We start from the raw sequence: 109,847 nt of genomic DNA, 5'->3' as shown, positions 1-109,847 counted from the left end.
CCGGCGTGGCCGGCGCGATCTCGCTGCTGATCGCGCTTTATGCCTTCCAGCTGTTGCCGGTGAATTGGGCCGGCGTGGCGCTGATCGCAGTGGGTGCCGGGCTGATGCTGGCCGAAGCCTTCCTGCCGAGCTTCGGCGCCTTCGGCATCGGCGGCGTGATCGCCTTCGTCGTCGGCGGCCTGTTCCTGATGGATGCCGAAGCGCCCGGCTTCGGCGTGCCGCTGCCGCTGCTCGTCGGCCTGGCGCTGGCCAGCGCGGCGATCCTGCTGGCGATCGGCAGTTTCGCCGCGCGCAGCTTCAAGCGGCCGGTGGTCAGCGGGCGCGAGGAAATGGCCGGTGCCGTCGGCATGGTGCTCGGTCCGGCCGGCGGCGGCGACTGGTGGGTGACGGTACATGGAGAGAGCTGGCGGGCGCGCAGCGAAGCGCCGCTGGCGGCCGGCGCCAGGGTGCATGTCGTCCGCCTCGACGGCCTGACCCTGGAAGTCGCCCCCGAACCTGTTTCCATCGATGCGAGGAGTAAAACGCCATGATCGACCTTCAGCTGGGGTTCGCTCCCCTCATCATCCTGCTGCTGTTCCTGCTCGCCACTTCGATCAAGATTCTGCGCGAGTACGAGCGTGGCGTGATCTTCCTGCTCGGCCGCTTCTGGAAAGTGAAGGGCCCCGGCCTGGTGATCGTGATCCCCGGGCTGCAGCAGATGGTCAAGGTGGACCTGCGCGTGGTGACCATGGACGTGCCGGCGCAGGACGTGATCTCGCGCGACAACGTCTCGGTCAAGGTCAATGCCATCGTGTTCTTCCGCGTGGTCGATCCGCAGAAGGCGATCATCCAGGTCGAGAACTACCTCGTCGCCACCAGCCAGCTCGCGCAGACGACGCTGCGCGCGGTGCTCGGCAAGCACGAGCTGGACGAGATGCTGGCCGAACGCGAGCGCCTGAATCTCGACGTACAGCAGATCCTCGACGCCCAGACCGATTCCTGGGGCATCAAGGTGACCAACGTCGAGATCAAGCACATCGACCTCAACGACAGCATGGTCCGCGCCATCGCCCGCCAGGCCGAGGCCGAGCGCGAGCGGCGGGCCAAGGTGATCCACGCCGAAGGCGAGAAGCAGGCGGCGCAGACGCTGAGGGAAGCGGCGGCGATGCTGTCGCACGAGCCGGCGGCGATGCAGTTGCGCTACCTGCAGACGTTGACGCAGGTGGCTGGCGAGCACAATTCGACGATCGTGTTCCCGGTGCCGGTGGAACTGCTCGGCAATCTGCTGGGGCAGGGCGGCAAGACGGTGCAGCAGCCCGACGACCGCGCCTGACAAGGCTCGCCCCTCCATGCACTGCCGTGGCGGAGAACCGCGCCTTGCCGGGGGAAGGCGCGATGGTGGACGGTGAAGTTCTCGTCCTGCCTCGGCCTTCCGCAGCGCTTGGCAAGCCCACCTGATCGCCTGCCAATCCATACGATCAGTCCTACCCGCACGCCCGGTACCCGTCGGAAGAATGCCCCGGGCCACCGGCCACCACCGCGGCATAACCGTAGTTGTTATGCGGCACATCGACGGCCAGGTGGTACTTTCTTCTACACGGACACGGGAGAACGCAGTCACTCCATGCCGTGCGCCGCCGTCCGTTCCCTCCCGGCCAGTGCCGTGGAACTGCGCTGCGCGATCGATCGACTCGCACCGTGTCGATGAGGAGGAAAAGAGATGGCCTGGCTCCTGGAGTTGAGGGATTGCACAACTGTCGATGAACACAATCGACACTATCGGGATGTTCCAAAAGAAGAATTCAGAGACATATACCTCGATGCCCACAGCAGATTGGGCGGAAAACACGACGGTTCTGAAAAATGGAATTCTTTCTACAAGAACTTCAGCGGGATGTTCCTGGTTGATGACAGATGCTCCAGTCAAGAGGATTGCTGCATCGTCATACAGTCAAGCATCAATGAAAACATCGCCAAGATAAGATTCTGCGATGCGGCGGCCGGGAGGCAGGTACGCGCTATCGTCATCGAATCGATCAATGAAGCCATAAACCACCAGACACTGGATAGCGAATGATTCGGCGCTCGATCAGGCGTTCTCGAGGTCACGCGGGCCGGCGGTTCGGCCACCAGCCTCTGCCTGCCCGGAAGTGAGACAGCCATGTCCATCGAACTCAGCAACCGCCGCCGCCTGGTCTGGGACTGGAGCAATCTCCTTCACAACGACCTCAGGCTGCGCATCGTCGACACGCTCACTGGCGCCGAGATCTGCGTGCTCGAAGGCCATACCGACATGGTGCGGCACGCGCTGGAGCTTCAGGGCGGCGGGCTGCTGACCTGGTCCAACGACCAGACGCTGCGCATCTGGCGGATGAGCGATGGCCACTGCGATACGGTATTCCGGGAGCACCGAGGCTGGATTTCCGATGCCATCGAGGCCTGGCCGGGCATCATTCTTTCCTGGGACGGCCATGGCTGGCTCCATTGCTGGAGCACGGCCACCGGCGCAAGCCTGAACCAGCTCGAACCGCTGGTGGGAACGTCGCCGCACGACTCCGACATCCACGCCGTCCTGCCGGCGGACGGCGATCGCGTGCTCGTGGTCACCGAGCGGCACGTGCGCCTGGTCCGCGCGAGCGTCGCTCCGGATCACTCCGAGGCCTGGCCGGTGCTCGCAACGCTTTCGATCGCCGAAAGCGGCCGCTCCCGCGACGTGGTGTTGCTGCCGCCGGCCCACTTCCTGATCCACGACGACGACCGTGCCAGCGTGCGCACGCTGGAAAACGGCCGCCTCACGACGATCTTCGATCTCCGCGGCTACGAGACCAAGGTTCTGCCGCTGCGCGACGGGCGCCTGCTGCTTCTGCACTGGTCGCGCCGCACGAAGCGGCACGTGATCGACCTGTGGGAACTGCCGCCGGCCGGGCGTCTCATCAGCAAGCTCATCGCCACGCTGGAGTTCGATGGAGAGAGGGTAGCGCGCTTCGTCCAACAGGCCGACGGCGAGGTGCTGCTGGCGCTGAACGACTACCGCGTATTCCTGCTCGGCACGCGGCCGCTGGCGCTGCGCCGCGAGGCGGCACTGGCGGCGGACGGATCGAGCGGCTTCCTGAGCTTCGATCCCGAAGTGGCGGAGATCGCCGAGCCGATGCCGGGCGGTCCGCAAGTCCGGCACGCCCTGCGGGCGCATTGGCTGAGCGACGCCGACACCGGGCTCATGGCGCTGTCACCGAACCGGTATCTCATGGGCGAACCCGTTCATGGCGGGCGGTTGCTGCTGGCGATCGATGAGGGCGGCTACGAGCTGTTCGATCCGGCCACCGGGCGCTGTGAAGCCGTTTCCACGCAAGCCCACAAAGCCATCGATCGCAGAGCGCTGGATCGGAGCGCCTGCACCCGGGCGGCGATCGAAGGGAGGAGCAAGAGCGTACAGCGGCGCATGGCCCAGCTCAGCGGCGTGGCACCGGAAGCGGTGACCGAAGCCCTGGCGCCATTGGGAGAACACTACCAGGAACGGGGGCAGCGGCTTTGGCTCATCCCCGCCGAGGACGGCGCCATCGTCGGCTGGCAGCGCGAGCCCGAGCCGGCGGCCTGGTGGATAGCCCGCAAGGCAGGCGGCGACACCGTCGAGGTGCTGCCGATTGCCATCGACGCGACCCAGTTCGAGGCGTTCAACGGCTGTCCGCTGATCGCGCCGGACGGCACGGTGCACGCCCTGCGCGGCGGCCGGCTGGCGCCGCTCACGCGGCCCGGCAGTAACGATACGCTGCGCGCGCTGCCCGCGTACCGGGACCAGCTCCCCTTCCTGCGCTGGTGCGCCGGCAACCGCATCCTGGCCCGGGATTTCGATGGCGTGGCCGTGCACGATGCCGCCAGCCTGGAGCGGATCACCCGGCTCGACGGCGGCCACGGCGTCGCCATCCGGGGCATCCACGAACTGCGCGACGGCACCCTGGTGACCTACAGCCGATCGGCGCTGCGCAGTTGGCGCGCCGCCGATCTGTCGCCGCTGGTGGAACTGAGGGATCCTGGGGACTGGGACCCCTACTGCGAGACGGTGGTTTCGCTGCGCCAGATGACCGGATTGGCATTCTGCCCCGGTGAATACTCGCTCGATACGCGCGTGGTGCTGTGGGACGGCGCCACCCGGCTGCTTACCTTCGGTGCGCACACCGAAGAAGTGCTCGACGTCGTCGAACTCGGGGAGGGTTACATCGCCTCCTGGTGCAAGAGCGATGACCGCAACCGGGACGGAGGCGCCTGGCACATCTGGCGCATTCCGCAGGCACTGTGCTTCGATCGGTAGCGGCCCGGCCTATCGAACCCTGAGCAGGATCGCTCGGCTTTCCCAAGCCATGCTCCCCAGCATCCCATCCGACAGGACGCTCTTTACTTCATCGTCGAGAACCTTGATGTGAACGTCGCCCGTCTGAGGGGGGTATGTAATCTTGTCCCGTTTCGGATGCATCCTGGACAAATGCGCGGCGGCTGCCTTGGGGTTCAGAACCATGATGCCCAGCGTGTTCCCGTCCTCGGTCAAGAGATACTGCAGCAACCGGCAACGCCCGCCGTCGGTCTCGCAATTCTCGGGGCGACCGTTCAGGACGTAGCGGTTGTCGCCGAAGCGGTGGACGGCGAAGAAGTCCTTCGTATGGGCCTTGAAGTGCGGATTCTTGCTGACGATCTCGTAGACGTGCTTGCCGTCATGGAGACGCTCCTCGATTCTGAAAAACCGATCGCTGCCCTTGTACGAACCGTCGCCACTGGAAAACCATTGCAGCACTTCCCACTCCCCGATCAGAGCGGGGTCCCGCGCAATGTTCCTGGCCAGTCCGGCCTTGTCCGGGACGAGCAGACAGCCCGTCAGTGACAGGCAAACGACTGCGGCGGGAAACAAGCGGGCGATCCATCGAAAGCGTGTCATGGCAGATTCCCAGGGCATTCGAAACTTCGAAGGCGGGTCGCCCTTCCCGAGCAACCCTGGATTTCATTGGACCACGGTAGGCCGTGATTGAAGCACGCGCGCGCGCTCCTGGCGATAGGCGCCAGCAAACACCGGGGCCGACGAGCCGGCTTCGTCAGCCCTGACCAGCCGCTGCTTGCGCGTGTCGTAGCGGCCGGTCAGCGCCGCTTGCCCGCGAGAGAAGCGCAACAGATTGTCCTGCACGGTCCGCTGGCGATCACCAAGGCAATCGGCTCCCACGAAAGCCTCGACCTGCGTTTGCAGCATGTACAGGTGCTCGGCCGCCGCCATCGCCGCGTCCATGGTGTCTGCGGTGGATCGTCCGCCCGCGCCGCTGAGGGTCGCCTGGAGAGCCAGGGCCGTGGCCCAGGCGCCGGCCGGGCCGGCGTGGCGTTCGAACACCTCCAGGTGCGCACGCTCCAGGATCACCTCGACTGGCTGCTCGCGCACCTCGCGCGTGACCGCGCCGAAACGGTCGCGGGTCACCTGCACCAGTTGCGTCGTGCGTTTCACCGGGTGCTGCAGATAGCGTGTGCAGATCCGGCCATGGCTGGCCAGCACGCGCACGAGCACGTAGCTGAAGAACTGGCGATAGTCGGCAACGATGTCGAAACGCCCGGCAGCCAGCACCTCCAGCATGTCGTTGGCGTCGTGCACCGGCCCCCGCTGCTGGTAGGCGCGCATCTGGCTGCGATCCACGACCCACTGGTCGCGTTCGCGGCGTGCCAGCAGGAAGCAGTCTCCCGGCTGCACGCACTGGAGATCCCTGGGCATCGGCGAGATCGCGAAGCGGATCGTGGTGGCCTGCGGACAGCGCTGGGCATAGACCGGCGCCACGTCCCGCGCCACCATCTCGAAGTTGCCGATGCTCGGCGGCGGCGACAGCCGGCGCTCGGTCTCGTTGCTGAACATCGGCTCGATCAGCAGGGCCGGGTTGGCCTCGCACAGGCCGACGTGGTGCACACCGGCCACGCTCATCATGTCGCGGTAGCGGATCTGGAAGGGACGTGCCTGGCCGAAGGCGGTGGCCACGCGCCCGTCCTGCAGGGCCCATGCCGCGCGCTTCATCGAGGTGCCCTCGTAGACGAAGTCACCCTGGTGCGCGTAGGCGGGGCGAAAGCGCAGGCGCACCACTTCCAGCGCGTCGCACTGGCCGGCGAGGGCACGCTGCATCAGGCGCGCCAGTTGATGAACCGAGGCCGGCAGATCCTTGCCGGCGCGCGATGCCAGAAAGGGCGCCAGGTCCAGCTTGCGCGTGTCCTGGGCCTCGACGAGGACGTCCATTTCCTGGCTGCAACTGCCCTGAAAGAAGCTGCGCAGGTCGGCGCCCCGGGAGCCGCCCTGGACCATGAAGCCATGCGGCCCGCCACCCGGAACGATGCTTCTCGCCACCCTGGCCACGGCCGCGCCATCCTGGAGCACCAACCCGTCGTCATTGCGTTCCCAGACCTTGAGCTGCTCGTTGGCCGGCGCGGCCGCGGGCGCCGAAGGCCGCGAACCGGGCGACAGACGTTCGGAAACCTGCTGGGAGACGGTGGCCACGGTCGCGCAGCCGTCCAGCAGGGTGGCGGCACGCGCGAACAGAAACCGCTTGGTCAGTCGCCCGGCGAACATATGGAAATCTCCTCGGTAACCACGCTTCGTTCCTCTATTCGAGGACAGTAGCAGTTGGCCGTCGATGCGTCGCGTAACAATGACGGTTAGCGGTTTTCGACGCCTGCCATTCACAGTCGCTGGACATGTTCCGCATGCTCGCGGCGCAGGCGCCCGCATCCAGGTGATTCACACGGCTGCATGGCCAAATCGTCAGATCGATGCGATGACGTAACCCGCCTTCAGTCCGTGTTCCGCACTGATTTCCGAGACATGGTCATGCGCGCCAATCCTTTGATACAGCTTGGCCAGAATGTCTATTGCTGCCTGTACCTCTGCCTCGTAGGCCGCGACGGCAGTTATCAGCGCGTGTTCCGCCAGCGCGGCCTGGAGATAGTTTATCGACACATCGATCCTGTCGATGGCCTCGTGTATGTGTCCATCATTGATTCTGTAAGCTTCAGTCATGGCGAATCCCTGCGCTGTGGGAACCGTGGGCTGATCCGATACCGATTCATCGGCCGCCATTCGCAATCTCTGGATATGTTCCGCGTGCTCGCAGTACGAGCGCCGGCAACCCGTTGGCTGCACCAATCGTCACGGTCGTCATGGGCACATTTCATTCATCATGTTGCGCAGCGTCGTCTCGCGATCCTTCGAAATGGTCCTGGGGGTCGAGAGAATCCAGGATGATCGGTTGTCGCAATAGTATCTGCCGCCATCGTAGAAATCGACGTGCGTCAGGAACGACCCGCAACTGGCTGCCGGGGAGCAGGTCACCTGCCTGGAGCACTTGCCATAGCTAGTACACGAACCAAAGCTCACATCGCATACGGCGATGCTTGCCTCGGCGCGTTTGCGGCAATCGTCCGTTTCGTTCTTGTTACGATCACCTGCGGCAGCGTACACCGAGGGCTGCTTGTCGCGATCAGGCGTCAGTGCTTTGTTTATCATCCCAAGGCCCAGTGCGAGTCGAGCCATTTCCAGCAATGGGTTCTCGTCCGATGCCGCCGCGGAGCCGCGGGGGGATGGCGGGGGAGATGACTGACTCATGGCAGTCAGTCGCTCCGCTGCCTTGGAATGACCCTGCCGGGCCGCCTTCTCGAGCCAGAATTCGGCCTGGGTCAGATCACGCGGGACGCCATACCCCCCACCGTAACTGATCGCCAAGTTGTACTGGGCGTTGGCGTGTCCTTGCCCTGCAGCTCGGCGAAACCAGCGTACCGCTTCGGTGTCGTTCTGCGCGACGCCTTGCCCGCTTCCGTACATCACACCCAGACTGTTCTGTGCGTCCGCGTTACCCTGCTCCGCCGCTTTGCGGTACCAATGCAGCGCCTGCCCGGCATCTCGGGCGACACCCTGGCCGTTCTGGTACATCAAACCCAAATTGTTTTGTGCGTCCGCATGACCCTGCTCGGCCGCCTGGCGAAACCAACGTGCCGCTTCGGCATGGTCTTGCACGCCTCGCGCGCTATTTCTATACGCCACGCCAACGTTGTACTGCCCGTACATATTTCCCTGCTCCGCCGCACGCAAGTACCAGCGCGCTGCTTCGGTAGCGTCTCGAGGGACGCCTCGCCCGTTTTCGTACATCAGGCCAAGCTCGATCTGCGCACCTGAGTGACCTTGTGTTGCCGCTTGGCGATACCAATGCACCGCTTCGGTATCGCTTTGCGCAACGCCATGCCCGGACAGATACCTCATGCCCAAGCCGAATTGCGCGACCGCATTCCCTTGGTTTGCACTCGCCAGCGTCATCTCGACAAGCATCGCCTCAATGGCTTCCGCATGGATCTGCTGCTCGGTCCGGACTGGCGCCGCGGTTTCCTGCGCCGGTACGAGGGTGGGCAACCCGGAAAGCACTGTCGCCGCGAGAACTCCTGACATGCGGACTACACCCAGCAAAGGCTTCATGTATCTGCTCATGCGATTCTCTATCTCGTAAATGCGCGATGCGTGTCCCAGGCCAGGCACGTCATCGCTGCGGTCTCCTTGGCAGGCTTGCGTGCGTCGCCACAAAGCGTAACGTGCACGGTGGCCTTGTCGATGAATCCCCAGTCATCGTAGTGGCCTGCGAAGTGCTGAAGATTGTCCACGACAAGGGCCAGCGTCGGCCTGTCCACTTCGATCTCGACGTACTGCCTGTCGCTGCCCTCCGCCTGACGACTGTCTGCCGATTCCATGAATCATCTCCTTTCGGATACTGCGGCCGCGATACTCACTCGAACGTCGGGCCAAGGATGAACCAGACCCGGTTATCTCCGTGACGGATCCAGTAGAGGAAGCTGCCAAACTCGACTTCCCAGTCGGTAGCGACTCCTGCCGAATTGCGCTTGGTGACCGAGAACTGTTTGCCGGGGACGCAGACCGCAACCTGTGCGCGCAGCCGGTCCGCGAATTGGCCGGCGTCGGCCGCCGAGCCGGCGATCCAGTGGCAGGAAAAAGCGCGCTCTTCGAAATACTTCCCCGGAGCGACGCTGCACGACTTTGCACCGGGCAGGGTCAGCGTCGAGATGTAGTTGTGCTTGGAGATGTCTTCGACAGCGCTCTTCAGCCGCGGGAAATCCGCGATCATCTCCGTCTCCACCGTGTCGAGCAGCCGGCATAGGGACTGTGCGGCCACCGGCAGCGGCAGGAGGAGGACGGCCATGGCAAACGCCAGGGATTTCGGGGCGTGGCCAAAAGGAGCAGAATCAGGCCGATGGATGCAGGTGAGTCTGGATTTCATCGTCGGCTCCGGTGAGGTGGGGGCAATGCCCATGCGTTTCTCCATCCATGCGTTTTCATGTTTCAGCGGCGACCTTCATCGGCCGGGCGCCCTGCGGTCAGGTTTGCATCTTTCCCGATAGGGCAGACGAAGGGCGGCGACATCCCCGGCAGTTCGCCGCAGATCGCCCCGTCCGTAGCCGGCACCTGCGCGTGCTGCGACGCGCAGCCCGCGATGACGACGCTGCACGCGCCGAGCCCCACCCACCGCACGATCCGGCGGCTCATCGGACGGCCACCAGTTGTGCGCTCCAGGGAAGGTCCAGCGCCTTAAGTGCCTCGTCCTTCGTCACCGTGGGCAGGCGGTCGCGGGGTACCGGCTGCGGCGATTGCCAGTCGGTCTCGCCGACCGCGAAGAAGCGGTCGATCGCCGCTTCGATGCTGGGACGGTCGATCCGGTCGACATCGAGCACGATACGAAGACCGATGCCGTTGCTGTAGCTGCGGTCCATGCGGAACGACTCGTGAATGACCGGTGGTTCGTCGCGGATGATCTGCGCTTTCAGGCGGTCCTCGTACTCGGAGAATGTCAGTCCGCCGAACTGCTCGTAGCGCGCCGGTTTCTTCCAGATCATCCACACCGTGAGCACCTCGCCGGTGGGCGACACGGTCGCGGGCACGGTCTCATGGCTGAACTCCCTGCTCTGCTCGCAGGCATCCAACTGCGCGTATGCGCGGTCGAACGCCGCGTCCCGGGCGGCATACCAGAATGCCAGCCGGGCAGTGATCATCTCCGCGTTCCACCAGGTGAACCGGTCTCGCCCCGGGAACTGGAAATCGTCCCACTGGCAGCACAGATCGGGCCGGTCGGGATCGGGCGGCACGTGGTAGCTGGTGTAGCGCCCGCCGTACACGGCCGCGTCGCGGCGAATCCGGCCCTTCAGGCGGACAACCTCATCGCTGCGCCGATGCCGGGGCAGGGTGACGAAGGGGCGGCGCTTGTGGTCGAATCGGTCGGTCATGGTTCATGCACTCCTAGAAATCTCCGTCGGCCACCTGAAAGCAGGAGAGCCCCGCTTCTCGCCACATCCCGACAACCTTTTTTCTGTCGTCGAAAATGCAGAACACCTGATCCCTGCCGATCAGCGTTTCCATCCATGCTTTCTTCAATTCTTCGTCAGGCGCGTAGTTGCCCTGCGGCCGCATGACCAGAAGCTCGAACTCGATGCCGTGGCCTCGCAGCCAGGCTTCGGTTTGCGCTTTCACTCTCTCGGATCTTCCGGAGAAGATGACCATCCGATACTTGCCCGTGGACTGGATGATCTTGTAGACATCCATGACCGCCACATTGGGGGAGTCGCCCGTGCAGGCTGCGTCGAATGCCTGAAAATCCTTCTTCTTGCCGCTGACCAAGTGCCTGCGGTGATCGATGAGGGCCAGGGTTCCGTCCAGATCGAAAATCACTGATTGCTTCATCGAGGCCATCCCCTTTTCTCCGCCAGCGGCTGCGCTTCGTTTTTCGATTGGGGGACAGTAGCAGTTGGCCGTCGATGCATCGCGTAACAATCACGGTTAGGCCGGGCGCCGATGAGCCGCAACGCGCGCGCTGCGCCGGGCAATGGGCCGACGAGCCTTACGCCGCCGCCGGCGCGGTATCGGCACGCGGGAAACGCAGCGTCACCTCGAAACCGGGATGCGTGTTGCGCAGCTGGATCCTGGCGCCGTGGCGAATGGCGACCGCCTGCACGAAGCGCAGCCCGAAGCCATGGCCCGCTGCCGGGCCCTGCGCGCCGGCAACGATCAGTTCGGTCAGGTCCTCGCTCGCCGCTCCCGGTCCCTGGTCCCGCACCGAGACGGTCACGGCCTGCGCTTCTGCCCGCACGACAACCCTGACCGTGCTTTCCGGCGGTGAGTGCTTCAGCGCGTTCTCGATCAGGTTCATCACCGCGCCGCGCAGATGCTCCTCCACGCCATGGACCCTGGCGCCCTCGCTGCCCGCGGCATCAACCGCCAGCTCGACGCCAGCGGGCAGCGCCGCATCGCGGTAGAGCTCGGCAGCGGCCGCAACGAACGCCACCGGATCGAGCACCCGGTTCTCGAAGCCCGAGCCGCCCTCCACCTTCGCCAGCGTCAGGATCTCCTGCAGCAGGTCGATCAGCCGCCCCGAGGCGTTCGCCAGGCGTGGCACACCGGCCGCCCGGGCCTCGTCGCGCAGATGCGAGAGCTCGCGGTTCAGCTCATGCGCCGCCGTCTGGCTGAATGCATCCAGCCCATGCACGAGCCGCTCGTTCTCTGCCAGCGCCTCGTTGATGTTGCCCGCCAGTTCCGCCAGTTCGTCACCGTCCTGGGTGATCTCGGGCGCGACGCGCTGCTTCAGGTCCCCGCGGCGCAGCGCCTCGAAGACGGCGTTGGTAGCGGCGATGCGCCGGCGGAACTGCTGCGCGGTGCTGAGCGTGAGCACCGCCGCCAGGGCGAGGAAGCCCGCGAGCAGCACCGCTGCTGCCGGCACGAAGCGGAGCAGCATCGTATCCACCAGTTCCAGGCGGCGTCCGACGAGCAGTAGGAAGCCTCCATCGAGCCGCGTCGCCTCCGCAACGATGCGGCCTGCGGAGATGCCGGCCTGGGCGCCATCGAAGCGTAGCCCTCCTTCCACCGCGGGCAGGCCCCGGGGCCAATACGCCAGATTGCCGACGACCTTCGCGCCATCGTGGTGCAGGAGCAGGTAGAGGCTCTGTGTAGGTGCGTCACCTGGTTCGATCTCGATGCGGTAGTCGATCGCGTCGGCGAAGGCGACCACCTTCAGCTCTTCCGCCCGTCGGGCCAGCACACGCAGTTCTGCAGCGATATCGGCGCGGGCCATGCGCTCGGCGGTCTGTGTCAGCGTGAACAGGGCAGCGGCGACCAGCGCGGCATAGAGCAGCAGCGCCAGCAGCAGATTGACGATCAGCAGCCGCAGCAGCAGCGGTCGTCGAGTGGCTGCCGGCGCCGCTGCATTCATTCGGGCATCACTAGCCGGTAGCCGAGGCGCGGGCCGGTCTCCACACGCGGCCCGTCCGCGCAGGCCGCGAGCGCCTTGCGCAGATTGGAGACGGCGACATTGATCACGTAGTCGCGCGGAGCCACCCGGGCCTGATCCGGCCAGACCAGGCGCCACAGGACCGGGCGGCTCACCCACTCGCCCCGGTGCTCCGCCAGCGTCACCAGCAGCTTGAACCACAGTGGCATCAGGTCGAGCCGCCGTCCGGCCCAGACCGCCACCTGGCTGTCCCTGCGCAGTTCGAGCTGGCTCCACACGACGACCGACGGCGGCACACGTACTGGCGACACGCGGCGGGCCAGGGCACGCAGCCTTGCCCCGAGTTCGTCTGCATCGAAAGGCTTGTCGATGTAGTCGTCGGCGCCCTGGTCGAGGCCGTAGGACATGGTCGCTGGCGCTGGACAGGCGGCTCGCGACCAGCGTGCCGGGTGCCGCCCCCTCGATATCCCGGAACCAGGCCAGCAGGTTCAGGCCGTCCTCGCCATCGGCCAACATGCGGTCGAGGTAGATCAGGTCGACGGCTTCGCACGCCAGCAATTCGCGCGCGCCCTGGGCCGTGTCCGCGTGCAGATGCCGCCAACCGAGCCTATCGATGGCGTCGGCAACCTGGCGCGCCAGGCTGCGGTCGTCCTCGACCACGAGGACCGTCAATGTGCGGGCCGTGCCGGCCGTTTCCGTTTCCATGCCTTTCCTGCCACAATTTTCACGAAGAAGTTGAGATGCGACGGAACCAAGCGTAGCGGAACTGCGGCGGTTTCGGGACAGGCACAGCCGTGGGGGCTGCTAACAATTTCGATGATGGAAGGATTTCGACCCATATGCAGGCCCGACACATGATGCTCGGCGTTCTGGCCCTTCTGCTCCTGCTGAGTGCCTGCGCCGGAACCCGGAAGGCGGAAATCCCGCAGGACTCGACACCAACGCTGGAGCAGATGCGGCAGGCAGTGTTGGATTTCGCTCGCGCCAGTGATGCTGGCGATGCGCTGGAAATGGCGCGCGCGGCGGCGGCGCGCAGGCCTTTCGACGTACTGGCGCGTGATGCCAGCTTTCTGACCTCCTCCGCCATGTTCGAAAAAGCCCGGCAACGCGCGGCCGGCGACAGCGAACTGCTGGGGCAGATCGCCAGGCTGGAACGCACGGATAGTCCGCTGGGTGGCTTGATGGGAGGAGCGCAATCATCGCTGCTACGCCGCTTCGCCGAGCGCAGCGTCCCCTTCGTGGTGGTCGAGGATGGGCTTGTCCTGCGCGAGCCCGATTCGGGAGCACTGCCCGCTACGCCGAGTGATTGCGGTGCCCAAGGGTTCGGGCCTTCATCGAGCCGTGTCCTGAAAGTGGGTGCGAAATCCAGCCTGGTGCTGTGTGGTGACGTGCGCGCGGGACGAACCTTGTTCGTCTACGCGGAAGGCGGTTTGGATGTCCGCCTGGTGCTGAGAGTCTTCGATCTGGGAACCGCCGAACGGATCTGCGCGGAGAACCAGCCCAATCCGATCTGCAAATGGCCGCGGCCGGCGAAGGCGACCCGGGCAGTCGTCGAGATCGGCAACCCGGGCAGGGCGGACGTGTCCGTGACATTGATCGCGCATCAGTAGCCGAGATCACCCCCGCTGCGACGTTGCCTGCGGGGGTTGGTCCGGCAGGCTGCTGGCGGCGTGCGCAGTTGCCCTTCGAAAGCATCCAGGCGGGCGATGTGCGGGACACGCCGGCCGCCCTGTGCGGTGGAAAGGCGCGGCAAGGGCGTCAGCGCACGATCTGGCTCAGTTCGCCGGCCTTGTAGCGCGCGGCCATCTTTTCCAGCGACACCGGCTTGATCCGGCTCGCCTGGCCGGCACTGCCGAAGGCTTCGAAGCGGGCCCTGCACACCTGCTTGGCGGCTTCGCGCGCAGGCTTGTTGAATTCGCGCGGGTCGAACTTGGACGGATTCTCGACGAAGAACTTGCGCACCGCGCCGGTCATCGCCAGGCGGATGTCGGTGTCGATGTTGATCTTGCGCACGCCGTACTTGATGCCTTCGACGATTTCCTCGACCGGCACGCCATAGGTTTCCTTCATGTCGCCGCCGTACTGGCGGATGATCTCGAGCAGTTCCTGCGGCACCGAGCTGGAGCCGTGCATCACCAGGTGGGTGTTGGGCAGGCGGGCGTGGATGGCCTTGACGCGCTCGATCGACAGGATGTCGCCGGTGGGCTTGCGGCTGAACTTGTAGGCGCCGTGGCTGGTGCCGATGGCGATCGCGAGCGCGTCGCAGTCGGTCTGCTTGACGAAGTCGGCGGCCTGGTCGGGGTCGGTCAGCATCTGCGAGTGGTCCAGCGTGCCTTCGGCGCCGATGCCGTCTTCCTCGCCGGCCTGGCCGGTTTCGAGCGAGCCGAGGCAGCCGAGCTCGCCTTCGACGCTGACGCCGATGGCGTGCGAGAACTTGACCACTTCACGGGTGACGGCGACGTTGTATTCGTAGGAGGAGGGCGTCTTGCCGTCTTCCAGCAGCGAGCCGTCCATCATCACGCTGGAGAAGCCGGAGCGGATCGCGCCCATGCACACCGCCGGGCTCTGGCCGTGGTCCTGGTGCATGACGATCGGGATGTGCGGATAGGCTTCGACGGCGGCGTCGATCAGGTGGCGCAGGAAGGCTTCGCCGGCATATTTGCGGGCGCCGGCCGAGGCTTGCATGATCACCGGGCTGTCGCATTCGGACGCCGCTTCCATGATGGCCTGGACCTGTTCGAGGTTGTTGACGTTGAACGCGGGCAGGCCATAGCTGTGTTCGGCGGCGTGGTCGAGCAGCTGGCGCATGGAAACGAGGGGCATGAAGGTTCTCCTGGTGGCGGGCGATGGTCGAATCTAACCTCGCATTCTAATACACGAGCCGATGCTGCGTTGCGCGCGGGCGACGGCTTCGGCATGCCGTGGTGTTACAAATCCTGTGATGCCCAGGCACCCTGGGCAGGATGGTCGCCGACACGCACGATCTTGAGCGTGTTGGTGCCGCCCGCGGCGCCGATCGGCTCGCCGATCGTCAGCACGATCAGGTCGCCGTACTCGACCACGCCCTGTTCGAGCAGGATCTTGTTCGGCTTCCCACAGCAGCACGTCGCGGTCCTGGTGGGTCTGGCTCATCAGCAGCGGCTGGACCTCGCGGTACAGCGTCATCTGGTTGCGGGCGCCGACTTCGGGGGTGAGCGCATAGATCGGCACGCCGCAGTTCAGCCGGCTCATCCACAGCGCGGTCGAGCCGGTCTGGGTCAGCGAGGCGATGGCCTTGACCTTCAGGTGGTAGGCGGTCCACATCGCCGCCATCGCGATCGACTGGTCGATGCGGGTGAATACGCGATTCAGCACTTCGCGGTCGAGCGTGACCTCGCTCGACTTCTCCGCTTCCAGGCAGACCCGGCTCATCGCCTCGACGACTTCGACCGGGAAGCGGCCCGAGGCGGTCTCGGCCGACAGCATCACCGCATCGGTGCCGTCGAGCACCGCGTTGGCGACGTCCGACACCTCGGCGCGGGTCGGCACCGGGCTGGTGATCATCGATTCCATCATCTGCGTCGCGGTGATCGTGAGCTTGTTGCGGTCGCGCGCCGCGCGCAGCATCCTCTTCTGCAGTGCCGGCACGGCGGCGTCGCCGACTTCGACCGCGAGGTCGCCGCGCGCGACCATGATGCCGTCGGACGCGTCGAGGATCTCGTCGAGGTTGGCCACGGCTTCGCTGCGCTCGATCTTGGCGATCAGCAGCGCGTCGCCGCCGCCCGCGGCGCGCATCAGCTGGCGCGCCATGTACATGTCGGCCGCGCTCTTGGGGAAGGATACGGCGACGAAATCGACGCCGATCCGCGCCGCGGTGCGGATGTCGTCCATGTCCTTGGCGGTCAGCGCCGGTGCGGTCAGGCCGCCGCCCTGGCGGTTGATGCCCTTGTTGTTCGACAGTTCACCGCCCACCCTGACGACGGTGTGGATCTCGTGGCCGGCCACACGCTGCACGCCGAGCTTGAGCCGGCCATCGTCGAGCAGCAGCACGTCGCCCGGCTTCACGTCCTTGGGCAGGTCCTTGTAGTCCAGGCCGACGCGCTGCGCATTGCCGAGCTCGCAACGGGCGTCGAGGATGAAGGCCGCATCGTGTTCCAGCGTGATGCGGCCTTCGGCGAACCGGCCGATGCGGATCTTGGGGCCCTGCAGATCGGCGAGGATGCCGACCGGGCGGCCGACGAGCGCCGCGGCCTGGCGGACGGCGTCGGCGCGGGCGATGTGGGCTTCGGCGGTGTCGTGGGAAAAGTTCATGCGCACGACGTCGACGCCGGCGCCGACCAGGCGCTGCAACACTTCGAGATCGGACGAGGCAGGGCCGAGGGTGGCAACGATCTTGGTGTGGCGTGGCATGCGGACTCCCGGAGGCGTGTTCCTGCGAACGGCGCGAACTGCGGCATTGCCCTGCATTCTAAACCGGAGTCGGACGACGGCTGCCGCTGCCGCGGGGCTTGCGTCCAGTGCGATGGCATTGTCGCCGGAATGGAAAATCCAGTTTTCGGTGACTAGACTGGAAGTCGGCGTACAAGCCTGGGGAAGGACCATGGAATTTGCAGTCGTGCTCGCCCTGATCGCCGGCGTGCTGGCCGGCTGGTTGCTGCTGCAGCGGCGGACGCCGCCGGCGCCCGCGCGCACGGAGATGCCGCAGCATCCATATCATTGCGTGGCGCTCGAAGCCCGCGGCGATGGCTGCGAGGCGGTGCGCAAGCTGGCGGGACAGCGCTTCCTTGCCGCCCATGCGCCGCATCTGCCGCTGGCGGACTGTGAAAGCAGCCGTTGCGAGTGCATCTACCGGCACCACGAAGACCGCCGCCACTACAATCGCCGCGATCCTTACGTCCATGCCCAGCGGATGCAGTTCATCGACGCCCGGGAGGACCGCAGGAGCGCGCCCGGCCGGCGCAAGACCGACCTGATGCTGCACCCGATGCCCTGAAGCCGTCCTGGCCCGGCAACGGAAAAGGGGCGCCGCGGCGCCCCTTTCGTCGATGTCCTTCAGTCGGCGTAGCGCGCTTCCAGCGCGGCGATCGCCGGCAGGGTCTTGCCTTCGAGGAACTCCAGGAAGGCGCCGCCGCCGGTCGAGATGTAGCCCACGTCGTCGGCGATGTTGAACTTGGCGATGGCCGCCAGGGTGTCGCCGCCGCCGGCGATCGAGAAGGCTTCGGAATGGGCGATGGCCGAGGCCATCATCTTGGTGCCGCCGGCGAACTGGGCGTGTTCGAAGACGCCGACCGGGCCGTTCCAGACGATGGTGCCGGCGTGGGCGATGATGTCGGCGAGCCTGGCCGAGGACTTGGGACCGAAGTCCAGGATGCGGTCGTGCGGGCCGACTTCGTCCACCGAAATGCGGTTGGCACGCGCCAGCGCCGAGACTTCGTCGGCCACCACGACGTCGGTGGGCAGCGGCACTTCGGCGCCGCGCTCCTTCATGATGTCCATGACCTGCTGGGCTTCGCGCACCATTTCGGGCTCGGCCAGCGATTCGCCGATGCGCTTGCCGGCGGCGAGCAGGAAGGTGTTGGCGATGCCGCCGCCGACGATGAGCTGGTCGACCTTGGCCGCCAGGGTCTTCAGGATGGTCAGCTTGGTCGACACCTTCGCGCCGCCGACGATCGCGACCAGCGGCCGCTTGGGATCGTGCAGGGCCTTGCCGAGCGCGTCGATCTCGGCGCCCATCAGCATGCCGGCGCAGGCCACCGGCGCGAAGCGGGCGATGCCGTGGGTGGTGGCTTCGGCGCGGTGGGCGGTGCCGAAGGCGTCATTGACGTAGATGTCGCACAGCGCGGCCATCTTCTTCGCCAGTTCCTCGTTGTCCTTCTTCTCGCCCTTGTTGCAGCGGCAGTTCTCCAGCAGCACGACTTCGCCCGGCTTGGCCTCGAAGTCGCCATCGACCCAGTCGGCGATCAGCTTGACCGGCTTGTTCAGCAACTGGCCCAGGCGCACGGCAACCGGCGCCAGGGTGTCGTCGGGGCCGACCGTGCCTTCGGTCGGGCGGCCGAGGTGGGAGGTGACCATCACCGCCGCGCCCTTGTCCAGGCAGTACTGGATCGACGGGATGGAGGCGCGGATGCGGGTGTCCTCGGTGATGTTGCCGGCTTCGTCCTGCGGCACGTTGAGGTCGGCGCGGATGAAGACCTTCTTGCCGCGCACGTCGAGTTGGCTGAGTTTCTTGACTTGCATGATCGTGTGAGTCTCGTGAAAACGCCCTGCGGGGCAGGGCGTCGATGGTTTGCGGTTGCGAACGCTTACTTGGCGTTGACGAAGGCGCGGGCGGCGTCGAGCATGCGGCAGGAATAGCCCCACTCGTTGTCGTACCAGGCCAGCACCTTGACCAGCACCGAGCCGTCCTCGCCCTTGATGACGCGGGTCTGGGTGGCGTCGAAGGTGGAGGAGACGGTGGTGTGGTTGAAGTCGGACGACACCAGCGGCTCGGTGTTGACCGCCAGGATGCCCTTCAGCGGGCCGTTGGCCGCGGCGGTCATCAGCTCGTTGATCTCTTCCTTGGTGGTGGCGCGCTCGGCGGTGAAGGTCAGATCGACCAGCGAGACGTTGATCGTCGGCACGCGCAGGGCGAAGCCATCGACCTTGCCGACCAGTTGCGGCAGCACCAGGCCGACGGCCTTGGCGGCGCCGGTCTTGGTCGGGATGATGTTGGCGGCGGCGGCGCGGGCGCGGCGCAGGTCCTTGTGGCGGACGTCGACGGTGACCTGGTCGTTGGTGTAGGCGTGGATGGTGGTCATCAGGCCCTGCTTGATGCCGACGCTGTCGGCCAGGATCTTGGCGACCGGGGCCAGGCAGTTGGTGGTGCACGAAGCGTTGGAGACGACGGTCATGCCGGCCTTCAGCGCTTCTTCATTGACGCCCATGACGATGGTGGTGTCCACGTCGTCACCGCCCGGCGCCGAGATCAGCACGCGCTTGGCACCTTGGTCGAGCAGCGCCTGGGCCTTGGCCTTGGTGGTGTAGGCGCCGGTGCATTCCAGCAGCACGTCGACGCCGTGGCTGCCCCAGTTGACGCCCTTGGGATCCTTGGTGGAATAGAAGGGGGTCTTCTTGCCGTCGATGATGATGGTGTTCTCGCCTTCGGTGTCGACCGAGGTGGCGAAGCGGCCATGGGTGGTGTCGTACTTCAGCAGGTGGGCGTTGGTGGCCAGATCGCCGGAGGCGTTGATGGCGACCACTTCGAATTCGTTCTGCAGCCCCTGCTCGTAGATGGCGCGCAGCGTGCAGCGACCGATACGACCGAAACCGTTGATGGCGACCTTGATGCTCATCGATGCTTCTCCCTCTTCATGGATACACGAAACCGATTGCTCGCCTCAGGCGAGCGCTTTCCTGACCGCGGCCACGACGGCCTCGGTGGTGATGCCGAAATACTTGAACAGCTCGCCGGCCGGCGCGGACTCGCCGAAGCGGTCGATGCCGACGACTTCGCCTTCCAGGCCGACGTATTTGCGCCAGCCGTCGCTGACGCCGGCCTCGACCGCCACGCGCGGCAGGCCCTTGGGCAGCACGGCCGCCCTGTACGCCTCGTCCTGGCGGTCGAAGACGTTGGTGCTCGGCATCGACACGACGCGGACGGCGATGCCTGCCTCGGCCAGTTGCTGCCGGGCGGCCAGCGCCAGCGTGACTTCGGAGCCGGTGGCGAGGATGACGGCCCGGGCCGTGCCGTTCGCTTCGGCCAGCACGTAGCCGCCGCGGCGGATGTCGGCCAGCTGTTCGGCGCTGCGGGTCTGGAAAGGCAGGTTCTGGCGCGAGAAGCACAGGCTGCTCGGGCCGCTCTTGCGTTCGATCGCGCAGGCCCAGGCGACGGCCGATTCGGTGCTGTCGCAGGGGCGCCAGACGTCCATGTTGGGGATCAGCCGCAGCGTGGCGATCTGCTCGACCGGCTGGTGGGTGGGGCCGTCCTCGCCGAGGCCGATCGAGTCGTGGGTGAACACGAAGATCTGGCGGATCTTCATCAGCGCCGCCATGCGCAGGGCGTTGCGCGCGTACTCGCTGAACATCAGGAAAGTGGCGGTGTAGGGGATCAGGCCGCCGTGCAGGCTGATGCCGTTGGCGATCGCGGCCATGCCGAATTCGCGCACGCCGTAATAGACGTAGTTGCCGCCGTTGGTCTTGCTCACGCCCTTGGCGCCCGACCACAGCGTGAGGTTGGAGCCGGCCAGGTCGGCCGAGCCGCCGAGCAGCTCGGGCAGCTTGGGCGCGTAGGCTTCGATGCTGTTCTGGCTGGCCTTGCGGGTGGCGATGGTTTCGGCCTTGTCGACGACCTTGGCCAGCACGGCGGCGACATGGGCATCCCAGTCGGCAGGCAACTCGCCGGCCATGCGGCGCTCGAATTCGGCGGCGAGCTCGGGATGGGCGGCGCGGTAGGCGGCGAAGCGGGTGTTCCACCGGGCCTCGGCTTCGGCGCCCTCGGCGCGGGCGTCCCAGGCGGCATAGACCTCGGCCGGGGATCTCGAACGGCGGGTGGGTCCAGCCGATGTGGGCGCGCGCGGCCTCGATTTCGGCGGCGCCGAGCGGGGCGCCGTGCACGTCGTGGCTGCCCTGCTTGTTGGGCGCACCGGCGCCGATCACGGTCTTGCAGCAGACCAGCGTGGGCTGGGCGGTGTTGGCCCTGGCCTGCTGGATGGCGGCTTCGATCGCGGCCGGGTCATGGCCTTGCACGTCGCGGATCACCTGCCAGCCGTAGGCTTCGAAGCGCTTGGGGGTGTCGTCGGTGAACCAGCCCTCGACGTGGCCGTCGATGGAGATGTTGTTGTCGTCGTAGAAGGCGATCAGCTTGCCCAGGCCCCAGGTGCCGGCGAGCGAGCAGGCTTCGTGCGAGATGCCTTCCATCAGGCAGCCGTCGCCGAGGAAGACATAGGTGTGGTGATCGACGATCTCGTGGCCGGGGCGGTTGAAGTCGGCGGCCAGCAGCTTTTCGGCCAGCGCCATGCCCACCGCGTTGGTGATGCCCTGGCCGAGCGGGCCGGTGGTGGTCTCGACGCCGGGCGCGTAGCCGTATTCGGGGTGGCCGGGGGTCTTGCTGTGCAGCTGGCGGAAACGCTTCAGTTCCTCGATCGGCAGGTCGTAGCCGGTGAGGTGCAGCAGCGCGTAGACCAGCATCGAGCCGTGGCCGTTGGACAGCACGAAGCGGTCGCGGTCGGCCCACTTGGGGTTCGCCGGATTGTGCTTCAGGTGGTGGCGCCACAGCACTTCGGCGATCTCGGCCATGCCCATCGGCGCACCGGGGTGGCCGGAGTTGGCCTGTTGCACGGCGTCCATCGCCAGGGCGCGGATTGCGCCGGTGACAGGGTTGAAGACCGGAGGCTTGACGTTGCGGGTCGACTGCATGCTGTGTTCTCGGGCCGGAGGCCACCATCGGAAAAACCGCAATTATCCCTTAAAAGCCCTTGCCGATGCCAATGCCGCAATGGCGCATCGGCCTGTCCGGCGCTCCGTTGCGCTGCTCATACCGATTGCCGGCGCCGCTCCATCAGCTTCCAGATCAGCGGCGTCAGGATCAACTGCATCGCCAGGTCGAGCTTGCCGCCCGGAATGACGATGGTGTTGGCGCGGCTCATGAAGGCGTTGGGGATCATGTTCAGCAGGTAGGGGAAGTCGACGCCGCGCGGATCCTTGAAGCGGATCACCACCATCGATTCGTCCTGCGTCGGCACGTCGCGGGCGATGAAGGGGTTCGAGGTATCGACGATCGGCACGCGCTGGAAATTGATGTGGGTGCGGGCGAACTGCGGCACGATGTAATGCACGTAGTCGTGCATGCGGCGCAGGATGGTGTCCTGCACCGCGTCGGCCGAGTAGCCGCGGATCCGGGTGTCGCGGTGCAGCTTCTGGATCCATTCGAGGTTGATCGTCGGCACCACGCCGATCAGCAGGTCGACGTGGCGCGAGACGTCGACATCGTCGGTGACGACCGCGCCGTGCAGGCCCTCGTAGAACAGGCAGTCGGTGCCGACCGGCAGGTCTTCCCATTCGGTGAAGGTGCCCATCGGCAGGTTCCAGCGCATCGCCTGCGCCTCGTTGTGGATGTAGTGGCGGCGCCGGCCGGTGGCGGCTTCGCCATAGGAGCGGAACAGGCTTTCCAGCTCGGCGAACAGGTTGGCTTCGGGGCCGAAATGGCTGATGCCGCGCTGTCCGGCACGTTCGGCCTCTTCGATCTGCTCCTTCATCTCCGCCCGCGTGTAGCGGTGGAAGCTGTCGCCTTCGACGATCGCGGCGTTGACGTGCTCGCGGTGGAAGATCGCTTCGAAAGTGTGCTTGACCGTCGTCGTGCCGGCGCCGGATGAGCCGGTGACGGCGATGATCGGGTGTTTCATGGTCATGATGGTCTCCACGCCGCACCAGTTGGTGCCCGTGCTTTAGTATATTGCGGTGCAGCAAGACGGAACAGATCGCAGGTACCCGGCGCGGAGGCGTCCGGACACCCTTCGCTCAGATTTGCCCTCGCCGCTTGCTGCTCAGCCGGGCGCCCCTGGCCAGGCGCCCATTGCTCAGGATCGCGCCTTCACCCATGCAGACCATTCGGTGAACAGGCTGGGATTGACGGCGGCGATGACGCCGCGCTTCAGCGCCGGGCCGGCCATCAGCGAGCCGCCGTCCAGCGCTTCGGCCACGCCACCCGCTTCGGCCAGGATCAGCCGGCCGGCGGCGTAATCCCACAGCATCTGGCCGCCGTGCAGGTAGGACATCCAGCCGGCCGGCGGCGACGAAACACCATTCCAGCGCGCTGGAGCCGAAGTTGCGCTGCGAGTAATAGGGCGGACGCACCGCCAGTTCGTCGCCCAGGTGATGGCTGATGCGCTTGAAGTCGACGCCGGCCACCGCATCGCGCAGGCTGGAGGCGCCTTCGCGCAGCGGCAGTTCGGTGCCGTTGAGAAAGGCGCCGGCGCCGCGCGCGGCATAGAAGGATTCGTCGGTGATCGGGTTGTACACCACGCCCAGCACCGGCTCGTGGTCGATCAGGTAGGCGATCGACACCGCGAACAGCGGAATGCCGTTGGCGAAGTTGGTCGTGCCGTCGATCGGGTCGATGCACCACAGGCCGCGCCCGCCTTCGTTCCACAGGTGGGCCTGTTCGGTGGCGGTCATTTCCTCGCCGAGCACTTCGCCGGCGAGGAATTTCGGCAAGGCTTCGCTGAAGCAGCGCTGCGAGGCCAGGTCGGCCTCGGTGAACAGCGAGCCGTCCGGCTTGCGGTTGCGCGCCGACTTCAGGTAGCGGGGCAGGATTTCGTCGCGCGCGATGTCGCGCACCAGCGATTCGAGGGCTCTGGCATGGGCGAGGCGTTGGGCTGCGGTGGGCATGCGGGCTCCTGGCCGGTCGGCTGCTTGATGCGAGGCCTATAATCTTACGATGATTTCACGTTTCCATTTCCCGGGTCGTCTGCCGAATGGCGGCGAAGTTGCGCTGCCCGACGATCTCGCCCATCACGCGCTGCGCGTGCTGCGCCTGCGCGACGGCGAGCCGCTGGTGCTGTTCGACGGCGAAGGCGGCGAAGTCGAGGCTCGCCTGGCGGTGCGCGGCAAGGCCGGTTTTGCCGTGCTCGGCGAGCGGCGCCCGTTCGATCGCGAATCTCCCTTGCGTGTGGTGCTGGTGCAGGCGCTGGCGGCGGGCGACAAGATGGACTGGGTGGTGCAGAAGGCGGTGGAGCTGGGGGCGGCGGCGATCCAGCCGGTGCAGGCCGAGCGTTCGGTGCTGCGGCTGGCGGGCGAACGCGCGGACAAGCGGCGCGTCCACTGGCAGCAGGTGGCGGTGTCCGCCTGCGAGCAGAGCGGGCGCAACCGCATTCCGGAAGTGGCGCCGATCCGGCCGCTGCTGCAATGGCTCGCTGCCGTGCGTGGGCAGGCTGCCTGGGTGCTGGCGCCGGGGGGCGCGACGGTTTGCCGGTGGGCGAGCGGCCGGAGGGGGACGTGCATGTGCTGGTCGGCCCCGAAGGCGGCTGGACCGAAGGCGAGCTTGCTGCCTGCGATGCGGCAGGCGTGCGGCGGGTGACGCTGGGGCCGCGGGTGCTGCGGACCGAAACCGCGGGACTGGCGGCGCTGGCGGTACTGCAGGCGCGCTGGGGAGATTTCTGACTGGACCCATGCGGTGCTGCAAGGACGGGAGGGTGGGATGTTCGAATCCGCGGAGCTTGGCCACAGGACCGACAAGGAAGAGTACGAGGCCGCCGTGCCGCCGCTGCGCATGGCCTTGCTCGATGCCCAGTACGAAATCCTCGAACTGAAGCAGTTCGCCGTCGTCGTGCTGATCAACGGCATCGACGGTGCGGGCAAGGGCGAGACCATGAACCTGCTCGACGAGTGGATGGATTCGCGCCACATCGAAGGCTGGGCCTTCGACCAGCCGACCGCCGAGGAGAGCGAGCGTCCGTTCATGTGGCGTTTCTGGCGGGCGCTGCCGCCGCGCGGCAAGATCGGCGTGATGTTCAACAACTGGTATTCGCAGCCGATCCGCGACCGGGTCGGGCGCATCGGCAGCAAGGCCCGCTTCGAGCAGCGCCTCGGCGAGATCCGCCGTTTCGAGGACATGCTGACGCAGGAAGGCGTACTGCTGGTCAAGTTCTGGTTCCACCTGCCGAAGAGCGGGCAGAAGAAGCGCCTGCGCGAACTGGAAAAGGATCCGCGCACGCGCTGGCGCGTCACCGAGCGCGACTGGCATTTCTACCGGCAGTACGCGCGCTATCGCGACGTCGCCGCACGCGCGCTGCGCCAGACCAGTACCGGCAATGCGCCGTGGATGATCGTCGATGGCAGCGATCCGCGCTTCCGCGCGCTGTTCGTCGGCCGCACATTGCTCGCGGCGTTGCAGAAGCGCCTCGAGGCCGCCCGCCGCAAGCACGCGCCGCGCCAGCTGGCACCGCCGCTGCCGCCGCTCATCGACCGGCGCAACCTGCTCGACAGCCTGGTGCTGCGCCGGGAAATGGGCAAGAAGGAATACGAAGAGGCACTCGAAAGTCTCCAGGGCCGGCTGGCGCTGTTGACGCGCGAGGCGGCGTTCCGCAGCAGGCATGCGCTGGCGCTCGTGTTCGAAGGCGTGGACGCCGCCGGCAAGGGCGGTGCCATCCGCCGTGTCACCGCGGCGCTGGACATCCGCCAGTACAGCGTGGTGCCGGTTTCGGCGCCGACCGAGGAGGAGCGCGCGCAGCCCTATCTGTGGCGCTTCTGGCGCCACCTGCCGGCGCGCGGCAAGACCGTCGTGTTCGACCGTTCGTGGTACGGCCGGGTGCTGGTCGAGCGGGTCGAGGGCTTCTGCTCGGAAGCCGACTGGATGCGGGCCTACGCCGAGATCAACGACTTCGAGGATCAACTCGCCGACGCCGGCATCATCGTGATCAAGTTCTGGCTGGCGATCGGCAAGGATGAACAACTGGCGCGTTTCGAAGCGCGCGAGGCCGAGCCGCACAAACGCTTCAAGATCACCGCGGAAGACTGGCGCAATCGCGAGAAGTGGGACGACTACGTCCGTGCCGTGTGCGACATGGTCGATCGCACCAGTACCGAGCGCGCGCCCTGGACCTTGGTCGAGGCGGAGAACAAATATTTTGCACGGATCAAGGTTCTGCGCACGATTTGTGAGCGCATCGAAGCGGAGCTGGCCTGATTTGGGCGCGGCGATGTCGCCGCGCGCACGCATCCGCTAGAATCCCGCCATCCGAAATTCCGTCGGTTCGGTGGCTTCGCATGCCGCTGGTCCGGCTTCTGCCGCGGTGACTGCGTGAACGCTGAAACGACCTCTGCCGTACCGGTGCCCGACGACCCCACTTCCCAGTTCGTCGCCTGGGTGCGTGGCGCTGCGCCTTACATCCACGCCTTTCGCGGCAAGACTTTCGTCGTCGGCTTCGGCGGCGAAGTGGCGGCGGGCGATCGCGCGCAGCGCCTGGCCTACGACTGCAACCTGCTCGCCGCGCTCGGCATCCGCCTGGTGCTGGTGCATGGGGCGCGGCCGCAGATCGATGTCGAGCTGGCCCGCCGCGGCCTGGAGCCGCGTTTCCACCACGGCCTGCGGGTGACCGATGCCGAGGCGCTGGAGTGCGTGAAGGCAGCGATGGCGGTGACCCGCTTCGAAGTCGAGGCGCTGCTGTCGCAGGGGCTGCCGAACACGCCGATGGCGGGCAGCTACATGCGCGTGACCGGCGGCAACTTCATCACCGCGCGCCCCGTCGGCGTCGTCGATGGCGTCGATTACCAATACACCGGCGCGGTGCGCAAGATCGTCGCCGAGGAGATCAACGCCGACCTCGACCAGCACAACGTGGTCCTGATCACGCCGCTCGGCGTCTCGCCCGCGGGGGAAATCTTCAACCTGGCGATGGAAGAGGTCGCCGAAGCGGTGGCGGTGGCGGTGAAGGCCGAAAAACTCATCTACCTGTGCGATGCGCCTGGGCTGCTGGATGCCGACGGCGGCCTGGTCGAATCGGTGACCGCGGACGAGGCGCAAGCCAGGCTCGCGAGCGGGGACGGCCTGACCGAGGACCTGGGGCTGTTCCTGCCGTGTGCGATCCGCGCGGTGCGCCGCGGCGTGGCGCGCTGCCACCTGATCGATCACGACAAGGACGGCGGGCTGCTGCTGGAGTTCTTCACCCACGCCGGCGTCGGCACCGTGGTGTCGCGCGACCCCTTGTTCCGCCTGCGCGAGGCGACGGTCGACGACGTCGCCGCGCTCGTCTCGCTGATCACACCGATGGAGGCCGACGGCACGCTGGTGCGCCGCGGCCGCGAGCTGCTCGAACAGGAAATCGAACGTTTCACCGTGGTCGAACACGATGGCGTGCTGGTGGGCTGCGCGGCGCTGTACCCGTTCTCGGAGGACAATGCCGCCGAACTCGCCTGTCTCGCGGTGACGCCGGAATATCGCCGCGCCGGGCTGGGCGACCAGTTGCTGAAGCGCATCGAGCGCCGTGCTCGCGTGCAGCGGCTCGAGCGGCTGTTCGTGCTGACGACGCGCACCGCACACTGGTTCCGCGAACGGGGCTTCAGCGAGATCGGCCCCGAAGCCCTGCCGCGCAAGAAGCGTGAGCTGTACAACCTGCAGCGGCGCTCGAAGGTATTCGTGAAGCTCCTATGATCCTCTGGCCCAGACGTGCGATGCGGCGGCAGGCCGATGTCGAACTGGCGCTTCTGCGGCAGGTGGCGGAGGGTGTCCACGGCATCGAGGCGGTGTTCGACCGCGACCTGCGCCTGCTGTGGATCAGCCCCTCGATCGAGCGCGTCACCGGGCTGGAGCCGCGGGAGTGCATGGAGGCCGAGGACGCGCTGGATCTGCTCGTACACGAGTCGGACCGCAGCTACTGCCGCCGCATGCTGACGCAGATGGTGGTGGACGGCGTGGCGCAGGATTTCGAGCTGCGGCTCAGGCGGCGGGACGGCGAAGCGGCCTGGGTCGCCTCCCACTGGCGGGCGATGCCGGATGCCGCGCCGGGGCTGGCCGCCCTGCGGTTGTCGGCCGAGGACATCCAGTCGCGCAAGGAAACCGAGTACAAGCTGCTCGAAACGGTCACCGAGCTTCGCCGCGCCCAGGCGCTGCGCGAGCACTACCTGCTGCGCAGCAACGACGAGCGCCAGCGCCTCGCCGCGCTGCTCAACCTGATCCGGCCGGGCATCCTGTTCATGGACCAGGAGCGGCGGGTGTTGTACTACAACCGGGCGATGCTCGAAATCTGGGGCTATCCGGAGGATACGCACCTGATCGGCATGCGCGAGAGCACGCTGCAGAACAAGGCCGCGTCGCTGCTGGAAGATGCCCAGGCCTATTTCGCCCACATCGCCGAGGTGCTGGACGCCAAGCAGCCGATGAGCGACGAGTACGAATTCCGTTTCGCCGATGGACGTGTGATCACCGACCGTTCGGCGGTGGTGGCCGGGGCGGGCAAGGATCAGCGCATCGGCCGGGTCTGGATCTATGAGGACGTGACCGAGGCCCGGCGCATCTCGGCACAGCTGATCTCGATGGCGGAGCGCGACCCGCTGACCAACATCTTCAACCGGCGCCGTTTCCACGAGGAGCTGGAGCGCATGCTGGCCGACGCCGCGCGGCGCGGTACCTCGGTCGGCTTGCTCGGCATCGATCTCGACGGCTTCAAGCCGATCAACGACGCCTTCGGCCACCAAGCGGGCGACGAAGTGCTGGTGAAGCTCGTCGAGCGGGTCGGCAGCGTGGTGCGCCGCAATGAAATGTTCTTCCGTGTCGGTGGCGACGAGTTCTCCATCCTGGTGCCCGATGCTGGGGCTTCGGCCCTGTCGGAGCTGGCCAATCGCCTGTGCGAGTCGATCGGCAATCTGGTGTTCGAGTTCGATGGACACAAGACGGGCGTCACCGCAAGCATCGGCATCGCCCTGTTTCCCGAGCATGGCCGTGACGAGGAAAGCCTGATGGCGGCCGCCGACGAGGCGATGTACCGCTCGAAGGCAGAAGGGCGCAATCGTTGGAGCCTGTCGGCGAGAGGCGGGGGTGAATCCGCTAGAATGCCGGCTTCGAGCTCCGATGAACCCGTTAGCAGAGAGGATTGAACATGGCTCGCATGGTGAATTGCGTGAAACTCGGCCGTGAGGCGGAAGGGCTGGATTTCCCGCCGGTGCCGGGCGCGCTGGGCAAGCGCATCTTCGACAACGTGTCGAAGGAAGCGTGGCAGCAATGGGTCAAGTACCAGACCATGCTGATCAACGAGAACCGTCTGAACCTGATGGATGCGCGCGCGCGCAAGTATCTGGCCGAGCAGATGGAAAAGCACTTCTTCGAAGGCGGCGCGGACCAGGTGAGCGGCTATGTGCCGCCCGCGCAGTGACGCAGCTCTCCTGTAGGCTTTAGCCGCGAAAGCAGTGTTTTGGGGGCAGCAAAGCCGCATTCGTGGCTAGGCGCCCCCGACTCGGTGCTCCCGGCTGGGCGCCCCCGACCAGAGCCGTTCCCGGAGGGACGGTGGCCGATGGGCCGGGCCGCGTGGCCGGCGCGCAGCGAAACTCATCGAGTGCAGCGAAGCGGCACATACGAAAAAGGATGGCCTGGCCATCCTTTTTTATTGTCGAGCAGCCTTTCGGCTACTCAGTTGCCGCTGCGCAGCGCCTCTTCCGACTTGCTGTAGCGCACGTCCTCGCCCTGGGCCAGGAAGACCACGTACTCGGCGATGTTCATCGCATGGTCGCCGATGCGCTCGATCGCCTTGGCGTTGAACAGCAGTTCGAGGCTGCTGGTGATCGTGCGCGGATCTTCCATCATGTAGGTGATCAACTGGCGCATGATCGCCTTGAAGCTGGCATCGACTTCGGCGTCCTCGCGCTCGATGCGCGGCGCGGCGGAGGCGTCGGCACGGGCAAAGGCGTCGAGCGCCGAGTGCAGCATCGCCAGCGCAGCCTGGGCCGAAGGCGACAGGTCGATGCGGGGGGCGAAGCTCAATTCGGCCGAATGCAGGCGCTTGGCCGACTTGGCGATCTTCTTGGCTTCGTCGCCGATGCGCTCGAGATCGGCCACCGACCTGATCACCGTCATCACCAGGCGCATGTCCGTTGCGGTCGGCTGGCGCAGGGCGACGATGTGGTTGCAGGCGTCGTCGAGCTGCTTCTGCATCAGGTTGATGCGCTGGTCGCCTTCGATGATCTGATTGAGAAGGGTGAGGTTGCCGGTGCGCAGGCCTTCGAGTGCGTTCGCGGCCTGCGCTTCGACCAGCCCGCCCATGCGCAGCACGCCGCTGCGGATTTCTTCCAGTTCGCTGCTGAACTGTTTGTAGGTGTGTCCAGTCATCTTCGCCATGTTCCTGTCGATGGAAGCACGCAGGCTAGCACCGCAAGGTTAAGGTTTTGTTGCATGTCACACGGCGATCGAGCGTCGCCTCAGCTGCGCTGCAGGCGCTCCACGCCGGTGCTGCCGGCCAGCAGCAGCAGATCGGCGCCGCGGGCGGCGAACAGGCCGTTGGTGACCACGCCGACGATCTGGTTGATGCGCTGCTCGGTACCGATCGGATCGTCGATCGCCAGGCCATGGGCGTCGAGGATCAGGTTGCCGTTGTCGGTGACGAAGCCTTCGCGCAGGCGCGGCTCCCCGCCCAGGCGGGCGAGTTCGCAGGCGACGTGGCGGCGCGCCATCGGGATCACCTCGACCGGCAGCGGGAAGCGGCCCAGCGTCTGCACGCGCTTGCTGACGTCGCAGATGCAGATGAAGCGCCGGGCGACCGCGGCGACGATCTTCTCGCGCGTCAGCGCGCCGCCGCCGCCCTTGATCATGGCGAAGCCGCCGTCGATCTCGTCGGCACCGTCGACATAGACCGGAATGCTGTCGATGTCGTTGAGATCGAACACCGGGATGCCGTGGGCGGCGAGCCGCTTCGAGCTCGCTTCGGAGCTGGAGACCGCGCCGCGGATGCGCTCGCGCATGCCGGCGAGGCCGTCGATGAAGTGGTTCACCGTCGAGCCGGTGCCGACGCCGACGATGCTGCCGTCCTCGATGTAGTCGAGTGCGGCGAGGGCGGCGGCTTTCTTGAGTTCGTCCTGGGTCATGTTCGTTTCCCGGTCCTCCAGACCAGGCCGTGGAAAGGTTGGATGAAGACGGTGTCGCCGGCCTGCACCGAAGTGCAGTCTTCCGGCAGCACGATGAAGCAGTCGGCTTCGGACATCGAGCGCAGCATGCCCGAGCCCTGGGCGCCGGCCAGCGTGACGCCGGGTTCAGTGCCGTCCCGCAGCAGGCGCCCGCGCAGATATTCGACGCGGCCTGCCGGCTTGCGCAGGGCGAAGTCGGCGCGGACGGCGAAACGTGCGGCCGGCGGCAGCGGCGTCACGCCCATCAGGCTCAGCAGGGCATCCTGGACGAACTGGTAGAAACTCACCATCGTCGCCACCGGGTTGCCGGGCAGGCCGAACAGCACGGCATCGCCGATGCGGCCGAAGGCCATCGGCCGCCCGGGCTTGATCGCCAGCTTCCAGAACGAAACCTCGCCCATGCGCGCCATCAGTTCGCGGATGAAGTCGGCGTCGCCGACCGAGACGCCGCCGCTGGTGATGACGACATCGGCTGTGCCGGCCGCTTTGGCGAAAGCGGCTTCGAGCGCGGCCGGCCGATCGGGCACGATGCCCAGGTCGAGCAGCTCGCAGCCCAGCCGCGCCAGTGCGCCGGACAGGGTGTGGCGGTTGCTGTCGTAGATCGCGCCGGGTGCCAGCGGCTGGCCGATCGAGGCCAGTTCGTCGCCGGTCGAGAAGAAAGCGACGCGCAGGCGGCGGCGCACCACGACCTCGCCAATGCCGAGCGAGGCGATCAGCCCGAGTTCGGCAGGGCCGCAGCGTCTGCCGGCGGCCAGGGCGACGCTGCCGGCAGCGAGGTCCTCGCCGGCGCGCCGCAGGTTGCGGCCTTTCTGCTGGCCGGCGGGGATGAAGATTCTGTCGTCTTCGCGGCGGACGATTTCCTGCATCACGACCGCGTCGGCGCCGTCCGGGATGACCGCGCCGGTCATGATCCGCACCGCCTCACCCGCGCCGAGGCAGGCAGCAAAGGGATGGCCGGCAAGGGCGCTGCCGACCACGGTCAGCATGGTTTCGCTGCCGGCGCTCAGGTCTTCGGCGCGCACCGCGTAGCCATCCATCGCCGAGTTGTCGTGCATCGGCACGTCGAGTGGGGCGATCACGTCCTGCGCCAGCACGCGCTCGAGGGCGGCATGCAGCTCGACGCGTTCGCTGCCGGTGACCGGGGACAGGCCGTCGAGGATCAGCCGGCGCGCGTCGGCGGCCTTCAGGGCGTCCTGCGCCGTGTTGCTGGGGGATGGATGGCTCATCTGCTACGTGCTAGTGAAACCGGAAGTTGCCGGGGCGGGCCGGCACAGCCGCCATTTTCACACAAGGGTGGGCACATGAAAAAAGGGGTGGATCGCTCCACCCCTTTTTCTGTCCGCATCGACGGTCGGCAGCGCTCAGCGCAGGCCGGCGGCGAAGTCCGAGACGGCCTTCATTTCGGCGTCGGTCATCTTCAGCGCGATCATGCGCATCATGCGGTTCGGGTCGTTCTCGCGGCCGCCGTCGCGGAAGGCCTTGAGCTGGGCTTCGGTGTAGTCGGCGAACTGGCCGGCGATGCGCGGATACTGCGCCGGCAGGCCGGCACCGGCGGGACCGTGACAGGCGGCACAGGCGGGAACGCCCTTGGCGGCGATGCCGCCGCGCCAGATGCTCTGGCCGAGTTCGATGGTGTCGAGGCTCTTCGCCGGCTCGGGTTGCAGCTCGAAGGAGGCGAAGTACTTGGCCAGCGCGCGCATGTCGGCTTCTTCGAGGCTGTCGACCATTGCCGTCATGACCGCGTTTTCGCGTGCCGGGGGCTCGCCGTTCCAGCCCTTGAACTCGCGCAGCTGCTTGTAGAGGTAGTCCTCATGCTGCCCTGCGATCTTCGGGTTGGCCGACAACTGGCTGTTGCCATCCGTGCTGTGACAGGCGGCGCAGAGCGTTTCGACAGTCTGTTTTGCCTTGGCGAGGTCCGGAGCCTGTTCCTGGGCCTGCAGGCCGCCGGCGACAAGCAACAGGGACGAGAGCAGCAGGGAACGCTTGGTCATGATGTCCTCGGAAAGCCGTGAGTGATTGTTTCAAACGCGGTATTCTATAACAGGAAACCCGCCTTGCGCGACGCGATGTGGGCTTTGTGGCGCATCCGCCCGGTCTTTCCCCTTCTTTTTCATGCCCATCTTCCGCAACGCACAATTCGAGATATCCATCGCCAAGCCGTCCGGCCTGCCGCCGCCTTCCGGGGCGGAAATCGCCTTCGCCGGGCGCTCCAACGCGGGCAAGTCGAGCGCGATCAACACGCTGGCCGGACATGTCCGGCTGGCTTTCGTGTCGAAGACGCCGGGGCGTACCCAGTTGATCAACTTCTTCCGCCTCAACAGCGGAGCGCTGCTGGTCGACCTGCCGGGCTACGGCTATGCCGCGGTTCCCGAGAAGGTCCGGCGCGAGTGGCAGGGCCTGATCGAGCACTATCTGCGCAAGCGGGAAAGCCTGATCGGCCTGGTGCTGATCATGGATTCGCGCCATCCCTTGACGCCGCTCGACCGCCAGATGATCGACTGGTTCGCACCGTCGGGGCGGCCGATGCACGTCCTGCTGACCAAGAGCGACAAGCTGTCGCGCGGCGCTGCCAGCGCGGCGCTGCAGGACGTGCGGCGCCAGCTCGCGCCGCTGGGGCCGCAGGTGACGGTCCAGCTCTTCTCCAGCCTGAAGAAGACGGGCGTCGAGGATGCCGAACGCGTCATCGGCGGCTGGCTCGGCCTCGCCGGGGCGGATGCCGGGCAGGAAGCTCCGTCCGCGGATCGGGCGGAGGAGGGGCAAATAAAAACCCCCGACCAGGGGAGTAGCCGGGGGTGAAAAATGCCCCGCTGGCGCGAGGCACCCGCTCAGGGAGGTGAAGCGGGAGACATGGCAGCACGCGAGCGCGCCGCCGTCTGCTTGATAAGATAAGACACTTTGCCCGGAAGTTCCGCTGCCAATGCGTTACTTCATGTGTTTCCGGCGCACGCAGACACGCCGGCCCGGGCCGTTTCGAAACCGACAAGCGAGATCCACAGATGCGACCGACCGGAGCCTTCCCTTCCACCCGCATGCGCCGCATGCGCCGTGACGATTTTTCCCGTCGCCTGATGCGCGAGAACGTGCTGACGGCCAACGACCTGATCTATCCGGTGTTCGTGCATGACAAGCCCGGCCGCGAGGCGGTGGCGGCGATGCCCGGCGTGGAGCGGCTGTCGATCGACGAACTGCTGAAGGTGGCCGAGCAGGCGCTCGAGCTCGGCGTGCCGGCGGTCGATCTCTTCGGTGTTCCCGATCCGGCGGCAAAGACCGCGGACGGCGCCGCCGCGTGGGACGAGGACGGCATCGTCCAGCGCGCGATCCGTGCGCTGAAGGCGCGCTTCCCCGAGCTGGGCGTCATCACCGACATCGCCCTCGACCCCTACACCACCCACGGCCAGGACGGTCTGCCCGACGACAGCGGCTACATCCTCAACGACGAAACCGTCGATGCGCTGGTCAGGCAGTCGCTGTCGCATGCCGCGGCGGGCGCCGACGTGGTGTCGCCCAGCGACATGATGGACGGCCGCATCGGCACCATCCGCGCCGCGCTCGAGGATGCCGGCTTCATCCATACCCGCATCCTCGCCTACAGCGCCAAGTACGCCAGCAGCTTCTACGGCCCCTTCCGCAGCGCGGTCGGCTCGGCGGGCAACCTGGGCAAGGGCAACAAGTATTCCTACCAGATGGATCCGGCGAACAGCGACGAGGCCTTGCGCGAAGTGGCGCTCGACATCGCCGAAGGGGCGGACATGTTCATGGTCAAGCCCGGCCTGCCCTATCTCGACATCGTGCGCCGCGTGAAGCACGAACTCCAGGTGCCGACCTACGCCTACCAGGTCAGCGGCGAGTACGCGATGCTGAAGGCGGCTGCGGCCAACGGCTGGCTCGACGACCGGGCCTGCGCACTGGAAGCCTTGCTGTCGTTCAAGCGTGCCGGTGCCGATGGCATCCTGACCTATTACGCGCTGGAAGCCGCACGCTGGCTGAAGGCCGGCGCGTGATCGTGCCGGGCGCTCCGGCCTTGCCCGCAGTGGGGCTGCGGACGATGCGGAGCAGCGATCTCGATGCCGTGCTCCGCATCCAGCGCGAAGCCTATGGCGACGCCTACCAGGAGTCCGCCGAGGTGCTCGCACGCAAGCTGAGCCTCGCGCCCGAAGCCTGCTGGCTGGCCGAGCGCGGCGGTGAGGCGTTCGGTTATGTCTTCGCCCATCCGTGGCAGGCCGGCGTACCGCAGCTGCATGCGCTGATCGACCGCCTGCCAGGGCAGGCGGACCACGGTTTTCTGCACGATCTCGCGGTGTCGCCGCGCGCCCGCGGCATGGGCGTGGGCCGTGCCCTGTTCGGCACGGTTCGAGCCTGGTCGGAGCAGGCCGGGCACCGCGCCTTGACCCTGGTGGCGCTGGCCGATGCGGCGGCCTACTGGCGCGGATTCGGCTTCGTGCCGCAGGCCCTGAGCCTGCCCGACGGTTACGGTGCCGGTGCGGTGTTCATGCGGCGCAGCCTTGCCGCAGCGGGCTAGTAGGCGTTCGGTCGTCCGCCGAGCAGCCGACCGTATTGGCGGCGAAGGTCGAGGATGGAGGCCAGCTTCATATCCACATAGGCCGGCGTGCGCAGGTTGCGGCTCACCAGCACGGTGCGCATTCCCAGCCGTTTCGCGGTGCGCAGGTTGACGGCCGAATCTTCCAGCATCACGCAGCGGGCCGGATCCAGGCGCCGCGAGGACAGCAGCTTGCGGTAGCCGCGGATGCCGGGCTTGGGGTGGTATTCCAGGTCCTCGATGGCGATCACGTCCTCGAACAGCTCGTGGATGCCCATCAGCCCCAGCACGGCCAGGGCGTAGTGGCGCGGTGCGTTCGAGAACACGAAGCGACGGCCCGGCAGCTTGCGCAGCATGCCGCGCAGCGCGCGGTCGAACACCATCATCTCGTGCAGGCGATCGAAGCGATGGGTCTCGACCAGGAAGTGCGCCGGGTCGGTGCCGTGATGGCGCATCATGCCGAGCAGGGTGGCGCCGTAGCGGCGCCAGTAGTTCATCCGCAGGGCATTGGCGTCCTCGGGGGACAGCGACAGGTGCTGTTCGAGATAAGCCGTCATGCTGCGGTTGATGTGCGGAAAGATGTGCGGGCTGGCGTTGTGCAGCGTGTTGTCGAGGTCGAACAGCCAGACGGTACGGTTGGGCATGGCGACGTCGGTTCAGCGCGGCGTGGGCCGGGGCTGGAAGCGGACGATGCTGCGGCCGTCCTCGGTGGTCTTCGGCGCGGCTTTCCAGGCATGGCCCTGGATGATCTCGAAGGTGGCGGGCAGCCGTCCGTCCCGGCGCAGGGCTTCGTAGGCGGCGCGCGCCCGTGCCCAGCCGCTGCGGCCGGACAGGCCGCGCGGGCGGCCGACGGCGGCATTGGCGGCGCCGCTGGCGCGCAGGTCGGACAGCAGGCCGTCGAGTTCGGCATAGGTCAGCGTCAGCATCTCCATGTCCATCACCGGGTCGGCGAAGCCGGCCTTGACGAGGGCGTCGCCGAGGTCGTGCATGTCGATGAAGCGGTGCACGCGTTCGCCCGCCGTGCGGGGCAGGGCGTCGCGCAGTTCGCGCAGCGAATCTGGGCCGAGGGTGGAAAACATCAGCAGGCCGCCGACTTCCAGCGCGCGGTGGATCTCCTGCAAGGCCGGCAGCGGATCGTCCAGCGCCGGCAGCATCAGGTTGGACCACACCAGGCCGAGGCTGCCGCGGGCGAAGGGCAGGCGGCGGGCGTCGGCGGCGAGGTGGGGCGGCGGTGCGGCCTTGCCGACGAGCAGACGGCGCAGCAGGCCGGGTGCGGGTGCTTCGCCGCGCAGGCGCTGGCCGGCGCGGGCCAGCATCGGCACGGCGAAATCGGCCGCCAGCACGCAGGCCTGAGGGAAGCGCTGCGCCAGGCGGGGCAGGTCGGCGCCGGTGCCGCAGCCGAGATCGAGCACGCGCTTCGGCTCGATGCGGATGTAGTCGAGGCGCTCGTCCATCCGGCGGGCGATTTCGCGCGCCAGGACGTCGGCGCCGTCGGCCGTCGCCGCGGCGCGGGCGAAGCGGCGGCGCAGCAGGCCGTGGTCGAGCGCGAAATTCGCGTCGCTGCCGCCCGTTTCGCTCATCGCGCGCTCCGCGGGCGAGCAAGGCCGGCGGCCTTGCCGTCGTGAGCGGTGGCCGTGCCGCGTCGGTGCGCTGCATGCTCGGCTTTGATCGAAGTCATTGTCATTTCCGGCGGCGGGGGCTGTAATGGCGAACCCCGAATGTTCTGCCATTGATCAAAATCTTGTCAAACCGAACTCGAGACCTGCGCCGCCTGCTGGCCCGCGTGCTGGACGTGCTGATGCCGCAGGACTGCCTCGTCTGCGGCGAGGCGGCGGAGGGGTGCGGCGTGTGCGCGGCCTGCCTGGCCGAAATGCCGCGGCGGCCGCCCAGCGCGTGCCCGGTCTGCGCCCTGCCGGGGCTGGATGGCGGGCCCTGCGGACAATGCCTGCGCCAGCCGCCGGCCTACGATGCGACGCTGGCCTTGTTCGACTACGTGTTCCCGGTCGATGTGCTGGTGCTTGCGCTCAAGTATCGGCACCAGTTGAGCGTGGCCACTTTCCTCGCTGCCGAACTGCGCACGCTCGGCGAGCAGATCGCGGCCGATGTCGACTTCATCCTGCCGATGCCCTTGCATGCGCGCAGGCTGGCCGAACGCGGCTTCAACCAGGCGGTGGAGCTTGCGCGGCCGCTGGCCCGCGAGCAGGCCTTGCCGATGGAACTGGCCTGCGTGCGCAAGCTGCGCGACACGCCGCCGCAGGCTTCGCTGAGCCGCGAAGAGCGCCTGCTGAGCCCGGCCGGTGCCTTCCGCTGCGATCGTGCACTGGATGGCCTGCATGTACTGGTGGTCGATGACGTGATGACCACGGGGGCGACGCTGGACGAACTGGCGCGCTGCCTGAAGGCGCAGGGCGCGGCGCGGGTCACGAATCTGGTCGTTGCCCGCACGCCGGCACCGGCCTGAGCTACAGTGCCGGCTTCGCGCGCAAGGCGCTGTCCGCCACTTCCGTCCCGATGTTCGAGATCGTCCTCTACCAGCCCGAGATTCCGCCCAACACCGGCAACATCATTCGCCTCGCCGCCAATAGCGGCAGCCGCCTCCATCTGATCGAGCCGCTGGGTTTCGACCTGTCCGACAAGCAACTGGCGCGCGCGGGGCTGGACTATCACGATCTGACCTGCGTCACCGTGCATCCGGATTGGGCGCAGTGCCGTGCGGCGCTGGAGGAGGCGCTTCTTCGCGTTGTCGACCCGGGGTGTGCGGCGGCACGACGCTGTGGCTTACCGCGAAGGCGACGTGTTCGTGTTCGGGCCGGAGAGCCGCGGCCTGCCGGCGGAACTGCTGGCAGGTTTCGAGCCCGAGGCGCGCATCCGCATTCCGATGCGGCCGACCAACCGCAGCGTCAATCTGTCGAATGCGGTGGCGGTGGTGGTCTATGAGGCCTGGCGCCAGCATGGCTTTGCCGGCGCTGCCCAGGCGGAGCTGCCTCACGCAGGGCCGCTTTAAGCGGGGCGCTGCAGGCGGGGTTGTCTCGGGCTGGGCGCTCTATTCGTGGCGCGGGTCGCGTGCCAACAGTTTCTCGACTGCGGTTCGTGCATCGAGGCCGTGATGCAGCAGCGCATCGACCGCTTCGCAGATCGGCATCTCGACGCCATGGCGCCGGGCCAGGCCGACGACTTCGCGCGCGGTGGAGACGCCTTCGGCAACGTGGCCGAGGTCGCGCAGGATGTCGGCCAGCGTGCTGCCCTTGGCGAGCTCCAGGCCGACGCGGCGGTTGCGCGAGAGGTTGCCGGTGCAGGTCAGGATCAGGTCGCCCATGCCGGTCAGGCCCATCAGCGTTTCGCTGTTGCCGCCCAGCGCGGCGGCGAGGCGGGAGATTTCGGCCAGGCCGCGGGTGATCAGGGCGGCGCGGGCATTGAGGCCGAAACCCATGCCGTCCGACACGCCGGCGGCGATGGCCATGACGTTCTTGACTGCACCGCCGATCTCGCAGCCGACGACATCGGTATTGGCGTAGATGCGCAGGCGCGGCTGGTGCAGGGTCGCCACCCAGTGATGGGCGAAGGCCGCATCGGCGGCGGCGAGGGTGATCGCGGTCGGCAGGCCGCGCGCGACCTCGGCGGCGAAGCTGGGGCCGGTCAGCACGCCGCTGGTGGCCGCGTCACCGAGCTCTTCGGTGACGATTTCATGCGGCAGCCGCCCGCTTCCGGCTTCGAGCCCCTTGCATGCCCACAGCAGCGGCGTGCCGGGCTGCAGGCGGTGGAGGGCGCGCGCGGTGTCCCGCAGGCCGGCCAGCGGCGTGACCACCAGGTGGAGATCGGCGCCTTGTGCCGCACGGGAGAAATCGGCTTCGAAGCGCAGTGTGTCGCTGAGGCGGATGTCCGGCAGATAGCGGCGGTTCTCGTGCGTCAGGGCGAGTGCCCGCAGGTGTTCCGCGTCCCGTCCCCACAGGCATACCTCATGGGCGGCACTGAAGGCCTGGGCCAGCGCAGTGCCCCATGCGCCCGCGCCGAAAACGGCGATGCGTCGGCGGCCGGGCTGCGTGTCGGCGGCGGCGGTCACAGTCCCCAGACCTCGTTGATGCGGATGTAGCCTTCCTCGCCGTCCCGATGGCGCACCTTGGCCCAGCCGAGCGAAGGCGGCTCGACCAGGTCGAGCACGACGTTGCGCACCGCTTCGAAGCTGGGTGCCGCGTCGTCGCGGGCTTCACGCCGGATGACGGCGCGGTCCGCGGCGACGAGCACGGTGCGGCGATTGGAGAGTACGCGGCCTTCCAGCCAGTTCAGGGAGCCGCCGGGCTCGCGCACCTTGACCCACTTGTCGAGCCTGATAACGATTTCGACCGGGGTGCCGGAGCGCAGGATGAACAGGCGCTTGCCCTGCTCCGAAGGGGTGTCGTACAGGATTGCCTGCTCGGTCAGCGAGCGGAATTCGATCGCCTGCGCCAGCGCCGGCCCCGCCACCACGCCGGCGAGTACGGCGAGCATCGTGATCAGGCGGGGCAGGATGGGGCGGCGCAGGGATGTCATGGCGGCAGGCCTCGTCACTGGATCGGCGTTTCGCCCTGCTGCGCGGCGGCCTGCTGGCGCTGCGACTGGTACAGCGCCTCGAAGTTGACCGGCGACAGCAGCACGGGCTGGAAGCCGGCGCGGGTGACGGCGTCCGACACGGCTTCGCGGGCATAGGGGAAGAGGATGTTGGGGCAGCCGATCATCATCACCGGTTCGAGGTCGGCTTCGGGCACGTTGCGGATCTGGAAGATGCCGGCCTGGGCCACTTCCACCAGGAACAGCGTGCGGTCTTCGCCGATGGTGGCGGAGACGGTGACGGTCAGCGTGATCTCGAAGACGCCGTCGTCGATGTTCTTGCCTTCGGTGCGGAGCTGCACATTGACTTTCGGCGCCTCGCGTTCGAGGTAGATCTGCGGTGCACCCGGCACTTCGACCGACAGGTCCTTGACGTACAGTTTTTCGATCGAGAAGACGGGTTGGGTGTTTTCAGACATGGGATGGGTATCCGGTGAGTGGGGATTGGACTGCGGGAAGGAGGGCTCAGGCGGGTTCGCCGCGCAGCATCGGTTCGAGCTTGCCGGCGCGGTTGAGCGCCATCAGGTCGTCACAGCCGCCGACATGGTAGCCGCCAATGAAAATCTGCGGAACCGTGCGCCGCCCGGTTTCCTCGATCATGCGCCCGCGCTGGGCGGGATCGAGATCGGTGCGGATCTTGTCGATCTGCGTCACGCCCTTGCTGCGCAGCAGCTGTTCGGCGCGGATGCAGTAGGGGCAGGTGGCCGTGGCGTACATGCGGATCGCGGCGGGCATGCTCATTTCCTCTTGCGGCTGACAGGCTGGCCGGCCTTCTGCCATTCCATCATGCCGCCGCGCAGGTTGTAGGACCTTCTCGAAGCCGGCCTTGCGCAACTGCGTGGCGGCCGAGGTCGAGCGCGTGCCGGTGGCGCAGCAGAGGATCAGCGGATGGCTCTTCCACTTGTCCAGCTCGCCGCTGCGGCGCTCGAGGTCGCCGGCGGGAATGTGGCGGGCGTTGGGAATGTGGCCCTGGGCGTATTCGCCCTGGTCGCGCACGTCGATGACGACGGCGTCTTCGCGGTTGATCAGCATCGTGGCTTCGACCGGGGAAAGCTGGCCGCCGCCGCCTCGGCCGCGTGCCAGGTCGACGAGCAGCCAGCTGCCGCTTGCGGCGGCCAGCGCCGCCCAATACCAGTTCTGTTGCAGGAATTCCACGAAAAACGGTGCTCCGGTAAGGGGAAGGGAAATCAGCCTTGCTCGTCATCGACGCCGCAGAACACTTCGCGCATCAGCGCGATGAGCTGCAGCGTGCGCGGATCGCCGACGCGGTAATAGACGCGGTTGGCGTCCTTGCGCGTCTGCAGCACGTCCTTGTCGCGCAGGATGGCGAGATGCTGCGAGATGTTGCTCTGCGAAGTGCCCACCGCATCGACGATGTCCTGCACGCAGACTTCGCCGTCGCCGAGCACGCACAGAATCTTCAGGCGCAGCGGATGGGCGATTGCCTTGAGCGCGCGCGCGGCGGTTTCTATGTGCTCGTTCTTGTCGATGAGCGTGAAGATGTCGTCTTTGTTCACGGTAGGGCCGGCGGAGCAAAGCGCTAGTATAAAATAAGGCGTCTCCGTCTTGCGCGCTCGGCAACGTGCCGGGCGCGGATCCGCTCTTCGTTCGTGTCCCCTTGGCCTCGTTCGGCTTTCTTCCTGCAACTTCGCTCATTCCCTTGAATCGGAATTCTCGCTTCATGCGTATCGCTGGCCGTGGCTATCTGGCTGCTTTCGTCCTTGGCTGCATGCTGGCGTCGGCAGTGGCGCCGAATGCCGTTCGCGCACAGGCCACGGGCGACATCGCCGACAAGCGCTCGGACCTCGACGACCTCAAGAAGCGTATCCGCGACCTGCAGCAGGAAATGTCGCGTACCGAGGCGAACCGTTCCGATGCGGCAAAGGCGCTGACCGAGTCGGAGCGCGAAGTGTCGCGCGCGCAGCGCCGGGTATTGCAGCTGCAGCGCGAGCGCGCCGAGGCCGATGCGCGGCTGGCCGAACTGGAACGGGAGCAGCAGCAGGCGGGCGCGCGCATCGATGCCCGTCGCGGAGAGCTGGCCGAGTGGCTGCGCCGGCACTACGTGCATGGTGCGGCGGATGGCGTGGCGCCCCTGCTGTCGGCGCGCGATCCGAACCAGATCGCGCGCGACGCCTATTATCTCGAACAGCTCGGCCGTGCCCGCCTGGGCCTGATCGAACGCATGCGCGCCGATCTGCGCGAAACCGAGCTGCGCGCGCAGGAAATCGGCCGCCGGCGGGACCGCGTGGCCGAGCTCGAAACCCGGCAGCACGAGCAGCGCAAGCAGCTCGAAGCCAGCCTGCTCCAGCGCAAGGCCGCGCTGGCCGAAATCTCGAAGCAGCTGCAGAGCCAGAAGCGCGAAGTGGCGACCTTGCGCGAGGACGAGCAGCGCCTGGCGAAGGTGATCGACACCCTGGTCAAGCGTGCCCGCGAAGCGGCCGCACGCGAGGCAGCGAGGAAGCTGGCGGAACAGCGCGCGGCCGAGGCACGTGCCGCCGCCGCGGCGGCCCAGGCGAAGGCGGCCGGGAATGCCGCGCCGCCGTCCGCTGCGGCCCGTCCGCCGGCACGGCGCGCCGAGCCGGTCGTCGGCGAAGCGCGCAGCAGTGCAGGGGCGACGCCGACCGGCGTGCGCTTCGCCCAGCTTCGCGGCCAGTTGCGTTTTCCGGTGCGCGGCGAACTCGTCGGCCGCTTCGGCGCTCCAAGGGCGGAAGGTGGCACGACGTGGAAAGGCGTGTTCATCCGGGCGGGCACCGGAGCGGACGTCAAGGCGGTCGCGACGGGCGAGGTCGTGTATTCGGACTGGTTGCGCGGCTACGGCAATCTGATCATCATCGACCATGGCGGCGACTACCTCACCGTGTATGGCAACAACGACACCTTGCTGAAGGAAGTGGGCGATGCGGTGTCCGGCGGCGACGCGATCGCCAGCGTGGGCACCAGCGGAGGGGGTGGAGAATCGGGTTTATACTTCGAACTCCGCCATCAGGGCCGCCCGCTCGACCCGATGCAGTGGGTGCGACTCAACTAGATCAAACGGTGCGAAGGGCAGGAGCCGCTTCCCCGATGGAGTTCTCATGCGCAGCAAGCTGAAACAGCTCGGCCTCGTCATGACCGGCGTGTTCGCCGGCGTGGCGCTCAGTCTCAATTTTTCCGCCAACGCCGACCGCACGACCCAGATGCCGCTGCCGGTCGAGGAATTGCGCGCCTATGCCGACGTGTTCAATGCGATCAAGCAGGGTTACGTCGAGCCGGTCGAGGACAAGAAGCTGATCGTCGATTCGATCAGCGGCATGCTGTCGGGGCTCGATCCGCATTCGGCCTACCTGGACAGCGAAGCCTTCAAGGAACTCCAGGTCGGCACGCAGGGCGAGTTCGGCGGGCTGGGCATCGAGGTTGGCATGGAAGACGGCTTCGTCAAGGTCATCTCGCCGATCGAGGACACGCCTGCCTTCCGCGCCGGCGTCCAGGCCGGCGACCTGATCGTCAAGCTCGACGACACGCCGGTGAAGGGCATGAGCCTGAACGATGCGGTGAAGCGCATGCGCGGCAAGCCCAACACCACCATCGAACTGACGATCATGCGCAAGGGCGAATCGCGGCCGATCGTGCTCAAGCTGACGCGTGAAGTCATCAAGGTGCAGAGCGTCAAGTCCAAGCTCGTCGAGCCGGGCTATGGCTACCTGCGCGTCGCGCAGTTCCAGGAGAACACCGCGGCATCGGTGGTCCAGCATCTGAACAAGCTGAGTGCCGAAGGGCCGCTCACCGGACTGGTGCTCGACCTGCGCAACGACCCGGGCGGCCTGCTGCATGGCGCGGTGGGCGTGTCCGCTGCCTTCCTGCCGCTGGGGGCGAGGGTGGTATCCACCGACGGCCGCACCGAGGATGCCAAGCGTGAATACCGCGCGATGCCGGACGACTACCTGCGCGGCACGCGCGACGATTTCCTCCGCCGCCTGCCCGCGGGCATCAAGGAGGTGCCGATGGTCGTGCTGGTCAATGCCGGCTCGGCTTCCGCGTCCGAGATCGTCGCCGGCGCGCTGCAGGACCACAAGCGCGCCGTCGTGATGGGCACGCAGACTTTCGGCAAGGGCTCGGTGCAGACCATCCTGCCGCTCAACAACAGCACCGCGATCAAGCTGACCACGGCGCGCTACTACACGCCGAACGGCCATTCGATCCAGGCCAAGGGCATCGAACCCGACATCGTCGTCGAGGAGAGCGCCAATGGCTCGAACCGCCGGCTTCGCGAAGCCGACCTGCAAGGCCACCTGGGCAACGACAAGGATCCCGAGGCCGAGCTCAGGGCCAAGGAGGCCGGGCAGAAGGACGGCGCTACCGACGAGGCCGAACCGGTGCGCTTCGAGCTTGCCGGCCAGGACGACCACCAGCTACAGCAGGCGATCAACCTGCTCAAGGGCCTGCAGATCGTCCAGGGCAAGAAGGCGTCCGAGCCGAAGCCCTGACCGGGCACCCTTGAGCCGGGCGCCCCTAGCCGGGTGCCCCTGGCCGGGCGCCCCTAGCCGGGTGCCCCTGGCCGGGCGCCCCTGATTCCGGTGGGAATGTACCGGGTGCCCGCCTTCTCGGGCGGGCTCCGGTCGCCGCATAGACTGCGCGAGTTCCCGCTCATTTCACGCATATTCTCCGCCGCATGAACGACGATCAGTTGCTGCGCTACAGCCGCCACATCCTGTTGCCCGAAATCGGCGTCGAGGGACAGGAGGCGCTGCTCGGCGCGAAGGTCCTCATCGTCGGTGCCGGCGGCCTCGGCTCGCCGGCGGCGATGTATCTCGCCGCGGCCGGCGTCGGTTCGCTGGTGATCGCCGACGACGACGACGTCGACCTCACCAACCTGCAGCGCCAGATCCTGCATTCGGCCGAGACGGTCGGCCGGCCCAAGGTCGAATCGGCGCGGATCGGCCTGCAGCGCCTCAACCCGCTCGCCGAGGTCGTGCCGCTGCAGGCGCGGCTCGATGGCGATGTGCTGGACGAGCAGGTGGCGGCGGCCGACGTCGTGCTGGACTGCTGCGACAATTTCGCCACCCGCCATGCGGTCAACCGCGCCTGCGTGAAGCTGCGCAAGCCGCTGGTGTCCGGTGCCGCGATCCGCTTCGACGGGCAGGTCTCGGTATTCGACCTGCGGCGGCCGGAGGCGGCCTGCTATCACTGCCTGTTCCCGGAAGGCGAGGACATCGAGGAAGTGCGCTGCGCGGTGATGGGCGTGTTCGCGCCGATCGTCGGCCTGATCGGCACGACGCAGGCCGCCGAGGCGCTGAAGCTGATCATCGGCTGCGGCACGCCGCTGGTCGGGCGCCTGCTGCTGCTCGACGGTCTGGCGATGGAGTGGCGCAGCATCGGCTTCGGCCGCGACCCCGGCTGTACCGTCTGTGGCGGCGAATCCGGTAGCTGAAACCTGGCCGAGGCCGCAGGCCGTGCCGCAGCACGGCGAGGCGGCACGATGCGCTTATCGCTTCGCCGGCAGACCGGTCGCCAGGCGTGCGAGGATGCGGATGTCGCGGCCGAGCTGGCGCAGGTCGCGGAGGTCGAGCCGGGTGGCGTCTTCCAGCCGCGTCAGCGCGGCGAGATTGAACAGGCCGTGGGCGGCGTCACCGGCCAGCATCGGCGCCAGATACAGCAGCAGCTCATCCACGCAGCCTTCGCGCAGCAGCGAGCCATTGAGCTTGAAGCCGGCTTCGGCGTGGACTTCGTTGAGGCCGAGCGTGCCGAGCTCGCTCATCAGGCGCGGCAGGTCGACCTTGCCGGCGGCGTTCGGCAGCACGATCAAGCGGTGCCCGGCGGCCGACAGGCTGGCGATGCGTGCGCCGTCCTCGCTGGCGGTGGCGATCAGGATCGGCTCACCCTGCAGGATGCGTGCGCCAGGCGATACGTCCAGCCGGGCATCGACCAGGATGCGCAGCGGCTGGCGCTCGCAGGCGACCTCGCGCACATTGAGCTGCGGGTCGTCTTCCTTCACCGTGCCGATGCCGGTCAGCACCGCGCAGGCGCGCGCACGCCAGGCGTGGCCGTCGCGGCGGGCCTCGGGGCCGGTGATCCACTGGCTGATACCGTTCTCCAGTGCCGTCTTGCCGTCGAGCGTGGCCGCCGCCTTGAGCCGCAGCCAGGGGCGGCCGCGGGTCATGCGCGAGACGAAGCCGAGGTTCAGTTCGCGCGCTTCGGCTTCCAGCAGGCCGTGCTCGGTGGCGATGCCGGCGGCGCGCAGGCGCGCCAGGCCGCGTCCGGCGACGAGCGGGTTGGGATCGTCCATGGCGACGACGACGCGGGCGACACCGGCCTCGACCAGGGCATCGGCGCAGGGCGGCGTGCGGCCATGGTGCGAGCAGGGTTCGAGCGTGACGTAGACGGTGGCGCCGCGCGCGGCTTCGCCCGCCTGGCGCAGCGCGTGGATTTCGGCATGAGGCTCGCCGGCGCGGCGATGCCAGCCTTCGCCGACGACGGCGCCGTCGCGCGTCAGCACGCAGCCGACGCGCGGATTGGGGGCGGTGGTGTTCAGGCCGAGCGCGGCGAGCTGCAGCGCGCGCGCCATGGCGGCATGGTCAGCCGCCGAAAAGGTCATGGCCGGAATCCAGTTCGGGCTTGGCGGGCTTGCCGCGGCGGGAGCGGGGCTGCACTTCGCGGATGAGTTCGGAAAATTCATCCACGTCGGCGAAGTTGCGATAAACCGAAGCGAAGCGGATGTAGGCGACCTTGTCGAGCTTCTTCAGCTCCTTCATCACCAGTTCGCCGATCTTCTCGCTCGGTACTTCCTGCTCGCCCAGCGACAGCAGGCGGGCCTCGATGCGGTCCACTGCGGCGTCGACGGCATCGATGGTGACGGGGCGCTTGCGCAGCGCCAGCTTCATGCTGCCGGCCAGCTTGTCGTGATCGAACTCGGTGCGGCTGCCGTTGCGCTTGACGATGTGCGGCATCTTGAGGTCGATGCGCTCGTAGGTGGTGAAGCGCTTGTCGCATTTCGGACAGCGGCGGCGGCGCCTGACGACGTCGCCATCCTCGTTCTCGCGCGTATCGGTGACCTGGGTGTTGGGGTCAGCGCAGAAAGGGCATTTCATGGCCGGAAGGCGCTGCGGGGCGGGCGTGGTCGGCTCGCCCCGCGTTCGGGGCTTACTTGCCGTACACCGGGAACTTGGCGCACAGCGCGGCGACCTTGTCGCGCGTGCGGCCGATCACCGTCTGGTCGTGCGGGGCATCCAGCACGTCGGCGATCAGGTGGGCGACCTGTTCGGCCTCGATCTCGGTGAAGCCACGGGTCGTCATCGCCGGCGAGCCGATGCGGATGCCGGAGGTGACGAAGGGCTTCTCGGGGTCGTTCGGGATCGAGTTCTTGTTGACCGTGATGTGGGCGCTGCCCAGCACCGCCTCGGCTTCCTTGCCGGTGATCTTCTTGTTGCGCAGATCGACCAGGAAGACATGGCTTTCGGTGCGGCCGGAGACGATGCGCAGGCCGCGCTCCTCGCCCAGCACGCGGGCCATCACGCGGGCGTTGGCGATCACCTGCTCCTGGTAGTTGCGGAAGGCTGGTGTGGCGGCTTCCTTGAAGGCGACCGCCTTGGCGGCGATGACGTGTTCCAGCGGGCCGCCCTGGAGGCCGGGGAAGATCGCCGAGTTCAGCGCCTTCTCGTGTTCGGCCTTCATCAGGATGATGCCGCCGCGCGGGCCGCGCAGCGTCTTGTGCGTGGTCGAGGTGACGACGTCGGCGTGCGGCACCGGGTTGGGGTAGAAGCCGGCGGCGATCAGGCCGGCGTAGTGGGCCATGTCCACCCAGAAGATGGCGCCGACTTCCTTGGCGACCCTGGCGAAGCGCTCGAAATCGATGCGCAGCGAATAGGCCGAGGCGCCGGCGATGATGATCTTCGGCCTGGTCTCGCGCGCCAGCGCTTCCATCTTGTCGTAGTCGATCTCTTCCTTGTCGTTCAGGCCGTAGGCGACGACGTTGAACCACTTGCCCGACATGTTCAGCGGCATGCCGTGGGTGAGGTGGCCGCCTTCGGCCAGGCTCATGCCCATGATCGTGTCGCCCGGCTTGGCGAAAGCCATCAGCACCGCCTGGTTGGCCTGCGAGCCGGAGTTCGGCTGCACGTTCGCGGCTTCGGCGCCGAACAGCGCCTTCAGGCGGTCGATGGCCAGCTGCTCGGCCACGTCGACATGCTCGCAGCCGCCGTAGTAGCGCTTGCCGGGGTAGCCCTCGGCGTACTTGTTGGTGAGCTGGGAGCCCTGGGCTTCCATCACCGCCCGGGAAACGTAGTTTTCCGAAGCGATCAGTTCGATGTGGTCTTCCTGACGCTTGTTTTCGGCCTGGATGGCGGCCCACAGCTCGGGATCGACTTTGGCGAGAGTGTCTTGCGAAGAGAACATGGACGGAACCGGTAAAAGGAGTGGCGTTAAAAGCGGATGTTACCACGCGCCTGTTGGCACGCGTCCCGCTGCAGCGCACGGGCTGCCGGCCGGGGCATGCGGATATGCCTGCCCCGGCCGGCAGCCTTCACCACCCGCTGCTGCCGCTGTCTTCGTCGCTGCCCCAGCTGCCGCCGCTGCCGTCGTTGACGTTGATCTCGATGGTGTCGAGATCCACCGCGACCGCCTTGTCGAACACGCTCGTGACCAGGCCGGGGAACAGGATCAGCGCCACGACCATGATGAGCTGCATCAGCACGAAGGGGATCGCGCCGCGGTAGATGTCCATGGTCTTCACGCCGGCGATCCGCTTGCTGGTGATGCGGTCGACGAAGTCCTTGGCCGGCGCCACGCTGCGCAGGTAGAACAGTGCGAAGCCGAACGGCGGCGTCAGGAAGGAGGTCTGCAGGTTCATCGCCACCAGTACGCCGAACCAGACGAGGTCGATCCCCATCTTGTCCGCCACCGGCGCCAGCAGCGGAATCAGGATGAAGGCGATCTCGAAGAAGTCGATGAAGAAGCCGAGGATGAAGATCACCGTGTTGACGAAGAGCAGGAAGCCGATCTCGCCGCCGGGCAGCCTGTCGAACAGGTGCTCGACCCAGATCTGGCCGTCGACTGCGGTGAAGGTGAAGCTGAAGATCGTCGAGCCGATCAGGATGAAGAGCACGAAGCAGGACAGGCGCGAGGTCGACTCCAGCGCGTGCTTCAGCAACGGCATGTCGAGCTTGCCGCGCATCAGCGCCATCACGATGCCGCCGACGGCACCCATCGCGCCGCCTTCGGTCGGTGTCGCGACGCCCAGGAAGATCGTGCCGAGCACGAGGAAGATCAGTGCCAGCGGCGGAATCAGCACGAAGGTCACGCGTTCGGTGATGCGCGACAGCAGACCCAGTCCGAGCAACCGGTTGATCTGGGCGGCGATGAAGGCGAGCGCCGAGCCTGCGGTCAGGGCGACGACGATGGTCTCGTCCAGTGCCGGGTCGATTTCCTCTCCCTTGAACGCGCTGAGGATCTCGCCGTAGTACATGCCGAAGGCCACCGCGACGATGGTGACGAGCAGGCCGAAGATGGCGAGCGAGCGCATGCCGCTCGAACCGTCGGCTTCACGGTAGCTGCGCGCTTCCGGCGGCAGGGCCGGTACGAGCTTGGGCTTGAAGATCGCCAGCGCGATGATGAAAAGCGCGTAGAGGCCGATCAGCGTGAAGGCCGGAATGAAGGCGCCCTTGTACAGGTCGCCGACCGAGCGGCCGAGCTGGTCGGCGATGACGATCAGCACCAGCGAGGGCGGCACGATCTGTGCCAGCGTGCCCGAGGCGACGATCGCACCGCTGGCGACAGCCGGGCTGTAGCCGTAGCGCAGCATGATGGGCAGCGAGATCAGGCCCATCGAGATCACCGAGGCCGCCACCACGCCGGTGGTCGCCGCCAGCAGCGCGCCGACGAAGATCACGGCAAGCGCGAGGCCGCCGCGGATCGGGCCGAACAGCTGGCCGATGGTGTCGAGCAGGTCCTCGGCCATGCCGCTGCGTTCGAGGATCAGGCCCATCAGCGTGAAGAAGGGAATCGCCAGCAGCGTGTCGTTCTGGATGATGCCGAACACGCGCAGCGGCAGCGCCTGGAACAGGCTCGGCGGCAACAGGCCCGCTTCCATGCCGAGGAAGCCGAACAGCAGGCCGCAGGCGGCAAGCGAGAAGGCGACCGGAAAGCCGGTGAGCAGGAACAGCATCAGCGAGCCGAACATCAGCTCGGGTGCGTGGGCGGAGAAGAATTCGATCATTTTTGTGCCTCTTCGCCGTGGATGTCATCCTGCCCGTCGTGGGCGCCCTGCAGCAGCGGGTTGGGCCCCTTGCCCTGCAGGAAGGCAAGGCGTTTGATCAGTTCCGAGATCGCCTGCAGGCCGAGCAGCAGGAAGCCGGCCGGCACCAGCGCATAGACCGGCCAGCGGATCAGGCCGCCGGCGTTGGACGACACTTCGCCCGAGACATAGGCCGCCATCACGACCGGCCAGGCGAAATTGATCATGAACCAGCACATCGGCAGCAGGAAGACGAGGATGCCGACGATGTCGATGTACATGCGCGTGCGCATCGACAGCCTGCTCGCCAGCACGTCGATGCGCACGTGGGCGTTCTGCAGGAAGGTGTAGCCCGCGCCGAGCAGGAACACGGCGCCGAACAGGTACCACTGGATTTCGAGAAAGGCATTCGAGCCGATGTTGAAGGCCTTGCGGGCGATTGCATTGGCGGCGCTGATGATCGTCGCGGCGAGGATCAGCCATATCACGAATTTGCCGAATAGCCGGTTCACCGCATCGATGACGCCGGACAGGCGAAGGAGGATTTCCATGGCGTGTGTGGAACCTGTGGAGCACGAAAAAGCCCCCGCAGGGCGGGGGGTGCGCCCGGCGGGAAGCTGAGGATGCCGCGTGATCCCCGGTTTGCCGGAGACGCGGCGAGCGTCTCCGGCAGCGCAGGAATTACAGTTTCTGTGCGGCCATGTACTGCGAGTAGTTGCTCTCCGCGACGGCCTCCCACTGGACCTGGTCGGCGAGGAAGCGGCTGTAGTCGGGGTAGATCTTCTGCCAGTTGGGGTTCTTTTCGAGGTCGGCGAGACTTCGCGCGAGGCCTTGAACGCGGCGTCCATGAAATCCTTCGGGAAGCGCGACAGCTTGGCGCCTTCGGCGACCAGCTGCTTCAGGGCACCGGGGTTGCGGGCGTCGTAGCGGGCCTGGCAGTTCAGGTGGGCGGCACGCGAGGCCTGTTCGATGATGGCCTTGTACTCGGCCGACAGGCCGTTCCACTGCTTGTCGTTGATGTAGAGCGAGAACTGCGTGCTGCCTTCCCACCATGCCGGGTAATAGTAGTTCTTGGCGACCTTGTGCAGGCCAAGGCGCAGGTCGTCGTAGGGGCCGATCCATTCGGCCGCGTCGATGGTGCCTTTCTCCAGCGCCTGGTAGATTTCGCCGGCCGGAATGTTCTGCGGCACCACGCCGAGCTTGGCCAGCACGCGGCCGCCGAAGCCGCCGACGCGGAACTTCAGGCCGTCGAAATCCTTGACCGACTTGATCTCCTTGCGGTACCAGCCGCCCATCTGCGCCCCCGAGTTGCCCATCGGGAAGTTGACGATGTTGAATTGGGCGTAGAACTCGCGCAGCAGCTTGGTGCCGTTGCCCTCGAACATCCACGCGGTCATGGCGCGCGAACTCATGCCGAACGGGATGCAGCAGTCGAGCGCGAAGGTCTCGTCCTTGCCGAAGAAGTAGTACGGCGCGGTATGTGCGCAGTCGATCGTGCCTTGCTGGACCGCATCGACGACGCCGAAGGCGGGAACGAGTTCGCCACCCGGGTGGACCGAGATCACGAACTTGCCGCCGGTGGCGTCCGAGACGTACTTGGCGAAGGCTTCGCTGGCGCCATAGACGGTTTCGAGCGATTTGGGGAAGCTCGATGCCAGCCGCCAGCGGATCTGCTGCTGGGCATGGACGATGGCCGGTGCCGTACCGGCGGCCAGAATGCCGGCCATGCCGGCGCCTTGCAGGAATTTGCGGCGTTCCATGTGCGTCTCCTCTGTTGAATATCGAAAATTTGTATCTGATTATAGGTGCAATTATTCAACGTCCGGAAACCACGGAAAACCCTAATATTTCACGGAATCGCTGATTTTGCTGCGCTCGTCATATGTTCGGCAGTTCGTCCAGCGCACCGCCGCCAAGGTGGCCTTCGTCGGCCCAGGCAAGGAGGCGCCAGCGTTCGCCGGTGCGCTCGATCCAGTTCAGTGCGGCATTGGGGATGGGAAAGTTGCGTGCTGCCTCCAGCGGCGCGCTGCTCGCAAGCCGGTGGGCGATGTCCAGCACGCCGCCGTGGGTGACCACCAGCACGGCCTGGCCGGCGTGGCGCCCGGCGATGTCTTCAAGCGCTGCATGGACGCGCGAGGCGAAGCCGATCAGGCTTTCACCGTGTCCCGGAAAGCCGAAATCGGGCTCCCGCGCCTTGAAGCGCCGATAGAGCTCGGGGTGCCGATGCTCGGCTTCGTCATAGGTCAGGCCCTGGAACAGGCCGTAGTGGCGTTCGCGCAGCCGTTCGTCGTGAATCGCCGGCAGGGATTGCTGGCGGGCGATGGCTGCGGCGGTCTGGCGCGCGCGCGTCAGGTCGCTGCAGTACAGGGCGGCGAAGCCGTGGCCGAGCACCTGCAGCCGCCTCGCCGTGGCCGCGGCCTGGGCCAGCCCGGTCTCGTTGAGCGGGACGTCGAGGTGTCCCTGCAGGCGGCGTTCGGTGTTCCAGGCCGTTTCGCCGTGGCGGACGAGGCAGAGACGGCATGTTTCAGGCGGTATCGATGAGTTTTCCATATAAGACGTTTTGATGAAGGTGTACGCGCGAGAAATGGAGGCTGTGAAATAATGCCGGGCTTTCAATGGGTTTGCTTGCGCGCGCATGTGCGCAGGCGCAGCGATCGTTCAGGTTGCCGCGCGTTTCTGGAGTTTTCCCCGTGTCCTTATTGCTGCGAATTGCCCGCTTGATCGACTGGATCAACGAACGGGTCGGGCGTAGCGTGATGTGGCTGGTGCTGATCGCAGTCGTGATCAGCGCAGGCAACGCGCTTGCCCGCAAACTGTTCAACACGAGCTCGAACGCGCTGCTGGAAATCCAGTGGTACCTGTTCGCCGCAATCTTCATGCTGGCGGCAGGTTACACCTTCCTGCGCAACGAGCACGTGCGTATCGACATCCTCACCAGCCGGCTGTCGCCGCGCGGGCAGAACATCGTCGACGTGATCGGCATCCTGTTCTTCATGCTGCCGATGGCGGTACTGATTCTTTGGCTGTCGGTGCCGATCGTGATGACTTCGATCCAGTCGGGTGAGATGTCGCAGAACTACGGCGGCCTGATCCGCTGGCCGGTCAAGCTGCTGCTGCCGCTGGGCCTGGGGCTGCTGGTGCTGCAGGCCTTCTCCGAACTGATCAAGCGCATCGCCTTCCTGACCGGGCACGGACCGAATCCGCTGCTCAGGAAATCCGCCGGCGCCGGAACCGAGGAGCTGGTTGCCGCGATCAAGGCGAACAGCGGCAAGGCTGAGCAGGAGCGTGCGCAATGACCGAGTTCATCATCGCCAACATGGCGCCGCTGATGTTCGCGTCCATGATCCTGTTCCTGCTGTTCGGTTTTCCGGTGGCCTTCGCGCTTGCTGCCAACGGCATCCTGTTCGGCCTCATCGGCATCGAGCTCGGCCTGCTGCATGGCGCGCTGTTCCAGGCGCTGCCCGAGCGGGTGTTCGGCATCATGGCCAACGACACCTTGCTGGCCGTGCCCTTCTTCACCTTCATGGGCCTGATCCTCGAACGCAGCGGCATGGCCGAGGATCTGTTGGACACCATCGGCCAGCTGTTTGGCCCGGTGCGCGGCGGCCTCGCCTTCGCGGTGATCTTCGTCGGCGCGCTGCTGGCGGCGACCACCGGCGTGGTGGCGGCTTCGGTGATCTCGATGGGCCTGATCTCGCTGCCCATCATGCTGCGCTACGGCTACGACCATCGCTTGGCGAGCGGCGTCATCGCGGCCTCGGGCACGCTGGCGCAGATCATCCCGCCCTCGCTGGTGCTGATCGTCATGGCCGACCAGCTCGGCCGTTCGGTCGGTGACATGTACCAGGGCGCGCTGGTGCCGGGGCTGATGCTCACCGGCATGTATGCGGCCTACGTCGCCGTCGTGGCGATCGTCCGCCCTTCTCATGCGCCGGCGATGCCGCTCGAGGCGCGCACCTTGCGCGAGGATGACGGCTCGAGCGGCTTGCGTTCGCTCGCCGTTCTGACGGCCTTGTCGGCGGGTTGCGCGTGGTTGTTTGCCGGCTGGTTCTATGGCGAAGGCGCGCCGCGCGACGAAGTGGTCGTGGTGTCGGCGATGGTGTCGATCGGCATCGCCTTCGTCGTTGCGATGATCAACCGCCTGTTCGGCCTCGGCCTGCTGTCGCGCCTGGCCGAGCGCGTGACCTTCGTGCTGATTCCGCCGCTGGGCCTGGTTTTCCTGGTGCTCGGCACGATCTTCATCGGCGTTGCGACGCCGACCGAAGGTGGTGCGATGGGCGCGGTCGGTGCGCTGCTGATGGCGGTGTCGCGCAGGCGCCTGTCGATGACGCTGCTGAAGCAGGCGATGGACTCGACGACCAAGCTGTCGTGCTTCGTGATGTTCATCCTGATCGGTTCGAGCGTGTTCGGCCTGACCTTCCGCGGCGTCAATGGCGACCTGTGGGTCGAGCATCTGATGACTTCGCTGCCCGGCGGCGAGATCGGCTTCCTGATCGCGGTCAACGTGCTGGTGTTCCTGCTCGCCTTCTTCCTCGACTACTTCGAGCTGGCCTTCATCATCGTGCCGCTGCTGGCGCCGGTGGCGGACAAGCTGGGCATCGACCTGATCTGGTTCGGCGTGCTGCTCGCGGTCAACATGCAGACCTCCTTCCTGCACCCGCCCTTCGGTTTCGCGCTGTTCTTCCTGCGCTCGGTGGCGTCGGAGAAGGTGAAGTCGTCCTCGATCTACTGGGGCGCCGTGCCTTTCGTGATCATCCAGCTCTGCATGGTCGGCCTGATCATCGCCTTCCCCGGCCTGGTGTCCTACGGCGACGGCAGTCCGAAGCCGGGCGAGCAACAGGAACTGAAGCTCGACGAGTTGCTGGGCGGCGGCGCGTCGCCGGCGGACGATGCTGCTTCCGACCTGCTGCGTCAATTGCAGGGCGATTGAGCCCAGGGAAACGCAGCAGTACCAAAAAAATGGCCCGCGCATCGAGCGCGGGCCATTTTTTTCGCCTCATCCGACCTGGCTCGAGGCCGGACGTCGGTAGATTCGCTCAGCGGATCGATTGCATGAAGCGGTCGTAGCTGCCTTCGGCGACGCTGAACCAGGCGTTCTGCGCCCTGCGGTATTTCTCGAACTCGGCATAGATCTTGGCCCAGGCCGGATTCTTCGCCGCTTCCTCGGCGTAGAGCTCCTGCGATACCTCGTAGCCGCGCTTCATGATCTCGTTCGAGAAGGTCTGCAGCTTGACGCCCTGGGACAGCAGGCGGGCCAGCGCTTGCGGGTTCTTGTGGTCGTAGCTTGCCGTCATCAGGATGTGGGCCTCGCGCGAAGCGGTGCGGAACGCAGCCTGGTATTCCTTCGGCAGCTTGTCCCACTCGGTCTTGTTCACATAGAAGTGGACCACCGGGCCCGGCTCCCACCAGCCCGGCGCGTAGTAGTTGGGCGCGACCTTGTGGAAGCCCAGCTTCTCGTCGTCATAGGGCGCGACCCATTCGGCGGCGTCGATCGTGCCCTTTTCCAGCGCGGGGTGACGTCGGGGCCGGCAAGCTGCTGCGGGATGGCGCCCATGCGGGCGAGGATTTCGCCGGCGATGCCGGCGATGCGGATCTTCAGGCCCTTGATGTCCTCGAGCGAGTTGATCGGCTTGCGGTACCAGCCGCCCATCTGCACGCCGGTGTTGCCGCCGAGGAAGGAATAGATGTTGTAGTTGCTGTAGAACTCGTCCAGCAGTTCCTGGCCGCCGCCGGCGATGATCCAGGCGTCCATCTGGCGTGCGTTCAGGCCGAAGGGCACGGCGGTGCCGAAGGCGAAGGTCTTGTCCTTGCCGACGTAGTAGTACGAGCAGGTATGGCACATTTCGACCGTGCCCTGCTGCACGGCGTCGAGCGCCTGCAGGCCGGGCACCAGTTCGCCGGCCGGGAAGATGCGGATGTCGAACTTGCCGTCGGTGATTTCGCGCAGGCGGTTGGCGAGCATCTCGGCGCTGCCGAACAGGGTGTCGACGCTCTTCGGAAAGCTCGAGGTCATGCGCCACTGGATCGACGGCAGGCCGGTCTGAACGGCCGGTGCGGAGGAGGCGGCGGCGGGGGCTGCGTGTTGTTCGGACTTGCCGCAGGCCGCGAGGCCGAGGGCGGCGCCAGCCGCAGCGCCGGCACCGGCCTTCTTCAGAAATGAACGACGTTCCACATGAACTCCTTCAGGACAGTGATGAGGTATCGATGTACGGCAGCCCGCGTCAGCGGCCCGCCACCTTCATGCGCTCGATCAGGACCGAGCCGCAGTGCTTGGCCCCGCGCGGCAGCGCATCGTTGCCGATGGCGACGATGTTGCGGAACATGTCGCGCAGGTTGCCCGCGATGGTGACTTCTTCCACCGCGTGCTTGATCTTGCCTTTCTCCACCCAGAAGCCCGCCGCGCCGCGCGAGTAGTCGCCGGTGACGTAGTTCACGCCGTGGCCGAGCAGTTCGGTGACCAGCAGGCCGCGATCCATCTGCCTGATCAGGCCGGCCAGATCCTGCTCGCCCGGTCTGACGATCAGGTTGTGCGAGCCGCCGGCGTTGCCGGTGGTCTGCATGCCGAGCTTGCGCGCGGAATAGGTGGACAGGAAATAGCCGTTCAGCACGCCGTCGGTGACGACTTCGCGGTCGCGTGTGATGACACCGTCGCTGTCGAAGGGGCTGGAGCCGAAGGCCTTTTTCAGGTGTGGCCGTTCCGAGATGCAGACCACCGGCGAGAACACCTGCTGGTCCAGGCTGTCGAGCAGGAAGCTCGCCTTGCGGTAGAGCGCACCGCCGCTGACCGCCTGCACGAAGCTGCCGATCAGGCCGACCGCCAGCGGCGCCTCGAACAGCACCGGCACTTCGCAGGTGCGGATCTGCCTGCCGCCCAGGCGCGCCAGCGCGCGTTCGCCGGCGATGCGGCCGATGTCCTCCGCGCTCATCAGTTCGGCCGGATCGCGCCGCGAGTCGTACCAGTATTCACGCTGCATGCCGTCGCCCTCGCCGGCGATCACCGAGCACGACAGGCCGTGGCGGGTGCTGGCATAGCCGCCGATGAAGCCGAGGCTGTTGGCCGAGACGAAATGCGACTGCTGGATCGAGGTGCTGGCGCCTTCGGAGTTGCTGATCTGCGGGCCGACCGCGAACGCCGCCGCCTCGCAGCGGCGGGCCAGCGCGATTGCCTCATCGACGCCGATCGCCCAGGGGTGGAACAGATCCAGCTCGGGCATGCCCTTCTCGCGCGCCATCAGCGCGGCGTCGGCCAAGCCGGCGCAAGGGTCGGGCGCGGTGAAGCGGGCGATCGACAGCGCGGCATCGACCGTGGCCTTCAGCGCCTTCTTCGAAAAGTCCGAAGTGCTCGCATAACCGCGCTGCTGGCCGATATACACGGTGACGCCGACACCCTTGTCGCGGTTGTATTCGATCGTCTCGACTTCCGCCTTGCGCACGCCCACCGACTGGCCGAAGCCTTCCGAGACATCGGTTTCGCAGGCGCTGGCGCCGTGCTTCTTCGCATACTTGAGGATGTCGGTGGCGATTTCGCGCAGATGCGCCTGGGAGAAGGAGAAGCCTTGGTCGGACATGGGCGGGCTGCTGTCGGGCAAAGGCTATAATCTTAACCCGTCCAAGCCCCGAGCCAGCCGCAATGCGTTCAGATTCGCGCCCCTCTCACGATGAAGACGATTTCGTCGAGCCGCCCAGCAAGAGCAGCCTCAAGCGCGAAATGCACGCCTTGCAGGCACTCGGCGAACAGCTCGTCGCGCTGTCGCCCGAACGCCTCAGGAAGGTGCCGCTGCCCGATACGCTGTACGAAGCGGTCCGCGCCGCCCAGGGTTTCAAGATGGAAGCCCGCCGCCGCCAGATGCAGTACATCGGCAAGCTGATGCGCAAGATCGACCCGGCGCCGATCCAGGCCCAGCTAGACATCTTCAACGGCAACTCGGCCGCCGAAGTGGCGAAGATGCACCGCCTCGAACGCCTGCGCGAGCGCCTGCTGGAAGACGAGCAGACCATCGGCGCCATCGCCGAGACCTGGCCCGACGCCGACCTGCAATACCTGCGCACGCTGCGCCGCAATGCGCTGAAGGAACGCGAGGCCGGCAAGCCGCCCAAGGCCTTCCGCGAGATCTTCCGCGTGCTGCGCGAACTGCAGGAAGCGCAGGATGCGGCCGCCGAAGCTGGCGGCGCCGAAGCCGCGCATGACGGTGCAAACGAGGGCGGCCAGGACGACGGTGGCGATGCGCGCGCCTGATGCGCAAAGCGTGCTCCGCACCCGGCTTTCCCGTATAGCGAGACGATTCCCATGAGCGAACCCATCCGTATCGGCCTGGTGTCGATCAGCGACCGCGCTTCCGACGGCACTTATGAAGACCAGGGCATTCCCGCGCTGCAGGACTGGCTGGGCAGGGCGCTGACCTCACCCTGGAGCGCCGAGACGCGGCTGATCCCCGATGAGCGGCCGTTGATCGAACGCACACTGGCCGATCTCGCCGACCAGGCCGGCTGCAGCCTGGTGCTGACCACCGGCGGCACCGGCCCGTCGCCGCGCGACGTCACGCCCGAAGCCACGCTGGCCGTCGCCGACAAGGAAATGCCCGGCTTCGGCGAGGAAATGCGCCGCATCAGCCTCAACTTCGTGCCCACCGCCATCCTGTCGCGCCAGGTCGCGGTGATCCGCGGCCGCTGCCTCATCATCAACCTGCCCGGCCAGCCCAAGTCGATTCGCGAAACGCTCGAAGGCGTGCGCGATGCCGACGGCGCGGTGCGCCACGTCGGCATCTTTGCCGCCGTGCCCTATTGCATCGACCTCATCGGCGGACCTTACGTCGAAACCGACGAAACGGTGATCAAGGCCTTCCGGCCCAAGAGCGCCATCCGGCCGAAACAGGCAGGAGCGCAGATTTGAGCGCAGGTCTGAGTGAACTGCCGCTGCTGCACTGGACCGAGGGCGGTGTCGTGCACAGCGCGCCCTGGCGCTCGGAAAGCGGCCAGGCGCCGCCGAAGCGGGTGCAGGTCGTCGATGACACGCTGACAGCCGATTCCGCCTGGCGCCTGGCCTGCGAAGGCACGGCGCTGCTGTGGCGGGGCGACTACCACAATGCCCGCCAGTTGCTGCAGGCCATGACCCGCCGCGCCGACCGCCGGCCGCACAAGGGCAGCGGCAAGGCTGGCGGGAAAGCAGGCGGAAAGGGGACTCAGGCGGCCGCATCGCCGGCCGAGGCCTTCCACCTGCACCGCATGGCCCAGGCGCAGCGTGCGCGGACGCTGGGCATGCTGCTGATCCCGGTCGAAGCCGGTGGGCGCATCGCGCTGCGCCGCGCGCCCGACGTCAGCGATGCATTGGGCGAGGCGTTCGGCGACGAGCACGCGGCGCTGCTGCAAGCGCCTTTCGTGCTGTCGCTGCGCGAACTGCTGGGCCTGATCGGCGCCCACGAATGGCGGTGCAAGGGCGTTTTGGTGCCGGCGCTGGGCGAGCGCATCCACCCCTGGTACGGCGTGTTCTCGCCGATCCGCGGTGAATACCTCGATCTCGTCGCCCGCGTGCCCTTGCCGGCGAAAACGCTCGCCTTCGACGTCGGCACCGGCACCGGCGTCGTCGCCGCGCTGCTGGCGCGCCGCGGCGTGCAGCGCGTGGTGGCGACCGATCTGTCGCCGCGCGCGCTCGGCTGCGCGCGCGACAATCTCGCCCGGCTGGGGCTGTCCAGGCAGATCGAGGTGGTCGAAGCCGATCTCTTCCCTGCCGGCCGCGCGCCGCTGGTGGTGTGCAATCCGCCGTGGGTGCCGGCCAAGCCCACGTCTGCCGTCGAGCATGCCGTCTATGATCCCGGCAGCCGCATGCTGCGTGGCTTCCTGCAAGGCCTCGCCGCGCATCTGGAAGCGGGCGGCGAGGGCTGGCTGATCCTGTCCGACCTCGCCGAACACCTCGGCCTGCGCAGCCGCACCGAACTGCTCGGTTGGATCAGTGACGCCGGCCTGCAGGTGCTCGGCCGCGAAGACGTCCGCCCACGCCATGCCAAGGTCATGGATGCGGACGATCCGCTGCACGCGGCGCGGGCGGCGGAAGTGACTTCGCTGTGGCGGCTGGGCCTCGCCTGAGGCAGCGCCGCAGGGCGGAACGAAGCGAAACCCGTCGGTTGGAGTGTGCGCTGGAGGGACGGGTTGCGCCTTCGGCCCGACCTACGCGGCCCGACCTACGCGGCCCGACCTACGCGGCCCGACCCATCCTACTTCTGCACGATCCTGATCACGGGCCTTTCCAGGTGCTTCGCCGGCGGCGGCACCGACAACTGGCGGCGGCGTTCCTGTTCGCGCCACCAGGCGCGCAGGCCGAGCAGGGCGGCGAGGATCAGCGCGTAGATGAAGGGCTTCAGCAGGTCGGCCTTCACCAGCCACCAGAAATGCACCACGGCGAGGATGGCGATGGCGTAGATCGAGCGGTGCAGCGACTGCCAGCGCCGGCCGCCCAGGCAGCGGATGGCGGCGTTGCTGGAGGTGGCGGCGAGCGGGATCAGCAGCACGAAGGCGGCGAAGCCGACGGTGATGAAGGGGCGGTCGAGGATGTCGCGGGCGATCGCCTGCCAGTCGAAGAACTGGTCCAGCCAGACATAGGTGGTGAAGTGCGCGGCAGCGTAGGCGAAGGCGAACAGCCCGAGCATGCGCCGCAGCCGCAGCAGCCAGTGCAGCCCGGTGTAGCGCCGCAGCGGGCTGACCGCGAGCGTGATCAGCAGCAGGCGCAGCGTCCATTCGCCGCTTGCGCGGGTGATGGTTTCGATGGGGTTGGCGCCGAGCGTGTCGTGCTGCCAGCCCAGTGCGAGTTGCACGGCGGGGATCAGACAGGCCAGGAAGACGGCGGCCTTGATCAGGGCGATCTGCGTGCCTGAGGGCGCGCGCAGGAAATTCGGCATGTCGGGGGGCTTCTCTCAGTAATACGTGCGCAGATCCATGCCCTGGTACAGGCCGGCCACCTGCTCGGCATAGCCGTTGAACATCAGTGTCGGCCGCTTGCGGATCTCGCCGATGCGGCGCTCCGTGGCCTGGCTCCAGCGCGGGTGCGAGACTTCCGGATTGACGTTGGCATAGAAGCCGTATTCGTGCGGCGCGGCGCGGCGCCAGGACGTCGCCGGCTGCCGTTCGGTGAGGCGGATGGTGGTGATCGACTTGATGCTCTTGAAGCCGTATTTCCACGGCACCACCAGGCGGATCGGCGCGCCGTTCTGATTCGGCAGCACTTCGCCGTACAGGCCCACGGCGAGGATGGTCAGCGGATGCAGGGCCTCGTCCAGGCGCAGGCCCTCGGCGTAGGGCCATTGCAGGACCGGGCGGCGCAGCATGATCTCCGGGTCGTAATGACTCAGGAATTCGACGTACTTCGCGCTGCCCAGCGGCTCGACCGCCTTCAGCAGCGCGGCCAGCGGAAACCCCACCCAGGGGATGACCATCGACCAGCCCTCGACGCAGCGCAGGCGGTAGATGCGTTCCTCCAGCGGCGCCAGCTTCAGCAAATCGTCGATGTCGAAGCGGCGCGGCTTGCCGGCCAGGCCTTCGACCGCGACGGTCCATGGCCGCGTGAGCATGCGTCCGGCGTTCTGCACCGGATCGCCCTTGTCGGTGCCGAATTCGTAGAAGTTGTTGTAGCTCGTCACCGCCTTGCGCTCGGTCATGGCTTCGGTGGTGCTCAGCGGCGAGGCGACGGTGGCCAGGCGGCCCGATGCCGCCCTCGCCGTCCCGCCCAGCCCCTGCCACAAGGCCGCGCCGGCGGCGATGCCGAGCCCGCCGCGCAGCAGCAGGCGGCGCCGTTCTTCGAACAGCGGGCGCGGTGTGATTTCGGCAGGGCGGACAGTGGCGGCGGCCGGTGTGTTTCGGATCAGCATGTGGAGTTTTCGGGCGGGAAGGCGGTTCCGGATAGACCGTCGGAGCGGTCGAGGGGTTCAGCAGGGGCGCGTGGAAGAGGTGGCCGCCGCCACATTCATGGTGCCGTGTCCGCCGGGCTGCTGCGGCGTGCGTGCCCAGACGATGCGGTTGCGGCCGGCGTGCTTGGCATCGTAGAGCGCGCGGTCGGCGGCGAGGAACAGCTCCTTGCCCACCTCGGGCGTCGTCGGCACGTGGCTCGCGCCTCCCAGGCTGAGCGTGAGCTGCAGCGGCCTGCCGTCGGCGGTCTGGAACGGCATCGCGGCGATGCGCTGGCGCACGGCTTCGGCGAACTCGGCGGCGCCATCCTCGTCGACGCCCGGCAGCAGCAGGACGAATTCCTCTCCACCGTAGCGGCAGACGAAATCCCCGGGGCGCTGTATCGCCCGTTTCAGGGCCTGCGCCACGCTGCGCAGCGCTTCGTCGCCTTCCGCATGGCCATAGGTGTCGTTGATCCGTTTGAAGTGATCGACGTCCGCCACGATCATCGACAGCGGAAGCGCATGGCGCAGGCAGCGCCGCCATTCATGCTCCAGGGTTTCGACGAAGCGCCGCCGGTTGGGAATGCCGGTGAGGTTGTCGAGCATGGCGAGCTGCTCGAGCAGGCGGCGCTGTTCCACCAGGCGCAGGTGATTGCGGACCCGGACGCGGACGATCGGGGGATGGAAGGGTTTGGTGATGTAGTCGACGGCGCCCAGTTCGAGGCCGACCTTCTGGTCATCGAAGGAGTCCAGCGCGGTGATGAAGATCACCGGCGTGTCGCGCGTGCGGTCGTCGTCCTTGAGCTGGCGGATCACCGCATGGCCGTTCATGCCCGGCATCACGACATCGAGCAGGATCAGGTCGGGCTGCAGTTCGCGCGCCAGCGCCAGCGCCTGTTCTCCGCTCTTGGCCAGGAGCAGGCGGCATTCGTGCTGCAGCAGTTCGGTGAGCAGCTGGCGATTGTGCTTTTCGTCGTCGACGACGAGTACGGTGGAATCGGCATTCATGTCGGTGCCTGGATCATGTCCTCGCGCAGGGCGGCCAGCAGTGGCAGGGCGGTTTCGTATTCGACATCTTCGATCAGCGTGCGTATCGCTTCCGCATTGTTTTGCCAGGCCGAACCTTCCAGCAGGCTGCCCAGCCGGCGTATTTCGCCTTCGGCGCGAGCGTCGTGACGGGCCAGCAGCGCCAGCGTTTCGTCGATCAGCGGCAGCGCCTCCTCCACTTGCCGTGCAGCCTCGGCAGCCGATGCCGGCCCTGCTTCCGGCGTTCGCGTGCCGGGCAAGGTGGCCAGTGCCGAGCATACGGCACGCAGGCTTGCCGCCAGTGCCTGCAAATCGGCCTCGCCGGGCGCCTGGCCGGCGCGCAGCCGGTGTTCCAGGTCGCGCGCCTGCGCAGCCAGCCCGGCAGCACCGATGGTCGCCGCGCCGGATTTCAGCGAGTGTACCCAGCGGTGAGCGGTTTCGGTATCCCCACATGCCAATGCCTGGTGCAGCGGAGCGCCTCCGCTGGCGAAGGCCGCGGCGAATTCGTCGAGGATGCGGCGGTACAGGGCCGGACGGCCGAGGTGGTTGGCCAGGCCGCGGACCATGTCGATGCCGGGCAGTTCGGCGGGCCAGCCTGCCGTGTCCGGCGCCGCGGCCCAGGTTGCCGGCGGGCAGTCGGCCGCCGCGGCTGTGGCCGAGGTCGATGCGGGGGCGTCGGTGTCGCGCGCCGGCAGCCAGCGCAGCAGCGCGGCGTACAACATGCCGATATCGATCGGCTTGGTGAGATGATCGTTCATGCCGGCCTCGAGGCTGCGCCGGCGGTCGCCGTCCAGGGCGTGCGCGGTCATCGCGATGATCGGGATGTCCGGGCAGTTCGAGCCGGCGCGGATGCGCCGCGCTGCCGCCAGGCCGTCCAGTACCGGCATCTGCACGTCCATCAGCACCAGGTCGCAGCGCTGCGCCGCGAGCCTGGCCAGCGCTTCCTCGCCATTGCTGGCTTCGGCGACCTGCAGGCCGGCGTCCTGCAGAAAGGCGCGGGCGATTTCACGGTTGAGCGGCATATCGTCGACGACCAGCACCCGGGCGCCGCGCAAGGGTGCCAGGGCGGCTGGAGCGGAAGGCTGGGCAACGAAATCGGCAGGAGGCGTTTCGGCGCGGGCCTCGTCCAGGGCGGCGCGCAAGGTTCGCGGCAGGGCAGGCTTGACCAGCGTGGCGTCGATGCCGACGGTCTGCAGTTGCCCGTCCATGCCGGCGTAGCCGGTGTTGCCGGTCTGCAGCACGACTTTCGGGAAGGGCAGGCCCGCGCTGGCGAAAACCTTGCCGAATCGGGTGCGCAACTGCCCTGCCAGCGCCAGGCCGTCGCTGTCGCCGATGCGCCAGTCGAGCAGGATCAGGTCGAAGGCGTCGCCGGCGTCGAGCCCTTCCTGCAGCAGCGCAGCCGCCTGGCCTGCGTCCGCGCAGGCACTCGCGCGCAGCCCCTGCTGGGCGCACAGGGTCGACAGCACGTGGCGGCCGGACGGGCTTTCGGCGACCACCAGGGCATGGCGGAAGCCGGTCTCGGCCGGAGCCGCCCCATCGGCCGGGGCAATGGGCAGCTCGAGCTCGACGTGGAAATGCGCGCCTTCGCCGGAAACGGACTCGACGTCGATGCGCCCGCCCATCATGCGCACCAGTTGTGCGCAGATCGACAGCCCCAGGCCGGTGCCGCCGAAGCGGCGGGTGATGGAGTCGTCGCCCTGGGAGAAGGGCTGGAACAGCACGGCCTGCTGGGCGGCGGTGAGGCCGATGCCGGTGTCGTGCACGCTCAGGCGCAAGGCCGCCTTGCCGGCCGCGGCTGCGTCGGCGCGCAGGCCGACGTGCAGCATGACTTCGCCCCGTTCGGTGAACTTCACCGCGTTGGCCAGCAGGTTGATCAGGATCTGGCGCAGGCGCAGCGGATCGCCGACCAGGCGCGGCGGCAGGTTTTCGTCGGGCAGCATCAGCAGCTCGACGTTCTTTTCCTCCGCCCTGAGCGCCACCACGCTGAGCGCCTGTTCGCACAGGTCCGGCAGATCGAAGGGAATCGACTCCAGCGGCAGTTTGCCGGCTTCGATACGGGAGTAGTCGAGCACGTCGTTGATGACGCCCAGCAAGGCTTCGGACGAGGCCAGCATCTTGTCGAGCTGGTCGCGCTGCCGGCGCGTCAGTGTCGAGCGGCGCAGCAGCCCGCCCAGACCGATGATGGCGTTCATCGGGGTGCGGATCTCGTGGCTCATCCGTGCCAGGAACTCCGATTTCGCCTGGTTGGCGCGGTGCGTTTCGGCCATCGCCGATGCCAGTGCATGGGTGCGTTGCTCGACCAGTTGTTCGAGATTGTCGCGGTAGGCAACCAACTCGGCGTCGCGCGCCTGCACGGTGTCGATCAGTTCGTTGAGGCCGCGCCCCAAAGCGGCGATTTCGGTGCCGCCGCCGGGCTGGGCGCGTGCCCTGAGATCCGGGTTGTCGGTCAGCCGCCGCAGCAGGTCGCGCAGCGCATGGACTGGCGCCAGCAACTGGCGCATCACCCGCGACATCGACGCCAGCGTCGCGGCCAGTACCAGCAGCAGGACCGTGGTGGCCTCCAGCGCCGAGCGCCGGAAGACCTTGTCGAGATGATCCAGCGAGGCGACCAGCTCGAGCCGGGCCGCCTGCCGCTGGCCTTCCAGCACCGGCGCCCAGACGGTCAGCCTGCCGTCGCCGAAGCGGTGGCCCGTCGCCTCGTCGGGCGCATCGCCCGCGTCGGCGGAAGGGCTGCCGTTGCGCGCATAGGCTGCCAGCAGGCCGTTGTCGGGCAGTATCAGCCGGGCTTCGAGGATCAGCGGGTTGGCCGACAGCGCCTGCAGCAGGGTGTCGGCCTCGCGGTAGTCGGCGAAGACCACGGCCGCACGGCTGTTGCTGGCGATCAGGGCGGCTTGAGCGGAAAGCGAGGCCACCCATTCGGTCCGCAGCAGGCGCTGCTGCTGGAACGACATCAGCGTGAACACCAGCAGGGTCGCCACGCTCAGGGCGACGGCGCCGAGCAGGTTGAGGCGCCCGCCCAGGGTGGCCGGCAGCGAGGCTGCCAGGCGCGCGATGCGATGTCGCAGCTGCGGGCGCATCGGCTAGTCTCCCGGAGGGCGGGCGAGGCGCAGCAGCTGGGCGCTGAAGCTGACGCCCCGTTCGCGTGCCACGCGCTGGTTGATCACGATGTCGATGCCCGTGCCCTCGCTCCGGACGAGCAGTTCGACGATGCCGCCGGACTGGGCGAAACCCTTGATGTCGGACACCGTCACCTGCGGGCGCCGGTGCAGTTGCGACAGGATGGCCCCCAGGCGGTGCCGTTCGGAGTTGCCGATGAACACCATGTCGCAGTCGGCGGCCTGGGCGGCATCGTCCAGGTAGCGCACGCTGAACGTGCGTTCGTCGGTGATGGAGCGCTGCAGCTGGGCCAGCGCGTCTTCCAGGCCGCTTCTCCCCAGGTGGCAGATCGACGGCGAGGGGGCGTCTTCGAGCGGCGGTTCATAGACGAACAGCGGCAGCTTGAACAGCAGGACGGCCTTCAGGGCCTGTTCCGAAGCGGCATGGGGCGGCGGCTGTGCCGCGGCCAGTCCGCAGCACAGTCCGGCAAGCAGGCCGGCAAGGGCGCGCGCGTATCGCCGCCACATTTAGAAGCGGTACTCCAGCGTCGCCATCCAGCTGCGCGGTTGTTGCGGCATCGTCAGCAGGGTGCTGTCGGCGGCCCCGTGGGCGACGTTGTAGCGGCGGTCGAACAGGTTGTCGATGTCCAGCCACAGCGTGGCGCGCCCGTCCAGCAGGCGATGCCAGCCCAGGTGCAGGCTGGCGACCCACCAGGCGTCGGCCGTCAGGTGACGGCCCGGCCGCGCGGGATTCCTGCGCCCGGTGGTGGTCTTGCCGACCCAGGTCAGGCGCGGCGTGATCGTCAGCGTGTCGCCGTAGCGCCAGGTGCTGCCGAGCTTGAACTTGTGCTTCGCGACATAGGGCAGGTCCCAGTGCCGGGCGTCGTCGCCCGTCTGGAGGGTGCCGTCGATGTAGCTCAGGCTGCCCCACACTTCGCCGTGCCAGGCGCCGGCGGTGCGGAATTGCCACTGGCCGCTGATGTCGAGGCCGGTGTGGTGGGCCTTGCCCGCATTGCCCTTGATCGTGGTTTCGCTCAACACCGCGCCGGGGATGTACTGCGTCGACACCTTCTCGTTGAGCGTGGCGATCAGGTTGTTGATGTGGCTGTGGTACAGATGGGTGACCAGGTTCAGCGATGGTGTCGGGCGCCAGTCCCAGGTCAGGCCGAGCGTGCGTGCGCGTTCGGCTTCGAGCTTCCCGTTCGGTGCGCGGAAACCCTTGCCGATGTAGCGTCCTTCCGCATCCCGGGCGCCGCTGAAGGCGCCGTATGCCGACAGCGACTCGTCGTAGGAGGGCGCGCGGAAGGCTTCGCCGTAGGACAGCTTGAAGACGTGCCGGTCCGCGGGTTGCCACACCGCGCCCAGGCGCGGGTTGAGGCTGCTGCCGTAGCCCGAGTGGCGATCGTGGCGCACGCCGATCATGGTGGTGAACTGCGGCGTCCACTGCGCCTGCCATTGCAGGTAGCCGAATTCGTTGTGATGGCTTGCCGACGGGATCGGAATCGGCAGATCGGTGTTGGCATAGCTCAGGCCCTGGCCGTGCGTCCCCAGCGATCGTCGGTAGGGGCGCGGCAGGTTGGGCGTCAGCATGGCCTCGTAATCCTGGTAGCCGATGCCGATCTGCAGGTCGTGCGCGGCGTCGATGCGCCAGTGGAGCGTGGGCCGGATGCCGGTGCGGGTGGCCTTGGCATAGTTGTAGCCGCGCGCGCCGAAGCCGGTGTATTTGTTCAGGTAGTTGGAGTGGGGGTCGGCTTCCTGGCGCGCATAGTCGATCAGCAGGCGGCCCTCGATGTCCTCCGTCAACTGGAAGCGCGCCCGCGCATACAGGGTTTCGGAGGTCGTTTCCCAGCGCGCATGGCGGTCGTACAGGGCCATGTCGGTACGGTCGCCCGTGCTGGTCGGCTGGCCGAAGCCGTTGCGGTAGTAGCCCAGCGTCAGATGTTCGGTGAGGTCGGCGCGGGCGAACAGGCTGTGGCTTTCGATGCCATCGATGTGGCGGTGGCGGGCCTGTGCCGGTACGACGATCGTGCCGTCGTAATCCTGCGCATCCACCGCGGGAAAATCATCCGGATAGTAGTGGTCGAGCGGCGCACGGTCGCTGCGCTGCTTGTGCCCGCCCAGGGTGAAGCGCACGTCCTCGGCCGGCTTCAGCGTGAGCAGGAACTGCGCTTCGCGGCTGTCGAAGCGTCCCGCACCCACCGAAGCCCAGTTGTCGCCGGCCTGCTCGCCCTGGTCGGTGATGATGTTGATGACGCCGGCCACCGCGTCGGCGCCGTACAGCGCCGCCGCCGGCCCATAGACCACTTCGACCTGGCGTGCCATGTACAGCGAGAAGTTGCGGGCCACGGCGATCTTGCCGCCGGCCGGGTCATCGACGCGGACGCCGTCGAGCATGATCAGCAACTGGTTGTTGCTGTTGAAGCCCTGCAGGCTGAAGTTGTTGAAGATCGACGAACGGCTGCCCGCCATGAAATCGACGCCGGGCAGGTCGCTCAGCAACTCGCCCAGGTCGCGATAGCGGCGGGCCCTGATCTGTTCGCGGGTGATCACGATGACGTGGGCGGGTGTGTCGTCGCGTCGCTCGACGCGGTGCGAGGCGGTGACGATCGGCGTCTGGATGAGTTCTTCGAGCGACAGCGGCAACAGGCGCAGCACGTCCTCGCTCGCGCCTGCCTGCAGCGGCATACAGCACGATGCCACGAATCCCGCCACACAGAGGGCTCGGCATTTCGGCCGGTGTCCGAGCACAGTCAGCACCATTTCTCACCCATGAGTTTCACCTACCCGATCGAACCGACGATGATCCCACAACAGTTCACGTATGTGACATGCCGATGCGCCGGATTGGCGACAAACTATGGCGAGTCATGGAAAAGATCACGCATTTGGGATAAGGCGTGCAGACCGGGCGCTGTATCTGCTCCGCCTGTTGCGGGAAATGCGAGCTAGAATCACAAGTTGTTTCCAGCCAGAGATGCCGAGTTTTTGCCATGCCCGCTTCCACCAAGATCCACATCGACGACGTCCGCATCCAGGAAATCAAGGAGCTTGCGCCGCCGGCGCACGTGCTGCGCGAGTTCCCGGCCACGCCCAGGGCGGCGACCGTCGCCTACGAGGCGCGCCAATCCATCCATCGCATCCTGTTCGGCGCCGATGACCGTCTGCTGGTGGTGATCGGCCCGTGTTCGATCCACGATCCCGAAGCGGCGATGGAGTACGCCAACCGGCTCAAGGCCGAGGCCGACCGCCTGAAGGACGACCTGCTGATCGTCATGCGCGTCTATTTCGAGAAGCCGCGCACCACCGTGGGCTGGAAAGGGCTGATCAACGATCCCGGCCTCGACAACAGCTACCGCATCAACGACGGTGTGCGCCTGGCGCGCAAGCTGCTGTGGGAGGTCAACGAACTCGGCCTGCCGGCCGGCACCGAGTTCCTCGACATGATCACGCCGCAGTACATTGCCGACCTCATCTCCTGGGGCGCGATCGGCGCGCGCACCACCGAAAGCCAGGTGCATCGCGAACTCGCTTCCGGTTTGTCGTGCCCGGTCGGCTTCAAGAACGGCACCGACGGCAATGTCCGCATCGCGGTCGATGCGATCAAGGCCGCGCAGTCGCCCCACCACTTCCTGTCGGTGACCAAGGCCGGCCATTCGGCCATCGTCACCACCCGCGGCAACGAGGACTGTCACGTCATCCTGCGCGGCGGCAAGGCGCCCAACTACGATGCCGCCAGCGTCGATGCCGCATGCAAGGAACTCGCCGCCAGCGGCGTGCAGGGCAAGGTCATGATCGACTTCTCGCACGCCAACAGCCGCAAGCAGCATCGTCTGCAGATCGAGGTCGCCGACGACGTCGCCCGCCAGCTCGCCGCCGGCGAGGACCGCATCATCGGCGTGATGGTCGAATCCCACCTTGCCGAGGGGCGCCAGGACCTGGTGCCGGGCAAGGAACTCGAATACGGCAAGAGCATCACCGACGCCTGCATCGGCTGGGAGGACAGCGTGAAGGTGCTGGACACGCTTGCCGAAGGCGTGCGCCAGCGCCGTGTCGAGCGCGCAACCCGGTACGAATAAGGCGCTGAGTCCGCATCAGCGACGGGACACACCAATCAACGGAGGCCGTGCCATGCAACTGACCGATTCCGCGCTGCTGCGCACCCAAGCCTATATCGACGGCGCCTGGCGCGACGCAGCCGACGGCGCCCGCTTCGACGTGAACAATCCGGCCGACGGCCGCGTCGTGGCGAGCGTGCCGGACATGGGGCGGACCGAAACCCGGCAGGCGATCGAGGCCGCCGCTGCCGCCCTGCCGGCATGGCGGGCGCGCACCGCCAAGGAACGCGCCGCCGTGCTGCGCAAATGGTGCGAACTGATGCTCGCGCACCAGGAAGACCTGGCGCTGCTGATGAGTTCGAGCAGGGCAAGCCGCTGCCCGAAGCGCGCGGCGAAGTGGCCTATGGCGCCTCCTTCCTCGAATGGTTCGCCGAGGAAGGCAAGCGCATCTACGGCGACGTGATTCCGGCGCACGGCGCGGACAAGCGCATCGTCGTGGTCAAGGAGCCGATCGGCGTGGTGGCGGCGATCACGCCGTGGAACTTCCCGATCGCGATGATCACGCGCAAGGCCGGCCCGGCACTGGCGGCCGGCTGCACGATGGTGATCAAGCCGGCGGAGGACACGCCGCTGTGCGCGCTGGCGCTGGCCGAACTGGGCGAGCGTGCCGGCCTGCCGAAGGGCGTGCTCAACATCGTCCCTACCGCGAGGGCGGCCGAGGTCGGCGGCGAACTCACTGCCAACCCGCTGGTGCGCAAGATCTCCTTCACCGGTTCGACCGCAGTCGGCAAGCTGCTGATGCGCCAGTCCGCCGACACGGTCAAGAAAGTGTCGCTCGAACTCGGCGGCAACGCGCCCTTCATCGTCTTCGACGACGCCGACCTGGATGCCGCGGTGGTGGGCGCGATGGCCTCGAAGTACCGCAATGCCGGCCAGACCTGCGTCTGCGCCAACCGCCTGATCGTGCAGGACGGCGTCTACGACGCCTTCGCCGCCAAGCTGGCCGAAGCGGTGGCGAAGCTGAAGGTCGGCCCGGCATTGTCGGGCGACGTCCAGCAAGGCCCGTTGATCAACGAGGACGCGGTCGCCAAGGTCGAGATCCTGCTCGCCGATGCGCTCGACAAGGGCGCGCGGCTGGTCTGCGGCGGCAGGCGCCATGCGCTCGGCGGCACCTTCTTCGAACCCACCATCGTCGCCGACGTGACGCCGGTCATGCGGGTGGCACGCGAGGAAATCTTCGGCCCGGTGGCACCGCTGTTCCGTTTCCACACCGAGGAAGAAGCGGTCCGCATGGCCAACGACACCGAGTTCGGCCTCGCGGCGTACTTCTACGCCCGCGACATCGGCCGCGTATGGCGGGTCGCCGAGGCGCTGGAATACGGCATCGTCGGCATCAACGAAGGCATCATCTCGACCGAGGTCGCGCCCTTCGGCGGCATCAAGGAGTCGGGCATCGGCCGCGAAGGCTCGCGCTACGGCATCGAGGACTTCGTCGAGATCAAGTACCTGTGCATGGGCGGCATCCGCTGAGCGCTTCGGCTACGGAGCGGCGCTGCCTTCCAAGGCCCTGATCAGCGTGTAGATGGCGCGATGGACCGGCAGCTCGAGGCCGGCTTCATCCGCCAGCTTCAGCAATACGCCGGTGATGGCGTCGATCTCGGTGCGCCGCCCGGCCAGCACGTCCTGCAGCATGCTGGCGCGGTTGCCGGCCGTCGCCGTCGCCACCGCATGGACGCGGGCATGGGCGGCGGCCTCGTCCAGCGCCAGCCCCCGCGCATGCAGCACCGGCCAGGCCTCGTGCACCAGGGTGTCGAGCAGCAGGCGGTGCGGCGGCTGCAGCAGCGCGCCGTTGGGCACGCGGAACAGCGCCGCGAGCGGGTTGATGGCGACATTGACCAGCAGCTTGGCCAGCCGCGCGGCGGCAATGTCCGGTGCCACGCGGGCGACGAAGCCTGCGGCCACCAGCAATTCGGCAACCGGTTCGAAGCCGGGCGGCAACAGCGTCTCGCCGGCGCCGGCCGGGTGCACGCCGTGCGCATCGCGCCAAGCGCCTTCGGTGCTCACGCCCTGGCCGACCAGCAGCGCCGGGCCGGCGGCGGGCAGCAGGTCTTCCACCAGCCCGTTCTGCAGCGACAGCACGCCCCGGGGCCGCATCGCCAGCGCCGTGGCCGCAGCCGTGGCGGTGTCGCCCGTCTTGACCAGCACGATCACCCAGTCCGCCTCGGGCGCTTCGTCCGGCCCGAACATGTCCAACTGCCGCAGTTGGGCGCCTACGGGAACCCCCTGGCGCAAGGCTTCGGCACGCGGGCGGTCGCGCGCGATCACCGCGACCGGGACGGCGTCGGCAAGGCGCGCCGCAAACGTGAGGCCGAGCGCGCCGGCGCCGATGATGGCGAGCGGATAGCGGACGGCCGAGGGAGAGGCTGAGGTATCCATGACGCTGAGTGTCCGCCATCGGCACGGTCTGCGGCAAGTGGCGGATGAGCACGTACGGCGTGAAGGGAGCATCTGCGGCTTTACCCCTGTGGCTCCATTGTTGTCTCTGGCTGATCGGCATTTGCACAAAAATCCCTAATGGCATAATCTGCCAGTGATGATGACATCGTGCTGATGTGCCCTCCGTCGATGACGGTGCTGCAGCTGGCCAGGCATCTGGGTATAGGTGGCATGGGTCGTCATTCCGGTATAAAATTTTATACGGACGGCACATGATGGATCAGGAGATTCGCTGGATTGGGTCGGCCTATGACGATCTATTGGCCTTTCCTGTCGAGGCCCGCAGGAAGGCGGGGTTTCAGTTGGGTAAGGTTCAGGTGGGCCTGGAGCCGGAAGACTGGAAGCCGTTCGATGAGGTGGGTGCTGGCACCCGCGAAATCCGCATTCGGGAAGCTGGCGGTGCGTTCCGGGTGATGTACGTCGCCAAGTTCGAGGAAGCCGTGTACGTCCTGCACTGTTTCCAGAAAAAGACGCGGGCGACGAGCCAGCAGGACAAGCGCATCGCCGAGGCTCGCTACCGCGCCATCGTCAACGAGAGGAAACGCAAACCATGAAGATCGACACCGAAATCCGCCATGTGACCAAGCCGGGTGCGAATCTGTTTCTGGAATTGGGCTTCTCGATCGAAGAAGCCGAACGGCTGCATCTGGCGTCGAAGAAACAGATCAACGACACCAAACAGCTCAAGGAACAACTCATGGACGAACTGGCGGCGTGGATCGAGCAGCATCACCTGAAGCAGGCGGAAGCGGCGGACATCCTGATGGTGTCCCGGCCGCGCGTTTCAGATGTGGTGAACAAGAAGACGTCCAAATTTACCATTGATACGCTGGTTGAGATGTTGAGCCGTATCGGCAAGCCGGTGCGTTTGGCGGTTGGTCAGTAGCACGGAAGGCGTTGCCACTGTTCCTGTCGGGCAGGCAATGCGAGCTCTTTATGGCCCGACCAACTCCGTCTGACGGCAGCAAAGAACCTTCAACCGTAGCGGCGCGCAGCTTCCACCGCCAGGCCGGCGCCGATGCTGCCGTAGAGATCGCCTTCCACGGCGCGTGCCGACGGCAGTTCGGCGGCGATGCGGGCACGCAACTGCGGCACGCCACTGGCGCCACCGGTGAAATACACCGTATCCACCCGTTCGCGGCGGATGCCCGCATCGCCGAGCAGCTGTGCCACGCAGCCGCCGACACGTTCCACCAGCGCCGCCGTTGCGGCGGCAAAGTCCGCTGACATGATCGTGTGCCGCAGCCCGTCTTCGAGCCGGCCGAGATCCAGGGCCGCCGCGGCTGCGGTCGATAGATCGATCTTGGCCTGCTCCACCTGCAGCGCCAGCCAGTGGCCTTCGCGCCGGCTCAGCAAGCGTGCCAGGCGGTCGAGTCCGGTGCGCTCGGCGGCATCGCGGTAGATGTTCTGGAAATCGTTCCAGGCCTGGCGGCTGTAAGCCGCGTTGATGGTGTGCCAGGTCGACAGCTGGAAATACAGGCTGGCCGGGACGTGGGCGCCGTTCTTCATCAGGCCGCGGTGGCCGAGCAGGGGCATCACGCAGTCTAGGCTCAGGGCGCGGTCGAAATCAGCACCGCCGATGTGGATGCCGGCATTGCCCAGCAGATCCTCGCCGCGTTGGTCGTGGCGGGCGCGTTCGGGCGACAGCCGGACCAGCGAGAAGTCCGCCGTGCCGCCGCCGATGTCGGCGACCAGCACCAGCTCCTCGCCCGACAGCGAGCGCTCGTAGTGTAGCGCGGCGCCGATCGGCTCGAACTGGAAGCTGACTTCGGCAAAGCCGACCTGGCGCGCGATCGCTTCCAGCGTGTCCTGCGCCTTGCGGTCTGCGGCTTCGTCGTCATCGACGAAATGCACCGGACGGCCGAACACCGCATGGTCGAAGCCGCGGCCGGCCTGTGCTTCGGCGCGCTGCTTGAGTTCGCCGATGAAAGCGGCCAGCAGGTCGCGAAAGTGCAGCGCGCGACCCTGGACCTCGGTCTGGCCGTCGATCAGGCTGGAACCGAGCAGGCTCTTCAGCGCGCGCATCAGACGGCCCTCGTAGCCTTCGAGGTACTGCGCCAGCGCGTCGCGACCGAAATGGGTCGTGTCTTCGTCGGCATTGAAGAACACCGCCGACGGCAGCGTCGGCCTGCCGTCTTCGAGCGCCAGCAGCGGAGCCGCAGCGGGCCGCACAGCCAGCCGGCGGTGGAGTTGGAAGTGCCGAAGTCGATGCCGCAGGCGCGGGCGGGAGCATGCATGGAGGAGGGCGGCGCAGGGCCGATGCTGCGGAAACGGCCGCGCATGTTAGCCCACGGAAGGGGGATGTTCCACCGTGTTTGCGCCCGCATGGGCCGAAATGCCCGTCTGCCCGCCCCTCGTTTTCAGCCCGGCGGCGATCCGCCCGGAAATGTATGGGGCTGTTTCGTGGAAGGCTTGCGCATGTACCGGGGATAAGCGATGTTTTACCATTCGTATCCGTCCTGCTCGAAGAGCCCTGCAGTCGTCCATGCCCCCAGCCGCCCTTCGCCTTTCCCTTGCTGGTGTTTCCGTTCTGCTGATCGCGGCCTGCTCCTCGCCGCCGCCGGTGTATGACATGGAAACCTTCCAGCACGAATCTCCGTTCGCCACCTGGAGCACGCGCGAGCCCGCCGAGGCGTGCGAGCTCGGCAAGCGCGCCCTGCTGAGCCAGGGCTACCGGATCGAGGGCACGGACATGGTGCGGATCAGGGGCGAGAAGCTGTTCCAGCCCACGCCGGACGAAGGCGTCACGCTCAACATCACGCTGGTGTGCCTGCCGAGCAACGTCGGCGCGGTGATCTATGCCAATGCGCTGCAGACGCGCTATGCGCTGAAATCGAGCTCGACCAGCACCGGCCTCAGTGTCACCGGCCTCGGCTCCATCTCGCTGCCCTGGACGGCGGCCAAGGAGTCGCTGGTCAAGATCGGTGAGGAAACCGTCACCAGCCCGACGTTCTACCGCCGCCTGTTCTCGCTGATCCAGACGCTCGACGGCACGCGGGTCGATGATGTCGAGCTGGAGGGAGATAGCCCGTCCTTGAAGTAACGGACACTTCGGCGGCTCCGTACTCACTCAGTTTTCCCACTGCGGCCGCGCTCATGCCAAAAGAGGTGGGTTGTTGGTATGAGCGCATGCCCGATGGACTACCCGCGACTTTGCAATCCGCTGACGCTGCTCAATTCGTCCCGTCCGCCGTCTCCTTCAGCGCCCCCAGAATCACCTTCTGTTCGATGCGGTCCAGCACAGCTTCCAGCTCGGCGCCCGCCAGGGCAGATTCCGGGTTGGCGTCGAGCCAGGCCACCATGTGGCTGGCAGTGGCATGGCCGCGGGCGGCGGCGCGACGGAGCCACATGATGCCGGCCTCGCGGTCGGCCTCGGTCCCCCAGCCGGAAATCAGGCAGCGCCCCTGCCACTGCATCGCCTCGGCGTGAAAGTGCCGTGCGGCCTTGCTGAACCAGCCGTAGGCTTCCGCCTCCATGCCGTGCGACAGCAGCAACAGGCCCAGATCGCACTGCGCCTCGATGTCGCCTTCATCCGCCGCCAGCACGCATTCGACGTCCTCGTCCTCCAGCTTGAAACGCGTCCACAGCGCCACCTCGGAGAGCTTTACACGGGTTATTTCGAGGTTGCCCCCCCCCCCGCTTCCCCCGTAAATGCCATGAGGTTACCGGCGGCAATACGGCGCCATAGCGTGCGTTTGCTCAGGCCCGTCAGCGAGGCGGCGGTGTTGAGGCTGATGAAGGACATGAGAATACTCCGGGCAGTATGTCGAGACAGGAGCAGGTAAGGCCGTGCGGCATCCGGCACGGCACCCTCCTGCACATCTGTCCGCGAGTGTAATGGGAGACGGCTCGGGGGGAAAACAGCCGTCGCGTTCTGTCACGCCGACCAGTGACACCGCTGGCGGTGTCACACCTTCTTGTCACGGGTCGGTGAGAAAGGGGAGGAGCGTGGTGTGATCTATTTAACGGAAAAAAGCTTTTTCGATTTTCTTACGGGCTGGCACGGCAGTTGCGATAGGAAAGCCAGAAGGTGGCGAGCGCATTACAGCCCGAACACCCTCGGCATTCCAACCAACCAGGAGCACAAAATGAAAATGGTGCAAAAGGGCTTCACCCTGATCGAATTGATGATCGTCGTCGCGATCATCGGTATTCTGGCTGCCATCGCCATTCCGCAATTCACCGAATACCAGGCCAAGGGCCACGACAAGTCGGCGCAGTCCGACGACCGCAATGTGCTGACCGCTGGCATCGCCAACTCAAATTGAAATTAATTCATAATATTAATCTGGAGAAATAGAATGAAAAAGATTCTACTTGGAATGGTGATGGCTACGATGGCGGCCTCTGTGATGGCCCAAACAACAGATCGTGAAGAATTTGATATGTCGTCTGGCGACTCGGCTAAGACAGCTGATTCTGCATCCTCGGTTGCAACGAACTGGACTTATACTGTTGCTGATGATCGTGGAGACCGAAATTTCGTCAAGCAGGATTTCGATTTCTCGCTGTCGGCCAACGTCATCCTGGCGGCGGCGGAGGATAGCGTCGATGGCCGCTGGATGACGGTAGGGGCGGTCAGTGTTCTGGGGCGCAACGTCTATGTTGGACACAGCGATGGCGGCAGCGTCGCCCCCTGCGGCGATCCATTGCCGGCGGCAGATGCCAAAGCAGCCGGTGCCATGGTTGATGCATTGGACGCACGCTTTACTCCGGATACCGAGAACGGCTGCACTCCTCCGTAACGCCATTGTATGTCGTATCGCCAGCCCCCTCCCGACGGAGGGGGTTTTCGTTTCGACTCGCAGGATACGTCCAACACCCATATGTTTGAGTTGATCCGTAACGGCCTGTTGACCGGGCTGCGTCTCAATGCCACTCGTGCCCTGCTGTTATTGGGGCTCGCAGTGATTGGAGGAGCACTGCTGGCTTCCGCCTTCTCCGGTCGCCAGCCAATGACGGTGGGGCTCGACGTAGGCTTTTCCGGGCTGCGTCTGGTGTTGTTGTTGCTTGCGTTGATGTGGGTGCAACTGCTGTTAGGGCAGGACATTGAACGCAAGACCGTCTATTTCATGCTGGCCTACCCGTATACCCGTGGTCAATTCCTGTTTTCGCGTTTTGCCACGCTGGCCCTGCTCTGCGCCGGCGCAACCTTGCTTTTGGGCATGGCCTTGTGGCTGGTCTTGCGCCTGGCAAACTGGGATTATGTTCAGTTAACGATGCCGCAGTTGGACTACCGCTATGCGTTGGCAATGCTGGGTATCTGGCTGGATCTTCTTGTCGTGTTGGCCTTTTCAGTATTACTGTGCAGTTTGTCCACAACACCTTTTCTACCCTTCTTGATGGGCTTGGCGTTTGCACTAGCTGCTCGCGGCTTGGGTACGACTTTTGATTTTCTGCGTGACGGCCGCGCGGCCGACCCCGAGCAGGCGCGACTGTTCGGGCCGATAGTGGAATACACTTTCATGTGGCTTCCCGATCTGTCACGACTCGACTGGCGCACATTCACGCTATACGACGTGCCGCCCACGCCCGAGCCCATGCTGTGGGCCGTAGCGATGGCGTTGGCCTATGTCACCGCGATGCTGGCCTTGGCAAACGTGTTGTTCCAGCGCCGAGATTTCACTTGAGAACACAAGTATGACGGTACTACGTCTATTGTGCGTCTGCGTTCTCGGCTGGACAGTGTTTTCGTGGGCCAACCTGCAACTGCGCGACTACCCTAGAGTTGACAGCGACGATTTACTGCGGGTCCGTCTGCCGCGCTTGGTTCAATTGGCTTATTCCACCGGCGACCCCTGGTTGGCAGCGAATTTGAATGTGTTTCGTAGCATCGTTGCCGACGGCCATACGCGCGAGAAAGAGAATTATCGGGTACAAGGCCAGCTCCAAATGGACGCAGCGTTCTTCAATCCCCTGCACGAAGACAACTACTACCTGGCCGCCGCGATGTTGCCGTGGAACGGTCAGGTAGAGGCCGGTCAGGACGTGCTGCTGCGCGCCAGCAATGCCCGTCAGTGGGACATGTGGCCAGCCTTTTACTATGCCTTCAATGCCATGTACTTCGAACGCGACATGGCGAAAGCCGGGCAGTGGGCGGAAATCGCCGCCACGCGCAATCCGCGCAATGCCCCCGCGCTGCGTGCCATGGCATCAGCCTGGTACGAGCGTGGTGATGATCCGCGTGTGGCGATGGAAATCCTCGAAAAGATGTTCGAGGACAGCCGTGACGAAAACTTCCGCGCCCTGGTCTCGGCACGCTACCGGCGCCTGCAAGGACTGCTGGCGCTGCGCGAGGCCGTGGCCGACTACCGCAGCCGCCACGGCGGCACGCCCCGGCAGATCGAGCAGTTGATCGGATACGGCGCGCTGCAGGCGTTGCCGGACGACCCCCTCGGCGCGGGCTACGTGCTGGATGCCGGTGGACAGGTGCAATTGGCGGATCACATGACGAAGCAGAAACAGCAATGAAGGCAATCGAAGTCAGCGGTCTGGACAAATCTTTCAAGCTCAAGGGCAAGCCCGTGTGGGCGCTCGATGGCGTGAGCTTTGCCGTGGAGCTGGGCCAGTCGGTCGGCTTCATCGGCCAGAACGGCGCGGGCAAGAGCACGACGATCAAGATCCTGTTCGGCGCCTTGCGCGCCGACGCCGGCGAGGCCCGCCTGATGGGTCGGCCAGCCGACGATCCGAAATCGCGCCTGGGCGTGGGCTATGTACCGGAGAACCCCTATCTGTACGAACAGCTCACCCCGCGCGAGGTCGTCAGCAGCGGCCTGCGCCTGCATGGCATCGGCGGCCCGGAAAACATCCGTCGCACTGGGCTCTGGCTGGACAAACTCGGCATCGCCTACGCGGCCGACAAGCGCATCCGCAATCTGTCCAAGGGCATGACGCAGCGCACCGCGCTCGCTCATGCCTTCGCCATCCAGCCCAAGCTGCTGGTGCTCGACGAGCCGATGTCCGGCCTCGACCCCATCGGCCGGCGCCAGGTCGCTGATCTGATGCAGGAATACCGCCAGGCGGGCGGGACCCTGTTCTTCTGTTCTCATATCCTGCACGACGTCGAACGCCTGGCTGATCATTTCGTCATGATCGATCGCGGCAAGGTCCGCGCCCAGCAAGGCGTGGCCGACCTGTTGGCCAGCCAGGATACGATGCTAGTGCGTTACCTCGGCGATACGGGGCTGCCGGGCTTCGAGCACGACGCCGGCCGCGTGTGGAAAGGCTTGTTCCCGCGTACCGAACTCGGCCGGGCTCTGCTCGCCATCGAGAATGTCCATGGCGTGATACTGGACGTGCAGCCGCAAAACACGCTTGAAGCATTGTTCCGCGGTGTGGTGCAGGGTTCGGCAAAAGTGACATAAGGTGTTGCCAGCGGCTGTGTGCTGCTGATCGTGTCCCGCCTCGCCTGGCTGGGGCGAATGTCCTACGGTTTCTACCTGTGGCACTATCTGGGCATGCGCGCCTTGCGCGAGCTGGGTTGGGAGAGCTGGTCTGCCATCCTCGCCGTCGGCGGCGGGCTGGGGCTGCTGTGTGGCGCGGCAAGTTTTTATGGGGTGGAGAGGCGGTTTTACCGGAGCAGGGTTATTGCGGAGCGTGGCTGAATCTGGCGCAGATGCCGAGGTGCTGTCCGGTCGCCATCTGAGCGGTCTCAGCCCTCCGGCCCGATCACCCCTTCCAGGCTCTCCGCGGTCAGCACCGCTTCGATCCAGCCCTCCAGCAGCTCCAGCGGTGCCTGCGCCAACCGTGCTTCCGCCCAGCCGGGCAAGGCGCCGAAACGCAGACGTAGAAGGCGACCCAGCATCCGGGAGGCTTCACTCTGTTTGCCTTCCTCGCGCCCTTTTTGTTCGCCCTTGAGCGCCCCTTCCTGGCGAAGGCCCTCCATCCATTCGTCGATGCGTTCGGCCAGCATGGTGTCGATCTCCTGCAAAGTCTCGGGCATTTGAGCCGTCTGGCCCGGATTCAGTTTCGACAGGATAGTGTGCTTGTAGAACACCGTAAAGGCGCGGCGCAGGCTGTCGAAGCCGGGGCCCTTGAGCAGCCGGATCAGCGCCCGGGTCGTGTCGAGCATGGCTGGATGATGGGGCAGCTGGGTTTCCAGTTCGATCAGGCGGGCCATCAGGTTGTCGGATAGTGGCTTGAGCTCATCTTCCGGCACCCGCCCTTGATCGAGCAGGTGGTGGCGGAAGCGCGGGCTCCAGCGCGCCAGACTGTCGGGCGCGGCGATCAGATCGGCGACTTCGACGCTGGTCTGCCATCTGGCCTTGCCGTTGTAGACCACCACCGGGAACACCGGCGGCAGCTTGCCGCCCGGTTTCACCTGCCCGCTCTTGATCAAGTCCTGATACAGCAGGCAGACGTAGGTCAGCAGGCGCAGCGCCATCCACGGGTCGGCCTTGCTCTGGAATTCGATCAGCAGGAACAGGTAGAGCCATTCCTGCTGTCCGTCGGCCAGGTTCAGGCGCACACGCCACAGGATGTCGTCGCTGCGCTGCAGCAGTTCTTCGCTGACGTAGTGGCCGTTGGGCTTTTCCAGCGTAGCGAAGTCGAGCTGTGCGACCCAGTCCTCGTGTACGAAGCCGCGCAGCAAGGCTTCGACCATCGGCGGGTGCGAGAAGAGCAGCTTGTACAGGCCGTCGTAGGGCGTGGCGGGCATCGAAGTACAATGTCATTGTGTGGGCGGATTATGCCATTGGATAGCTTCCGTGCAAGCATGGGAGTTGTCTTGACCGCACGCATCACTCGCACCGAAAAGCTCGATCTTCGTCTCACGGGGGAGGCCAAGCACACCCTTGCCGCAGCCGCGCAGGCGCAGCGCCGTTCGTTGAGCGAATGCGTGCTTGAAAGCGCACTCGGACGGGCCGAGGAAGCTCCCGAACGCTTGAGCAAGGGGCTGGCCCGGTGATGCCTTCCAGACTCCCCCTGGGACGAGGCCCGCGGCTGGCCAGCCGCACTTGCCTCCGGCGGACGCTGGGCCTGCTGTGCGCGGTGGCGAGCCATCATCGGGTGGAGAGGCGGTTCTGCTCGTGCAGGGCGGGGTGAGTCTCCGATCAGGCCGGGGCGTTGCTACTGCGGATGTGGCTGGGCTTCATGGGTGGCGCGCCGCCTGCCCCGGTTGCAGGTCCACGTCCTCGTACAGGGTTTCGATGGGCAGGCTCAGGCCCACGCTGTCGAACGCCACCGTCTGCCCGGCCTCGGCGGGGTAGAGGATCCAGTGGCCGTCTTCGTGGCGGCGGAACAGGTCGACGCTGAGGCGCTCGGGATCGATCAGCACGTATTCGCGCAATGTGGGCAGTTTGCGGTACGAGGCGAACTTGCCGCCCCGGTCATAGGCGCTGGTGGATGGCGAGAGGATTTCCACCACCAGGCTGGGGGCGCTCATGTACTGGTCTTGCACGCGGTCGGACTCGGCGCAGGTGACGAACACGTCCGGGTAGTAGAAGGCGTCGTCGGCCTGTACGTGCAGCTTCATGTCGGAGATGAACACACTGCACGGCCCTCCGCGCAGGTGGTTGCGCAAGGCCGTTGCGACATTCAGGGCGATGGTTGCATGCGCCCTGGAGGCGCCGGCCATCGCAAATACCTCGCCGGCGAGGTATTCGTGCTTTTCGGGCTGGTGGGCTTCCCAGTCGAGGTAGGCTGCGGCGTCGAAGCGGGACGTGGGCGCGGCGAGGGGCATGGAAGACTCCTGGAGCGAGGATGACGGCGCAATCGCGCTGTGTGCTGTGCCATGTTTTCGATACGGTACACCGATATGGCGTTCATCGGTGAGGTGCGGCGCAGGCCGCTTCGGCCAGCAGCCAGCGTTCGAGGGCGGCAGCGGCGCGGCGCGTGCCCTGCACCGCGGCGGCAAGGCAGTCGAAGCCCTGGCGGATGCCGGGCAGCATCGCGGCGCCGTGGTCGGCGCGCGCGCACGTGGCGGTGGAACAGCGCTACGCCAAGAAACGCCTCCAGCGCCTTGATCTGCTGGCTGACGGCGGCGAGCGCCCCGCCACGCCGTCGGGCCGCCGCGTTTGGGCGCGCGCGTAATGTGGCCTATAATCCCGGTCTGCTTTCCCGCACCGTCCGTCTGCCATGAATGCCTTCCGCCCCGACGAGCTTGCGTCCGCGTCCCATGACGCGGGCTGCCGCGTGGGCCGCAGACGGGCCGTTCCTCCCTTCCAGCGCGGGCTCATGCTCGCGCTGTCATTCAAGGTGGCAGGGTCTCCCGCCGTGCTTTCCCGGGCCGTGCGGGGCCGGAACCGGGGCTGATCCCGGGCCACCCCGCACGGCACCTTGCCCAGGGCGCGCCCAGCGCGCGTCCTGATCAACGTGCAGCCAGTGCGGGGACGCCGGGTTTCTTTCCCTCCGCCTCTCGATTCCGGGCTTCCTCCGGAATACCGACACATTCGAACGGGACACTTCCCGCCCAGGCTGCAGTCACGATGCCGCGCGATGCGCGGCGAGGAACTTGCACATGGGTGATGTCATGGTTATTACAAGAAGCTTCGTCCGGGCCAAGCGCCCGTGCACCGACGGATTCCGTTGGTTCGTGCGCCAGTTCGGCGAAGGCGGCAACTACCAGGAACTGCTCGACCGGATGGTGGCAGCTGGGCGGGTGGGCGATGCCTGCTGGCTGCTCGAGCAGTTCGGCCCGACCGGTGAGCTGCGTGTCGTCGACGCGGTCGAGGCCGATGCGATCGTGTTCGCCGGCACGCTGGAAGTGCGGGGCAACGTCGATGTCGAAGGCAGGCTATACGTCGGCGGCGATCTGCGGGCAGGGGGCGGTGTGCGCGTCGGCGGCGAATTGATCGTCGGTGGCGACTTGCGGGTGGAAGGCGGCGTGCGGGCGGAAAGCCATGCCGATGTCGGTGGCGACATGCGCGTGGGCTGGGGCGTGGATGCGCTGGGCGATCTGCGCTGCGCGGGAGAGCTCCGCGTGGGCTGGGACCTGCGCTGCGAAGGGTGCATGCGGGTGGAGGGCAATGCCGGCATCGGCGCCGATCTGCGCTGCGAAGGCGAACTGCGTTGCCGCAAGAGCCTGCAGGCCGGCGGCGGCATCAGCGTGGCGACGAATCTGCGTGTGGATCAGGGAATCGTCGCAGGTGCTTCGATCGAGGCCGGCATGCATCTGGAAGCCGGCTGGGGCATCAAGGCGGGCGGCCTGATCCGTGCCGAGGCGGCCATCCGGGCCGGCGAGAGCCTGCAGGCCGGCGAGGGGATTCGTGCCGGCGACGGCTATGGCGTGTATGCCGGGCTGGACGTGCAGGTGGAGTCCTGGGAAAGCAGCGCCCGCGTCTGCGCGCCGGTGAAGCCCGACAGCCTGATGAGCGGCTGGTGGGCCGGGCCGGCGATGTGCTGAGGGCGCCGCCGCTCAGGCGTCGATGGCCGTGCTGTCGATGCCCGTCTTTTCCTCGTCCGCCAGGTGTTCCTTGCGCAGGTCGCGATAGACCGCGGCGCGCATGATCATCATCGCCACCACCGGTGCGGTCATCAGCACGAACACGCTGATCAGCAGTTCGTGGATCACCAGCCGGGACTGTGCGGCGGTGAAGTAGATCATCGACGCGATCAAGATGCAGCCGGCGCCGAGGGTGACGGTGATGGCCGGGCCGTGGATGCGCTGGTAGAAATTGGCCAGCCGGAACAGGCCCAGGGCGCCGATCAGCGTGATCAGGCCGCCCAGCACGAGCAGGAAGGCCACCGGCAGTGCAGCCCAGGCCGGCAGGGTTTCGGCGATGCTCATTCGATCACCTCGCCGCGCATCAGGAACTTCGCCAGGGCGATCGTCGACACGAAGCCGAGCAGCGCGATCATCAGCGCCGCTTCGAAATAGATCTGGCTGCCGTGGCGGATGCCCAGCATCAGCGCCAGCAGCATCGCGCACATCCACAGCGTATCCAGGGCCAGCACGCGATCCTGCGCGGAGGGGCCGATCAGCAGGCGCAGCGTGCACAGGATCATTGCCAGCACCACGCAGACGAGTGCGAAGACGATGGCTGCCGACAGCAGGCTCGCGGTTGTCACGTCGTTTTCTCCCGTTCCGAATGCCTGGGTTGCTCGAACACTTCGATGATCGGTTGTTCGTAGTGCGATTTGATGGTGTCGATCCACCATTGTTCGTCGTGCAGGTCGAACACGTGGAGCAGCAGTTCGTGGGTTTCGGGCACGATCTCCACCCATACCGTGCCGGGGGTCGAGTTGATCAGGCAGGACAGCAGGGCAAGGCCGTAGGGGTCGCGCAGGTCGAGGGGAATGTGGATGAACTGCGAATTGACCCCTTCGGTGCCGCGGAACAGGATGATCCGGCTGACGTTGAAGCATGAGCGCACGATCTCGATCAGCGACAGCCACAGCAGGCGGAACAGCACGAAGGGCCGTGAGATGCGCGGGTAGCCCTGGGGTTGCAGCGGGCGGGCGAGCACCGGCGCGACGATGCCGAGCACGGCGCCGAGCAGCAGGTGGGCGGGTTCGATGGTCTGGTTGAGCAGCAGCCACATCAGCAGCAGGCACAGCGACAGCAGCGGGGAGGGCAGCCAGCGTTTCATCATTCCGCCTCCGGCCGGGGCATGCGCATCACCGCGGGCTCCCGCAGCACGCGGTCGCCGTAAGTGGAGGTTTGCGTCAGCCCGGCGACGGTGCGGTCCAGATAGTCGAAGACCGGTCCGGCCTGCACCGTGAGCAGCACGCAGAAGGTGACCAGCACCGTGATCGGCGCCGCTTCGGTGAACTGCAGCCGCGGCGGCGCGATGTCGCCCGAGGCCCAGAAGATGCGCACGCCCAGCCGCATCAGGGCGATGATGGCGGCCAGGCCGCCGACGATGACCAGGGCGATGAAGCCCCAGGTCAGTCCCGGAATGCGGCCGTCGGTGGGCAGGATGTCGAGCAGCGCGTGGAACAGGCTGAACTTGGCGACGAAGCCCGACAGCGGCGGCATGCCGCTGATCACCAGCGCGCAGGCGGCGAAGCTCAGACCCAGGAAGGCCAGCGTGCCGGGGATGCCCTGGCCGACCGGCTCTTCCGGCTTGTCCTCGATGGCGAAGGCTTCCATGGTGATCGCGATCAGTGCCGCGCCGGGCGGGCGGATGCGGTCGGTGAGTTCGACCAGCAGCATGAAGGCCGCCATCGCCAGCGTCGAGCCGAGCAGGTAGTACAGGCCGGAGGCCAGCACCGGGCCGCCGGCGAGGCCGATCACCGCGAGCAGGGTGCCGGACGAGATGATGGCGCCATAACCGGCCATGCGTCCGCCTTCCTGGCTGGCCAGCATGCCGACGGCGCCGAAGAACAGGGTCGCCATGCCGCCGATCGCCAGCGCGGTGAAGCCGAAGCCGGTCAGTGCGCCCGCGCCCTCGCCGAACACCGTCATCCACACCCGCAGCACGGCATAGACGCCGACCTTGGTCATCAGCACCAGCATTGCCGCGACGGGCGCCGAGGCCGAGGCGTAGGTGCCGGGCAGCCAGAAGCCCAGCGGCCACATTGCGCCCTTGGTCAGGAAGGCCAGGCCGAGGGTGGTGACGCCGATCGCCAGCAGCCAGGTGTCCTCGGTGCCGAGCAGGGCGACGCGCGTGCCCAGGTCGGTGAGGTTGAGCGTGCCGCTGGCGGCGTAGATCAGCGCCACGCCGATCAGGAACAGGAAGGAGGCGACCAGGTTGATGGCGATGTACTGCATGCCGGCCCGGATGCGCTGCAGGTTGTAGCCGTGCAGCACCAGGCCGTAGGAGGCTGCCAGCATGACCTCGAAAAAGACGAACAGGTTGAACAGGTCGTTGGTCAGGAAGGCGCCGTTCAGGCCCATCAGCAGGAACTGGAACAGGGTGTGGAACTGGATGCCCACCCGGTCCCAGCGCTTGGCCGAAAACACCAGCACCGCCAGCGCGATGGTGGCGGTGAGCAGCAGCATCAGCGCGGTGAGCCGATCGACGAGCAGGGCGATGCCGAATGGCGCAACCCAGTTGGCGGCGAGGTAGACGCCGATGTCGTCGGGCCAGTAGCCGTTGTCGGCCATCACCAGCAGGCTTGCGGCCAGCAGCCACAGCAGCACGGTGCTGGTGACGCTGAGGGCGAACTTGAGCGCGTAGCGGCTCTGCTTGACGGGGATCAGCAGTGCGCCGGTCAGCAGCGGCAGCAGGATCGGCAGCACGATGAAGTGCTGCAGGAAGGGCAGGGCGTTCATTCGCGCGGCTCCTTGCCGTCCACATGGTCGCTGCCGGTCAGGCCGCGTGCGCCGATCATGATGACGAGATAGAGCGCGGTGGTCGCGAAACCGATCACGATTGCAGTCAGCACCAGGGCTTGCGGCAGCGGATCGGCGAACTGCGAGGGGTCGATGTCGGGGCTGAGGGTGATCGGCGGACGGTCGACCGACAAGCGGCCCATGGCGAAGATGAAGATATTGACGGCGTAGGACATCAACAGCAGACCGGTGATGAGCTGGAAAGTGCGGGGCCGCAGGATCAGCCAGATGCCCGAGCCGAACATGACGCCGACGGCGAGCGCGATGACGATTTCCATTACAGCGCTCCTCCGTTGGCGGCGGGAATGGCCGCATCCGCGGCCTGTTCCCCTGCTTTCTTGTGCGCGCGCAGCGACTGGTGCGCCAGCGCGACCAGCATCAGCATCGTGGTGCCGACGACCACCGCGAACACGCCGAGATCGAAGACGAAGGCGCTGGGCACGTGCAGTTCGCCGAGCACGGGGAGATGGAGATGGGCGGTGTGGGTGGTCAGGAAGGGATAGCCGAAGGCCCAGGAGCCCAGGCCGGTGATGCCGGCCAGCAGCAGGCCGAGGCCCAGCCAGCGGTGGGGCCGGAGCGTGATGTGGGCTTCGACCCAGTTCGCGCCGGCAAGCATGTACTGGACGAGGATGGCGACGGCGAAGATCAGGCCGGCGACGAAGCCGCCACCTGGCAGGTTGTGCCCGCGCATGAAGAAATAGGCCGCGATCACACCCATGAAGGGCAGCAGCGTGCGCAGGTAGATGCCCGGTACGGCCAGATAGCCGGTGTCGGCCTGTTCGGACGGCGTCTGCCGGCTGGCCGGGTCGAAGGTGTGCAACTGCTGCTGCGGTACTTCGGCGCTGTCGGAGGCTGGGCGGAAGCGGCGCAACAGGGCATAGACGGTGAGCGCGACGATCGACAGCACGGTGATCTCGCCCATCGTGTCGAAGGCACGGAAGTCGACCAGCAGTACGTTCACCACGTTGCTGCCGCCGCCGCCGGTGAGCGCGTTGAGCAGGAAGAAATCGGCGATGGTGTCCGAAGCGGGGTGCACCAGCACGGCGTAGGTCAGCACGGCCATCACCAGGCCGCCGGCTACGGCGACGATCATGTGCAGCGCGCGGCGCGTCCAGTCGCGGCGGGAGGCGGCGGCCAGCATCTCCGCCGATTCGATACGCGGCGGCAACCAGCGCAGGCCGAGCAGCAGCAGCACGGTGGTGACGGTTTCGACCATCAACTGGGTCAGCGCGAGATCGGGGGCCGACAACCAGAGGAAGGTGGATGCGGTGACGATGCCGGTACCGCCGACGAGCACGAGGGCGGTCAGGCGGTGGTATTTCGCCATCCACGCAGCGGCAATCGCGCAAGCGCCGCCGATCAGCCACATGCCGGCGAACAGCGGGTCGAAGCCTTCCAGGGGCAGCACCGTCCAGTCGGGCGGCAGTCCGACGAGCAGCAGCGGGACGATCAGCAACATCAGAATCATCATCAGCAACTGCTTTTGCAGCTTGGAGGTACCCAGGCGCCGGACCAGCCATTCCGCCGCGCGGGTCAGCGACTGCATCGCGGTTTCATAGGCCTGCGCGCCGTTGAAGTGGCTGAGCAGCGGTGCGCGCGTGCGTTCGCGCAGGTTGAAGCGCAAGCGCAGCAGCACGTACAGGGCGATACCGCCGAGCAAGGCGGCGATGCTCATCAGCAGGGGCAGGTTCCAGCCGTGCCAGGTTGCCAGGTCATAGTCCGGCGCGTGGTCGCGAAGCGTGGCGGTCACCGCGATGTCGAGGATGGGGCCGATGCTGATTGCCGGCACCATGCCGACCACCAGGCAGGCGAACACCAGGAATTCCACCGGGAAGCGCATCCAGCGCGGCGGTTCGTGCGGGTCGCGCGGCAGCTCCTCGGCCGGCTTGCCGAAGAAGATCGAGATGAAGCGCAGTGAATAGGCGACGCTGAACACGCCCATCGCCACTGCGGCGATGGACAGCCACCAGTTGCGGTCGCCGCCGACGTGCAGCGTCTCGGCGAAGAACATCTCCTTCGACAGGAAGCCGTTCAGCAGCGGCACGCCGGCCATCGCCGCGCTGGCAACGATCGCCAGCGTGGCGGTGATCGGCAGCTTGTGGCGCAGGCCGCTGAGGATGCGCATGTCGCGCGTGCCGGTCTCGTGGTCGATGATGCCGGCGGCCATGAACAGCGAGGCCTTGAAGGTGGCGTGGTTCAGGATGTGGAAGATCGCCGCGACCATCGCCAGCGGCGTGCCGATACCGATCAGCACGGTGATCAGGCCGAGGTGGCTGATCGTCGAATAGGCCAGCAGCCCCTTGAGGTCGTGCTGAAAGATCGCGATGAAGGAGCCGATCAGCAGGGTGCATACGCCCGCGCCGCCGATGATCCAGGTCCATTCCTGGGTGCCGGACAGGGCCGGCCACAGGCGCACCAGCAGGAATACGCCGGCTTTCACCATCGTCGCCGAGTGCAGGTAGGACGACACCGGCGTCGGCGCGGCCATCGCGTGCGGCAGCCAGAAGTGGAAGGGGAACTGCGCACTCTTGGTCAGCGCGCCGAGCGCGATCAGCAGCAGTGCGGTCAGGTACAGGTCGTGGCCGCGGATGAGTTCGCCGGCGGCGAGGACGATGTCGAGATCGTAGCTGCCGACGATGTGGCCCAGCACCAGCACGCCGGCGAGCAGGCACAGGCCGCCGGTGGCGGTGACGGTGAAGGCCATCCGTGCGCCGCGCCGGGCGTCGGCGCGGTGGTGCCAGTAGCCGATCAGCAGGAAGGAGGTCAGGCTCGTCAGCTCCCAGAACACCACGAGCTGGACCAGGTTGCCCGACAGCACCACGCCCAGCATCGAGCCCATGAAGGCGAGCAGGAAGGAGAAGAAGCGGGGCACCGGATCGTTCGGCGACATGTAGTAGCGCGCGTACAGCACCACCAGCAGGCCGATGACGAGCACCAGCAGACTGAAGATCCAGGCCAGGCCGTCCAGGCGCAGCAGGAAGTACAAGCCCTGCGCGGGCAGCCAGTTGAAGCCTTCGCGCAGCACCGTGCCTTCCGACATCTCCGGGTAGAGCGAGATCAGGACGATGAGCCCGTAGACCGCCACGCCGGCCGCCAGCCAGAACTCGCGGTTGCGGGCGTCCTGGGGCATCGATGCCGCGATCAGGCTGGCGATGAAGGGGACGAAGACGAGGGAGGCAAGCAGCATCTGGCCGTGGCTGTCGGGGAGGGGGACGACCACGGAAGATACCACAGCAAATACCGCGCCAAGATGTGTCCGATCGACGAAATTTCCTTCTTTTTGCAGCTGTTGGCTTGCTTTGCGGCAAGCTGCCGAAACACTGATGTCCCCCGCTCCTCCGCTCGGACGGAAGGCTGGCAGGGTTCTTCGGCCGGCATGTGGAGTGCATGTTCGACTGCTCCATATGTTCATATTTATGGAGCAGTTGTTCCGTACTGACATGCTCCGTCCGTGATGCCGTCCCCGGTATGCAGGCGGTTTTTTCCGTAACTGCTTGAAGGGAAATGGGCTTGTCGTGCTGGCACGGTGCCTGCTGGAGGCGTGTGGTGGCGGTCTACGCCCACGAACACCCAGAACGAGGAGACATCGAGATGATCTACGCAATGCCCGGCCAATCCGGGGCCCCGGTGCAGCACAAGGCGCGCTACGACAACTTCATCGGCGGCAAATGGGTGGCGCCGGTCAAGGGGCAGTACTTCGACGTGGTGACGCCGATCAGCGGCCAGGTGGTACACGCAGGCGGCGCGCTCGACGGCCGAGGACATCGAGCTGGCGCTGGACGCGGCGCACGCGGCGTTTCCGGCCTGGGGCAAGACGCCGGCGGCCGATCGGGCCAACATCCTGTTGAAGATCGCCGACCGCATCGAACAGAACCTGGAGTTGCTGGCCTACGCCGAGACGGTGGACAACGGCAAGGCGATCCGCGAGACGCTCAACGCCGACATCTCGCTGACGGTCGATCACTTCCGCTACTTCGCCGGCTGCCTGCGCGCGCAGGAAGGCAGTATCAGCGAGATCGACGAGAACACCGTCGCCTACCACCTGCACGAGCCGTTGGGCGTGGTCGGGCAGATCATCCCGTGGAACTTCCCGATCCTGATGGCGGCGTGGAAGCTCGCGCCGGCGCTGGGTGCGGGCAACTGCGTGGTGTTGAAGCCGGCCGAATCGACGCCGGTGTCGATCCTGGTGCTGGTCGAGCTGATCGCCGACCTGCTGCCGCCGGGCGTGCTCAACATCGTCAACGGCTTCGGCCGCGAAGCGGGCATGCCGCTGGCCACCAGCAAGCGCATCGCCAAGATCGCCTTCACCGGCTCGACCTCGACCGGGCGGGTGATCGCCCAGGCCGCGGCCAACAACCTGATCCCGGCCACGCTGGAGCTGGGCGGCAAGTCGCCCAACATCTTCTTCGCCGACGTCATGGACAAGGACGACGCCTTCCTCGACAAGGCGATCGAAGGCATGGTGCTGTTCGCCTTCAACCAGGGCGAAGTGTGCACCTGCCCGAGCCGGGCGGTGATCCAGGAATCGATCTACGACAAGTTCATCGAGCGGGTGCTCAAGCGCGTGGCGGCGATCAAGCACGGCCACCCGCTCGACACCGAGTCAATGATGGGCGCGCAGGCCTCGCGCGAGCAGATGAGCAAGATCCAGTCCTACCTGGCGCTGGGCAAGGAAGAAGGGGCCGAGGTGCTGATCGGCGGCGACAAGGCGGAACTGGGCGGTGAGCTGAGCGAGGGCTATTACATCCAGCCGACGCTGTTCAAGGGCCACAACAAGATGCGCATCTTCCAGGAAGAGATCTTCGGCCCGGTGCTGGCGGTGACCACCTTCAAGGACGAAGCCGAGGCGCTGGCGATCGCCAACGACACGCTGTACGGGCTGGGTGCCGGGGTGTGGAGCCGCAACGGCAACGTGGCCTACCGGATGGGTCGGGCGATCCAGGCCGGGCGGGTGTGGACGAACTGCTACCACGCCTATCCGGCGCACGCGGCCTTCGGCGGCTACAAGGAGTCGGGCATCGGGCGCGAGACCCACAAGATGATGCTCGACCACTACCAGCAGACCAAGAACCTGCTCGTCAGCTACAGCGAGAACAAGCTCGGATTCTTCTGAGACGGCTCTCCTCCCGCGCCTGCTTGCGGGCGCTTGGTCGGGGGCAGGCAACTGCCCCCGACACTTGTACTGCGGAGCGGAAAAACATGGTCCAGCGCGTCATCGCCACACCTGCGGCGCTCGAACTGATCGATCAGCTCAAGGCCGAGCACGGCCCCGAGCTGATCTTCCATCAATCCGGCGGCTGCTGCGACAACAGCGCCGCCAACTGCTACCTGCCCACCGACCTGACGATCGGCCCTTACGACGTCCATCTCGGCGAGATCGGCGGCGTACCGTTCTACATCAGTGCGTCGCAATACGAATACTGGAAGCACACGCAATTGATCATCGACGTGGTGGAAGGGACGGGCGGCACCTTCTCGCTCGAAGGCGGCACCGGCAAGGCCTTCCTGACCCGCTCGCGGCTGTTCGACGACGACGAGATGGCCGAAGTGGAAGCCGAGGATCGCGCCCGCGGCCGCTAGCTGTAGCAGCTCTTCCCGCCGAGAGGCGCAATATCCTTCTCCGCCCAGCGTTTTTTCTGCTTCGCCGCTGGGTGGATCGGTCCGCTTTTGCTTTAATAGTCCCGGTGAGCCGGCATGGTCCGGCGTTGGAGACGAACGACGATGGGGCGGACCTTTACCCGCGCGCCGCTGGCGAACCTGCCCGTGCCGGCGTCGAACCTGCCTCTCGACCCCGGGCAGCCCCTTGGCGGGAGGCCGCATCATGCTGCGCTGGAATCTGCCGCCGGCCGGCGTGTGACGCTCGTCCGCCTGGCCACCGGCGATGCGGGTCTTCAGCGGGTGCTCGATCGCGCCGGCAGGGTGGTGGGGCGCAACATCCCGCTGCTGATCCAGGGCGAATCCGGTGTCGGCAAGGAGCTGCTGGCGCAGGCCTGCCACAACAGCGGGCCGCGTGCCGATGGCCCTTTCGTCGCCCTCAACTGCGCAGCGATTCCCGAAAGCCTGATCGAAGCCGAGCTGTTCGGTTATGTCGGCGGCGCCTTCACCGGTGCACGGCGCGAAGGCGCAGTGGGGCGCATCCAGCAGGCCGACGGCGGCACGCTGTTCCTGGACGAGATCGGCGACATGTCGCTGTCCATGCAGGCGAGGCTGCTGCGGGTGCTGCAGGAGCGCCGCGTGGTGCCAGTCGGTGCCCGGGAGGCGGTGCCGGTCGACATCGCCCTGGTGTCGGCGACGCACCGGATGCTGAACGAATCGGTGAAGAACGGCCTGTTCCGCGAGGATCTCTACTACCGCATCAACGGCCTGACCGTCCATCTGCCCCCTTTGCGCGCGCGCACCGACATTCGTGTCATCGTCGGCCAGTTGATCGCGGCGGAGTGCGCCGGCCAACCGTGCGATGGCGTGAGCGTGTCGGACGAAGTGATGCGCTTCTTCGAAGCCCATGCCTGGCCGGGCAACATCCGCCAGTTGCAGAACGTGCTGCGGGTGGCGCTGGCGCTGCTCGATGACGATGAACGGGTGATCCTGCCGCAGCATCTGCCGGAGGAAATCTTCGAGGCCGAAGCCGCGCCGGTTTTCGTCACGCCTCGGGCAGGAGCGGAACCCAGCAGGATGTTGTCCGCGCCAAGCCGACCGCGTGGCCGTCCCCCGCTGGGTCTGGACGAGAGCCTGATCCAGCGGGCGCTGGCCGAACATGGTGGCAACGTGTCAGCCGCTGCACGGGCCCTGGGCATCGCCCGCAACACCTTGTACCGCAAGCTGGGCCGCAACTTTTGAATGGAGAATGGATGCATGTCAGCCGATCACCACCGGATGCCGATGTCGGCGCGCGTGCTTTTCGTCCTGGCGGCGCTGTGTCTGGTGCCGGCGGTGATGTGTTTCGCCGGTGCCGGCGAGCGGCTTCATCCGGCACTGGCGGAGCCGATGGCGGGACTGGCGTTTCTGGTGTCGGCCATCGCGCTTGCCGGGTCGGGCGCCTTTCCGCTGGTGATCTCACGCCTGGCGGCGAAGGACGGCGCCAAGTAGGCCGTCCGGCAGGCTGTCGTCAGGCCTGCCAGTGCCCCGACTTGCCGCCGAGCTTTTCCAGCAGGCGAATGCCTTCCATGCGCATGCCCCGGTCCACCGCCTTGCACATGTCGTAGATCGTCAGCAGGCCGACGTTGACCGCGGTCAGTGCTTCCATCTCGACGCCGGTGCGGCCGACCGTTTCGGCGGTGACGGTGCAGCGCACCGCGTGTTCGCTCCCTTCCCGCTCGCCTTCTTCCAGCGCGAACTCGACCGCCACCCGCGTCAGCGGCAGCGGATGGCACAGCGGAATCAGTTCGCTGGTGCGCTTCGAGGCCTGGATGGCGGCGATGCGGGCGATGCCGAGCACGTCGCCCTTGCTGGCGGTGCCGGCGCGGATCATGCCGAAAGTATCCGGCAGCATCAGGATGCGGCCGGTGGCGACGGCGACGCGGCGGGTTTCGGCCTTGGCGCCGACGTCGACCATGTGGGCCTGGCCTTCGGCGTCGAAGTGGGTCAAGGCGGAGGTGTCGGGGTTCGGTGCGTCGGTGCTCATCGTGCTTCGGCGGCCATGAAGGGAAGGAGGATGCGCCGCGGCCGGAGGGCGGCTACAGCCCGATACAGGCATGCGGGAACGCTTCGATGCGGCCGGGTATCATAGCATCCGATGATGCGACGACCTCTTGCCCTGCTGCTCAGCCTCGCGCTGGCTTTCCCAGTCCACGCCTACGATCTGCCCGACCTGGGAGACGTTGCCGCGACCGAGCTTTCGCCGGCCGCCGAGCGGCGCATCGGCGAGCAGATCATCAGCCAGATCCGTTGGCGCGATGCCAGCTACCTGGACGATCCGGAAGTCGAGGAGTACGTCAACCGCATCGGCCACAAGCTGGCGGCGGTGAGCAACAACCCCGGGCTGGAGTTCGATTTCTTCGTCGTCAGCGACTCCACGCTCAATGCCTTCGCGCTGCCCGGCGGCTACATCGGCGTGCATACCGGCCTGCTGCTGGCAGCGCAGACCGAATCCGAGTTCGCCTCGGTGCTCGGCCACGAAATCGCCCACGTCACGCAGCGCCACATCGCGCAGATCGTCGGCAAGCAGAGCCAGTCGGCGATGCTGATGATGGCCTCGCTGCTGGTGGCGGTGCTGGCGGCGCGTAGCAATTCGGACGTCAGCCAGGCAGCGATCGCCGCCGGCCAGGCCGGCGCGATCCAGTCGCAGCTCGGTTATACCCGCAGTTTCGAGCGCGAGGCGGACCGCGTCGGGCTCGAGACGCTGGAGAACGCCGGCTTCGACGTGCGCGGCATGCCCGGCTTCTTCGAGCGCCTGCAGCGTGCCACCCGCATGTACGAGAACAATGCGCCGGCCTATCTGCGCACCCACCCGCTGACGACCGAGCGCATCGCCGACATGGAGAACCGCGTCAACTCGATGCGCTACCGCCAGGTGGTCGATTCGCCGGACTTCAACTTCTCCCGCGCCAAGCTGCGTGCCAACGCCGGTCTGGCCACCGATGCGGTCAGGGACATGGAAAGCCAACTGGCGCAGGCGCCGGCCGACCCCGCCGCCGGCTATGGCCTGGCGCGCGCCCTGTTCCGCGCCGGCCGGCTGGACGAGGCGGCGCAGCGGCTCGACGCCGTGCGCGCCAAGGCGCCGCCGTCGCCGTGGATCGAAACGCTGCGCGCCGAGATCGCACTGGCGCGCAAGGACGGCGCGACCGCGATCAAGGTGCTGGAGGCGGCGATGCGCAGCTTCCCGTCCAACCACGCCCTGGTCTATGCGCTGGCCAATGCGCGCATCCTCGGCGGCCAGCCGCAGGCGGCGGTCGAAGGCATTCGCCGCGCACTGGACAGCCGCCAGTCCGATCCGCGCTTGTGGCAACTGCTGTCGCGGGCCTATGCGGACCTGGGCAAAGTCACCGCCCAGCACCGCGCCCAGGCCGAGGTCTATCGGCTGCGCGGCAGCCTGCCGGCAGCGATCGAGCAACTGGAGATCGCCAGCAGGGCGGGTGACGGCGATTTCTACGAGCTCTCCGCGGTGGACGCGCGTCTGCGCGAACTGAAACAGCGCCTGATCGAGGAAAGGCGCGACCGCAAGGATTGAGCTCCCGTCGTGACGGATTCGATGGGCAGGCATCGCCTGTCCTGCCGCGCGTTCTTTCGGGCCGGGCGGGCATCCACTAGAATGGCGAGCCATTCAAAAAACTGATATCGACGCAAGAGAGGACACAGGATGGATTTCGACAAGGAAGTGGATGCACGCGGCCTGAACTGTCCGCTGCCGATCCTGCGGGCAAAGAAGGCGCTGGCCGAGATGCAATCGGGCCAGGTGCTGCGCGTGGTGGCGACGGACCCGGGTTCGGCCAAGGATTTTCAGGCTTTCGCCAAGCAGACCGGCAACCCCTTGCTGCAGCAGGGTGAAACGGCGGACAAGGCTTTCGAGTTCTTCCTGAAGCGCAAGTAAAGCTTCCACTTCAGGCTACTGAATGCGGAACGGGCCGGCCGGTGATGCGGTCGGCCCGTTCCGTTTCCACGCTCAGGACGGCACGCCCTCCATCCGCCCCATGCGGCCGGCAACGAAATCGCGCCTGGCCCGCTGCAGCCGCCCGGACGTATCCATGACGAAAGGGCCGTCGAACAGCACTTCACCCTGCACGGGCCGTCCGCCGATCAAGGCAGGTTCGACAGGCTCATCGCCCTGTGCGGTCACGCGAATCCGTGTGCCGTCGCTCAGCAGGCCCAGATCGCCCACATGCGGATACTGGTCGCTTACCTCGGCCTGGCCTCATGCCATGTAAAGCGGGAGTTCGGCCTGCGCATCGACTTCAGTTGCAGGCCCCGGCGCCCGCTCACGAGCGTTTGGTGTGCAGGATGCCGTACCCGGCGTGGATGAACTGCGCGTCGCCCGGCCCCAGGCGGTCGCGGAAACCCATGCCACCTCCAGCACGTCGATGGTGACGATGCGCTGCTTTCAACATGGATTTCCATCGTTTATCGGCTCTGAAAGCTGGTTGCGGTCGATGTAACACTATGATACATAAACCACGAACCGCAGTTTCCGAGTGTCTTGCCCGACCTGTTGTCTCGTCTTCCACTGCTGTATCTGTGCCAGCGGAGAGTCCCCATGACAAACAATCTACGTGCTTGCCCTGCGATTCGGATACGGCAGGCTGAACGAAGCCGATTCAGTGATACGACGATCGTCCGTCGCTGGTTCCGGGGACTTGCTTTCGGAATAGGCGTGCTGGGCCTTGCGGCCTGCGGCAAAAGCGGCCCTGACCTGAAATCGCAGTTCGCCGCAGACATCCCCAATGCCTGGCAGGTCGAGAGTTTCAAGATCGAAGCCGAAGACGATGTCGGCACCAAGGTCGAGCCGCAGCGCCGCTACCGCTTCCGCGCGGAGGTTTCTCCAAAGGCGGATCTGTACGAGAACCTGGGCACGCTCGACGAGCATGCGATCCTCAAGCGCATCGCCAGGAAAGGTGATGATGCGCTTGTTATCGGCGTAGCCAGTTCGGTTCTCCGCGGGGAGGAATGGATGAGCATGTTCTCGCACGAACAGGCCCCCAATTTCTTTGCCGGAAAACCTGCTGATGTTCATGGAGCGAAACATGTCATTGTCGGCAGTTCGGACTACGAGCGTCTGGTGGCCGCTGCCGAGGCATCGCTCGAAAAACGTGCAGAACAGATCGGCGCCGATGAATCCCGGTGGCAGACGATGATCGGGGAGTGGAACGCGCTGAACCAGAAGATCCAGGAAGAGAACCGGCAAGTGACGGCAGCGCTGAATGACGAGCAGCAGCGCATCCATCAGGAACAGACAGTGTTGCGCAACAGGGCTAACCAGGAAAACCAGGCCGCCGGACAGGAACTGCAGGCTGCCCTCAGGGAAAAAGGCGCTGAGCCCAAGAAGGAGCTGGATGCGCGTATTGCGGAACTGGACAAGGATTACCGGCTGAAGGCCGCTGAACTGCAGGCGCAGGGAAAGGAGCTGCAGCAGGCTGCAGCGGCGCAGCGCAAGCAGTTGCGCGACGCATACAACACGGACGTTTCCGCAGCACGCAAACGCCAGAGTGCGGCGGATTTCACCCGTTACAAAGCCGGTGCCGATGAAACGCTACGTAGCGAGCTGGCTGGGCTGGAGGCTTCATTCCGCGAACGCCAGGCACAGTTGAGGGAACAGGAAGCGGCGTTGTCCACCCAGCGCAGGGAGCTGATGGCGCAGGCCAATACGGTTTTACCAGGAGAAAATCGGCGCCATTCGCCAGGAACTGGACGCCACACATCGGAGCAGCCGTGATGGCATAAGCGGGCAGTTGAACGAGGCGATTGAAGCACTGAACGCCGAACTGCAGAAAAAGCGCCAGGAGCAACAGAATGTGTTCAGAGCCAACAACGAGCAGTTGGCTGCCAAGCGTCGCGAGATCGACAATCTCGGGGCGCAGATACAGCAAAGCCGGCGCGAGGGTGCGCAGCAGCATCGGTTTCTCGCCGAGTTGAAAGCCATGGAAAACTGAGCACAGGGTTCAGATGGAACACAGACGCGCTATCCTGATCGCCCCTATTCCGATTGGTGCGTGCTGCTATCCGGCCAGGCGCACCGTGGCAGCAGTCACCGACCGCCGTGCTGGAGTTCCCGGTATAGCGTGGCACGGCTTATGCCCAGCAAGCGCGCGGCACGATCCTTGTCCTGAGCAACCGAATCGATGACACGCTTGATATGGCGCAGCCGTTCGCGTGCCATGTGCGATTGCAGGTCGAGCATGCCTTCTTCAGGATCTGCGGGCGTTTCATTGCTTTCCGTGTCCGGCAGCTTTGGTAGACGGATTTCGTTCGAGATCAGGAGCCTCAGCAGTACCCCCTCGAGCTCGCGCACATTGCCTGGCCAGGAGTGGGAAAGGAGCTGCTTTATTTCCGCATCTCCGAGCTGCCGGCCGGAAAACCCTTCTCGACGACAGAGACGATCGAACAGGGCGCCGATGAAGAACTCCAGATCTTCCCGCTCGCGCAGCGCTGTCATTTCGATGTTCAGCACGTTGAGCCGGTAAAAGAGGTCAGCACGAAATTTGCCGGCTTTGACTAGTTCCAGCAGAGGGCGGTTGGTGGCGCAGATGATGCGGACATCCACGAGTTGTGGTGCAGTGCCGCCGACACGCACGATTTCCTGGTTCTGGATTGCGCGCAGCAGGCTGCCCTGCAGATGGAGCGGCATGTCGCCGATTTCGTCGAGGAACAGCGTGCCGGTGTTGGCGAGTTCGAATTTCCCGGGCTTGCCTTGTGAGCGCGCGCCAGTGAAGGCGCCCCCTTCGTAGCCGAACAGCTCGGCGTCGATCAAGGTTTCTGGAATCGACGCGCAGTTCATCCAGACGAATGGCCGCTTCGCGCGTGCGGACAAGGAATGGATCGCACTGGCTGCGAGATCTTTCCCGCTCCCCGTTTCCCCGAGAATGAGCACCGGGTGAGAATGCGCCGCCACCTGTCGCAGGCGATTGCACAGATTCTCGAACTGTGCCCCCGTGCCGAGAAGATCGTCGAGGCTAGCCCTTGCCGCCCAGGCGTTGCGCGAGTGCTGGATAGCCTGCCCAGGGCGGGAAGCGAGAGCGAAGGTCTGCTTCAGTAGATCGACATTGGAAAACAGCGCCATGCCAACCGCGCCGATGATGCGGCCGTCCTGAAAAACCGGCACCTGGCGCGTGATCAGCTTGTGCCCTCGTACTTCCAGCACTGCCCCGACCACGACATCGGAGCCTTGGGCAACCTTGTGGAGCCGGCTTTCCGGAGAAACCACGTCGGAAATATGGCGACCTAGAAAGCTTTCAGCGGAACCTCCAAGCAAGCGGCAATACGGTGTGTTGATGAAGACGATGCGTCCGGCCGTATCCACCGCCACCAGACATTCGGATACGTGATCGAGTACTTGGCGCAGAAATTCCGCTTCGTCCTGGCCGGATCCAAACCAGTCATTCTTGCTCGCGGTTCTCATTTTTAAGAGAAAAAATCGCAAATTTGAGATTTTACGCCCGCACGGGGAGATGAATTCGGCATCATGTTTTTCTCTTTTTTAAGAAAATTTCTTTATTAATCATGATTTTATCCTGTTTATTTCCGCAAGATCACGTCGTGGCACGGGAACTGCTGAACAAGCCGTGCCATGCACTTGCGTGGTACGGGCAATCCTGCCAAATGAAGGTGGAGACGGAAATGAACAAAGAGTGGAAGACGATCGGGGACATGCGTGTTCAGGTCGCTGGTGCGGGGCCGGCAATCGTGTTTTGCCATGGATTCACCACGACAAGTGAGTTCTGGCGGAATCAGGTGGACGTGTTCTCGGCAGAACGGCGTGTGGTATTGATCAATCTCCCTGGTCACGGCGTGTCGCCTGCGCCGCAGGGCAGATCGTACAGCATCGATGCCTTTGTCCAGGATATCGAACAGGTGTTCGAGGCGTTGGATATCGATCAGGCCATTCTGGTCGGCTTGTCCATGGGCGGCACGGTGGCGCAGCAGTTTGCGCTGCGCAATCCGCAGCGCCTGAAGGCACTGGTGCTGGTCGGGGCGACGCCGCATGGCCTGGGGGCGGACGTGAAGGCAGAAAACGTCCTTGCCGGCATTCGCGAGCTGGGCGTGGCGCAGGCGAGCCAGTTGGTGATCGAGCGCTCCTTCGGAAGCCGCGCGCCCGCTGAGTTGATCGATTTCGGCAAGCAGGAAGTGGTTCAGACGCCCGAGCATGTGGCGATCGAGGCCATCGAGTCGCTGAACCGTGCCGACAGCCGCGCCCGTCTGGGCGAAATACAAGTCCCGACGCTGGTCGTATGCGGCGTCGAGGATCAGATAACCCCGCCATCCGAATCGCGCCAGCTTGCTGCAGGCATCCCTGGCGCAGAACTCGTCCTGGTCGAAGGTGCGGCGCATTTCCCGATGCTCGAATGCCCCGAGGAATTCAACCTTGCCCTCGGAAATTTCATTGCGCGCGCGATGAATTGAACCGTGTACCTTCCGGCGCTTGGCCGGGAAGCGAGCCAAACAGATACGTGAGTCCGGCATCAGCAGAACCCGGACCACGCGAGAGTAATGAGGAGGAAGACATGTCGAGTTCAATATATTCACATATCCGGCACGATCCACGCTTTGCGGAATTGGCCGCTCGGCGCCGGCTGTTCGCCGGGACGATGACTGCCATCGTGCTGGTGGCCTTCTACGGCTTCGTCCTGCTGGTGGCGTTCTGGCCGGAAATGATCGGCCGCCGCTTGTTCGAAGGCAGCAACCTGAGCTTCGGCGTTGCTGCCGGCATGTTTCAGTTCGCGCTTTTCTGGGGGCTGACCTATTTGTATGTGCGCCGTGCCAATGGTGAGTTCGAGGTCTTGAATCAGCAGATCGTCAACGATGCATTGAGGGCGCAAAAATGAAAACCAGACTTCTTTCTATGCTGGTGGCCTCCATGGCCGCCGCGAGTGCGCCGGTACTTGCTGCCGATACCGTTGGTGAAACCGTTCGGCAGCCATTGAATCTCCATGCGATCGCAATGTTCTTCGCATTCGTACTGATGACATTGGGAATTACTTATTGGGCGGCCCGCCGCACCAAATCCACATCGGACTTCTACACTGCAGGCGGTGGCATCTCTGGCGTCCAGAATGGCCTGGCAATTGCCGGTGACTACATGGGGGCTGCCACGCTGCTCGGCTTGACGGCAATGATGTATCTGCAAGGGGTGGATGCCTATTTCTACATGATGGGTTTTTTCGTCGGCTGGCCGATCATCATGTTCCTGATGGCGGAACGCTTGCGCAACCTCGGCAAATTCACTTTCGCCGACATCGCCGCCTACCGCCTCGATCAAGGCAAGGTACGTACCATGGCAGCGGTCAGTTCCCTGACGGTCGTCAGCCTTTATCTCGTTGCACAGATGGTTGGCGCGGGCCAGCTCATCAAGCTGCTGTTTGGTCTCGATTACACGCTGGCATTGTTCGTGATCGGGGCATTGATGATGGTGTACGTGACTTTTGGCGGAATGGTGGCTACAACCTGGGTACAGATCATCAAGGCCTGCCTGATGCTCTTGGGCGGTACGGCCGTGATGCTGCTGGCTTTCAGTCAGTTCGGCTTCAGCTACGAAGAATTGACCCGGCGTGCGTTCGAAGTGCATAGCAAAGGAGACGGGCTGCTCAGCCCTGGCAGCCTGCTGGCTGATCCGGTGACGGCGATTTCGCTCGGCCTCGGCCTGATGTTCGGGCTGGCGGGCCTGCCGCACATTCTGATGCGCTTCTTCACCGTTACCGATGCGAAGGAAGCGCGCAAGTCGGTGCTGTATGCGTCCGGTATCGTCGTTTACTTTTTCCACGTCATCGCCATCATGGGCCTGGCGGCGATCATCATCGTAGGCCGCAATCCGCAGTACTTCGAAGGCGGCGTACTCGGTGGCGCAGTGCTCGGAGGCGGAAACATGATCGCCATGCATCTGGCGCATGCGGTGGGCGGCAATCTCCTGCTCGGCTTCCTGGCTGCGGTCGCATTCGCAACCATCCTGGCCGTGGTGGCCGGTTTGGCGCTGGCCGGCGCATCGGCGATTTCGCATGATCTCTATGCGCAGACGATCATGAAGGGTAGGGCCGATGAAGCGACCGAACTGCGGATATCGAAGTTTGCCACCATTGGCCTGGGCATCGTTGCCATCCTGCTCGGCATCGTCTTCGAGAAGATGAACGTCGCCTTCATGGTGGCGCTGGCTTTTGGTGTTGCGGCTTCGGCCAATTTCCCGGTGTTGATCCTTTCGATGTACTGGAAAGGCCTGACTACCCGTGGCGCACTGGCTGGCGGCTATCTTGGCCTGTTCAGCGCAGTGATCTTCGTCGTGCTGTCGAAATCGGTATGGGTGGATGTGCTGGGCAATGCCTCGGCAATCTTTCCCTACACACAGCCGGCGCTTTTCTCGATGCCGGTCGCCTTCTTCGCAACGTGGTTGTTCTCGGTGCTCGACCACAGTGAGGCTGCTGACGAAGAACGCAAGGCATTCGATGATCAGTACGTGCGTGCACAGACCGGTGTCGGTGCAGCATCCGCCGCGTCGCACTGATCGGGCCTGGTCGGTCCCCCGCGCGTCACGGCTTGCGTGGGGGACTGTGCTGGCAATCGGGAACTTGCTCAGGCACGCCACGCTGAATTGCGAATGATGCTGCAGAAGTTGGTGCGCTTGAAGCCGGGCTCCTTGTCGGCGATCACATCCGCCTTGACGTTGCCAAACGTCGTATCGGGTTTGTGCTTGATGCCATCGTAGAAGGCTTGAATGATGTCTTCCTTGAAATTGTCCCCGCGCGGATGCGCATGCACCACCGCTTCCCGTTCGGCCGTACTGTATTCGGGGTAGGTCAGGCCCAGTACATCCATCTCCACTCCGGCAGTGACCAGGGCGACGACCGGGTGCATGTGCTGGGGAATCCCGGGCGTCGTGTGCAGGGCGATGGCTGTCCAGACGGTGTCGATATCTTGTTGGCTGATGCCGCGTTGCTTGAGGAAGTCGCGCGCGGCATTGGCGCCATCCACCTCGAAACGTTCGCAGGCGCTGCTGTGCTGATGGGTCAGGCCCATGTCGTGAAACATGCAGCCGCAATACAGTAGTTCGGCGTCGAACTTCAGCCCGCGATGCAGGCCAGCCAGGGCGGCGAAGTAGTAGACGCGGCTGGAATGATGGAACAGCAAGGGGGAAGCCGTGTCTCGCACGATCTCCGTGATTTCGCGGGCGAGCTGACTGTCGGGAATGGTGACGCCGCTGATGTTCAAGGACATGATTGGTCTCCGGTGTGAGGGCGGGTCTTCATTCTGGTCTGCAATCCGGGTGTCCTCAACCGACGTGATACATCGTATCGTGCCATTTCATGCGTGATACGGACATGTGGGAGAGGGATGAAAAAATGACCAAGACTGTTGCCATCCTGGCGCTGCCGGGGGTTCAGTTACTAGACGTCGCGGGTCCATTGGATGTATTCGCCCAGGCAAACGTCGAGGCTGGCCAGGCGTCTTATGTACTGCGGATCCTTGCCTGCGAATCCGGGCCGATTCGCAGTTCGTCCGGCGCCCAGTTACTGCCGGACTGGGTGGTGGGTGAAGAGGACGAGGCCATCCACACTCTGCTGGTGGCGGGGGCGCCCAACATCGAGCAGCTTGTGCTGCCTGCCCGCGTATTGGCCTGGCTGGGTGAAGTCGCCGTGCGCAGCCGCCGTTACGGCTCGGTGTGCACGGGGGCTTTTGCGCTGGCTGGAGCCGGTTTGCTCGATGGCCGCCGCCTTACCACGCATTGGGCAGCCGCACAGGCCTTGGCCCGGATGCTCCCTTCGGCCACGATCGACGAGGATGCACTGTACGTGCGGGACGGCAAGCTGCGTACCGCGGCTGGCGTGACGGCGGGGCTCGACCTGGCGTTGGCCTTGGTCGAGGAGGATCTGGGGCGTGAGGTCGCCAGGCGTGTCGCTGCTCAACTGGTGATGTTCTTCAAGCGCCCGGGAGGGCAGATGCAGTTCAGCCGCAAGGGCGGGGCGCAGATCATGGGGCGGTCGGCATTGCAGGAGGTTCAGCGCTGGGTCGCGGCCAATCCGGCCCTGGACCACAGCATCTCCAGCCTGGCTCGGCGGGTCGGGGTGAGTCCTCGCCATTTCGCCCGGTTGTTTCATGCTGAAGTCGGCATCACCCCGGCCGCATGGGTCGAAATGGCGCGAATAGCAACGGCACGGACGCTGCTGGAGGATGGGCACAGCACCCCAAAACAGGTGGCAGCCGAGTGCGGGTTTGCCAATGTCGATACCTTGCGGCGGGCCTTCATCAAGCATGTCGGCGTAACGCCGGCCGAATACCGAAAGCACCAAGTTTGTCTGCCCGAGTAACCTTTCCCCGACGAGCCGTCGGCTCCGTCGGGCTCAGGTTCTCGCCGCGCAGGCATCAAATGAAAACGGCAGCGAAAGTGATCTCGCTGCCGTTTCTGTCGAGGGGTGAAGCCGATACGGCTCAGCCGCCCAGCTTCGCCAGCTGCGGCTTCAGCTTGTCCACCGTGGCCTTGAAGCCGGCCAGGCGGTCGCGTTCCTGCTGCACGACGGCGGCGGGGGCGCGATCGACGAAGCTGGCGTTGCCGAGCTTGCCTTCGGCCTTGGCGATCTCGCCTTCGAGGCGGGCGATTTCCTTGCCCAGGCGTTCGCGTTCGGCGGCGACGTCGATTTCCACCTTCAGCATCAGGCGGGTTTCGCCGGCGACCGCGACCGGAGCGAGTTCGTCGGCACCGATCTCATCGACGATCTCCACCTCGGCGAGTTTGGCCAGGCCGGCGAGGTAGGGCGCGTACTGCGCCAGTACGGCCTTGTCGCCGGCGGCGATCAGCGGCAGGCGCTGGGCGGGCGAGATGTTCATCTCGCCGCGCAGGTTGCGGCAGGCGTGGATCAATGCCTTCAGCTCGCTCACCCTGGCTTCGGCCGCTTCGTCGATGCGGGCGCTGTCGGCCTGCGGGAAGCGGGCCAGCATCAGGCTGTCGGCATCCTTGCGTGCGGCCAGCGGCGCCACGGTCTGCCACAGCTCCTCGGTGATGAAGGGGATCAGCGGGTGGGCCAGGCGCAGCACGGTTTCGAGCACGCGCAGCAGGGTGCGGCGGGTGGCGCGCTGCTGGGCCGGGGTGCCGGTCTGGATCTGCACCTTGGCCAGTTCCAGGTACCAGTCGCAGTATTCGTCCCAGACGAATTCATACACCGCACGGGCGGCGAGGTCGAAGCGGTAGGCTTCGAACTGGGTGGCGACTTCGGCTTCGGTGCGCTGCAGGCGGGAGACGATCCAGCGGTCGGCGAAGGAGAAGTCGAGCACCTCGGGCGTGCAGGCGAGACCTTCGCCCAGGCCGCAGTCCTGGCCTTCGGTGTTCATCAGCACGAAGCGGGTGGCGTTCCACAGCTTGTTGCAGAAGTTGCGGTAGCCCTCGCAGCGCGACAGGTCGAACTTGATGTCGCGGCCCGGGCTGGCGAGGCTGGCGAAGGTGAAGCGCAGCGCGTCGGTGCCGAAGGCGGGGATGCCGGTGGGGAATTCCTTGCGCGTTTTCTTCTCGATGGTCTGGGCCTGCTTCGGGTTCATCAGGCCGAAGGTGCGCTTGGCGACCAGTTCGTCGATGCCGATGCCGTCGATGAGGTCGATCGGATCGAGCACGTTGCCCTTGGACTTGCTCATCTTCTGGCCTTCCGCGTCGCGGATCAGGCCGTGCACATAGACGTGCTTGAACGGGATCTTGCCGGTGATGTGCTTGGTCATCATGACCATGCGGGCGACCCAGAAGAAGATGATGTCGAAGCCGGTGACGAGCACGGTGGACGGCAGGTAGAGGTCGAGCGCGTCGTTGCTCTTGGCCGGCCATTCGGGCGTCCAGTCCAGCGTCGAGAACGGCCACAGTGCGGACGAGTACCAGGTGTCGAGTACGTCCTCGTCGCGGCGCAGTCCGCCGGTGTAGCCATCCTTTTCAGCCAGCGCGAGCGCTTCGGCTTCGTCGTGGGCGACCCAGCACTGGCCGTTGTCACCGTACCAGGCGGGAATCTGGTGGCCCCACCACAGCTGGCGCGAGATGCACCAGTCCTGGATGTTGTTCAGCCACTGGTTGTAGGTATTGACCCAGTTCTCGGGGTAGAACTTGATCTCGCCCGAGGACACGCATTCCAGCGCCTTCTGGGTGATGCTCTTGCCGTCCGCGCCAGGCTTGCTCATGGCGACGAACCACTGGTCGGTCAGCATCGGCTCGATGACGACGCCGGTGCGGTCGCCGCGCGGCACCATCAGCTTGTGCGCCTTGGCTTCGACCAGCAGGCCGGCGGCCTCGAGTTCGGCGACGATCTTCTCGCGCGCCGGCACGCGGTCCAGCCCGGCGACCGAGGCCGGCATCGCGACCTGGCCCTTGGCCTGGCCGGCGGTGTCGAACACTTCGGCTTCGGCCGGCACGGCGCCGGCCAGCGTCAGCACGACGATCATGTCCAGGCCGTGGCGCTGGCCGACGGCGTAGTCGTTGAAGTCGTGGGCGGGCGTGACCTTGACGCAGCCGGTGCCGAATTCACGGTCGACGTAGTCGTCGGCGATGATCGGGATGCGGCGGCCGGTCAGCGGCAGTTCGACGGTCTTGCCGACCAGCGCGGCGTAGCGCTCGTCTTCCGGATGCACCATCACCGCGACGTCGCCGAGCAGGGTTTCGGGGCGGGTGGTGGCGACGGTGAGGCCGCGCAGCTCACCCACGGGGCCGTCGGTGAAGGGGTAGAGGATGTGGTAGAGCTTGCCGTCCTCTTCTTCCTGCACCACTTCGAGGTCGGACACGGCGGTGCCGAGCCTGGGGTCCCAGTTGACCAGGCGCTTGCCGCGGTAGATCAGGCCTTCGTTGTAGAGGCGGACGAAGGTCTCGGTGACGATCTTGGACAGGCCGGCATCCATCGTGAAGCGCTCGCGCTTCCAGTCCGGGCTGGTGCCGAGGCGGCGCATCTGGCGGGTGATGGTGCCGCCGGAGTATTCCTTCCACTCCCAGACCTTCTCGAGGAACTTCTCGCGGCCGAGGTCGTGGCGGCTGATGCCCTGGGCGTCGAGCTGGCGTTCGACGACGATCTGGGTGGCGATGCCGGCGTGGTCGGTGCCGGGCTGCCACAGCGTGTTGTCGCCGCGCATACGGTGGTAGCGCGTCAGCGCGTCCATGATCGTCTGGTTGAAGCCGTGCCCCATGTGCAGCGTGCCGGTGACGTTGGGCGGCGGCAGCAGGATGCAGAAGGCGTTGGGGTTCGACTTGTCGAGGCCGGCGTCGAAGTAGCCGCGGGATTCCCATTCGGGGTACCAGCGACGTTCGATGTCGGCGGGCTCGAAGCTTTTGGCCAGTTCCATGTTGTTTTACGCGCGTGAAGGCAAAGCGCGGATTATAGCGGATGCGCCCGCCGCGCCCGGCGGGCGTGTGGCGGCCAGGGGGAGGAGCGGCTTCAGCCGGGGGCGCCGAGCCGGGGGCGCCGAGCCGGGGGCGCCGAGCCGGGGGGCGCCGAGCCGCGAAAGCAGGCTGCAGGCCTGCCTCGCCCCGGTGATCTTGGGATCGCTGGCCCCCAATCGCGGCTGAAGACGCACCTACGGGGACGGTTTCATTTGCTGGGGAGGGAGACGGTTCAGCCCCGCAGCGGCGGCGGCAGATCCGGGCTGCGTTCCATCTGGCGGCTGATGTGGGCCGACAGTTCGGGCAGCAGCGTGGCGCGCAGGTGGGCCTGGAGTTCGACCTGCAGGCGCTCGCTGAGCTGGTCGAGCTCGCGCTCGAGCAGTTGCGGAAACTCCTGGTCCATCCAGTCGTTGATGCTGCGCGTGATCAGGGTGTCGAGCTCGATCAGGCGTTCGGCGATCTGGTAGGCGACGCGATCTTCGGCCGTGACTGCCGATTCGGCCGCCGGGAAGGTGGGGGCGGGCGAAGGCGCCGCCAGCGCCGAGGACGGGGGAGCTTCGACTGGCGCTGCCTTTTCTGCGGGCGGCGGGTCGAAGGTCAGGGGATCGGGGTCCCGTTCGCTCCAGCCCAGCGGCAGCTCGGATGGATCGACGACTTCGGTGAGGATGGGCAGATCGGCGGAATCGGCGTCCGCGGGGCTGGGTGGGGCAGCGGTTTCATTCGCCGGCCTGGCCGCGCGGTGACGGCCCAGCAAGGCGTCGGCCTGGTCCAGCAGGTCGTCGGCGCGTTCGAGTTCTTCGTCGGGGGGCAGCGGCAGCCAGTCCTTCATAGCGCCACCCTGCGTTCGGCGTCGAAGGCCTTCGGCTCCAGCCCCTGCGCGCGGTACTGCGCCCAGCGGGCGCGGGCGGGCAGGCGTTCGGCTTCGGTCTTGCCGACGATTTCGATCACGATCCTGAAGTCCTGGTAATCCGGCGGCAGGTCCGGTGCGAGGTTGAACAGGGTGTCGGCATGCGGCCAGGGGGAGGCGGGAACGGCTTCGCCGATGACGACCGGCGTTTCCGCAGCCAGTTCGGAGTCGCGCAGCACGTGCGGGACGAAGGCGAGAGTGTCGCGCAGCCACAGCACGCGGTCGAGTTCCCGTGCGCTGTTGCCGTCGGGCATGCGTACCGCCACCTTGCGCCCGCTGCCGTATGCACGCCCGATCAGCTCGCAGGCAAGCACGAGCCGGTCGGGCGTGTTGTGGTAGAAGCGGACGCTCGGCGCCATTCCGCTGCCGCTCAGCCGCCGCGTGCGCGGCCGACGAGGAACTCGGACAGCAGCGGCACCGGCCGGCCGGTCGCGCCCTTGGCATCGCCCGACAGCCAGGCGGTGCCGGCGATGTCGAGGTGGGCCCACTTGTAGGCCTTGGTGAAGCGCGCCAGGAAGCAGGCCGCGGTGATGGTGCCGGCGTAGCGCCCGCCGATGTTGCCCATGTCGGCGAAGTTGCTCTTGAGCAGTTCCTGGTACTCGTCCCACAGCGGCAACTGCCAGGCGCGGTCGCCGGAGTCGGTGCCGCGCTTGAGGATCTCGGCGGCGAGTTCGTCGTCGTTGGCGAGCAGGCCGCTGGGGATCTTGCCCAGGGCGACGACGCAGGCGCCGGTCAGCGTGGCGATGTCGATCACGCATTCGGGCTTGAAGCGCTCGGCGTAGGTCAGCGCGTCGCACAGCACCAGGCGGCCTTCGGCGTCGGTGTTGAGCACTTCGATGGTCTGGCCCGACAGCGAGGTGACGACGTCGCCCGGCTTGGTGGCGCCGCCGCCCGGCATGTTCTCGGTGGCGGCGATCAGGCCGACGACGTTGATCGGCAGGCCCATCTGGGCGATGGCCTTGAAGGTGCCGAGTACGCTGGCGGCGCCGCACATGTCGTACTTCATCTCGTCCATCTCGGCGGCCGGCTTCAGCGAGATGCCGCCGGTGTCGAAGGTGATGCCCTTGCCGAC

The 109,847-nt window shown here is 66.2% G+C and carries 102 protein-coding genes and 15 pseudogenes (2 of these 117 cut by a window edge); 50 read left to right on the top strand and 67 right to left on the bottom strand.

The window, feature by feature from the left end:
• The 4 genes from AAFL97_RS15640 to AAFL97_RS15625 all read left to right on the top strand — a co-directional run.
• A protein-coding gene (locus AAFL97_RS15640; RefSeq protein ID WP_341645699.1) for an NfeD family protein crosses the window boundary here: on the top strand, window positions 1–530 show its end. Its footprint begins 886 nt before the window's first position; 530 of the gene's 1,416 nt are visible here — the last part of the coding sequence; the start codon falls outside the window, past its left edge; the stop codon is at window positions 528–530.
• Window positions 527–1,312, top strand: coding sequence for a slipin family protein (locus AAFL97_RS15635; protein ID WP_341645698.1), 786 nt, complete (start codon window positions 527–529; stop codon window positions 1,310–1,312). Before AAFL97_RS15640 ends, AAFL97_RS15635 begins: the two co-directional genes overlap by 4 nt.
• A gap of 387 nt (window positions 1,313–1,699) precedes the next feature.
• A complete protein-coding gene (locus AAFL97_RS15630; RefSeq protein ID WP_341645697.1) occupies window positions 1,700–2,056 on the top strand; it encodes a hypothetical protein in 357 nt (118 codons plus the stop codon).
• An 84-nt stretch (window positions 2,057–2,140) separates the two neighbouring features.
• A complete protein-coding gene (locus tag AAFL97_RS15625) occupies window positions 2,141–4,285 on the top strand; it encodes a hypothetical protein (protein WP_341645696.1) in 2,145 nt (714 codons plus the stop codon).
• Window positions 4,286–4,294: 9 nt separating this feature from the next.
• On the opposite strand, the gene AAFL97_RS15620 is transcribed toward AAFL97_RS15625, so the two are convergent.
• The 11 genes from AAFL97_RS15620 to AAFL97_RS15570 form a co-directional block, all read right to left on the bottom strand.
• Window positions 4,295–4,903, bottom strand: a complete 609-nt coding sequence (locus AAFL97_RS15620; RefSeq protein ID WP_341645695.1) for a hypothetical protein — start codon at window positions 4,901–4,903, stop codon at window positions 4,295–4,297.
• A 63-nt stretch (window positions 4,904–4,966) separates the two neighbouring features.
• A complete protein-coding gene (locus AAFL97_RS15615; RefSeq protein ID WP_341645694.1) occupies window positions 4,967–6,556 on the bottom strand; it encodes a hypothetical protein in 1,590 nt (529 codons plus the stop codon).
• Between the two features lie 192 nt (window positions 6,557–6,748).
• Complete coding sequence (locus tag AAFL97_RS15610) at window positions 6,749–7,063, bottom strand: hypothetical protein (RefSeq protein WP_341645693.1); 315 nt, start codon at window positions 7,061–7,063, stop codon at window positions 6,749–6,751.
• Window positions 7,064–7,141: 78 nt separating this feature from the next.
• A complete protein-coding gene (locus tag AAFL97_RS15605) occupies window positions 7,142–8,449 on the bottom strand; it encodes a tetratricopeptide repeat protein (protein WP_341645692.1) in 1,308 nt (435 codons plus the stop codon).
• A 20-nt stretch (window positions 8,450–8,469) separates the two neighbouring features.
• The gene (locus tag AAFL97_RS15600) at window positions 8,470–8,718 is read right to left on the bottom strand and encodes a hypothetical protein (RefSeq protein WP_341645691.1); all 249 of its coding nucleotides are present in this window, start codon (window positions 8,716–8,718) and stop codon (window positions 8,470–8,472) included.
• Window positions 8,719–8,753: 35 nt separating this feature from the next.
• Window positions 8,754–9,296, bottom strand: a complete 543-nt coding sequence (locus AAFL97_RS15595; RefSeq protein WP_341645690.1) for a hypothetical protein — start codon at window positions 9,294–9,296, stop codon at window positions 8,754–8,756.
• Between the two features lie 29 nt (window positions 9,297–9,325).
• Window positions 9,326–9,529 carry a hypothetical protein gene (locus AAFL97_RS15590; RefSeq protein WP_341645689.1) on the bottom strand — a complete coding sequence of 68 codons (204 nt, stop codon included), beginning with the start codon at window positions 9,527–9,529 and terminating at the stop codon, window positions 9,326–9,328.
• Window positions 9,526–10,263, bottom strand: a complete 738-nt coding sequence (locus AAFL97_RS15585; protein WP_341645688.1) for a hypothetical protein — start codon at window positions 10,261–10,263, stop codon at window positions 9,526–9,528. Before AAFL97_RS15585 ends, AAFL97_RS15590 begins: the two co-directional genes overlap by 4 nt.
• A gap of 13 nt (window positions 10,264–10,276) precedes the next feature.
• The gene (locus tag AAFL97_RS15580; protein ID WP_341645687.1) at window positions 10,277–10,726 is read right to left on the bottom strand and encodes a phosphatase domain-containing protein; all 450 of its coding nucleotides are present in this window, start codon (window positions 10,724–10,726) and stop codon (window positions 10,277–10,279) included.
• Window positions 10,727–10,874: 148 nt separating this feature from the next.
• Window positions 10,875–12,239 (bottom strand): sensor histidine kinase, encoded by a 1,365-nt coding sequence (locus AAFL97_RS15575; RefSeq protein ID WP_341645686.1) that lies wholly within the window; start codon window positions 12,237–12,239, stop codon window positions 10,875–10,877.
• Window positions 12,236–12,664 carry a response regulator transcription factor gene (locus tag AAFL97_RS15570; RefSeq protein WP_341645685.1) on the bottom strand — a complete coding sequence of 143 codons (429 nt, stop codon included), beginning with the start codon at window positions 12,662–12,664 and terminating at the stop codon, window positions 12,236–12,238. The genes AAFL97_RS15575 and AAFL97_RS15570 overlap by 4 nt, the downstream gene beginning before the upstream one ends.
• Here AAFL97_RS15570 and AAFL97_RS15565 point away from each other — a divergent pair.
• Window positions 12,663–13,115 carry a hypothetical protein gene (locus AAFL97_RS15565; RefSeq protein ID WP_341645684.1) on the top strand — a complete coding sequence of 151 codons (453 nt, stop codon included), beginning with the start codon at window positions 12,663–12,665 and terminating at the stop codon, window positions 13,113–13,115. The two genes, AAFL97_RS15570 and AAFL97_RS15565, sit on opposite strands and share 2 nt — an antisense overlap.
• A complete protein-coding gene (locus AAFL97_RS15560; RefSeq protein ID WP_341645683.1) occupies window positions 13,112–13,867 on the top strand; it encodes a hypothetical protein in 756 nt (251 codons plus the stop codon). Before AAFL97_RS15565 ends, AAFL97_RS15560 begins: the two co-directional genes overlap by 4 nt.
• Before the next feature lie 148 nt (window positions 13,868–14,015).
• Here AAFL97_RS15560 and fba read toward each other — a convergent pair whose 3' ends face one another.
• Window positions 14,016–15,080 carry a class II fructose-bisphosphate aldolase gene (gene fba / locus AAFL97_RS15555; RefSeq protein WP_341645682.1) on the bottom strand — a complete coding sequence of 355 codons (1,065 nt, stop codon included), beginning with the start codon at window positions 15,078–15,080 and terminating at the stop codon, window positions 14,016–14,018.
• Between the two features lie 104 nt (window positions 15,081–15,184).
• A pseudogene (gene pyk / locus AAFL97_RS15550) lies at window positions 15,185–16,646 on the bottom strand (pyruvate kinase).
• 190 nt (window positions 16,647–16,836) lie between these two features.
• Between pyk and AAFL97_RS15545 the strand changes: the two are divergent.
• Window positions 16,837–17,229: a hypothetical protein gene (locus tag AAFL97_RS15545; RefSeq protein WP_341645681.1), complete on the top strand. Its 393-nt coding sequence runs from the start codon at window positions 16,837–16,839 to the stop codon at window positions 17,227–17,229.
• Between the two features lie 59 nt (window positions 17,230–17,288).
• On the opposite strand, the gene AAFL97_RS15540 is transcribed toward AAFL97_RS15545, so the two are convergent.
• The 5 genes and pseudogenes from AAFL97_RS15540 to AAFL97_RS15520 form a co-directional block, all read right to left on the bottom strand.
• Entirely contained in the window at window positions 17,289–18,473 is a 1,185-nt protein-coding gene (locus AAFL97_RS15540) for a phosphoglycerate kinase (RefSeq protein ID WP_341645680.1), read from the bottom strand.
• 65 nt (window positions 18,474–18,538) lie between these two features.
• Complete coding sequence (gap, locus tag AAFL97_RS15535) at window positions 18,539–19,567, bottom strand: type I glyceraldehyde-3-phosphate dehydrogenase (protein WP_341645679.1); 1,029 nt, start codon at window positions 19,565–19,567, stop codon at window positions 18,539–18,541.
• A gap of 45 nt (window positions 19,568–19,612) precedes the next feature.
• Window positions 19,613–21,629: pseudogene (gene tkt, locus AAFL97_RS15530) on the bottom strand (transketolase).
• A gap of 116 nt (window positions 21,630–21,745) precedes the next feature.
• Window positions 21,746–22,621 (bottom strand): phosphoribulokinase, encoded by an 876-nt coding sequence (locus AAFL97_RS15525; RefSeq protein ID WP_263462578.1) that lies wholly within the window; start codon window positions 22,619–22,621, stop codon window positions 21,746–21,748.
• A gap of 168 nt (window positions 22,622–22,789) precedes the next feature.
• Window positions 22,790–23,600: pseudogene (locus AAFL97_RS15520) on the bottom strand (inositol monophosphatase family protein).
• A 49-nt stretch (window positions 23,601–23,649) separates the two neighbouring features.
• Between AAFL97_RS15520 and AAFL97_RS15515 the strand changes: the two are divergent.
• The 5 genes and pseudogenes from AAFL97_RS15515 to AAFL97_RS15495 all read left to right on the top strand — a co-directional run bounded on the left by AAFL97_RS15515 (window position 23,650) and on the right by AAFL97_RS15495 (window position 29,077).
• A pseudogene (locus AAFL97_RS15515) lies at window positions 23,650–24,371 on the top strand (16S rRNA (uracil(1498)-N(3))-methyltransferase).
• A gap of 37 nt (window positions 24,372–24,408) precedes the next feature.
• Window positions 24,409–25,896, top strand: coding sequence for a polyphosphate:AMP phosphotransferase (gene pap, locus AAFL97_RS15510; protein WP_341645678.1), 1,488 nt, complete (start codon window positions 24,409–24,411; stop codon window positions 25,894–25,896).
• A 114-nt stretch (window positions 25,897–26,010) separates the two neighbouring features.
• On the top strand, window positions 26,011–27,360 hold the full coding sequence (gene argA / locus AAFL97_RS15505) for an amino-acid N-acetyltransferase (protein WP_263462574.1): 1,350 nt from the start codon (window positions 26,011–26,013) through the stop codon (window positions 27,358–27,360).
• Complete coding sequence (locus AAFL97_RS15500; protein WP_341645677.1) at window positions 27,357–28,802, top strand: diguanylate cyclase domain-containing protein; 1,446 nt, start codon at window positions 27,357–27,359, stop codon at window positions 28,800–28,802. The genes argA and AAFL97_RS15500 overlap by 4 nt, the downstream gene beginning before the upstream one ends.
• A gap of 2 nt (window positions 28,803–28,804) precedes the next feature.
• Entirely contained in the window at window positions 28,805–29,077 is a 273-nt protein-coding gene (locus AAFL97_RS15495; RefSeq protein WP_068635574.1) for an oxidative damage protection protein, read from the top strand.
• 254 nt (window positions 29,078–29,331) lie between these two features.
• Here the strand turns inward: AAFL97_RS15495 and phoU are convergent, their stop codons facing one another.
• The 4 genes from phoU to AAFL97_RS15475 all read right to left on the bottom strand — a co-directional run bounded on the left by phoU (window position 29,332) and on the right by AAFL97_RS15475 (window position 32,809).
• Window positions 29,332–30,027: a phosphate signaling complex protein PhoU gene (phoU, locus tag AAFL97_RS15490; protein WP_341647181.1), complete on the bottom strand. Its 696-nt coding sequence runs from the start codon at window positions 30,025–30,027 to the stop codon at window positions 29,332–29,334.
• A gap of 89 nt (window positions 30,028–30,116) precedes the next feature.
• Window positions 30,117–30,779, bottom strand: coding sequence for a ribose-5-phosphate isomerase RpiA (rpiA, locus tag AAFL97_RS15485; RefSeq protein ID WP_341645676.1), 663 nt, complete (start codon window positions 30,777–30,779; stop codon window positions 30,117–30,119).
• Window positions 30,776–32,044: a molybdopterin molybdotransferase MoeA gene (gene moeA / locus AAFL97_RS15480; RefSeq protein ID WP_341645675.1), complete on the bottom strand. Its 1,269-nt coding sequence runs from the start codon at window positions 32,042–32,044 to the stop codon at window positions 30,776–30,778. The genes rpiA and moeA overlap by 4 nt, the downstream gene beginning before the upstream one ends.
• A 135-nt stretch (window positions 32,045–32,179) precedes the next feature.
• On the bottom strand, window positions 32,180–32,809 hold the full coding sequence (locus tag AAFL97_RS15475; RefSeq protein ID WP_263462569.1) for a c-type cytochrome: 630 nt from the start codon (window positions 32,807–32,809) through the stop codon (window positions 32,180–32,182).
• A 121-nt stretch (window positions 32,810–32,930) separates the two neighbouring features.
• Between AAFL97_RS15475 and yihA the strand changes: the two genes are divergently transcribed.
• The 3 genes from yihA (at window position 32,931) to AAFL97_RS15460 (ending at window position 35,337) form a co-directional block, all read left to right on the top strand.
• Entirely contained in the window at window positions 32,931–33,614 is a 684-nt protein-coding gene (yihA, locus tag AAFL97_RS15470) for a ribosome biogenesis GTP-binding protein YihA/YsxC (protein WP_341645674.1), read from the top strand.
• Between the two features lie 200 nt (window positions 33,615–33,814).
• Window positions 33,815–34,819, top strand: coding sequence for a porphobilinogen synthase (hemB, locus tag AAFL97_RS15465; protein ID WP_263462568.1), 1,005 nt, complete (start codon window positions 33,815–33,817; stop codon window positions 34,817–34,819).
• Window positions 34,816–35,337: a GNAT family N-acetyltransferase gene (locus tag AAFL97_RS15460; protein WP_327084836.1), complete on the top strand. Its 522-nt coding sequence runs from the start codon at window positions 34,816–34,818 to the stop codon at window positions 35,335–35,337. Before hemB ends, AAFL97_RS15460 begins: the two co-directional genes overlap by 4 nt.
• Here the strand turns inward: AAFL97_RS15460 and AAFL97_RS15455 are convergent.
• Complete coding sequence (locus tag AAFL97_RS15455) at window positions 35,334–35,999, bottom strand: pyrimidine 5'-nucleotidase (protein ID WP_341645673.1); 666 nt, start codon at window positions 35,997–35,999, stop codon at window positions 35,334–35,336. The two genes, AAFL97_RS15460 and AAFL97_RS15455, sit on opposite strands and share 4 nt — an antisense overlap.
• Before the next feature lie 12 nt (window positions 36,000–36,011).
• Window positions 36,012–36,935: a methyltransferase domain-containing protein gene (locus AAFL97_RS15450; protein ID WP_341645672.1), complete on the bottom strand. Its 924-nt coding sequence runs from the start codon at window positions 36,933–36,935 to the stop codon at window positions 36,012–36,014.
• Window positions 36,936–37,096: 161 nt separating this feature from the next.
• Between AAFL97_RS15450 and AAFL97_RS15445 the strand changes: the two genes are divergently transcribed.
• Window positions 37,097–37,816 carry a ComF family protein gene (locus tag AAFL97_RS15445; RefSeq protein WP_341645671.1) on the top strand — a complete coding sequence of 240 codons (720 nt, stop codon included), beginning with the start codon at window positions 37,097–37,099 and terminating at the stop codon, window positions 37,814–37,816.
• Window positions 37,817–37,866: 50 nt separating this feature from the next.
• Window positions 37,867–38,359, top strand: a pseudogene (locus tag AAFL97_RS15440) (tRNA (cytidine(34)-2'-O)-methyltransferase).
• Window positions 38,360–38,398: 39 nt separating this feature from the next.
• Here AAFL97_RS15440 and AAFL97_RS15435 read toward each other — a convergent pair.
• The 6 genes and pseudogenes from AAFL97_RS15435 to AAFL97_RS15410 all read right to left on the bottom strand — a co-directional run bounded on the left by AAFL97_RS15435 (window position 38,399) and on the right by AAFL97_RS15410 (window position 41,456).
• Window positions 38,399–39,415 (bottom strand): NAD(P)H-dependent glycerol-3-phosphate dehydrogenase, encoded by a 1,017-nt coding sequence (locus AAFL97_RS15435; protein WP_341645670.1) that lies wholly within the window; start codon window positions 39,413–39,415, stop codon window positions 38,399–38,401.
• On the bottom strand, window positions 39,412–39,882 hold the full coding sequence (locus tag AAFL97_RS15430; RefSeq protein WP_341645669.1) for an SH3 domain-containing protein: 471 nt from the start codon (window positions 39,880–39,882) through the stop codon (window positions 39,412–39,414). The genes AAFL97_RS15435 and AAFL97_RS15430 overlap by 4 nt, the downstream gene beginning before the upstream one ends.
• Window positions 39,883–39,896: 14 nt before the next feature.
• On the bottom strand, window positions 39,897–40,358 hold the full coding sequence (gene secB / locus AAFL97_RS15425; RefSeq protein WP_263462561.1) for a protein-export chaperone SecB: 462 nt from the start codon (window positions 40,356–40,358) through the stop codon (window positions 39,897–39,899).
• Between the two features lie 46 nt (window positions 40,359–40,404).
• On the bottom strand, window positions 40,405–40,674 hold the full coding sequence (gene grxC / locus AAFL97_RS15420) for a glutaredoxin 3 (protein WP_341645668.1): 270 nt from the start codon (window positions 40,672–40,674) through the stop codon (window positions 40,405–40,407).
• Window positions 40,675–40,676: 2 nt separating this feature from the next.
• A pseudogene (locus AAFL97_RS15415) lies at window positions 40,677–41,094 on the bottom strand (rhodanese-like domain-containing protein).
• A 32-nt stretch (window positions 41,095–41,126) separates the two neighbouring features.
• Window positions 41,127–41,456 carry an ArsR/SmtB family transcription factor gene (locus AAFL97_RS15410; protein ID WP_068635587.1) on the bottom strand — a complete coding sequence of 110 codons (330 nt, stop codon included), beginning with the start codon at window positions 41,454–41,456 and terminating at the stop codon, window positions 41,127–41,129.
• Between the two features lie 164 nt (window positions 41,457–41,620).
• On the opposite strand from AAFL97_RS15410, the gene AAFL97_RS15405 reads away from it, so the two are divergent.
• From AAFL97_RS15405 to AAFL97_RS15395, 3 genes are all read left to right on the top strand, one after another.
• A complete protein-coding gene (locus AAFL97_RS15405) occupies window positions 41,621–42,967 on the top strand; it encodes a murein hydrolase activator EnvC family protein (RefSeq protein ID WP_341645667.1) in 1,347 nt (448 codons plus the stop codon).
• Between the two features lie 46 nt (window positions 42,968–43,013).
• Entirely contained in the window at window positions 43,014–44,402 is a 1,389-nt protein-coding gene (locus tag AAFL97_RS15400) for a S41 family peptidase (protein WP_263462557.1), read from the top strand.
• Between the two features lie 185 nt (window positions 44,403–44,587).
• Window positions 44,588–45,346 carry a HesA/MoeB/ThiF family protein gene (locus AAFL97_RS15395; RefSeq protein WP_341645666.1) on the top strand — a complete coding sequence of 253 codons (759 nt, stop codon included), beginning with the start codon at window positions 44,588–44,590 and terminating at the stop codon, window positions 45,344–45,346.
• A gap of 54 nt (window positions 45,347–45,400) precedes the next feature.
• Here the strand turns inward: AAFL97_RS15395 and ribD are convergent, their stop codons facing one another.
• The 7 genes and pseudogenes from ribD to AAFL97_RS15360 form a co-directional block, all read right to left on the bottom strand.
• Complete coding sequence (gene ribD / locus AAFL97_RS15390) at window positions 45,401–46,510, bottom strand: bifunctional diaminohydroxyphosphoribosylaminopyrimidine deaminase/5-amino-6-(5-phosphoribosylamino)uracil reductase RibD (protein WP_341645665.1); 1,110 nt, start codon at window positions 46,508–46,510, stop codon at window positions 45,401–45,403.
• Entirely contained in the window at window positions 46,491–47,003 is a 513-nt protein-coding gene (gene nrdR / locus AAFL97_RS15385) for a transcriptional regulator NrdR (RefSeq protein WP_263462554.1), read from the bottom strand. The genes ribD and nrdR overlap by 20 nt, the downstream gene beginning before the upstream one ends.
• Before the next feature lie 52 nt (window positions 47,004–47,055).
• Window positions 47,056–48,306, bottom strand: a complete 1,251-nt coding sequence (glyA, locus tag AAFL97_RS15380; RefSeq protein ID WP_341645664.1) for a serine hydroxymethyltransferase — start codon at window positions 48,304–48,306, stop codon at window positions 47,056–47,058.
• 127 nt (window positions 48,307–48,433) lie between these two features.
• Complete coding sequence (locus AAFL97_RS15375) at window positions 48,434–50,125, bottom strand: TRAP transporter large permease (RefSeq protein ID WP_341645663.1); 1,692 nt, start codon at window positions 50,123–50,125, stop codon at window positions 48,434–48,436.
• Window positions 50,122–50,694, bottom strand: a complete 573-nt coding sequence (locus AAFL97_RS15370; protein WP_341645662.1) for a TRAP transporter small permease subunit — start codon at window positions 50,692–50,694, stop codon at window positions 50,122–50,124. The genes AAFL97_RS15375 and AAFL97_RS15370 overlap by 4 nt, the downstream gene beginning before the upstream one ends.
• A 130-nt stretch (window positions 50,695–50,824) precedes the next feature.
• Window positions 50,825–51,903 (bottom strand): annotated as a pseudogene (locus AAFL97_RS15365) (TRAP transporter substrate-binding protein).
• A gap of 118 nt (window positions 51,904–52,021) precedes the next feature.
• Window positions 52,022–52,693 (bottom strand): histidine phosphatase family protein, encoded by a 672-nt coding sequence (locus AAFL97_RS15360; RefSeq protein WP_341645661.1) that lies wholly within the window; start codon window positions 52,691–52,693, stop codon window positions 52,022–52,024.
• A 140-nt stretch (window positions 52,694–52,833) separates the two neighbouring features.
• Here AAFL97_RS15360 and AAFL97_RS15355 point away from each other — a divergent pair, with 140 nt between their 5' ends.
• Together AAFL97_RS15355 and AAFL97_RS15350 are read left to right on the top strand one after the other, a co-directional pair.
• Window positions 52,834–53,439, top strand: coding sequence for a TRAP transporter small permease subunit (locus AAFL97_RS15355; protein WP_341645660.1), 606 nt, complete (start codon window positions 52,834–52,836; stop codon window positions 53,437–53,439).
• Window positions 53,436–55,073 carry a TRAP transporter large permease gene (locus AAFL97_RS15350; protein ID WP_341645659.1) on the top strand — a complete coding sequence of 546 codons (1,638 nt, stop codon included), beginning with the start codon at window positions 53,436–53,438 and terminating at the stop codon, window positions 55,071–55,073. Before AAFL97_RS15355 ends, AAFL97_RS15350 begins: the two co-directional genes overlap by 4 nt.
• A gap of 106 nt (window positions 55,074–55,179) precedes the next feature.
• On the opposite strand, the pseudogene AAFL97_RS15345 reads toward AAFL97_RS15350, so the two are convergent.
• A pseudogene (locus tag AAFL97_RS15345) lies at window positions 55,180–56,315 on the bottom strand (TRAP transporter substrate-binding protein).
• Window positions 56,316–56,364: 49 nt separating this feature from the next.
• Complete coding sequence (gene pmbA, locus AAFL97_RS15340) at window positions 56,365–57,711, bottom strand: metalloprotease PmbA (protein ID WP_341645658.1); 1,347 nt, start codon at window positions 57,709–57,711, stop codon at window positions 56,365–56,367.
• Between the two features lie 62 nt (window positions 57,712–57,773).
• On the opposite strand from pmbA, the gene yjgA reads away from it, so the two are divergent.
• The 3 genes from yjgA to AAFL97_RS15325 are packed head-to-tail and all read left to right on the top strand — an operon-like array spanning window position 57,774 to window position 60,223.
• Window positions 57,774–58,379 carry a ribosome biogenesis factor YjgA gene (gene yjgA, locus AAFL97_RS15335; protein ID WP_341645657.1) on the top strand — a complete coding sequence of 202 codons (606 nt, stop codon included), beginning with the start codon at window positions 57,774–57,776 and terminating at the stop codon, window positions 58,377–58,379.
• Window positions 58,380–58,430: 51 nt separating this feature from the next.
• Window positions 58,431–59,033 (top strand): molybdopterin adenylyltransferase, encoded by a 603-nt coding sequence (mog, locus tag AAFL97_RS15330; protein ID WP_341645656.1) that lies wholly within the window; start codon window positions 58,431–58,433, stop codon window positions 59,031–59,033.
• 8 nt (window positions 59,034–59,041) lie between these two features.
• Window positions 59,042–60,223, top strand: coding sequence for a class I SAM-dependent methyltransferase (locus AAFL97_RS15325; protein ID WP_341647180.1), 1,182 nt, complete (start codon window positions 59,042–59,044; stop codon window positions 60,221–60,223).
• A gap of 128 nt (window positions 60,224–60,351) precedes the next feature.
• On the opposite strand, the gene AAFL97_RS15320 is transcribed toward AAFL97_RS15325, so the two are convergent.
• Genes AAFL97_RS15320 through AAFL97_RS15295 form a run of 6 tightly spaced genes read right to left on the bottom strand, consistent with a single transcriptional unit; the run spans window position 60,352 to window position 68,822 of the window.
• Window positions 60,352–61,032: a sulfite oxidase heme-binding subunit YedZ gene (locus AAFL97_RS15320; RefSeq protein WP_341645655.1), complete on the bottom strand. Its 681-nt coding sequence runs from the start codon at window positions 61,030–61,032 to the stop codon at window positions 60,352–60,354.
• A 15-nt stretch (window positions 61,033–61,047) separates the two neighbouring features.
• Complete coding sequence (msrP, locus tag AAFL97_RS15315) at window positions 61,048–61,998, bottom strand: protein-methionine-sulfoxide reductase catalytic subunit MsrP (RefSeq protein ID WP_341645654.1); 951 nt, start codon at window positions 61,996–61,998, stop codon at window positions 61,048–61,050.
• Between the two features lie 57 nt (window positions 61,999–62,055).
• Window positions 62,056–63,024: a GGDEF domain-containing response regulator gene (locus AAFL97_RS15310; RefSeq protein ID WP_341645653.1), complete on the bottom strand. Its 969-nt coding sequence runs from the start codon at window positions 63,022–63,024 to the stop codon at window positions 62,056–62,058.
• Window positions 63,021–66,119, bottom strand: a complete 3,099-nt coding sequence (locus AAFL97_RS15305) for a response regulator (protein ID WP_341645652.1) — start codon at window positions 66,117–66,119, stop codon at window positions 63,021–63,023. Before AAFL97_RS15305 ends, AAFL97_RS15310 begins: the two co-directional genes overlap by 4 nt.
• Before the next feature lie 3 nt (window positions 66,120–66,122).
• The gene (locus tag AAFL97_RS15300) at window positions 66,123–66,665 is read right to left on the bottom strand and encodes a YfiR family protein (protein ID WP_341645651.1); all 543 of its coding nucleotides are present in this window, start codon (window positions 66,663–66,665) and stop codon (window positions 66,123–66,125) included.
• Window positions 66,666–68,822, bottom strand: coding sequence for a TonB-dependent receptor plug domain-containing protein (locus AAFL97_RS15295; protein WP_341645650.1), 2,157 nt, complete (start codon window positions 68,820–68,822; stop codon window positions 66,666–66,668).
• Window positions 68,823–69,127: 305 nt separating this feature from the next.
• Between AAFL97_RS15295 and aroG the strand changes: the two genes are divergently transcribed.
• Both aroG and gabD read left to right on the top strand, forming a co-directional pair.
• Entirely contained in the window at window positions 69,128–70,213 is a 1,086-nt protein-coding gene (aroG, locus tag AAFL97_RS15290) for a 3-deoxy-7-phosphoheptulonate synthase AroG (protein ID WP_341645649.1), read from the top strand.
• Between the two features lie 52 nt (window positions 70,214–70,265).
• Window positions 70,266–71,722 (top strand): annotated as a pseudogene (gabD, locus tag AAFL97_RS15285) (NADP-dependent succinate-semialdehyde dehydrogenase).
• 9 nt (window positions 71,723–71,731) lie between these two features.
• On the opposite strand, the gene AAFL97_RS15280 reads toward gabD, so the two are convergent.
• Window positions 71,732–72,628, bottom strand: coding sequence for a ketopantoate reductase family protein (locus AAFL97_RS15280; protein ID WP_341645648.1), 897 nt, complete (start codon window positions 72,626–72,628; stop codon window positions 71,732–71,734).
• 272 nt (window positions 72,629–72,900) lie between these two features.
• On the opposite strand from AAFL97_RS15280, the gene AAFL97_RS15275 reads away from it, so the two are divergent.
• Window positions 72,901–73,242 (top strand): type II toxin-antitoxin system RelE/ParE family toxin, encoded by a 342-nt coding sequence (locus AAFL97_RS15275; protein ID WP_341645647.1) that lies wholly within the window; start codon window positions 72,901–72,903, stop codon window positions 73,240–73,242.
• On the top strand, window positions 73,239–73,574 hold the full coding sequence (locus AAFL97_RS15270) for a helix-turn-helix domain-containing protein (protein ID WP_341645646.1): 336 nt from the start codon (window positions 73,239–73,241) through the stop codon (window positions 73,572–73,574). The genes AAFL97_RS15275 and AAFL97_RS15270 overlap by 4 nt, the downstream gene beginning before the upstream one ends.
• Window positions 73,575–73,663: 89 nt before the next feature.
• Here the strand turns inward: AAFL97_RS15270 and AAFL97_RS15265 are convergent.
• A pseudogene (locus AAFL97_RS15265) lies at window positions 73,664–74,925 on the bottom strand (Hsp70 family protein).
• Window positions 74,926–75,173: 248 nt separating this feature from the next.
• Between AAFL97_RS15265 and AAFL97_RS15260 the strand changes: the two are divergent.
• Window positions 75,174–75,731, top strand: a complete 558-nt coding sequence (locus AAFL97_RS15260) for a DUF2242 domain-containing protein (RefSeq protein WP_341645645.1) — start codon at window positions 75,174–75,176, stop codon at window positions 75,729–75,731.
• Between the two features lie 130 nt (window positions 75,732–75,861).
• On the opposite strand, the gene AAFL97_RS15255 is transcribed toward AAFL97_RS15260, so the two are convergent.
• Entirely contained in the window at window positions 75,862–76,281 is a 420-nt protein-coding gene (locus AAFL97_RS15255) for a tetratricopeptide repeat protein (RefSeq protein WP_341645644.1), read from the bottom strand.
• A 20-nt stretch (window positions 76,282–76,301) separates the two neighbouring features.
• Window positions 76,302–76,433: a helix-turn-helix transcriptional regulator gene (locus AAFL97_RS15250; protein WP_341645643.1), complete on the bottom strand. Its 132-nt coding sequence runs from the start codon at window positions 76,431–76,433 to the stop codon at window positions 76,302–76,304.
• A gap of 343 nt (window positions 76,434–76,776) precedes the next feature.
• Between AAFL97_RS15250 and AAFL97_RS15245 the strand changes: the two are divergent.
• The 6 genes and pseudogenes from AAFL97_RS15245 to AAFL97_RS15220 all read left to right on the top strand — a co-directional run.
• Window positions 76,777–76,887, top strand: a pseudogene (locus AAFL97_RS15245) (prepilin-type N-terminal cleavage/methylation domain-containing protein); the annotation flags it as partial.
• Between the two features lie 102 nt (window positions 76,888–76,989).
• Window positions 76,990–77,433, top strand: coding sequence for a hypothetical protein (locus tag AAFL97_RS15240; protein WP_341645642.1), 444 nt, complete (start codon window positions 76,990–76,992; stop codon window positions 77,431–77,433).
• Window positions 77,434–77,514: 81 nt separating this feature from the next.
• On the top strand, window positions 77,515–78,318 hold the full coding sequence (locus tag AAFL97_RS15235) for an ABC transporter permease (RefSeq protein ID WP_341645641.1): 804 nt from the start codon (window positions 77,515–77,517) through the stop codon (window positions 78,316–78,318).
• A gap of 10 nt (window positions 78,319–78,328) precedes the next feature.
• Complete coding sequence (locus tag AAFL97_RS15230; RefSeq protein ID WP_341645640.1) at window positions 78,329–79,159, top strand: hypothetical protein; 831 nt, start codon at window positions 78,329–78,331, stop codon at window positions 79,157–79,159.
• A complete protein-coding gene (locus tag AAFL97_RS15225) occupies window positions 79,156–80,052 on the top strand; it encodes an ABC transporter ATP-binding protein (protein WP_341645639.1) in 897 nt (298 codons plus the stop codon). Before AAFL97_RS15230 ends, AAFL97_RS15225 begins: the two co-directional genes overlap by 4 nt.
• A gap of 18 nt (window positions 80,053–80,070) precedes the next feature.
• On the top strand, window positions 80,071–80,292 hold the full coding sequence (locus AAFL97_RS15220) for a hypothetical protein (RefSeq protein ID WP_341645638.1): 222 nt from the start codon (window positions 80,071–80,073) through the stop codon (window positions 80,290–80,292).
• 47 nt (window positions 80,293–80,339) lie between these two features.
• Here AAFL97_RS15220 and AAFL97_RS15215 read toward each other — a convergent pair whose 3' ends face one another.
• Window positions 80,340–81,344 carry an Rpn family recombination-promoting nuclease/putative transposase gene (locus tag AAFL97_RS15215; protein ID WP_341645637.1) on the bottom strand — a complete coding sequence of 335 codons (1,005 nt, stop codon included), beginning with the start codon at window positions 81,342–81,344 and terminating at the stop codon, window positions 80,340–80,342.
• Window positions 81,345–81,413: 69 nt separating this feature from the next.
• Between AAFL97_RS15215 and AAFL97_RS15210 the strand changes: the two genes are divergently transcribed.
• Window positions 81,414–81,593, top strand: a complete 180-nt coding sequence (locus AAFL97_RS15210; protein ID WP_341645636.1) for a type II toxin -antitoxin system TacA 1-like antitoxin — start codon at window positions 81,414–81,416, stop codon at window positions 81,591–81,593.
• Between the two features lie 183 nt (window positions 81,594–81,776).
• Here the strand turns inward: AAFL97_RS15210 and AAFL97_RS15205 are convergent, their stop codons facing one another.
• Both AAFL97_RS15205 and AAFL97_RS15200 read right to left on the bottom strand, forming a co-directional pair.
• Entirely contained in the window at window positions 81,777–82,367 is a 591-nt protein-coding gene (locus AAFL97_RS15205; protein WP_341645635.1) for a Uma2 family endonuclease, read from the bottom strand.
• Window positions 82,368–82,449: 82 nt separating this feature from the next.
• The gene (locus AAFL97_RS15200) at window positions 82,450–82,575 is read right to left on the bottom strand and encodes a hypothetical protein (protein WP_341645634.1); all 126 of its coding nucleotides are present in this window, start codon (window positions 82,573–82,575) and stop codon (window positions 82,450–82,452) included.
• A 581-nt stretch (window positions 82,576–83,156) separates the two neighbouring features.
• On the opposite strand from AAFL97_RS15200, the gene AAFL97_RS15195 reads away from it, so the two are divergent.
• On the top strand, window positions 83,157–84,029 hold the full coding sequence (locus AAFL97_RS15195; protein ID WP_341647179.1) for a hypothetical protein: 873 nt from the start codon (window positions 83,157–83,159) through the stop codon (window positions 84,027–84,029).
• 12 nt (window positions 84,030–84,041) lie between these two features.
• Here the strand turns inward: AAFL97_RS15195 and mnhG are convergent, their stop codons facing one another.
• Genes mnhG through AAFL97_RS15165 form a run of 6 tightly spaced genes read right to left on the bottom strand, consistent with a single transcriptional unit; the run spans window position 84,042 to window position 90,090 of the window.
• On the bottom strand, window positions 84,042–84,413 hold the full coding sequence (mnhG, locus tag AAFL97_RS15190; protein WP_341645633.1) for a monovalent cation/H(+) antiporter subunit G: 372 nt from the start codon (window positions 84,411–84,413) through the stop codon (window positions 84,042–84,044).
• Window positions 84,410–84,694: a K+/H+ antiporter subunit F gene (locus tag AAFL97_RS15185; protein WP_341645632.1), complete on the bottom strand. Its 285-nt coding sequence runs from the start codon at window positions 84,692–84,694 to the stop codon at window positions 84,410–84,412. The genes mnhG and AAFL97_RS15185 overlap by 4 nt, the downstream gene beginning before the upstream one ends.
• The gene (locus AAFL97_RS15180; RefSeq protein ID WP_341647178.1) at window positions 84,691–85,215 is read right to left on the bottom strand and encodes a Na+/H+ antiporter subunit E; all 525 of its coding nucleotides are present in this window, start codon (window positions 85,213–85,215) and stop codon (window positions 84,691–84,693) included. Before AAFL97_RS15180 ends, AAFL97_RS15185 begins: the two co-directional genes overlap by 4 nt.
• The gene (locus tag AAFL97_RS15175; RefSeq protein WP_341645631.1) at window positions 85,215–86,843 is read right to left on the bottom strand and encodes a monovalent cation/H+ antiporter subunit D; all 1,629 of its coding nucleotides are present in this window, start codon (window positions 86,841–86,843) and stop codon (window positions 85,215–85,217) included. Before AAFL97_RS15175 ends, AAFL97_RS15180 begins: the two co-directional genes overlap by 1 nt.
• Window positions 86,840–87,181 (bottom strand): Na+/H+ antiporter subunit C, encoded by a 342-nt coding sequence (locus AAFL97_RS15170; RefSeq protein ID WP_263462525.1) that lies wholly within the window; start codon window positions 87,179–87,181, stop codon window positions 86,840–86,842. Before AAFL97_RS15170 ends, AAFL97_RS15175 begins: the two co-directional genes overlap by 4 nt.
• Window positions 87,181–90,090 carry a monovalent cation/H+ antiporter subunit A gene (locus tag AAFL97_RS15165; RefSeq protein ID WP_445954543.1) on the bottom strand — a complete coding sequence of 970 codons (2,910 nt, stop codon included), beginning with the start codon at window positions 90,088–90,090 and terminating at the stop codon, window positions 87,181–87,183. The genes AAFL97_RS15170 and AAFL97_RS15165 overlap by 1 nt, the downstream gene beginning before the upstream one ends.
• A gap of 404 nt (window positions 90,091–90,494) precedes the next feature.
• On the opposite strand from AAFL97_RS15165, the pseudogene adh reads away from it, so the two are divergent.
• The 4 genes and pseudogenes from adh (at window position 90,495) to AAFL97_RS15145 (ending at window position 93,989) form a co-directional block, all read left to right on the top strand.
• Window positions 90,495–92,016: pseudogene (adh, locus tag AAFL97_RS15160) on the top strand (aldehyde dehydrogenase).
• 86 nt (window positions 92,017–92,102) lie between these two features.
• Entirely contained in the window at window positions 92,103–92,483 is a 381-nt protein-coding gene (locus AAFL97_RS15155; protein WP_068636318.1) for a DUF779 domain-containing protein, read from the top strand.
• A gap of 258 nt (window positions 92,484–92,741) precedes the next feature.
• A pseudogene (locus AAFL97_RS15150) lies at window positions 92,742–93,740 on the top strand (sigma-54-dependent Fis family transcriptional regulator); the annotation flags it as partial.
• A gap of 15 nt (window positions 93,741–93,755) precedes the next feature.
• The gene (locus AAFL97_RS15145) at window positions 93,756–93,989 is read left to right on the top strand and encodes a hypothetical protein (RefSeq protein ID WP_341645629.1); all 234 of its coding nucleotides are present in this window, start codon (window positions 93,756–93,758) and stop codon (window positions 93,987–93,989) included.
• Window positions 93,990–94,008: 19 nt separating this feature from the next.
• Here the strand turns inward: AAFL97_RS15145 and moaC are convergent, their stop codons facing one another.
• Window positions 94,009–94,524, bottom strand: coding sequence for a cyclic pyranopterin monophosphate synthase MoaC (gene moaC, locus AAFL97_RS15140; protein WP_341645628.1), 516 nt, complete (start codon window positions 94,522–94,524; stop codon window positions 94,009–94,011).
• Window positions 94,525–94,635: 111 nt separating this feature from the next.
• Between moaC and AAFL97_RS15135 the strand changes: the two genes are divergently transcribed.
• The gene (locus AAFL97_RS15135) at window positions 94,636–96,069 is read left to right on the top strand and encodes a M48 family metalloprotease (protein WP_341645627.1); all 1,434 of its coding nucleotides are present in this window, start codon (window positions 94,636–94,638) and stop codon (window positions 96,067–96,069) included.
• A 129-nt stretch (window positions 96,070–96,198) separates the two neighbouring features.
• Entirely contained in the window at window positions 96,199–96,429 is a 231-nt protein-coding gene (locus AAFL97_RS15130) for a sulfurtransferase TusA family protein (RefSeq protein ID WP_068635000.1), read from the top strand.
• A gap of 72 nt (window positions 96,430–96,501) precedes the next feature.
• Here the strand turns inward: AAFL97_RS15130 and AAFL97_RS15125 are convergent.
• Window positions 96,502–96,738: pseudogene (locus AAFL97_RS15125) on the bottom strand (pirin-like C-terminal cupin domain-containing protein); the annotation flags it as partial.
• Window positions 96,739–96,814: 76 nt separating this feature from the next.
• A complete protein-coding gene (locus AAFL97_RS15120) occupies window positions 96,815–96,943 on the bottom strand; it encodes a hypothetical protein (protein ID WP_341645626.1) in 129 nt (42 codons plus the stop codon).
• 146 nt (window positions 96,944–97,089) lie between these two features.
• On the opposite strand from AAFL97_RS15120, the gene AAFL97_RS15115 reads away from it, so the two are divergent.
• Both AAFL97_RS15115 and AAFL97_RS15110 read left to right on the top strand, forming a co-directional pair.
• Entirely contained in the window at window positions 97,090–98,265 is a 1,176-nt protein-coding gene (locus tag AAFL97_RS15115) for a hypothetical protein (RefSeq protein ID WP_341645625.1), read from the top strand.
• Window positions 98,266–98,281: 16 nt separating this feature from the next.
• Window positions 98,282–98,482, top strand: a complete 201-nt coding sequence (locus tag AAFL97_RS15110) for a hypothetical protein (RefSeq protein WP_341645624.1) — start codon at window positions 98,282–98,284, stop codon at window positions 98,480–98,482.
• A 95-nt stretch (window positions 98,483–98,577) separates the two neighbouring features.
• On the opposite strand, the gene AAFL97_RS15105 is transcribed toward AAFL97_RS15110, so the two are convergent.
• Window positions 98,578–99,948, bottom strand: coding sequence for a sigma-54 interaction domain-containing protein (locus AAFL97_RS15105; RefSeq protein ID WP_341645623.1), 1,371 nt, complete (start codon window positions 99,946–99,948; stop codon window positions 98,578–98,580).
• A 218-nt stretch (window positions 99,949–100,166) separates the two neighbouring features.
• Here AAFL97_RS15105 and AAFL97_RS15100 point away from each other — a divergent pair, with 218 nt between their 5' ends.
• From AAFL97_RS15100 to AAFL97_RS15090, 3 genes are all read left to right on the top strand, one after another.
• Window positions 100,167–100,949 carry an alpha/beta fold hydrolase gene (locus tag AAFL97_RS15100; RefSeq protein ID WP_341645622.1) on the top strand — a complete coding sequence of 261 codons (783 nt, stop codon included), beginning with the start codon at window positions 100,167–100,169 and terminating at the stop codon, window positions 100,947–100,949.
• 101 nt (window positions 100,950–101,050) lie between these two features.
• The gene (locus tag AAFL97_RS15095) at window positions 101,051–101,371 is read left to right on the top strand and encodes a DUF485 domain-containing protein (protein ID WP_341645621.1); all 321 of its coding nucleotides are present in this window, start codon (window positions 101,051–101,053) and stop codon (window positions 101,369–101,371) included.
• Window positions 101,368–103,038: a cation acetate symporter gene (locus AAFL97_RS15090; RefSeq protein WP_341645620.1), complete on the top strand. Its 1,671-nt coding sequence runs from the start codon at window positions 101,368–101,370 to the stop codon at window positions 103,036–103,038. The genes AAFL97_RS15095 and AAFL97_RS15090 overlap by 4 nt, the downstream gene beginning before the upstream one ends.
• A 68-nt stretch (window positions 103,039–103,106) precedes the next feature.
• Here AAFL97_RS15090 and AAFL97_RS15085 read toward each other — a convergent pair whose 3' ends face one another.
• Entirely contained in the window at window positions 103,107–103,748 is a 642-nt protein-coding gene (locus AAFL97_RS15085; protein ID WP_341645619.1) for an HD domain-containing protein, read from the bottom strand.
• Between the two features lie 89 nt (window positions 103,749–103,837).
• On the opposite strand from AAFL97_RS15085, the gene AAFL97_RS15080 reads away from it, so the two are divergent.
• Entirely contained in the window at window positions 103,838–104,839 is a 1,002-nt protein-coding gene (locus tag AAFL97_RS15080; RefSeq protein WP_341645618.1) for a GlxA family transcriptional regulator, read from the top strand.
• 121 nt (window positions 104,840–104,960) lie between these two features.
• Here AAFL97_RS15080 and AAFL97_RS15075 read toward each other — a convergent pair whose 3' ends face one another.
• The 4 genes and pseudogenes from AAFL97_RS15075 to AAFL97_RS15060 form a co-directional block, all read right to left on the bottom strand.
• Window positions 104,961–107,831: a valine--tRNA ligase gene (locus tag AAFL97_RS15075; RefSeq protein ID WP_341645617.1), complete on the bottom strand. Its 2,871-nt coding sequence runs from the start codon at window positions 107,829–107,831 to the stop codon at window positions 104,961–104,963.
• A 269-nt stretch (window positions 107,832–108,100) separates the two neighbouring features.
• Window positions 108,101–108,697, bottom strand: a complete 597-nt coding sequence (locus AAFL97_RS15070) for a hypothetical protein (protein WP_341645616.1) — start codon at window positions 108,695–108,697, stop codon at window positions 108,101–108,103.
• A complete protein-coding gene (locus AAFL97_RS15065; RefSeq protein ID WP_341645615.1) occupies window positions 108,694–109,134 on the bottom strand; it encodes a DNA polymerase III subunit chi in 441 nt (146 codons plus the stop codon). The genes AAFL97_RS15070 and AAFL97_RS15065 overlap by 4 nt, the downstream gene beginning before the upstream one ends.
• 11 nt (window positions 109,135–109,145) lie before the next feature.
• Window positions 109,146–109,847: pseudogene (locus tag AAFL97_RS15060) on the bottom strand (leucyl aminopeptidase) (it continues 796 nt past the right edge of the window).

The sequence above is a fragment of the Thauera sp. SDU_THAU2 genome, assembly GCF_038260575.1.
Classification (GTDB): Bacteria; Pseudomonadota; Gammaproteobacteria; order Burkholderiales; family Rhodocyclaceae; genus Thauera.
This window is presented reverse-complemented; position numbering and strand designations above follow the sequence as displayed.

What these genes read in the sequence shown, in the direction of transcription:
- AAFL97_RS15635 (WP_341645698.1), top strand. Translation starts at nt 527, where the DNA reads ATGATCGACCTTCAGCTGGGGTTCGCTCCCCTCATCATCCTGCTGCTG.
- AAFL97_RS15090 (WP_341645620.1), top strand. Translation starts at nt 101,368, where the DNA reads ATGAAAACCAGACTTCTTTCTATGCTGGTGGCCTCCATGGCCGCCGCG.
- AAFL97_RS15450 (WP_341645672.1), bottom strand. Translation starts at nt 36,935, where the DNA reads ATGAGCGAAACGGGCGGCAGCGACGCGAATTTCGCGCTCGACCACGGC.
- AAFL97_RS15455 (WP_341645673.1), bottom strand. Translation starts at nt 35,999, where the DNA reads ATGCCCAACCGTACCGTCTGGCTGTTCGACCTCGACAACACGCTGCAC.
- AAFL97_RS15540 (WP_341645680.1), bottom strand. Translation starts at nt 18,473, where the DNA reads ATGCAAGTCAAGAAACTCAGCCAACTCGACGTGCGCGGCAAGAAGGTC.
- AAFL97_RS15065 (WP_341645615.1), bottom strand. Translation starts at nt 109,134, where the DNA reads ATGGCGCCGAGCGTCCGCTTCTACCACAACACGCCCGACCGGCTCGTG.
- AAFL97_RS15580 (WP_341645687.1), bottom strand. Translation starts at nt 10,726, where the DNA reads ATGGCCTCGATGAAGCAATCAGTGATTTTCGATCTGGACGGAACCCTG.
- AAFL97_RS15395 (WP_341645666.1), top strand. Translation starts at nt 44,588, where the DNA reads ATGAACGACGATCAGTTGCTGCGCTACAGCCGCCACATCCTGTTGCCC.
- gap (WP_341645679.1), bottom strand. Translation starts at nt 19,567, where the DNA reads ATGAGCATCAAGGTCGCCATCAACGGTTTCGGTCGTATCGGTCGCTGC.
- AAFL97_RS15130 (WP_068635000.1), top strand. Translation starts at nt 96,199, where the DNA reads ATGGATTTCGACAAGGAAGTGGATGCACGCGGCCTGAACTGTCCGCTG.
- AAFL97_RS15500 (WP_341645677.1), top strand. Translation starts at nt 27,357, where the DNA reads ATGATCCTCTGGCCCAGACGTGCGATGCGGCGGCAGGCCGATGTCGAA.
- AAFL97_RS15405 (WP_341645667.1), top strand. Translation starts at nt 41,621, where the DNA reads ATGCGTATCGCTGGCCGTGGCTATCTGGCTGCTTTCGTCCTTGGCTGC.
- AAFL97_RS15300 (WP_341645651.1), bottom strand. Translation starts at nt 66,665, where the DNA reads ATGTGGCGGCGATACGCGCGCGCCCTTGCCGGCCTGCTTGCCGGACTG.
- AAFL97_RS15260 (WP_341645645.1), top strand. Translation starts at nt 75,174, where the DNA reads ATGCCCCCAGCCGCCCTTCGCCTTTCCCTTGCTGGTGTTTCCGTTCTG.
- AAFL97_RS15105 (WP_341645623.1), bottom strand. Translation starts at nt 99,948, where the DNA reads ATGAGAACCGCGAGCAAGAATGACTGGTTTGGATCCGGCCAGGACGAA.
- aroG (WP_341645649.1), top strand. Translation starts at nt 69,128, where the DNA reads ATGCCCGCTTCCACCAAGATCCACATCGACGACGTCCGCATCCAGGAA.
- AAFL97_RS15095 (WP_341645621.1), top strand. Translation starts at nt 101,051, where the DNA reads ATGTCGAGTTCAATATATTCACATATCCGGCACGATCCACGCTTTGCG.
- AAFL97_RS15620 (WP_341645695.1), bottom strand. Translation starts at nt 4,903, where the DNA reads ATGACACGCTTTCGATGGATCGCCCGCTTGTTTCCCGCCGCAGTCGTT.
- AAFL97_RS15595 (WP_341645690.1), bottom strand. Translation starts at nt 9,296, where the DNA reads ATGGGCATTGCCCCCACCTCACCGGAGCCGACGATGAAATCCAGACTC.
- hemB (WP_263462568.1), top strand. Translation starts at nt 33,815, where the DNA reads ATGCGACCGACCGGAGCCTTCCCTTCCACCCGCATGCGCCGCATGCGC.
- yjgA (WP_341645657.1), top strand. Translation starts at nt 57,774, where the DNA reads ATGCGTTCAGATTCGCGCCCCTCTCACGATGAAGACGATTTCGTCGAG.
- ribD (WP_341645665.1), bottom strand. Translation starts at nt 46,510, where the DNA reads ATGACCTTTTCGGCGGCTGACCATGCCGCCATGGCGCGCGCGCTGCAG.
- AAFL97_RS15570 (WP_341645685.1), bottom strand. Translation starts at nt 12,664, where the DNA reads ATGTCCTACGGCCTCGACCAGGGCGCCGACGACTACATCGACAAGCCT.
- AAFL97_RS15625 (WP_341645696.1), top strand. Translation starts at nt 2,141, where the DNA reads ATGTCCATCGAACTCAGCAACCGCCGCCGCCTGGTCTGGGACTGGAGC.
- AAFL97_RS15475 (WP_263462569.1), bottom strand. Translation starts at nt 32,809, where the DNA reads ATGACCAAGCGTTCCCTGCTGCTCTCGTCCCTGTTGCTTGTCGCCGGC.
- AAFL97_RS15295 (WP_341645650.1), bottom strand. Translation starts at nt 68,822, where the DNA reads ATGCCGCTGCAGGCAGGCGCGAGCGAGGACGTGCTGCGCCTGTTGCCG.
- AAFL97_RS15275 (WP_341645647.1), top strand. Translation starts at nt 72,901, where the DNA reads ATGATGGATCAGGAGATTCGCTGGATTGGGTCGGCCTATGACGATCTA.
- AAFL97_RS15575 (WP_341645686.1), bottom strand. Translation starts at nt 12,239, where the DNA reads ATGAATGCAGCGGCGCCGGCAGCCACTCGACGACCGCTGCTGCTGCGG.
- AAFL97_RS15085 (WP_341645619.1), bottom strand. Translation starts at nt 103,748, where the DNA reads ATGTCCTTGAACATCAGCGGCGTCACCATTCCCGACAGTCAGCTCGCC.
- AAFL97_RS15375 (WP_341645663.1), bottom strand. Translation starts at nt 50,125, where the DNA reads ATGATCGAATTCTTCTCCGCCCACGCACCCGAGCTGATGTTCGGCTCG.
- AAFL97_RS15350 (WP_341645659.1), top strand. Translation starts at nt 53,436, where the DNA reads ATGACCGAGTTCATCATCGCCAACATGGCGCCGCTGATGTTCGCGTCC.
- AAFL97_RS15250 (WP_341645643.1), bottom strand. Translation starts at nt 76,433, where the DNA reads ATGTCCTTCATCAGCCTCAACACCGCCGCCTCGCTGACGGGCCTGAGC.
- AAFL97_RS15545 (WP_341645681.1), top strand. Translation starts at nt 16,837, where the DNA reads ATGGAATTTGCAGTCGTGCTCGCCCTGATCGCCGGCGTGCTGGCCGGC.
- AAFL97_RS15370 (WP_341645662.1), bottom strand. Translation starts at nt 50,694, where the DNA reads ATGGAAATCCTCCTTCGCCTGTCCGGCGTCATCGATGCGGTGAACCGG.
- AAFL97_RS15135 (WP_341645627.1), top strand. Translation starts at nt 94,636, where the DNA reads ATGATGCGACGACCTCTTGCCCTGCTGCTCAGCCTCGCGCTGGCTTTC.
- AAFL97_RS15215 (WP_341645637.1), bottom strand. Translation starts at nt 81,344, where the DNA reads ATGCCCGCCACGCCCTACGACGGCCTGTACAAGCTGCTCTTCTCGCAC.
- AAFL97_RS15400 (WP_263462557.1), top strand. Translation starts at nt 43,014, where the DNA reads ATGCGCAGCAAGCTGAAACAGCTCGGCCTCGTCATGACCGGCGTGTTC.
- AAFL97_RS15270 (WP_341645646.1), top strand. Translation starts at nt 73,239, where the DNA reads ATGAAGATCGACACCGAAATCCGCCATGTGACCAAGCCGGGTGCGAAT.
- AAFL97_RS15070 (WP_341645616.1), bottom strand. Translation starts at nt 108,697, where the DNA reads ATGAAGGACTGGCTGCCGCTGCCCCCCGACGAAGAACTCGAACGCGCC.
- moaC (WP_341645628.1), bottom strand. Translation starts at nt 94,524, where the DNA reads ATGAGCACCGACGCACCGAACCCCGACACCTCCGCCTTGACCCACTTC.
- AAFL97_RS15630 (WP_341645697.1), top strand. Translation starts at nt 1,700, where the DNA reads ATGGCCTGGCTCCTGGAGTTGAGGGATTGCACAACTGTCGATGAACAC.
- AAFL97_RS15180 (WP_341647178.1), bottom strand. Translation starts at nt 85,215, where the DNA reads ATGAAACGCTGGCTGCCCTCCCCGCTGCTGTCGCTGTGCCTGCTGCTG.
- AAFL97_RS15525 (WP_263462578.1), bottom strand. Translation starts at nt 22,621, where the DNA reads ATGACCATGAAACACCCGATCATCGCCGTCACCGGCTCATCCGGCGCC.
- grxC (WP_341645668.1), bottom strand. Translation starts at nt 40,674, where the DNA reads ATGCCCGCCGCGATCCGCATGTACGCCACGGCCACCTGCCCCTACTGC.
- pmbA (WP_341645658.1), bottom strand. Translation starts at nt 57,711, where the DNA reads ATGTCCGACCAAGGCTTCTCCTTCTCCCAGGCGCATCTGCGCGAAATC.
- AAFL97_RS15320 (WP_341645655.1), bottom strand. Translation starts at nt 61,032, where the DNA reads ATGCCGAATTTCCTGCGCGCGCCCTCAGGCACGCAGATCGCCCTGATC.
- AAFL97_RS15240 (WP_341645642.1), top strand. Translation starts at nt 76,990, where the DNA reads ATGAAAAAGATTCTACTTGGAATGGTGATGGCTACGATGGCGGCCTCT.
- AAFL97_RS15600 (WP_341645691.1), bottom strand. Translation starts at nt 8,718, where the DNA reads ATGGAATCGGCAGACAGTCGTCAGGCGGAGGGCAGCGACAGGCAGTAC.
- AAFL97_RS15200 (WP_341645634.1), bottom strand. Translation starts at nt 82,575, where the DNA reads ATGCTGCCCGGCATCCGCCAGGGCTTCGACTGCCTTGCCGCCGCGGTG.
- AAFL97_RS15115 (WP_341645625.1), top strand. Translation starts at nt 97,090, where the DNA reads ATGACAAACAATCTACGTGCTTGCCCTGCGATTCGGATACGGCAGGCT.
- AAFL97_RS15230 (WP_341645640.1), top strand. Translation starts at nt 78,329, where the DNA reads ATGACGGTACTACGTCTATTGTGCGTCTGCGTTCTCGGCTGGACAGTG.
- AAFL97_RS15605 (WP_341645692.1), bottom strand. Translation starts at nt 8,449, where the DNA reads ATGAAGCCTTTGCTGGGTGTAGTCCGCATGTCAGGAGTTCTCGCGGCG.
- AAFL97_RS15565 (WP_341645684.1), top strand. Translation starts at nt 12,663, where the DNA reads ATGGTCGCTGGCGCTGGACAGGCGGCTCGCGACCAGCGTGCCGGGTGC.
- AAFL97_RS15170 (WP_263462525.1), bottom strand. Translation starts at nt 87,181, where the DNA reads ATGGAAATCGTCATCGCGCTCGCCGTCGGCGTCATGTTCGGCTCGGGC.
- AAFL97_RS15155 (WP_068636318.1), top strand. Translation starts at nt 92,103, where the DNA reads ATGGTCCAGCGCGTCATCGCCACACCTGCGGCGCTCGAACTGATCGAT.
- AAFL97_RS15205 (WP_341645635.1), bottom strand. Translation starts at nt 82,367, where the DNA reads ATGCCCCTCGCCGCGCCCACGTCCCGCTTCGACGCCGCAGCCTACCTC.
- AAFL97_RS15310 (WP_341645653.1), bottom strand. Translation starts at nt 63,024, where the DNA reads ATGAATGCCGATTCCACCGTACTCGTCGTCGACGACGAAAAGCACAAT.
- AAFL97_RS15195 (WP_341647179.1), top strand. Translation starts at nt 83,157, where the DNA reads ATGGTTATTACAAGAAGCTTCGTCCGGGCCAAGCGCCCGTGCACCGAC.
- AAFL97_RS15560 (WP_341645683.1), top strand. Translation starts at nt 13,112, where the DNA reads ATGATGCTCGGCGTTCTGGCCCTTCTGCTCCTGCTGAGTGCCTGCGCC.
- secB (WP_263462561.1), bottom strand. Translation starts at nt 40,358, where the DNA reads ATGTCTGAAAACACCCAACCCGTCTTCTCGATCGAAAAACTGTACGTC.
- AAFL97_RS15615 (WP_341645694.1), bottom strand. Translation starts at nt 6,556, where the DNA reads ATGTTCGCCGGGCGACTGACCAAGCGGTTTCTGTTCGCGCGTGCCGCC.
- moeA (WP_341645675.1), bottom strand. Translation starts at nt 32,044, where the DNA reads ATGAGCCATCCATCCCCCAGCAACACGGCGCAGGACGCCCTGAAGGCC.
- AAFL97_RS15225 (WP_341645639.1), top strand. Translation starts at nt 79,156, where the DNA reads ATGAAGGCAATCGAAGTCAGCGGTCTGGACAAATCTTTCAAGCTCAAG.
- AAFL97_RS15080 (WP_341645618.1), top strand. Translation starts at nt 103,838, where the DNA reads ATGCGTGATACGGACATGTGGGAGAGGGATGAAAAAATGACCAAGACT.
- AAFL97_RS15235 (WP_341645641.1), top strand. Translation starts at nt 77,515, where the DNA reads ATGTTTGAGTTGATCCGTAACGGCCTGTTGACCGGGCTGCGTCTCAAT.
- phoU (WP_341647181.1), bottom strand. Translation starts at nt 30,027, where the DNA reads ATGACTGGACACACCTACAAACAGTTCAGCAGCGAACTGGAAGAAATC.
- pap (WP_341645678.1), top strand. Translation starts at nt 24,409, where the DNA reads ATGTTCGAATCCGCGGAGCTTGGCCACAGGACCGACAAGGAAGAGTAC.
- fba (WP_341645682.1), bottom strand. Translation starts at nt 15,080, where the DNA reads ATGCCCCTCGTTTCCATGCGCCAGCTGCTCGACCACGCCGCCGAACAC.
- msrP (WP_341645654.1), bottom strand. Translation starts at nt 61,998, where the DNA reads ATGCTGATCCGAAACACACCGGCCGCCGCCACTGTCCGCCCTGCCGAA.
- mog (WP_341645656.1), top strand. Translation starts at nt 58,431, where the DNA reads ATGAGCGAACCCATCCGTATCGGCCTGGTGTCGATCAGCGACCGCGCT.
- AAFL97_RS15075 (WP_341645617.1), bottom strand. Translation starts at nt 107,831, where the DNA reads ATGGAACTGGCCAAAAGCTTCGAGCCCGCCGACATCGAACGTCGCTGG.
- AAFL97_RS15165 (WP_445954543.1), bottom strand. Translation starts at nt 90,090, where the DNA reads ATGCTGCTTGCCTCCCTCGTCTTCGTCCCCTTCATCGCCAGCCTGATC.
- AAFL97_RS15585 (WP_341645688.1), bottom strand. Translation starts at nt 10,263, where the DNA reads ATGACCGACCGATTCGACCACAAGCGCCGCCCCTTCGTCACCCTGCCC.
- mnhG (WP_341645633.1), bottom strand. Translation starts at nt 84,413, where the DNA reads ATGAGCATCGCCGAAACCCTGCCGGCCTGGGCTGCACTGCCGGTGGCC.
- AAFL97_RS15590 (WP_341645689.1), bottom strand. Translation starts at nt 9,529, where the DNA reads ATGAGCCGCCGGATCGTGCGGTGGGTGGGGCTCGGCGCGTGCAGCGTC.
- AAFL97_RS15175 (WP_341645631.1), bottom strand. Translation starts at nt 86,843, where the DNA reads ATGAACGCCCTGCCCTTCCTGCAGCACTTCATCGTGCTGCCGATCCTG.
- AAFL97_RS15100 (WP_341645622.1), top strand. Translation starts at nt 100,167, where the DNA reads ATGAACAAAGAGTGGAAGACGATCGGGGACATGCGTGTTCAGGTCGCT.
- AAFL97_RS15305 (WP_341645652.1), bottom strand. Translation starts at nt 66,119, where the DNA reads ATGCGCCCGCAGCTGCGACATCGCATCGCGCGCCTGGCAGCCTCGCTG.
- AAFL97_RS15280 (WP_341645648.1), bottom strand. Translation starts at nt 72,628, where the DNA reads ATGGATACCTCAGCCTCTCCCTCGGCCGTCCGCTATCCGCTCGCCATC.
- glyA (WP_341645664.1), bottom strand. Translation starts at nt 48,306, where the DNA reads ATGTTCTCTTCGCAAGACACTCTCGCCAAAGTCGATCCCGAGCTGTGG.
- AAFL97_RS15120 (WP_341645626.1), bottom strand. Translation starts at nt 96,943, where the DNA reads ATGTTGAAAGCAGCGCATCGTCACCATCGACGTGCTGGAGGTGGCATG.
- rpiA (WP_341645676.1), bottom strand. Translation starts at nt 30,779, where the DNA reads ATGACCCAGGACGAACTCAAGAAAGCCGCCGCCCTCGCCGCACTCGAC.
- AAFL97_RS15145 (WP_341645629.1), top strand. Translation starts at nt 93,756, where the DNA reads ATGTCAGCCGATCACCACCGGATGCCGATGTCGGCGCGCGTGCTTTTC.
- AAFL97_RS15495 (WP_068635574.1), top strand. Translation starts at nt 28,805, where the DNA reads ATGGCTCGCATGGTGAATTGCGTGAAACTCGGCCGTGAGGCGGAAGGG.
- nrdR (WP_263462554.1), bottom strand. Translation starts at nt 47,003, where the DNA reads ATGAAATGCCCTTTCTGCGCTGACCCCAACACCCAGGTCACCGATACG.
- AAFL97_RS15430 (WP_341645669.1), bottom strand. Translation starts at nt 39,882, where the DNA reads ATGACATCCCTGCGCCGCCCCATCCTGCCCCGCCTGATCACGATGCTC.
- AAFL97_RS15610 (WP_341645693.1), bottom strand. Translation starts at nt 7,063, where the DNA reads ATGGCGGCCGATGAATCGGTATCGGATCAGCCCACGGTTCCCACAGCG.
- AAFL97_RS15360 (WP_341645661.1), bottom strand. Translation starts at nt 52,693, where the DNA reads ATGGAAAACTCATCGATACCGCCTGAAACATGCCGTCTCTGCCTCGTC.
- yihA (WP_341645674.1), top strand. Translation starts at nt 32,931, where the DNA reads ATGCCCATCTTCCGCAACGCACAATTCGAGATATCCATCGCCAAGCCG.